The organism is Comamonas sp. BIGb0124 (genome assembly GCF_003752175.1).
Classification (GTDB): Bacteria; Pseudomonadota; Gammaproteobacteria; order Burkholderiales; family Burkholderiaceae_C; genus Comamonas_F.
This window is the reverse complement of sequence record NZ_RJVF01000010.1, coordinates 343,649-458,991: the sequence shown is the minus strand read 5'-3', so window position 1 is coordinate 458,991 and position 115,343 is coordinate 343,649. Positions and strand designations below refer to the sequence as shown.

Genomic DNA, 115,343 nt, shown 5'->3' with positions numbered 1-115,343 from the left:
CCAGCAGCGGCTGGGGGCGTCGAATGTGAGCGTGCGCAATGTGATCACCAGCATGCGGCTGATGTCGGACATGGACTGGGCGGCGCTCTTCGAGAGCGTGAGCCTGGTCGACGAGGCCCTGGGCGCCAGCAGCGCTTTCGGTTCCATGGATTTCGTGACCCGCAACCTCTATCGCAGCGCCATCGAGGAACTGGCACGCGGATCGGCCTGTTCGGAGCTCGACATTGCCCATCACGCGATTGCCGCCGCCCGGGCGGCTGGTGGCAAGTCTTCCGGCCATCCCTCCCCTGCCCCGGATCCCGTGGAAAGCGAACGCGCTGCCGACCCAGGCTATCACCTGCTGGCTGCAGGCCGCACCGCGCTCGAACGCACCATCGATTTCCATCCACCGCTGCGCCTGCGCGCCAGCCGCTGGCACCGAGGCAGAGGACCGGGCGGCTACATCGGTGGTCTTTGTCTCGTCACGGCCTCGATGCTGGCGGGGGTAGCGGCAGTCATGCCGGCCGTGCCCGGGCACACGGCCTTGCTGGCCCTGTGGCTGCTGACTCTGGCCCTGCCGGTCAGCGAAGTCGCCATGGCGGCGATCAACCGGCTGGTGGCCTGGCGATTCGGCGCCATGCCCCTGCCGGCGCTTGAGCTCGCCGACGGCATTCCCGCCAGCCTGCGAACCCTGGTCGCCGTGCCGACGCTGCTGGGCGGCGAGGAAGAACTGATCGAGCAGATCGAGCGGCTGGAGGTCCATTACCTGTCGGCGGGCCGCGGCGATCTCGTTTTCGCCTTGCTGCTCGACGGCGTCGACTGCACGCAGGCCGAACGTCCGGGCGACACCGAGCTGCTGACACGCGCCGCACGGGCGATCGAGACGCTCAACGTGCGACACGGGCCGTCCGCCGGTGGACCGCGTTTCCTGATGCTGCATCGCCGGCGGGTGTTCGATGCCACGCAGCAATGCTGGATGGGCTGGGAACGCAAACGCGGCAAGCTGCACGAGCTCAATCGCCTGTTGCGCGGCGCGACCGATACGACGTTCGTGGCCCTCGACGGTTCGACCCCGGCCGTGCCGTCGGGCGTTCGTTATGTGCTCACGCTGGATGCCGACACCCGGCTGCCGCGCGATGCGGCTTTGCGGCTGGTCGGCAAGATGGCTCACTCGCTCAATCGTCCACGGTTCGACCCTGCATTGCAGCGCGTGGTGGGCGGCTACGCCATCCTTCAGCCCCGCGTGACGCCGTCCTTGCCGTTGGCCGGCCTGGGTTCGTTCTACCAGTGGATCAGCTCGGGGCCCGGCGGCATGGATCCGTATGCCATGCCCGTGTCCGATGTCTACCAGGATCTTTTCGGCGAGGGCTCTTACACGGGCAAAGGCATCTACGACATCGACGCATTCGAAAGCGCGCTCGCGGGGCGTGTGCCCGACGACACCCTGCTCAGCCATGATCTGCTCGAGGGGCTGTTTGCACGAGCCGGGCTGGCCTCGGACATCGAGCTGGTCGAAGACGCCCCGGCGCGCTACGACGTCGGCGCCCGCCGCCTGCATCGCTGGACACGCGGCGACTGGCAACTGCTGCCGTGGGTGACCGGTCGGCACATCGGCATCACGGCGCTCGGCCGCTGGAAACTGCTGGACAACCTGCGACGCTCGGCGCTGGTGCCCTTCACGATGGCTGCGCTGGTCTGCGGCTGGCTGTTGCCTTGGCCCGCTGCGGGCGTGTCCACGCTGATGGTCCTGGCCACACTGGCGCTTCCGGCATTTCTGCCGGCGTTCGGCGCCTTGCGTCCCTCCCGGGTGGATATCCGCTGGCACAGTCGCCTGGCCTCGCTCGCGTCGGACGTGCGGATGGCAGGCCTGCAGACGCTGCTGGCCGTGGTCTTTCTGGCCGACCGCACCTGGCGGACGATGGATGCGGTGCTGCGCACGCTGGCACGCCTGCATGTCACCCGCCGTCACCTGCTCGAGTGGACGACCTCTGCGCAATCGGCCCAGGGGCCGCGGCTCACGCTGGCGGGCTTCTACCGCCAGATGGGCTGGGGCTGTGCACTGGGCTGCGCGCTGGGTCTGATGGCACTGCTGCTGTCGGTTGCACCGGGGCTGCCGGTCGGTATCCTCATCGTGTCGTTCGTGAGCATCTGGTTGGTTGCGCCCGCCGTGGCACTCGAGGCCAGCCGCCCGCCCAAGCCGAAGCGGCAGCTCAGCGCCTCGCCCGAACAGAACCGGGCCTTGCGCCAGATCGCCCGGGAGACCTGGCGCTACTTCGAGACTTTCGTCAGCCCGCAGGAACACATGCTGCCGCCCGACAACTTCCAGGAAGACCCGAAGCCCACCATTGCCCACCGAACCTCGCCCACCAACATCGGGCTGTACCTGCTGGCTGCCGTGTCTGCCCGGGACTTCGGCTGGGCAGGCACCGGGGCCACCGCGACCCGGCTGGAACAAACGTTCGACACCCTCGCCACGCTGACACGCTGGCGAGGCCATTTCTACAACTGGTACGACACGCGCAGCCTGCAGGCCCTCGAACCCGCCTATGTCTCGTCGGTCGACAGCGGCAACTTCGCCGGGCATCTGATCGCGCTGGCGAACGCCTGCGACGAATGGCAGGACGGCGTGCCCAGCCCGATGGTGCGCCAGGGCTTGCAGGACACGCTGCGGTTGGCACGACGGGCGCTCGACGACACCGCGACGCCGGGCAGCGCGCACGACACGGCGATCCGCGCCGCGCTCGACGGCATGGACAGGCAACTGGAGGGCTCGCGCGGCATTGCCGCGCTGGCGCCGGCGATCAGCCACCAGGCGCGCAAGGCCGCCCATGCCGCACGGACGCTGCAGCCCGCCGAGTCGGCAGCAGACCTGGTGTTCTGGCTCGAAGCCCTGGCCAACGCCGCAGCAGAACATGCAAACGACATTCCGACAACCGCCACTGCAGCCGATACGCCCGACGCCTCTCCACCGCTACAGGCCAACGGCCCTCTTGCCCTGCGCTTGCAGGCGCTGGCGGCCACGGCTCGCAAAATGGCAGGGGCGATGGACTTTGCCGTGCTGCTCGACCGGCAGCGCAAGCTGCTGTCGATCGGCCTCCGGCCTGCCGACCACAGCCTCGACGAGAACTGCTACGACCTGCTGGCTTCCGAGGCACGGCTGGCCAGCCTGTTCGCCATTGCCAAGGGCGATGCGCCGACCAAACACTGGTTCAGGCTGGACCGCACCGCGATTCCCGTGGGCAGCGGGTCGGCGTTGGTCTCGTGGTCGGGCTCGATGTTCGAGTACCTGATGCCGTCGCTGGTGATGCGCGCGCCGGCCGGTAGCCTGCTCGAACAGACCAGCCGGCTGGCCGTTCAGCGGCAAATGACCTATGCGCGGGCGCTGCGTCTGCCCTGGGGGATTTCGGAGTCCTCGTACAACGCGCGCGACCTGTCCCTCACCTATCAGTACTCCAACTTCGGCGTACCCGGCCTGGGTCTCAAGCGCGGCCTGTCAGACAACTGGGTGATCGCGCCCTATGCGACCGGCCTGGCCACGATGGTCGATCTGCACGCGGCCTGCCGCAACTTCGAACACCTCGCCACGTGGGGTGCTCGGGGCCGCTATGGCTTCTACGAAGCGCTCGACTTCACGCCTCAGCGCCTGCCCGAGGGAGAGACCGTCGCCATCGTGCGCAGCTACATGGCCCATCACCAGGGCATGACCATCGTCGCCATCGGCAACGCGCTCCACGATGCACAGATGCGGTCGCGATTTCATCGCGAGCCCATGATCCAGGCCTGCGAGCTGCTGCTTCAGGAACGTGTGCCGCGCAACGTGGCAACCGAACCGCCGCGTGCCGAACAAGTCCATGCATCCCACGAAGCCGATGCCCCGGCACCGTCCGTGCGCCGCCTCGATCCGTTCGAGCGGGATCGGCAGCCGGTCACTCAGTTGCTGTCGAACGGCCGCTATGCCGTGATGCTCACCGCCAGCGGCGGCGGCTACAGCCGTTGGCAGGGCCTGGCGATCACGCGCTGGCGAGAAGACGCCACACGCGACCCATGGGGCGCCTTCGTCTATCTGCGGGATGTCGCCAGCGGCCAGGCGTGGTCGGCGACGGCGCAGCCCCTGCCGGGAGCCGCCGAGCCCGGTCAGGTGGTCTTCGGGGAAGACTACGCGAGCTACTCTCGCCTGCACGGCCATCTGGGCTCGGTCCTCGACGTGCTGGTTTCTGGCGAGCACGACGGCGAGGTCCGCCGGCTGACTCTCAACAACCACGGCCGCAAGTCCTGCGAGATCGACGTGACTTCGTTCGCGGAAATCGTGCTTGGACCTGCCGCCGCGGACCAGGCACATCCCGCGTTTTCCAAGCTCTTCGTGATCACCGAGTACCTGCCGGAGTTCGGCGCATTGATCGCCACGCGGCGACCGCGATCGCCCGAAGACACGCCGGTCTGGGCGGCGCATTTCGCCGTGGTCGATGGCGAGCTCACAGCCGAGCCCCAGCACGAGAGCGATCGCGCGCGTTTCATGGGCCGGGGACGCAGTCTGGCCGATGCCCGCGTGATCCGAGACGGCAGGCCGCTCTCCAACACCACGGGCACCGTCCTCGACCCGGTCTTTGCCTTGCGCCGCAGAGTTCGCATCGAACCGGGCGGTCTTGCCAGGATGGCCTTCTGGACGATGGTCGCTTCCAGCCGCGAACAGTTGCTGGACCTGATCGACCAGCACCACGAACACAACGCTTTCGAGCGTGCGAAAACCCTGGCCTGGACCCAAGCCCAGGTGCAGTTGCGCCATCTCGGCATCCACGCCGACGAGGCTGCGGATTTCCAGCGCCTGGCCGCTGCGCTGCTTTACAGCGATCGCCGCTTTCGTCCCGGCCCCGATGCGCTGCGCTCGGGTGCCGGGCCGCAATCGGGCCTCTGGACACTGGGCGTTTCGGGCGACCGGCCGATCGTGCTGCTGCGCATCGACGACACCGACGATCTGCCGCAGGTTCGTCAGTTGCTGCGGGCCCATGAGTACTGGCGCATGAAACAGGTCTCCGTCGATCTGGTCGTTCTCAACGAGCGCAGCTCGTCTTATGTGCAGGACCTGCAGGTCGCCATCGAGACCGCCGTGCGCAGTCCGCGTTTTGTGGGCGAGGCCTCGCTCGGCAGCGTCTACACGCTGCGGGCCGACCTGCTGAGCGTCGAGACCCGTTCGCTGCTGCAGTCGGTCGCACGGGTGGTCCTGCTGGCACGCCGTGGGTCGATCGCAGAACAGCTGCTGCGCCTGACGCCGGCCACCGGCACGCTCGACACGATCTCGCCCTTGCCGGCCATGGCTTCTTCGGTGATGCCGGCAGGTCGGCAATCGGGGCCTCGGCCTTGGCGAACCGCCCAGGCCCGGCATATGCCGATCGCAGACCTCGACACGGGCAAGTTGGAATTCTTCAACGGCCTGGGCGGTTTTGGCGAACAGGGGCGCGAGTACATCGTCCGTCTGACCGACGGCGCGACGACCCCCATGCCATGGATCAACGTGGTCGCCAATCCGGCCTTCGGTCTTCATGTTTCGGCAGACGGCAGCGGCTACACCTGGGCAGAAAACAGCCGGGAGAATCAGTTGACGCCCTGGTCCAACGACCCGGTCGGCGACCCGTGCGGCGAAGCTTTCTATGTACGCGACATGGTCGGCGGCGCACTGTGGACCCCGACGGCACAGCCTCTGCGCGACGAGGGTGTGTATGTGGCCCGCCATGGCCAAGGCTACAGCCGCTTCGACCACCAGGCCGACGGCATCGCCATGGCCCTGATCCAGTACGTGCCCCGTGAAGATCCCGTCAAGATTTCGCGCCTGACACTGCACAACCGGTCGGCTCGTCCTCGGCAGTTGTCGGTCACCGCCTATGCGGAATGGGTGCTGGGCCCCTCGCGCGCAGCCACGGCGCCGTTCATCGCCACCGCCATCGATCCGCTCACGGGTGCCCTGCTGGCCTGCAACAGCTGGAGCAACGCGTATCCGGGCCGGGTGGCATTTGCCGATCTGGGTGGACAGCACACCACCTGGACGGCCGATCGCAGCGAGTTCCTGGGTCACCTGGGCAGCCCCGGCGCGCCGGCCGCGCTGCTCGGGCTGGGCCGGCTGTCCGGTCGGGTCGGGCCGGGCTTCGATCCCTGCTCGGCTCTGCAGAGCGACGCCATCCGGCTCGAACCCGGTGAATCGGTCGAAATCATGGGGCTGCTGGGCCAGGCCGCATCGATCGCCGAGGCGCAGGCGCTGATCATGCGGTACCGCACGGCCGATCTCGATGCAGTGCTGGACGACGTCGCCGCCCACTGGCGGGATGTGCTGGGCGCCGTGCAGGTCCGCACGCCGGACCGGGCCATGGACATCATGCTCAACGACTGGCTGCTGTATCAGACCATCGTCTGCCGGCTCTGGGCCCGCTCGGCGTTCTACCAGGCCAGCGGGGCATATGGCTTTCGCGATCAGTTGCAGGATGGCATGGCCCTGTCTCTCGCCATGCCCGAGGCCACGCGAGCCCACATCCTGCGCGCCGCCGGGCGGCAATTCATCGAAGGCGACGTGCAGCACTGGTGGCTGCCGCCGAGCGGCATCGGGGTGCGCACACACATCTCGGACGACCGCGTGTGGCTGGCCTATGCGACGGCCGACTACATCGGCAGTTCGGGCGACATGGCCATTCTCGACGAGCCCGTCCGCTACCTCGACGGGCCTCCGCTGAAGGCCGGTGAAACCGACGCGTTCTTCCAGCCGATGGCTTCGGACACGCACGAGACCCTGTTTGCGCACTGCGCACGCGCACTCGACCAGAGCCTGGCACTGACCAGTGCCCGCGGCCTGCCGCTGATCGGAACAGGCGACTGGAACGACGGCTTCAATCGCCTGGGCGCCGAGGGACGCGGCGAAAGCGTCTGGCTGGGTTGGCTGCTGATCCGTACGCTGGTCCAGTTCTCGACCCTGGCGGAAAACCGCCCCGACTCGCAAAGCCAGGCTTGCGCAGCACGCTGGCGAGACCATGCAGAAACCGTGCGTGCCGCCATCGAACGCGAGGCCTGGGACGGCCATTGGTACCGGCGGGCCACCGACGACAGCGGCGCCTGGCTGGGCTCCGTCGCCAGCGGCGACTGCCGCATCGACGCCATCGCCCAGTCCTGGGCCGTGCTGTCGCAGCGCGCGGCACCAGAAAGAGCCGCGCAGGCCATGGCCTCGCTCGATCGGCACCTGACGCAACGCGATCAGGGACTGGCCCTGCTGTTCACTCCGCCTTTCGACCACACGCCCCCCGACCCGGGCTACATCAGCGGTTATCCCCCCGGCATTCGAGAAAACGGCGGACAGTACACCCACGCCGCGATCTGGACGATCCTCGCGCACGCCGAACGCGGTGACGGCGACGCGGCGCACGATCTGTTTGCCATGCTCAACCCGATCCATCATGCGCGGACCCCCGAGCAGGTGGCTCGCTACAAGGTCGAACCGTATGTCATGGCTGCGGACATCTACTCCGTCGCGCCCCATGCCGGACGCGGGGGCTGGACCTGGTACACCGGCTCGTCGGCGTGGATGTACAGGGCCGGCATCGAAGGCCTGCTGGGCCTGCGTCGCCAAGGCCGGATGCTGCGGGTGCGGCCTTGCATCCCGCTCGACTGGCCCGGCTTCGAAGCCACCGTCACCGTCGACGGCGTATGTCACACCGTGCGGGTGGATCAGCAGTTGCAGGGCGCCGCCACCGGATCTTGTCGTGCCTGGCTGGATGGACAACCGGCCGACTGGGACGAGGCCGGCGTGCAGATGCCGCTGGATGCGACGCCCCACGTGCTGTGCCTGTCGATCGGTCGCAGCACGAAGACGGACAGTGCCGGTGGGCGCGCCGCGTCGCCGTAGAATCATGGCGCCTATCGGTTGGACGTACCGTCACCGCCATCCATGCGCCAGTGCGCATCACTTTCCATTTCATGCCCAGAAACACGTCCCCAGAACAACTCGCCCGCGAGTGGCGAACCGTCTGCGAGCGCTACACACCTGAAGTCCGCGAACGCGTCCGGTCCACCGTCGCCGCACAGCGCGAGGCGCTGGCCACGGCCTTCTACGACCAGATGCTGCTGGATCAGGCGGCTTCGTTCTTCCTGTCGGACCAGCTCGTCAAGTCACGGCTGCACACGGCGATGCAGGCATGGCTGGTCGAAGTCTTCGAGGCCGGCGTCAACGGAGATTTCGAGCACATCGTCGCTCGCCAACGCATGGTCGGCGAGGTGCACGCACGCATCGGCATTCCGGCCTATCTGGTCATGCGCGGCATTCGCCAGCTCGACCACGAGATCTACGATCTGCTGAACGGCGACGCCCACGCGGTGCAGATGGCCGCGGCCACCTACGTGGCCGAAACCACGGGCCTGGCCATCGAGATCATGTGCCACTCCTACTCGGTCTCGCACGAGCGCAACGCGCGGGCCGAGGAGTCGTACCGCATGTTCGCCATGGCCCAGGACATCGGTGCAGAAAAAGAGCGGCAGCGCGCCGCCCTGCTGGACTGGGAGAACCAGCTGATGTTCGAGCTCAGCACCCAGATCAGCGCGGCCGTCAACCCGCCCGAAGGCGACGGCGGCGTCCAGCGGGCATCGCCTTCGGGCGGCTACTGGCCCGACTTGCCCATGATCGCCAAATCGGAGTTCGGCCTGTGGTTCCTGCACAAGGCCGCCCATGCCTTCGAGGGCGCGGCCGACATCAAGACCATCGGCAAACAGCTCGAAGAGATCGACGAATTGCTGAGGCCGCCCGGCCCATTGGATGCATCCGCGGCAAGAACATCGCTTTCGGGCCTGATGGTGGCCGTCCGCGGCAGGGCCAAGACGATCGGTTTCCTGCTCGAGCAGTTGTTCCAGCAGGCCAGCCATATGGAGTCGGGGCGCGACGCGCTGACGCGGCTGCTCAATCGCAAGTATCTCCAGGTCATCATGACGCGGGAGATCGACTTCGCCCGCAAGAACGACTCTCCGCTGTCGGTCCTCGCATTGGACATCGATCATTTCAAGCGCATCAACGACTCTTACGGCCACGATGCCGGCGATGTGGTGCTGCAGCAAGTCGCCCAGAACCTGACCCACATCGTGCGCAGCGGCGACTACATCTTCCGGCTGGGTGGCGAAGAGTTCCTGGTGGTGCTGGTGGATGTCGACAGCCACCGGTGCCGAACGATTGCCGAGAGCATCCGCCAGCGCATCGCCGCCGAGCGGCTGCAGTTGCCCAACGGTCGCGCGATCGACATCACCCTGAGCATCGGCATCGCCACGCATGACGGTCACCCCGACTACCTGCGCCTGCTGAAAACCGCGGACGACGCGCTCTACGACGCCAAGAACGGCGGGCGCAACCGGGTGAGCGGCGGCACGCACGGCCTGGCCGTGTAGCGGCTCGATGGCCGGCATCCGGTGCCCACGAACACACCGGATGCTTGCGATCGCGCCCATCACGTGAAGCGCAACACGGCGGAAGAGCGCAGAATCCGGTGGCCTGCACGATGACTCCAGCACCATGTACAACCCCACCCATTTCGCCATCTCCGACACGGACGAGCTGCACCGCATCATCCGCACCCACGCACTCGGCATGCTGGTCACCCCCCTGGCCGACGGCGGGCTCGACGCCAACCATCTGCCGTTTCATTTCGATCCGCAGCGAGGCCCGCTCGGCACCCTGACCGGCCACGTGGCCCGCGCCAATCCGCTGTGGCAGCAGTGCGTACACGGCGCCGACGTGCTGGTCGTCTTCCGGGGTGCCGAAGGCTATATCTCGCCCAACTGGTACCCGACCAAACACGAGACCCACCGGCTCGTGCCGACCTGGAACTACGAAGTGGTGCACATCCATGGCCGGCTCACGGTGCACGACGACGAGAAGTTCTTGCGCGGCGTGGTCGGGCGCCTGACGCGCACGCACGAGGCGCAGGAGCCCAGACCCTGGAAGATGTCGGACTCGGCACCCGATTTCATCGACGGCATGCTCAAGGCCATCGTCGGTATCGAGATCGAGGTGACGCGCATGGAGGGCAAATCCAAGCTCAGCCAGAACCGCGCCTTGCAGGACCGGCACGGTGCAGTCGACGCGCTCGGCAACCGCGGCGACGCAGAGCTGGCAGAGGCCATGCAAAAAACCATCCGGTCTGACGAAGACCGGTGAGCCCGAGCCCCCGGGCCCGCTCCGACTCGGTCCATCCATCGGATTGACTCGGCGTTGAAATTCAAGCCGTTTTTACCTCAGGTGGCCGACAATCTCCCTGTCAAGGCAATGTATCCTGTGGCAGGACACCGCCGATCCGGCGTGCCACCCCGTGACATCGACCCTTCAAAGAGAAACACATCATGGCCAAAGGCGAGCAGCGCAGCAACAAAATGATCAAGAAGCCCAAGAAGGACAGCAGCCCGCCCCTGGACTCGTCCGGCACCTCGACTCGCCCCATGCCGCCGACCACGACGGTGATGCCCAAGGGGAAGTTGAAGAACAAGTAACGTTTTATGCCCTTCGGTATGTCGCGGCGCAGCCTACGTGCCTTGGCATACCCGGTCCGGGACCAGCGGGTCTTCGGCCTATGCCGGCTCCCGGAAAAACCGGATGTAGGATTCAATCTGGCAATCCAGCATGTGGATACCGTGGTGAACCTGCAGACCCAGCAACTTTGCACGCCGCAGCAGATCTGTTTCGTGCGGTTTCATGATGATGTCCGCGACCACAGTCTGACGCCCCAATGCTTCGGGCCGAAACGGCAAGGGATCGCCCGGGCGCATTCCGGCCGGTGTCGCATTGATCGCCAGATCGAAGCGGTCCCACTCCATCGAGCCATCGGTCCGTCCCGCGACAGCGATCCCCGGTGCGCGGGAATCGAGTTTTGCCAGCAGCGCGCCGGATTTCGCGGCATCCTCGTCGAGGATCACCAACGTCGCCACCCGCGCGTGAAGCAGAGCCAAGGCGATCGCGCAGCCCGCGCCGCCCGCACCTGTCAACATCACATTCATGCCTTCAGGGTTGTGCCCCTGCTTGATCAGCCCGTCGACAAAACCTGCTCCGTCGAAGTTGTCGGCGGTCCATGACCCATCGGACTCCCGTCTCAACGCGTTGGCCGTTCCGATCAAGTCCACTGCAGCACTGCGGTGATCGGCACATGCGGCAGCTTCGAACTTGTGCGGAACGGTCACCAGCAGCCCCTTCACATTCTGGATGTCGCGCAAAGCCTGAAAAATCGGGCTGAAACGCCCGGCCGGCGTATGGAGCGCGACCATGACAGCCGGAACGCCGTGCGCTGCAAACCAGGCATTCATCAGCGCCGGAGCGCGGACCTGCGCGACAGGATCACCGAGCACGGCATAGATGGAAGTGGAGCCATCCGGCATAGGCATCAGGTTAGGGTTCATGACAAAAGCGTTCTCAAGGGATGGTGACGGTCTCAACGCCGGAACAAGTCGGCGTCCATGCGCCGCAAATCGGGTGAGATCAGGGGGGCATAGCCCATTCTGTCCAGTATGTCGGCCTGGAGGTCGATACCCGGCGCGAACTCCGTCAGAACCAGCCCTTCCGGACGTAGTTCAAACACGGCCCTTTCCGTTATCACAGTGGCTTCGTGCCCCAGCTTCATGGCCTGGGCACCCGAATATGTGATCTGCTCGACCTGGGACACCAGCTTGCGTACTGCACCATGCCGTTTGATGACCAGCGAGCCATCGACCGCGTCCATCTCGGCGCCCTTGGCATCGAACGTTCCACAGAAGACAACCTTCCTTGCGTTCTGGGCGATGTCCATGAATCCGCCTGGCCCCACGGTCAGCCCGCCCAGCTTCGAAACATTCACATTCCCGAAACGATCGAGTTCACCAAACCCCAGGAACGCGGTATCCAGACCACCTCCGGCGTAGAAATCGAACTGGGATGGCGCATCGATCATGGCGGTGGGGCTCTGCGCAAAACCGAAAAGCATGCCGACCAACAGGGCCCCGCCATAAGTCCCATGTTCGATCGTCTGATAGTAGCGGGCTCCCTCGCCACGTTCCGCGACGAGTTTGGCAACGCCTTCTCCAATCCCGACACCGAAGTTGATGATCGAATCTTCGCGCAGCTCCTGATAGGCACGCCGTGCGATGAGCGTGCGCACGCTCCAGGGTTCGGCCGCCGGTATCGATGCAGCGGCCCGGCGCTCACCGGAAAGAGTCGGGTCGTAGGGCAAGTCATAACTCATGCGCTGCTCGGCATCGACGACCACCGCGTCGACGATCGCACCGGGAACCCGCACCGATCGTGCAGGCAGGGAGTTGAGCTCCACGGCGGTCCTCACCTGCGCAATGACGATACCGCCGGAGTTGTGTGCGGCCAGCGCCGCTGCGTAGACGTCGACGTTCGCGGCCTCTTGATCCAGGCTGACATTTCCGTCCGCATCGGCAAATGAGCCCCTGATAATGGTCACATTGATCGGAAAGGACTTGTACCAGAGCAGCTCGCGTCCGCCGATCTGCACGACCTCGACCAGGTCCTCCCGCGCCGCCTGGTTCATCTTGCCGCCCTGGTGACGAGGGTCGACGAACGTACCCAGCCCCACATGGGTGAAAAGACCGGGCCGTCCGCCTCCGATCTCGCGGTACAGCTGCATCACGCAACCGCTCGGGAGGACATAGGCTTCGATCTTGTTGTCCCGTGCCATGGCCTGCATGGTCGGGGACCAAACCCAATGGCCACCGATGACACGCTTCACCAGCCCCTCGTGCGCAAAGTGGTTCATTCCCTCCGACTTCTTGTCTCCGATGCCGAGCGCATGGACCACGGTCAGGTTGCGAGGGAAACCGGTCGAGAGAAAGCGCCGGGAGATGGCGCGAAACGTATGGGTGGCTTCCATGAGTCCGCCGCCGCCCCCGATCAACGCCACGGTATCGCCGTCACCGATGAGACCCACGGCCTGATCGGCCGACATGAACTTGTTGCGTGCCATGTGGATTACTCTTGTTGCGGCTTGCAGGGCACCATGAGACGGTGTTCTCCGTCCTGCACCGTTTCGCCGTGCTGATTGATGAGCGCGATGGCGATGACCAGGATGCCCATGGTGGGGCGGCTCTTCGATGCCCGGCGATCCGCGATGCGAAATCGAGCCTGCAGGGTGTCGCCGATGCGTATCGGAGCCCGGAAATTCCAGCTCCAGCCCAAGGCGACGCCGTCATGGAAAAACCCGGATTGAACCTTCAGGCCATCGGTCAGCGACAGCCCCATGAGGCCGTGCGCGACCCGGCCACCGAAGGTCGTTGTCTTCGCGTAGATCTCGTCCATGTGGATGGGCGAGAAATCGCCGGCGACTCCGGCGTAGGCGAGCACGTGGCCTTCGGTGACGGTCACGCGGGGTGTGAGTCGTTCGTCGCCGAGATGAATGTCATCGAAAAAGTTGCCTGGATGCATGGTGTCGTTTTTCCTGGTTGCCGGTGCCTTGGACCGTGCGACGGGCCACGGCTACGCCAGCCCGCGCGATGCTCATCACACGAGGGCGGATCTTTCGAGCTTGTGAATTGACGAAGCGGTTGCGCGCTTTACTTGTGAAGCACCTGTCCCAGGAACTCGCGCAGCCGGGCATGGGACGGCTGCGTGAAGAACTGCTCGGGCGGAGCCTGTTCGACGATCTGCCCTCGGTCCATGAAGATCACACGGTCGGCGACGCTGCGGGCAAATCCCATCTCGTGGGTCACGCAGATCATGGTCATGCCGTCATCCGCGAGCCCGATCATGGTGTCGAGCACTTCCTTGACCATCTCGGGGTCGAGGGCAGAGGTCGGCTCATCGAACAGCATGATCTTGGGCGTCATGCACAGTGCGCGTGCAATGGCCACACGCTGCTGCTGACCGCCGGACAACTGCGCTGGATATTTGCCGGCCTGTTCGGGAATGCGAACCCGCTCGAGGTACTTCATCGCCAGTTCCTGCGCATCCTTGCGCCGTACTCCCCGCACCTTCATCGGGGCCAGCATGCAGTTCTGCAAGACAGTCAGATGGGGAAAGAGATTGAATTGCTGGAACACCATGCCGACCTCGGCCCGGACGGCATCGACGTTCCTGCCGCTTGCGCCCAGGTCGATGCCGTCGACGGTAATCTGTCCCTTCTGATACGGCTCGAGTCGGTTGATGCACCGGATCGTGGTGGACTTTCCCGACCCCGAAGGTCCGCAGACGACGATCCGCTCCCCCTTGCGAACCGTCAGGTTCACATCCGTCAAGACCTGGACCGGGCCAAACCATTTGTTGACGTTTTCCATCCGAATGATCACTTCGTCGTGCACCTGCGGCGCGACGACGTGATCCGGCCTGATTCCCTTGTCATGCTGAGTCATGGCTGTGCTGTTCATCTCTTGCGCGGATTTCATTGCTTGGGCATCTGGATGGGATGGGGCGCATCGCCCTCGCCCGTCGTCGGCATGTCAGGCAAGTCGTTGCCTATCCACTTCTTGTAGAGAGCAGGCAACTCGCCACTGGCGATCTTGCGGCCGATCACATCGTTGAGATACGTCACCCATTCGCGCTCGCCCGGACGAACCGCCACGCCGTTGAAGGCCCGCTGCAGAACCAGCCGGGACTGGTACTTGCCCGCTCCAGCCGCCTTCTCGATGTTGCCCACCTGGGTCACGGCTGCACCGATGGCATCCACCTGACCGGAGATCAGCGCCTGCACGGTTGTCGCGTCGTCATCGAAACGTTGGATGGTTACGCCGGGGTTTTCTTTCGTCAGGACCAGATCCATCGGCGTGCCACGCGGTACGCCGATGCGCAGCCCCTTGAGATCGGCCAGGCCACTCATCTGCGGACCGGCCTTGGCGATGATGACGTTCTCGTTCGGCGTATAAGGGCGCGAGAACAGCACCACCTTCTGGCGATCGGGAAAGATGCCCATGACAGCGGCCAGCATGTCGACTTGACCGGTGAGCAACGCAGCCACGCGGTTTGCAGCGGTCACCGGGCTGAATTCGGCCTTGACGCCCAGGTCCTTGGCAATCATTTCGACGAACTCGACGTCATAACCGGTCAGCTTGCCGCTGGCATCCGAGTAGCCCCACGGAACCTGGGCGACCTGGACGCCGGCCCTCAACACGCCGGCTTTTTTGATATCGGCCACGTTCTGTGCGAGAGCATGGGGAGTGGCCAAGGCGAATGCGATGGCTGCGCCCGTGGCGAGCAGGACTCGGCGGGTGAAGGACGAGCGGGTCAAAGTCGCGAATTGCATGTTGTCTCCTGTCTGATGTGAAAAGGGAATCCGGGGAAATCAGGTTCTGATCGCATATCGGGCTTCGAGCCTGGCGCTGTAGCGAGACAGCGGAAAGCAGATCGCGAAGTAGCAGGCGGCGGCCAGGCCGTAGGCCAGCAACGGCTTGTAGGTGATGCTCGACACCATCTGTGCGGCGCGGGACAACTCGACGAAACCGATGATGGCGGCCAGCGAAGTGCCCTTGATCAGTTGCACCAGAAAGCCGATGGTCGGGGCAAGCGACAGCCGCATGGCCTGAGGCAGCACCACACACTGCAGCCGCGAGAAGTAGTTCAGTCCCAAAGCCTCCGCCGCCTCGGTCTGGCCCCGGGGCACGGCCTGAATGCCACCCCGCCAGATCTCACCCAGGAACGCGGCCGCATGCAGGGTCAAGCCGATCGCGGCTGCGACCCATACATTGACCTTGAAGCCGAACACCGGTAATCCGTAGAACACCAGGAACAGCTGCATCAGCATGGGTGTGCCCTGGAAAAAATCGATGAAGCCTGCTGCCGTCACCCGCAGCCAGCGCAGGGGTGCGGTACGTGCCAGGGCGATCAGCAGGCCACCCAGCCCGCCTCCACCGAAAGCGATGAGCGAAAGGATCAGGGTCGCCTGTGCACCCGACAGGATCAGCCAGAACTCGACCGAGGTGAAGTCACGAATCATGGTCAATTGCTCTTTACTTCGAGGGGTAGGAAAAACAGGCGCGGTTGATGGCCTTGAAGGCCAAGGCGAACACCATCGACATCAGGAAATACAGCAGCGTGGTGCCGATGTAGACCTCGAAGCTTCGGAAGGTCAGCGAGTCGACGCTCTGCGCAGCGGAAGTGAGCTCCTCGGCCGAAATCGAGGACACGATGCTGGTCGTCAGCAGCAGCAGCACAAACTGCCCGGAGAGCGCTGGAAAGATGACGCGCAGGGCCGGCTTGAGGATGACGTATCCGAAAGTCTGCAGGGGCGACAGGCCCAGAGCAGCCCCGGCCTCGGCCTGTCCCCGTGGAATTGCATCGATGCCACCGCGGATGATCTCGGCCGAGAAAGCACCCAGATTCAGGCTCAGCGCCAGCACGGCAGCGGTCTGTGGGCTCAGAGAGATTCCAAGCTCCGGGAGACCGAAAAAGATGAACAGCACCTGGACCAGGAAAGGTGTGTTGCGGATCACTTCGACATAGACCGTCGCCAGCTTGCGCAAGACCAGAAAACGGCATCGTTTGGCGAGCACCGTCAGCAGGCCCAGCAGCAAGCCGATGACCGTCGAGACCGTGGCCAGGATCAAAGTCATCACGCAGCCTCTCAGGAAAATTTCCCAGTACGGCAGCAACACGCTGAAGTCGAATCGATAAGTCATAGATCGAGGCTTGTCTCTCTTCTGGTTTGAATGGCGGCTCAGTACGGCAGCCGCTTGTGCAGCGCGCATGCACCTTGCATGAACCGCAGTTTATAAATTTTGTGAAAGGCTTTCAATTCGTGAAAGGCTTTATTTTTTAAGTGCTTACCCTGGTTTAAGATGCCATTTGCAGACAGCGCGTCAGTGGGTGCGTGATGTCGACGCTGCCCTAAGATGGGCGCCGGTGCGCGACCTGGCGCCTCCCATGCCGCAACGTTTCCCTCACCTCAAAATAGAAAAAACATGAGCAACAACCTTGTCCGAGGTCTCAACACGCTCGAACTGCTGGCCCACAACGCCGAGGGGCTTCCGTTGCACGCGATCGCCGATGCACTGGATGTTCCGCGCAGCACCGCTCACAAGGTGCTGGCCGAGCTGGTCGCGGCGGGATACGTGCGGCAAGCCGAAGAATTCATGCCGTACCGGCTCACCCTGAAGCTCGCCACCCTCGGCTTGCACTACTTCACCTCGACAGGCGTGGTGGAGTTGATTCAGCCCGTGCTCGATCGCCTGGCTCGACAATCCGGTGAACTCGCCCGCATGAGCCTGGTCGAAAACGAGCGGTTGATCTGGATCGCCAAGGCCCAGGGAGCACGTTCGGGACTGCGATTCGATGCCGCCTCCGATCCTGGAGAAGAAGTCCGGTTGTTCTGCAGTTCGAACGGACAGGCCTGGCTGTCGACGCTGCCCGACGAACGCGCTCTGGAAATCGTGTCGAGGCAAGGGTTTGGGGGCGAACGGCAGTACGGACCGAATGCACCCAAGAGCATCCTGGAGTTTCTCGAAAGGCTGGCTTTTGCCCGGACCTCGGGCTACGCGACCGCCAACGATGCCTATGAGGTGGGAACGTCTGCCATTGCGGCACCCGTCCTGAACAGCGACGGCATCGCGATCGGCGCAGTCAGCGTGGCAGGTCCCACTGCACGCATGCAGCCGGAACGCATGACCGCACTCGCCCCCTCGATCCTGGCGGCGGCCAAGGAGCTGTCGTCGATGAGCGCCAGCATTCTGGCTGCGGGCCGCAGTTGAACGGCAAGCGTGGTGGATCTGCATGCGGGTTCCCTGTCCCGATGGCGGGGGCCTGTGCACCTCATGCCGTGACATAGGGCACCCACAGAGACCCCGTGATCGGGGACACCCGCGTGCACATCGCCAGATGGCCATCGCGTTCTGTCCGATCAGAGCCAAGGCGATCGGAAATCCAATGAACGCGGAATTCGGCATCGAGGTTCCGAGCGAAAATGTGTGTCTTACCGGTCATCGTCCTGTCTCCTTCGCTCTGTAGACGACCCTGTCACGTCAAGGGCACGGTGAGCTTGTCGATGACCGCCCGGGTGTCGGGCCTGATCCCTCGCCACCACAAAAAGGCTTCTGCAGCCTGCTCGGCCAGCATGCCCACGCCGTCCGCGAGCCGCCGTACGCCGGCCTGGCTGGCCAACTGCAGGAAAGGCGTGAGGCCCTTGCCGTAGGCCAACTCGTAAGCGAGATCGGCTTGTGCAAACACCGAGGCGGGGACCGGCGGCAATCCCCCCGTCAGGCTGGCCGAGGTCGCGTTGATCACCACATCGAAATGGAGCCCGCTCAACACGTCGTAGCCTGCGGCCTCGACCTGCCCCAAGTGCCCGACCGCCTGCACCAGGGCCTCGGCTTTCGCCACATCGCGATTCACGATCAGCAACCTGGACGGTTGCTGGCGAAGAATGGGCAACAGAGCGCCCCGCGCCGCGCCGCCCGCCCCGAGCACCAGCACTCGCCTGCCCTGCATCGACACCCCGAGGTTGTGTGTGATGTCCCGGCTCAAGCCGACGCCGTCGAAGTTCTCGGCCAGGATGTCGGACCCTTCGAATTTCAGGCAATTCACCGCGCCGGCCAGCGTGGCCGCCTCCGAGCGATGCGTCGCGTAGGCGAAGGCATCGAGCTTGAATGGCGCCGTGATGTTCAGGCCGCGGCCGCCGCTGCTGCGAAACGAATCGACCTGCTGCGCAAACTTGCCCAGTTGCCCTTCGATGGCCGCATAGTGAATGTCCTGTCCACAGGACTCCGCGAACATGCCGTGGATGAGGGGCGATTTGGTGTGACCGATAGGATTGCCGATGACGGCATATTGATCAGGCATGGGTTTCCTGTTCTTCATTCGTTGGTGCGGGACGAGAACAGCACGCCGTCGTTCCGCATGGCGGCGATCTCTTCTTCGGAAAACCCGATTTCCCGGCCGATTTCCGAGTTGTGCTGCCCAAGATCCGGCGCGACCTGCTGCACCGTGGTGTCGCAGTCGGAGAAACGGAACGGCAGATTGGGAAAGGTGATCTCGCCGAGTACCGGGTGCTGCTGGACTTGAAGCATGCCGCGCGCCTGGATCTGTGGATCGGCAATGACCTCGTCGATGCGCTGGATCTTGGCACTGGGAATATCGATGCCGTCGAGCAGATCCAGCACGTCGACGACACGGCGCGATGCCACCCATTGCTTCACGGCCGCCAGAATCTCCAGCCGGTTCTCGTTACGCCCGGACAAGGTGTGAAAGCGCGAATCGCTCCCGAACCCTCGAGGCCCCCCATGGGCTTCGACCAATGCTGCAAAACGCTTCCAGGCCTCGTCCACTTGCGCAGCGATCACCAGATCGCCATCCGCAGCGCGGAACACGCCGTAGAGCGTGGACGTCGGCATGTCGTGTCCGGTCTGTACGGGCACATCCCGGCCTCCCGAGAAGGTGTAGCACTGCACCGCGTACTCATGCATCGAGAACAGCGTGTCGTACAAGGCCATGTCGATGTGCTGACCCCGCCCGCTCGTCACCCGCCCCAACAGCGCGGCGTTGATGGCAGCCACGGCATGGATGCCCGTGTACATGTCGCCCAGAGAAATCCGCATCAACGGGGGTGCATCGCCCGGCGTACCGATCATCTGCATGATGCCGCTCTTGGCTTCGGCAATCAGCCCGAAGCCTGCGCGATGCGCATCGGGACCCGTATGGCCGTAAGCGGAAATCGAACAATAGACCAGCCGGGGATTGCGCTGGCTCAGCGTGCCGTACCCCAGTCCCAGCTTGTCAAGCGAGCCCGGCCGATAGTTCTCCACGAAGACATCGGCGCTGTCGACCAGGCGGTTCAGAAACTCCCTTCCACGAGGGTCTTTGGTGTTCACGCTCACGCCACGCTTGCCCATGTTGAGCTGCATGAAGTAGCCTGAGTACGCCTGGTTTTCGCCGGCGAATGCAGCATGCTGGCGCCCGGCGTCTCCCGTTCCGGGTCGCTCCACCTTGATCACCTCGGCGCCCAATGCGGCCAGGCACCGGCCCACGTAGGGGCCCGCCAGGAAGTGGCTGTAATCGATGACGCGTATGCCTTTGAGAGGCAGCGGTTGTGACATGGTTTGGGTCTCCCGCTCAAGAGGCGCTGGGCCGGCGCGGAATCATCAGGCGGTGCTCGCCCTTCTGGACCACCTGGCCATGCTGGTTGATCAGCTCGGATGGCAGGATGACGATGCCCCAGCCCGGCCGGCTTCTGGAAGCCCGCATGCCGGCGACGGAGAACCGCACATGCACTTCATCGTCGATCTTGATCGGCAGGAGGAAGTCCCAGGTCCAGCCCAGCGACATGCCCGGCACGAAGCGGTAGTCGCTCTGTGTCTTGAGGCCATCGGCAATCGACAGGCCAAACAGGCCATGTGCGACCCGGGTGCCGAACGGCGTCGTGCGTGCGTAAGCCTCGTCGACGTGAACCGGTGTGAAGTCGCCGGTGAGCTCGGCATAGGCATTGATGCGGGCCTCCGTCACACGGTAGGTCGGGCTCACGCAGACATCGCCTTCTGCGGCATCGTCCCAATACCGCTCGGCAGGGAGTGAAGGGGTGGACATATCGGTTTCCTGATTCAATGGATGAAGTGCTTTGCAGGGGGGCGATTCAGGCTCGCGCGTCGACGGCCAGTGCCTGCTCCACCGCGCCCGGCGAGGCCTGGATCAACTCCACGACCAGCCCGTCGGGTAGCAGCAGCCAATTGCGGCCCTGCGGCAGTTCCTGCACACCAAAACCGTGTGCGGCCGCGATCGAGGACTCGAGGTCGTCGCACATGACGCCAAGATGAGCCAGGCGTCCCTCAGGGCCCGCAAAATCCGCTGCGGCGATGAACTGCAGACCCCCCAAGGTCCAGTACTGACGAGGCTCTTGAACGGTGCCGTCGACTTCGCGCAGGCCCATGCCCAGCACCTCCTCGAAAAATCGGATATGCCAATGGATGTCCTTGACGAACAGCGCGACGTGTTCGAGATAGGCTTTTTTGATCTCACTCATTTTTTCTGTCTCCTTGGGTTACGGCGGACGTCCCGGACGGACGCCCCACAGCGTCAATGCAGGCTCGCCTCGATCCCCTTGATGCACGCCACCAGGGTTTCGTTGTAGGGCGTGGCGATTCCCAGCCGGCGCCCCTCGGCGACCACCGCTCCGTTGATGAAGTCGATTTCTGTCACCGAGCCTTTTTCGAGGCTTTGCAGCATGGAGGTCTTGAAGTTCGGCGGCAGGCCTTCCGCGGCCTTGCGCCACGCTTCTTCAGGTTCGGTGATCGACAACGAAATGCCGCGGGCTTCTGCCACGGCGATGGCCTCGGCGACCGCATGCACGGCCACCGTGTGGATTTCCGCTATGTCGTACAGCGGCCCGTAGGGCAATCGGGTAATGGCCGCCAGTGCGCCCGTCGCGACATTGACCAGCAACTTGTCCCAGATGATGCTCATGATGTCGGGCGCAGCCACCGTCACCAGCCCGGCCCGGTTGAACACGTCGGCAATGGCCTGCACGCGCAAGCTGAGCGAGCCATCCAATTCGCCGATCAGCGTTTCCTTGCCTTGAACACCTGCGATCACGACCCCCGGCTCCAGCATCACGCCACCCACATAGGTCTTGCCCGCAATCACGTTGCGGCGTCCCACGACCTCCGCCAGCGCATCCTCGTGACCCAGCCCGTTCTGCAGAGACATCACCACCGTTTCAGGGCCGAAAAGCCCCGCGGACTTGCGCAGTGCCTGCTCGGTGTCGAAAGACTTCACCAGCACGATGACGAGGTCGCAAGGACCGACTTCGTTGCTGTCCGTCGCGGCATGGATGCGGCTGACCGCCGATTCGCCCTCCGAGCCGATCAACCGGAGACCGGCTGCACGCACGGCCGCGACGTGGGCCTGAGAACGCGTCACCAGCCACACGTCCTCTCCCGCCTGAGCCAACGTTCCGCCGATCACACTTCCGAGCGCTCCCGCGCCCAAAACACCTATTTTCATGGTCTCCTGACTACCTCTGCAAAGAGGTTTCCTAGCTGTTGTCAGGACAATAAACAGACCCTAGAATTGTGTCTATTAGGTTGTATTAATAGTTGTATTTAATTTAGCAATAGTTCATTGACCATGTCGACCCTGGACCGCAACCCCAGCCTCTGGCGTCACGACCTCATCGACGTCAAGCTCCTGCAGCTTTTCGATGTTCTGTACGAAACCCGCAATGTCAGCCAAGCAGCCGAAAAGCTTGGGCAGAGCCAACCCACGGTCAGCATCTGGCTCGGGCAGTTGCGCAAGAAGCTGGGCGATCCCTTGTTCGTCCGTTCGGGTGCGGCCATGCAACCCACTCCGCAGGCCGATGCGCTCATCGGCTCTGCCCGCGAGATCCTCGAATCACTGCGTCGGCTGGCGACGTGGGAGCCCGATTTCAATCCTGCCAGCGCCAGGCGTTTGTTCAGGCTTTGCATCACCGACGCCAGCCACCTGACCCTGCTGCCGCAATTGCTGGCACGCCTGAGGCGGGATGCCCCCTCGATCCGGCTCGAAGCCCTGCGCATCGACGGCAAGACCGCCCAAGCCCTGGCTTCAGGCGAGGCGGATCTTGCGCTGGGCTACATCCCCTGGCTTGAGACCGGCATCTACCAGCAGGCATTGTTCGACCAGAGCTGGGTCTGCCTGGCCTGCCGGAATCACCCCCGCATCCAGGGCACCATCGATCTACCGGCTTACCAAGCCGAACTGCACATCGGCGTCGCAACAGGAACCGGCCACCAGTTGCTCGACGCAGCGCTCACCACTCAGCGCATCGAACGCAAGGTCATGCTCGAACTGCCTGCTTTTCCGGGATTGGGAGCGATCGTTCACTCCACAGATCTGATCGCCACGCTACCCGGCCACATCGGCCGCACGCTGGCGGCTCAATCCGACCTGCAGGTATTGGCGTGCCCGGTGCCCGTTGAAGGATTCACCGTGCGGCAGCATTGGCACGCCCGTTACCACGCGGATGCGGGAAACCGCTGGCTCCGCCACCTCATCGCCGATCTGTTTGCCCAGGCAGACCGATAGTGCCTCGACGACGGCCTTGCAGCGCATTTTCGACTTGCTGGTGGGGAAAGGGGCCGAGGCAACAGGAAGGTCGCAACGGCCAACGGCCATCTCCTGCTCGAAACTGCCCGCATGGTAGGGGCCCGAATTTATTCGGCTTACCCAAGCCACGACAAGACCAGACAAGACGGCTAGATTCGAGTCGCCGAGGCGCTCGTCACGTGCGATGTTTCCATCGCGAACACCCGACGATACCGAACGCCCTCGATGCTGTCCGGACTCATCCGGGCGATGGCCCGGTCGATACAGTCGCGGGCTGCATCGATGGTGCTGCTCAGCATGACATCCGAGGCATGGCCCTCGAGGTCGGTCGTCGCAATCAGCACATCGAGGCTGGCCAGGATGCCGGCGGCCTGCATGATGTCTTCCTGCGCAGCATCGGGCATGAGGTTCAAGCCATTCTGTGCGTAGGTGACCACCCGATCGGCCACTTTTGCGGCATGCCCGATCCTCGTGACGAGATCCGCCTGGGCCAGGCGCAATTCGTCTTCCGTGGCTTCGCCGAAGAAGTGGCCGACCACAAAGAGCGTTCCGGTCAGTCGATTCAGATCGCCTTCGATCAAGGCGCACAGGTCGTCGTCGGATAGATGTTGAGCGCACGAAGGCGACGGCTGACAGGCATCAAGTCGTGTCATGCCGCCCTCCCCTTGCGATGAACGATGGCCTTATCAGAGGCGGGACTTTTGCCAGGTCTTGCCATAGAATTCCTTCGGTTGGTTCTCTCATCATGTGATGGTTCTGACTTTCGACGCCTCGGAGCTCTTAACCTCCGGGGCGTTACGTTTTGTGATTTGGCTCACCGATACGCTTTCTGAGCGACTCTGACTTGTTAAGGCTCGTAAAGAGCGCAACCGACCGGGCGTGATTGCACATCCGTCTACGGCCATTAGCCTATGCCGGACATGCATGAAGAGTCGAATAGTCGGTTGTCAGTGGGTTTGTGAGCCGCGATTCATGGGTGTCCTTTGCAAATAAAACGGACCTTTTTGGTCCATTTCTGCAATGTACCTCATAGGTCCGTCACGAGCAACACTTTTTGGTCAATCTTCGGGATTAAATGAAACAGACCGATCCGCAATACAAGCTGCGCTTCCCACCCGAACTCAAAGAATGGGTGGAAGCCGCCGCGAGTGAGTCAGGCCGATCCATGAACGCCGAAATCGTGAGGAGGTTGCAGGATTCTTTCAAAACTCAGCCACGCGCAGGCCGTTCTCGCATGCGTGGCGAACGTTTGGAAGAATTCGGATCACCGCAGGAGGTGCACCAGAAGCTGCTGGAGAACGCAGAGGAAATCCAGCAACTCGTCGGTGTGTTGCGCTTGATGGAGAGCGAGAAGGAAGTCCCCGTTCGTCAGGTGGAAAACTCACCGAAATCTGCAATCGGAAACAAGCGAGTGGGCGGTCCCAGGTAGCGTGGGGTCATCTGGCGAATGGCCTAGGAAAGACAGCAGTACAGACGCCCAGTGCCAAGCGACTGCGGCATTGAACCGCCGCAAAGACGGCATAATGACGGGCTGGTCACAAACTGCCCGTAGCTCAGTTGGATAGAGCAACAGCCTTCTAAGCTGTGGGTCGGGGGTTCGAACCCCTCCGGGCAGGCCAAATTACAGTTCCGAGCAGCGACAAGGCTGCCCCAAAGCCCGCATGTTTCCTGGCATGGCGGGTTTTTTCATGTCTCCAACCGTTCCCTGGCATGTCGTGCCAGTACCGTCAGATTGACGGTATTTTTGTCGGTACTTCGGTAGGGTGTTGGACCAGATACCGTCAAAATAGACGGTATGCCCCTCACAGACACATTCGTGCGCCAGGTGAAGTCCACCGGCAAGGCAACTGGCGACAAGCACGCTGACGGGGGAGGCCTCTACCTCCTCGTTAAGCCCCAGAGCAAGTACTGGCGGCTGGACTATCGCTATGCCGAAAAGCGCAAGACCTTGTCGCTGGGCGTCTATCCTGAGGTCTCCCTTGCCCAGGCGCGCAAGCGGCGGGAGGATGCCCGGCAACTGCTGGCGCAGGATATGGACCCAGGCCTTGTCAAGAAGGCGCAGAAAGTTGCGCTCGCTGCTTCCTCTGAAAATAGCTTTGAGGCCGTGGCCCGCGAGTTCTTCGAAGTGAAGAAAGATGGGTGGAGTGAGAGGTACGCCGAAAAATGGTTGCGAATCATGGCGAAAGACCTCTTCCCGCAAATCGGCCGGATGCTGCTCCCGCAGATCACCGCGCCGTTTCTGCTCGCGGTTCTTCGCAAGGTCGAGAAGCGAGGTGCCCGTGACACGGCCCACACGCTGCTGCAGCAGGCCGGCAAGGTCTTCCGGTATGGCATCCAGACCGGACGCTGTGAACGTGACCCAAGCGCCGACCTGCGTGGTGCGCTTGAGCCGGTCGTGGTCAAGCACATGGCCGCTATCCTGGAGCCAGCCAGAGTAAGCGAGCTATTGCGGGCATTCGACAGTTACACCGGGCAACCGACCACGGCCGCGGCGCTTAAGCTATCCGCCTTGCTCTTCCAGCGCCCGGGCAATATCCGGCAGATGGAATGGGCGTGGGTGGACTTTGACCATGCGATGCTGACTATTCCTGCCGCGTCCATGAAGCGAACCAAGCACGGCAAACTCAACGGCCGCCCGCACTTCGTCCCACTTGCCCCGCAGGCAGTGGAGATCCTGCAAGAACTGTGGCCACTGACCGGCCATGGCCAATACGTGTTCTCCAGTCTGCGGACTGCATCTAGGCCCATGAGCGAGAACACCGTGAATGCCGCGCTGCGCCGGCTGGACTTCACCGGGGACGAAATGACCGCGCATGGCTTCCGAGCCATGGCTAGGACATTGATGGTCGAGCATCTGCCTGGAATTGATCCCGAAGTCATCGAGGCGCAACTGGCCCACGGGAAGAGCGGCCCGCTGGGTGCGGCCTACGACCGTGCAGAATATATGACCCAGCGCCGGCAGATCATGGCGACCTGGGCGACGTACTTGGACCGTTTACGAGATGGCGCTGAGGTGATCCCGCTAAGAGCATAGGCCTCTGCTTGTTCGATCAAGCTGCTCCTAAACGGTCGCCGCTCTACTAGGGTGGACCGATGCTTTTTTAAATCCACTTTCCACCTCGCGCGGAAATGGCCGCTTTGCACTCCTTCATCGCCTCATCGTTGATGACCATCAACTCTTCGCAGAAGGACACCATGTCACCAGCGCTTTGTTCAGATGGAGGCGCGCCACTTGCCTGGACCTCCGCGACCATTGATTCCCAGTTGTCGGCAAGCATGTCTAGGTAGCGAGCAGTGGAGCGAATATCAATCGCCGCCATACCCCCCGGAATTTCAAAGAGCGGGAGCGCTCGCAGCGTCTCAACCGTGTCGCGCATTAGAGGTGTATCGATCACGCTAAAGTGATAGTCACTCGGATCACGAAACGCAGTAACAACATCCTTTGCCAGGCCATAGCTTCGTGCCATGAGCGCGACCACCACACTCAGACGCTGTATCTCTCCAGTCTTGCGCCGATCCTCCTCTAGGCGCCTTGCATGATCGACTTGGTACACCGCGACTCCCGCCGCAGCAATGATGGCCACTACCGATCCGACCGCCTGAACCCAAGCGGCCGCAGAGTCATGGCCGAACCATCGCCCAACTGCGCTCCAGCCTGGATAGAAGGCCAAAACCACACCCCCAAAGAAAAGAGAGAGCACTACCGCACCTGCGGTCGCTGTGGTTGAACGTGTTTTTTTTGCCATGTGCCCCCCCTGATGTTGCTCGAAATGATATGACTTGTATCAGTGAGTCTCATGCGATCAAAGAACTCAAATAGCCATTTGAAATATAAAACACTTTCATAACAATTTAAATGTATCAATATTGGTCGATTTTGCGGTAGTGGGCGAGGAATTGCCCAAAAATCTCTCCCTAGCATTCCTTAGCCATGTACATCAATTCCCTGGAACACCCAGGGCATCTGACCATGGCCCACCAAGGCACCTCCTCCACAGATCGCTTCATTACCGACATTGAAGCGGCCCATCTCGTCGGCGTGACCCGCAGCTATCCCTGGAAGCTCGCAGCACGCGGTGAATTCCCAAAGCCCGTCAAGATCACCAGCGGCTGCACGCGTTGGCGTCTATCGGAGATTCAGACCTGGATGGCTGACCCTTCCGCGTGGAAGGCCCGCCAGCAGAAGGGGGTGGCCGCATGACCCTCATCCATCTCTCCGAGATCGGCCTCAAGGCCATCGAATACCAGCAGGCCTCCGGAGGCCGCAAAGCAGCCGAGGATGCCCTGGCTTTCGCCTACAGCGACTGGAAAGAGGCCCATGGCATCGAGCGCGTCGAACGCGGCGATGGCGCGTGGGAGATGATGATGGACGAGACCCAGTCGTCCTATCAGGCTCTGCTGGCTGCCAGACGCATGGAGCGCAATGCCCGCGAGCGTCTGTTTCGCGCATGCCGGAGGGCCGTTGCATGAAAAAAGCGCCCAGCCCCACCAAAGCAGAACTGAGCGCCGTCACGAACAACGGTAATTCTACGGTGACTGCAAACCCCCGCCACCAGCGCGCGCTCGAGGCGTTGATGCGCGGCCCCGTCACCCGTAACTCCCTTGATGCCATCGCGGGCGTCGCCAATGGCCCCGACATCATCTCGGACCTACGCCGCTGCGGCCTGGAGATCCCATGCCTACGCCTCAAGGTCGAGGACCGAGATGGCCGCACCTGCAGGCCCGGCGTCTATACGCTGACCGAGCCCGACCGCGCCGTGGTGCGCAAGTGGGCAGAACGGAGGGCGGCATGATGATGGCGCTCCAGATCACCGACATAGCTGTCGACCCATTGACCATGAGCAGCCGCGAGATCGCGGAGCTGACCGGTAAGCGACACGACAACGTGATTGCCGACATCCGCAAGATGCTGGTTGAACTTCACTCCGAAGGGGGTCTCCTGAATTTTCAGGACACCCACGCCAACGGGCAGAACGGCCAGAGCTATCCCATCTTCCGGCTGCCGAAGCGAGAGACTCTGATTCTTGTGTCGGGCTACAGCGTCGTGCTGCGCGCCAGGATCATTGACCGCTGGCAAGAGCTTGAGCGCATGGTCGATCAGCCAAGGGTGCCCCAGACATTGCCAGAAGCTCTGCGCCTAGCCGCTGACATGGCTGAGCGTGCCGCGCAGGCCGAGCAGCAGCGCGACGTGGCCATCGCCACCAAGGCCGAGATTGGCAGCCGCCGCGAGGCAACGGCCATGGCCACCGCATCAACGGCGGTTAGGCAGGCCAGCAGGCTGAAAGACCGCCTCGGCTTCAGCGCCCGGCACGCCACCATCCTGGCCGTCGAGAAAGCCTCAGGCCAGCGCTTCGGGGCGCAGGGCTGGCGGCCGCTCAAGAAATGGTGTGATGCCCATGCCATCGATGCGGAGTCGGTCCCGGACGCCCGCTATGGTGAGGTCCGAGCCTGGCCCGCGGATGCGTGGGGCGAGGTCTACGGTATTGATCTCGATGAGCTCTTTGCGGACGAGTCGAGGGGCGCATGATGACCAGCACCAGCACCAGCACCAGCACCAGCACCAGCACCAGCACCAGCACCAGCACCAGCACCCTGGCGGAGCGGGTCGCCCGCATGGCGGGCATGACCCACAGAAACCGACCCGGTTCCGTCTGGGTTTCGAGCTGGAGCCCGACCCTCGCCTGCAGGCCGTCCTGCGCAAAAGCCGAACCGAGTCCCTGGTGTGTCCCGGGCCCATCCCTTGGGACGGTAAAGGGCCTTGGAGGGGGCTACGAAGGGTGTGGCACAGAGAAAGCCATGCCGCGGCATGACGGGACCATACAAAAAAATCGCGCATCCACTTGCGCCGGCGCTTCTGCCCGTGCAACAATCACTGCAACCCGAAAGGGCCGGTGCGTAAGAACACCTTTCGTAAAGCGGCCATACCGCCCCGTCAGTGCGGTTTTGTCACGTCTATTTTTGCGCTTTCCGCAGTCAATGCGGGTCGTCGATTATGGGCGGGATGGGTCTGTCCGTAAGGCTGGCCGCACGTCTTTACGCGTGTTCTTAACATCCCGTCCACCCCTTGCGCTTAAGAACGCATTGTGTGGTTCAAGTCTCGTAAAGGAGCAAAGAGCCGTGACCCGTTCCGTCATCACCATGGCCAGCCGCCGCGCTGCGCCCACCACGCCCGCTCAGGGCAACCACGACCCCGTCCAACTGCATGCTGATGCGCACAACAGCGTCGCGCTTGCTGCGTATTACCTCGCCAAAGGTAGCAACAAGGCTGCGCAGCGCAAGCTGGGCCAGGCTATGGCCGCCATGCGCGCACTGGACAAAGTGGAGGGCTGAGCCATGACGCAAATACACACATCCCCATCCAACTCGTTCTTCATGTGTGGCGAGTTCGATGACTGCCCTGAAGAGCTGTTTTCCCGATCAACAGCCCCCCACGCATGCAAATTCCCTTTGTACGACGAGATCTGCGGAACTTGGGATCAGCTTCGGGCGCTCGATTACTCAGGGCCGAAGCCGAATGATGCCGTTCGCGTCAAAGTTTTCGTATCCAAAGCCGGTCTGTGCGATGTGGTCCGATGGGATCCTGGCATGGAGCTGTTCCGCTGGGAGCGGGCATTGAGGTCGCCTGATGCCGTGCAAGCGCGGGCGTCTGAAATCGAGGCGGAATGGGGGGTAGACGATCCGTCAAAAACCATTGCTGGCTGGTTTCGCAACAGTCACCGCACCAAGGCAGCCGGGCTCCTAGAGCGCATCTCCACAGGTGGACTTTCTGCCCGTCAGTCCGAAGCTCTCGCCAAGCGCGCGTGGCTCATCTTGCAAGGAGTTTGATATGTCGATTATGTGCACTGCACTTCCCTTGACCATCAAACATTGCTTGTCCGGCCTGGAGGGTTGAATCATGACAGCCAAAACGAAAGCCGCTGCGCGCGGCCAGCGGAGCCCTGCGCCGGCAGCGATCCAAGAGCCACCATCAGTGACCACTCCAGTCGTAATGCTGGATGGCCCTGCACGGGCGACTGACTGGATGGTCATCGCTCGTTGCGCCCTGGAAAGCGTCCGCGACAGCATATCGACGATGCTCGGCAAAGAAGCTTTCTGCCTGGATGACGAAGCGGCAAACCTGCTCATTGTGGGTGAGCAACTGGCGGTCACGCTAACCACGATGCCCATCTGCGCAGCGGAAGAGATTTCGTTGGAGCTCGGCAAGATTCAGTCCGTCATGAGTGGGGCGCTCGCCATGTCGGTTAGTCGCGATACCCCCGGCTTCCGCTTTCTGCAGGCAACTGTTCATGAACTCAGTGCATTCATGCTGTTGATCCAGCGGGCCGAGGACAACCATAAGGCTGGGCCCCTCCCGGCGCTAAAGTGATTTGGTGGCCATGGAAAAAATAGAAGACTCAGTCAATGACAGTCGCAATACGACCCCAGTTTGACGCAGTGCCCTTGGAGTTGAGCAGACGGTCACGCTGGGTGGTGTGGAAAGGGCCCAAGGTACCCTACTGCGCCACCGCGATCAACAGCGCCGCCAGCGTCACAGACCCCTCGACGTGGGCGTCATTCCCCCAGGCCCAGGCAGCCTACGAGGAAGGCGGCTATTCGGGCGTGGGATTCGTGCTCAATGGCGACGGCTTGGTGGGCATTGACCTGGATGGCTGCGTGCATGGCGGCCGCCCAGAGCCCGCCGCGCTGGCGCTACTCGAGCGAATCGGCTGCGGGTATGTCGAAGTTTCGCCGTCCGGCACGGGACTGCGAAGTTTCGGTTACGCGGGCGCGCCTACGCGTTGCAAAGGCCGCGTCGACGGAATCAGTGTTGAGTTGTACGCCACCGCCCGCTACCTGACCGTGACGGGGCGAGTTCTGCAGAGCGGGCCACTCTCTGCACTGCCTGGATTTCAGTCAGTGGCAAACGTGCTGGGGGGACCTACAGAAGAGAACAGAGGAGAACAGAGGATTACCGAGGATGACCTAAGTCATCTTCTGTCCTCTTCTGTAGGTGCAGTGATCCAACACACTCTTCCGGCAACCGAGGGTCAGCGCAATAAGTCGCTGTTTGCGTTGGCTCGACACCTGAAAGGTCTCAGTCCCGCCGCAAAACGAGACGACCTAAGGCAGATCGTCGCGGATTGGCATCGTCTTGCCCTGCCTGTTATTGGTACTGAGGAGTTTTCAACCTCCTGGGCTGACTTCATGCGTGGCTGGGATAAGGTACGCATGCCATTTGGGTCGACCATCGAGCAGATCCTTGATGGCGTGGCCGCCGATCCACTGCCGCCCGGCGTCGCGGCGCTTGGCTACGGCGAAAAGGCGAATTTACTGGTGAAAATCTGCCGAAGGCTTGCGGACCACCACGCGCCGGAGCCGTTCTTCATCGGGGCACGTCAAGCGGGCGAACTGATCGACATGCACTTCACGGACGCATCGAAAGTGCTGTATGCGTTGGTGACGGATGATGTGCTTGAACTCGTCAAGAGAGGCGCAGGCAAAGTGGCCAGCCGCTACCGTTTTGTCTGGGATGAGTGCTGAGGTGTTGTCGGTCGGTTTTGACCCGAAGCGGAAATCGGCAACGCACGATTGAGCCCCGAAAAGCTGACCCTCAGGGCGGGCACACGTCCAGTCGCTGCACGTCGACCTAGGCAAACGACGTAGCCCCACCATCCGTGCCGACCCCGAATGTCCAAAGGTACTTGTCGAAAATGCGGTCAGCGAACCAAGGTTCGTTGAAAACCGCCTTTGCCTCGGCATGCATATCGGACGGCATGCAAGTCCACTCGAGCTGGCGAGGCAGGTCGACAAGCGCTTCGGCCAAAACTCCTTTGTGCGCGTCAAATTGGTCCTCCCAGACTGCCGCATACTGCTCGTAGTCAATACCCAATTTGCCTCGAACTCCTCTGAGGCGTCCGAGTGCATCAACTGCTCGCTTGTCCAGTATTCGCACCTCGTGCTCGCCAGCAAACCATAAGAATTTCGTGGCTGCCGACAGCAGATTGGTTCCAGTCTTGCTATTTACCGGCGCGATCTTGCCCAGTTCAATCGCGAGAGCGCGTACCTTGACTTCGGTTTGCTCTGCGCTTTGAGCGACGGTCGTTAAGTGCGCTGCCGCCGTTACCCATCGTTGGCTGTTCGAGAGCGGATTGTCCTTTTCGGTCTTAAATCCACGGGCGACCATGTACTTCGCTGCGAGATCACCCAGGACAAGGGCATCAATTGCCCGAGAGCCGTTCTTTCTGAGCTCTTTCATGAACTTGCGGTCTGTCATGAACCATTGATTGGCATAGGACAGCGCCGAGTGCTTCAGCAACCAAGGCGCGCTTACATTTGATTTTGTCTTCTTCGATTTCATTAGTCTCCCCTTTCGCAGAATTCTGGTGCAAACGTGGAGCGAACGCCACCGGGGGACGATCGGTGTGATCATCTGACTCGTAAGCAGACTGATGCAATCGTCTACTCTTGGCCGATTGCTGCCGGCCGGCGCCGGCCCACCACGGGCGGTCACGACAAGTCACGCGAGTCACGACAGAAATCCTTGGCCATGCCGCCTGTTTCAGAGCAGACAACTTCATGGCAAAAGTGCCCAAGGTGCTGGGTGAAAGCCACGCTCCCCAATTCTTGGGAACGCAAAACTACGGGAACAACAACACCCGATCCATCTACAACTTACCCAAGCGCGAAGCCTGCCTGATGGCTATTTTCAGTATTGCGGAGCGGTTTTCCTTGGGCGGCAATGTGCGCACCCCGGAAACAGAAAAGCTGTTCCTCATCATGGCATTGCAGCCGAAACGCCGTTCTTCATGCCCGTATTTCTGCGCAGGTATCTGCGCTGCACGCAGCGCGTCCAGACTTCAGCCGCTGGCTGAGGTGTCGACCCCACGCTCCACGCCTCAACAGGACACCCGGAAACGGTCGTATCACGACTGTCACACGTTGTCACGGCGTGTCACGCGGTGGATGCACGCCTTTTGCTTATCCCATTGCCATCGTGCTCAGCGAGGCCTCTCGGATGGGCAGCACGACGTCGTACCCCTGCCTAGCATTACCTCATTACTCGCAACGGAGCCAACCTTGAAGCCGACCCAGACCCTTCCCCCTATGTCGTTCAGCCCCGACCAAAAGACGGCCTTTGTGACGGACGTCACGACTCGATACCTTGTCGACTTCGGAAACGGCATGAAAGTGGAATTGACCGCCGCGGCCAACGAACCCTTCCACATCACCTGCCCCGGAGGGGTCGAGGTAAATCTGTACATCCTTCAGACCTATCCCGATGGCGTGCCGGCCGCCGCAGACGGGGCGCCAGTGCATTAAAAGCGGCTTGCTATGTTGGTCCCTGCCTTGGCGCCAGTCCACACGGGGCCCTCATTTTGTGCGAGTTGGCGCCCGACCTCGGCGACAGCCAATCGAAGGATTTTTTGGTCGCGATCAAAGCTCTGATCGGTCACCTTCAATGGTGCGCCATTGTTTTCTATGATGACGGTAAGCTTTCCGATACCCCCGCCCAACTCGTTCGCCGGCGTGACGCTCCCCGCCTTTGTTGGCAGCATGTACTGGTTGCCGTTAGATGCTGTGTACATCTCGGGTTGACCGGTTTCGTTGACGCGGTACATTTTTCCGGCCTCCGTGGGGCCGCCGTATTGCCGGCCGCCGGCCACCTCTGCCACGGCCATTCCACCCACCATAGCGGCGCTTGCGTAGCCCGTGGTGCGGATCAATGCCGCCATGGGCAGGCCGTAGACGCCGAGCTGGGCCTGGGCCTTGGCGGCGGCAGCCTCGGTGTTCATGATGATGCTCGCAATCGACAGAGCTTTTTCGGCCAGAAATGCAGCCTTGCCAAGGGCTGTGCGCTCCTTGCCGGCCTGCTTCATGAGATCGTAGAGCTGGCCAGCCGAGCTTTGCATCATTGCAAATTGGGCTGTGTCTGAGGCCACTTGGATGTCGAGCAACTGCGTGTTCAGGCGCTGCATGATGGCGGCCTTCTGATCCGCATAAATCTGGGTCTGCTCGAGATCGCGTTCCTGCATCTCCGTGACCGCATCCATTTGAGCCTGGGCCTGCGCCACGGCCAACGCCTTTTGGTCATCGGGGTTACCCGTGGATTCCACTCGCATCTGCAGAGTGTCGACTACCGTTCCTTGTCGATCTCGATTGAGCTGAGCGCGTCGCTCCTCTTCATCCCGAAGCGCCCGCGTCTTTGCGGCCTCCATCTCCTGGAAAGTCAGCAGACCCTGTAAATAGGCAGCCTGGGCCGAGCGCACCTCCTCCTCTCGAATCAAGCTGATCTGCTGTTCCTGTGAGCGAGTCGAGTCGATTTTCTGGTCAGCCAAGGCACGGATATTCCGCTCTTCGAGTGCCATTTCCTTCACAGCTACGGCCTCGCGGTCATTCGCAGACCTACGTCGGATCAACGTCTTTGCGCGCTCGTACTCGGCCGCCGTATCTGCTCCGTCCTTGTGGCGAACAGCAGCATTCCTAAGCGCCTCCGCTTCTGTGATTTCGATCTTTCGCCATTCGTCGGCAACAGCGGCCTCCAATCCTGCCAAGTAGCTAGCCGAGTCGGATTTCGTCGATCCTCCGGATTTCGGGCGGCGATTTTCTTGATCGTCTCGATACTTCGCAAGCGCTCGCATGCCGTCGATCTGCTCCTTGGTTGCTCCTGCGAATGCGCCGGCGTCGCCAAGGCTCAGCTCATAATCGACTGCCGCCAGTTTCGAGGCCTCCTTGCCGAACAAGGCGATATCGCGCGCCATGGTGGCAATTTGCTTTGCAGCTGCGTCACTCACGCCACCTGCGGCCTTATTGAACAAGGTGATGCCCGCAGCCGCAGCCGCAGCCGCCAAGTCAGTTCCCTGGAACATCAGGTTCAGCATCTCAATAACCTGGGTGGCTTTTTTTGCGGTGCCGTCGGCTGTGGATACTGCGCCTGTCAACTTCGCCCACGTTGCAATTTTTTCTGGTGGAATTCCCACCTGCTTGGCGAAGCGCTCTATGACCTCACTGAGGGAGCCTCCAGACTGCCGGGCATCGTCCAAAGCCTTCTTAAAGGCCATTACGCGTTGCACACCTTGGGCATCGCTGGAGTTAGAAAATAGAGCCTGCGTGACGCTTGTGCGCAGTTTTTCGTAGGCATCATTCGCTTCTTCGGCTGCCGTCTTGGCGCCCTCGGTGGCATTGATGAGTGCCGCCGTCTGCTGATCCTTCGTCATCTCCTTGAACTTGGCAGCCAAGCTGTCGACGGGCTGCTGCATATCGAGCATGCTCTGCTTCGCCTCATCCGAAGCACTGCGATAGGCAAGCCAAGCGGCGGCACTGAGTCCGACTGTTACGGCAATGCCCATGGGGCCGCCCAGCGCTGCCAAGAGCGCGGCGCCGGCTCTTGTGACCATGCTGGTCGCGGCTGCTGCCTTTTCAGCTGCGGCGGCCGTCTGAGTGGCTGCCAGGGTGGCTGCGCCGTAAGCCTTTGCGGCCACGGCACGCTCCGCATAGGCAGCCTCGATCTGCTTGGTGGTCGCGGCAGTGGTTGCTCCGAGCGACTTTTCAGCCGCCTCCACCTGTTTGGCGACAGCCACTTCAGCCAAGCGTATCTCCGCCATACGTGTAGCGGTTTTCTGGCGCCCCACGTCGTTAATTTGCGCAGCCAGGCGCTGCTCCTCAAGCGCGCGCTCCCCGGCAAGTTGTTGCTGAGCAATGCGGAGGCTGGCCAGATTGGACTGCTGTGACTTGAGGTCGAGCTTCGCCTGTGCGTCTGCGCGCGAGGCCGCGGCATTTGCTCGCTGCAAGTCGGCGGCGGCGATAACCTTGGCTGATTCTGCGGCTCGAGCCGCCCCTTGGGCGGTTGCTGCCTCGGCCTTTGCCGCCTCCTGCGTCAACTTGATGGTCTGGGTTGCCGTCCATGCCGCCCGCGTTCCATACGCCAGCAGGCCGGCGGCGGCGGCCGCGACGCCGGAGTCGGCGAGGATGTTGAAGTTACGCCCCAGCAGGCCAATGCCGCTTACGAGTGTTTGCGTGATGCCGTGAGCCTCATTGGAGCGTCCGATGTACTCGGAGAAGCCGTTGCTGACGTTCTGGAGCGCATCCCGAAAGGTCGTCGGCATTTCCCGGACCCGGGCCATCACCGCCTTATTGCCATCGACCAAGGACTTGACCAGCATTTCGACCGACAGCTTGCCCTCGGCTCCCATTTTTCGAATAGCTTCGGCAGTCAAACCGCTGCTATCTGCAATCACGTCCACGACAGAGTCCATGGTCGAGTAAATGCTAAGCCAAGCATCGGCGTCGACTTTCCCCTTTTGCATGGACTTGGATAGGGCGTCCTGCGCTCCTCTAGCCTTGTCAGTGCTGGCTGCATTGACCACCAGCAGGCCGCTGAATGTATCGATTGCGTCAATGCTTTGGCTGAGGGTCAGCCCCATTTCGCGCAGGATGGGCGACATCTGGATGAAGCTTTCGCGCGTCTCGTTGATCGAGCGGTAAGTTTCATTGGCAGACTGGGCCATACGATCTTGCACCTGGTTGTATTCCTCGGTGCTTTTGGTGGCCATGCGGATGCGACTGGCGTACTGACCCCACTCGTCCGCCTTGTCGATAATGGCAAGTACGCCCAGGCCGGCAAAAAGTGCCTTGGCCGCTGCGGCCGTCTGTTTGAGCTGGGTGTCCAGCCCGTCGAGATTGCCCTTGGTCTTCTCGAGTTCGCGATTGACCTCGCGGTTCTTGTTGATCAGGTCCTGGGTCTCGAGTGTGACATCGTAGTAGATCTCACCAACTTTTTCTGCCATTGCATGTACTCCATATAGATGAAGCAATGCTAGGAATGGCGTTTGATCAAGCTACCAGCGCAGCCACCATCTAATGTGGTCGGGAGCGTTCCAGTTCTCGCAAATGAGTGATGCGCCCGGCTTGTATAGATCTGGCCCGATGCCTTTCACATGCTCAAACGGTCGGTAGCCGACATAGCCGCCCATCTCATTCTTGGCATTGATCTCTCCACACAGAGCGACGTCATGCCGGTCAAAAACTAGATATTCGCCCCTGAACAGCGTCGAATCCGGATCCTTGAACTGATCGCGGACCGCCCCTCGAAGGTCACTCATCACGTAGGCTCGTGCAGTGAACGCCGCCCCTCCCACCAGCATCGCCGCCCCCAGCACACCGATCAACAATCGCTTCATGGTTCCCTCCTTGAGTGATGGCATGATAACGGCGAGCTAGTGAGCACACCGCCTTGGCTCATAGATTGTTAGCGGGAGGGGCGTAGGCCAAGTGCCCTTTGAATTGGACCCATTGACCACCCGCGTAGCGCTGGGATTTTCACTTGCTTTATGACTGAATTTGATGGCATTACAGATGATGAATCCTTGCGTTTAATTATGCAAAGTCCAGTCAATGCATCGAAATATCTGGGTTTTGTTTGGCGTCTGATTTATTCCATTCTGAAATGGCCTCAAGGAGAGGAGGTGTTTTGGCAAAGAAGAAAGTCTGCGAAATATCTTCAGGATGAGATGGTTCCTCTTGCTTATTTTGTCAGGGATTTTTTTGCTTACCAATCTGATGTCGCAATTTCATGGGTCAGCGGGAGCCAGCAGCATGATGCTGTTGTAACGCCCAAGACGCGTGATGTTGGTTTTATTGAGATTACTTGCCTGCAAGATTATCGTGAGCGAAAGCGACGTGATGAAATGCTAGCTTTTGGTGAATATAGAGCCAGCTCTTGTTTGGATGATGAAGTAGAGAGGTGTCGTCAGCTATTAAAAGACGTCATCACAAACAAATCCAAAAAAGAATATCCACAAGGGACGGCGCTGGTGATCTACTCGACTGAATCACTTGGTCTTCCAATATTTACGGATTCCATTTGCGAAGTTTGCACTGAGCAGCAAGAGCAGCTTGCTCAATTTCAAGTTGTTTGCGTTCGAGATGCGCATCGAGTTCACTATGAACGAAGCTTGGCGCCTCCCTAGCATTGCTCTTGCAAAAGCAAGAAAGAGCAAGGAGTGCAGATGACATCACAGACAAAGCGCGGGCGCTGGAAGCCCGGAGAGAGCGGTAACCCTGGAGGGCGAAAGCCCGGTGTGGGCTCCTTGCGAGCCTCGCTTGCTGACGAGCTGCCCGGTATCCTCGACACGCTGGTGGAGCGCGCTACCGCCGGCGACGTCCAGGCCGCCCGCCTTCTGCTGGAGCGTGCATTGCCGGCCATCAGCCCCAGGGACCGTGCCGCATTGATCCGCCTGCCGCAGGCCGGAGTGCTCACCGATCAAGCCCGGGTCGTGCTGGAGGCGGTCCGCAAGGGCGAGACAGACCCGGAAACCGCCGCGCAGGCGCTCAGCAGCATCAGCGCCATGGCCCTCACCAAGGCAGTAAACGACCTGGCCCTGCGTGTTGCGGCGCTGGAGCAGCAGAAGGCTCTCAACGTTGACCAGACTGCGACGGAATCAAGCCATGGCCGTCCTGCCTGAAAACGTCAAAGTCTTTGTGGTGCAAGGCCTGGCGTGCTTTGACACCCCGTCGCAGATCGCTGCGGCCGTAAAAGCTGAGTTCGGGATTGAAGTCTCCCGCCAGCAGGTATCGAGGTACGACCCGACCAGGGCTCGCAACAAGGATGTTTCGCCGCGGCTGCGCACCATCTTCGAGACGGCTCGGGCCAAGTTTGTCGAGGATCTGACCAGCATCCCAATCTCTCATCGCTCCTATCGGCTGCGCGCGCTGCAGCGAAGCCTGGAGAGAGCCGATGCCCAGGGCAATATCGCGATGGCTTCTGCGCTCCTCGAGCAGGCCGCCAAGGAGGTCGGCGGCATGTACACGAACCGCCGGGAGTTGTCCGGCCCCGACGGCGGCCCCATCGCATCCACTGGCATGCCAACAGTGATAGAGCTGGTCACGCCAGCCATGGTGCAAGAGGCGGTGAGAACAGTCAGGGACGACTACTGATGGCTGGCATGAACTACGACCGCGACGCGCGCCTAGCGGCCATTGAGGAGGCCATCCACTCGCTTATCGCCAAGCATGGCGCCGAAGACGCGCAGATGATCCTGTTCGACGTGGGGACCAAGGAGGCCATTGCGGCGTTTACCCGGGTCATGGCGGCAGAGCATGCGCGCCGGTTCCACGCTGCTGGCCTATCACCACGGGAGGCCAGCTATCGGATTGCGGATCTCACCAGCATGAGCGTGAGGAATGCAAGGCGGTACGCTGATGCATTGCTAGTTGATTTTCAATAATAATAATGATGTACCTTAAAGAAGCCGTTTTACGCCCCAGGTCCTTGAGAGTTGCTGTTTTGCTTTGATTTTGCGGCATCATCCACGAAAATGCTTTGACCAACCATTGAGGGAGTATTAATCGTGCATGAAACACTGTCGGCGCTTCAACAGCAACTAAATTATGTCCTAACAAAAATCGCAGCAACCGTGCCGCCCAGCCAACCCTTTGGAATCGCCCACGCCAATTGGAGTTTTCCGGGCTTGACAAGTGAAGAGTTAAGCAGCGAGGCGCAGTCATTAATTGATTTAATCAGTGAAAATGCTTCAGATGATCTTGGCGATTCAGACGCCGTGTTATCCGACTACATACGTCGCCTTAAATTCTTAGCCGACCATACCATACCCAATTTATGGGGAAATGCGGCAGCCGCAGTGCCTACGTACATCCTGACGCTTAGGGGTTTGCGGAAAGCAATTACTACTGCAATAGTTCGAAACGACTACGCAGAAGCTGCTACAAAGCTTAGAAAGATGACCGCGCAGGTTCGTAGCATGGAGGCTCGCCTGCGTGAATTAGAGCCGCGCACATCAAGCCTAAAATCTATGGTTTCTCGAATTGAGGATGCGCATGATGCGGCCGATCAATTGCCGACTGATTTACACTCACTGAAAGAGGCCAGGGAGCAGCTAGAAAATTTAATAACCGCAGCGACTAAGGATTCAGGTCACATCGAGGGTGTACGAAGTAACGCAGACCTGATTGACGCTCAACTTAAGCAAAGCGCCTTAGAATCTCAATCGGTGCTGGAGCGTTGCGAGACAGCATATTCCGCTGCGACTAGCGTGGGTCTTGCGGCGGCATTCAATGAGCGCTCCACGGAGCTTTCAAAATCAATGTGGATATGGGTTGCCGGCCTCGTGGCAACTTTAATTGCAGGAAGCTTCTTTGGCTCCATTCAGTTGCATGCCTTATCCGAACTATTCAAACAACCGGGTGTAACGACCTCCGCTGTCTTCCTTAATCTTCTGCTTTCATTGCTATCCGTCGGCGCGCCGATTTGGTTCGGCTGGCTAGCTACAAAGCAAATTGGTCAGCGTTTTCGATTAGCAGAAGATTATGCATTCAAAGCGTCTATTTCCCGAGCTTACGAGGGATTTCGCCGAGAGGCGGCTCGCATCGATAAAGACATGGAGGCCAAGCTTCTTGCCTCTGCACTCTCTCGGTTTGATGAGCTACCACTTCGATTGGTAGAAACGACCACCCACGGAAGTCCTTGGCATGAGCTTGCATCATCGGATTTAGTCAAGGATGCGATTCGGATGGTCCCTGGCTTTGCTAGCCAAATCAAAGATGTGGCCGCTCGGGCTATGGAGACTGTGCATTCAACAAAGAAGAAGGGCGGTCCAAGCATTTCGCCTGAGGAATAGAATCTGAACCGTCGAATTCTCAACTTCAATCAAATGTCAAAGCCACTGGGGCTTTGGCATATCGCCTCCCGAGCATTTGTGTCTGTACCAACTCACGGACATGCACACATGCTCACCAAGGAACTCCAAGCGGAGTACGACACCGCCAAAACATATCTCTCTACGGCGCCGGATCCGGCAAAGCTGCGGGCAGAAGCCGACGAGATGGAGAGCCAGGCCAAGGGCATGCTGGCGACACTGAAGGGCGTCCTTAGCGACGCGGCTCACACTGAACACGTCAACAAGCACACGCAAGCCCGCATGCTTCGTGCTCGGGCTATAGAGGCCGAGCGCGAGATTTCCGTTGCGCGCCGCATCACTCACCACGCCGAGAGCTTGCTGCACGCTGATGACGCACTGAGGGCGGCCCAGCGTCAGTGGAAACAGGCCAGCGCCTCCCATGTCGAATCCACCCAGGCGGTGCGCAAGGCCGAAGAGGAACTGGCCCGGGTGCGCGATCTGCTCGAGCGAGAGCAAGACGAACTGGTCAAGGCCAAGGGGGTCCGTCGCGGCAGCATCCTCGCCGAGCTGGGCCTGGGCATGGAGGCCGGCAAGCCCGTGCTCAGCGTGGCAGACATCGAGGCTCGCATCGAGGCGCTGGAGAGCGTATTGCCCCAGCACCAGGGCGCGGTCGAGCAGGCGAAGACCCAGCACCAGCACACCGACTCGGCAACGCGTGCGGCTGAGAGGGCCATCCTGGCCGCAAAGGCAAGCCAGGCCGAGCGTGACGAGGCGCTCGCATTCGAGCAATTTCAGGCGGCCCACCTCAAATCATTTGCGGCCAGCAACGCTGCGGGCCAGCAGCCCTATCTGCGCCATGACTGGCAAGCCCGCGTGTACGGCGTCAATGACCAGATGGTCCCACTCATCGCACGCCTGCAGGCCGAGCTCGTTTCCCAAGCTGAACAAGGAGAGTAACCATGACCTTCACCAACAACACCACTCCAGCCGGCGAAGGCCAGCGCCCCAAGCCCATCGACCGGCGCTTCGAAGATCCCGAAGCCATGCTGGAGGCCGTGGTGCGGCGCGTAATAGGCAACGCTGCCCCCCCGTCCTCGTCTGCTGACCCCATCCGGGACATGGTGACCAATGCACTCGAGATGGCTGGCATCCCCACGGCCGGAAAGAGCGATAGTCAACTGCTGGCCGACTACACAGAGCAACTGCGCCAGTCGGCCCGAACTGTCGCCACTGCGGCAAGGAACAGCCAGGCTCACAACGAGTTCGCCGGCTATGACATGAACGATCCCCGTAACGAAGGAAAGGCATAACCGTGGCCAATGCAGTCACGGTGACCAATTTCTACACCCTCTGAGCTCCAAGGGCTCAACGCAAGCGGCTTCGGCCGCTTTTTTTCATGTCTGTTCCTAGCATAGGGCAGGTCTTCATCACCGTCGACCGACATGCGCCTCCTGAATAAATGCCTCCGCGAATGCTTGGAAGAGCTGCAGCACGAAAACCAACTCGCCGTCACGCATGCCGTGCGTCCGGCTGCAGATGCTCCACGGCCCGCATGCGTGGGCTTGGTACCTGCATCGGCCTTTGAGCTCGGCGAACGGGAGGCCCACATTCGGTGGGGCAACAGGGTGGCTAACGAGAGGCCAGGGCGGCCTGACAAGGTGCTGTTGATCTCTCGGGAACATGGCCGCGTTCAGTGCCGCTCAGTGCCTTTTGGCGAATCTGCCGCAGGCATTGAGAGGGAGGCAGCCCGACGGGCCCGTCAGCGGCCGCCGAAGCCGGTCAGGCAGCAGCGGCTCCATCTGGCCAACAGCCACACATGGGAAGATGCGGGTTCTCCAGCACAGGTGAAAGCCACATCTTGAGGGGTCACTTTTCGATTTGTCGGTACTTTTGTCGGTACCTTTTTAAACCGAATTTTCAAAGTCATTTGAAATCAATGGCTTAGCCATCAAGAGTGAACCCCTCCGGGGGCCAAATTACAGTTCCGAGCAGCGACAAGGCTGCCCCAAAGCCCGCATGCGTCCCAACATGGCGGGCTTTTTTGTTCCCAAGTGTTCCCACGCATGTCTGCCAGCGCCTTCAATTTGTCGGTACGTGGACGCACAGAAGGACCAGATAACGTCGAAACAGCCGTCATGCCCCTTACTGACACTGGGTGGTCGAAGCTTCCATGCAAGCAGATCGGAAGGCCGACAAGGAATTGGCTCGGGTGCATGGGTTATTCGAGCGAACGAGGGATGAGCGGCTAAGGCCGCATGGCCTCCATCATGGTACGGCCATCACTTCAAACCACCTTGAAGCAGCTGCGCACCTACCTCGGAAGATCGAGATCGCGCAGAAATCGCTTCAACTCTTTACGGATACGACGAGAGTCTTCAGCACACGCAACAATTCGCCTCAACAGAGCGATAGAGAAATCATCATGAGGCGTGTAGAGCCCTTGCTGCACCTTCAGCTCAACATCGTTGGCTGGGTAGAGATCACTCTTTGAGTAATCAATGTAACTTCGATGCCGTACAAAAGGGTGTTCTCCAACGTCAAGAACACAAGCGTCGTCGTAAGGTATGCCCTCATGGATGGAACACACCGATGTCATGAAAACCTGCGGACGCGGTCCTCGGCCATCGACTGCCACGGGATTGATCAAGATCGCAAAAAGATGTTTTTGCCCATCTTCGATGCGTGGCCCAGATGGCACCAGTAACGATCGCCCTTGGGCACACATCCATGACATATCAAGACGACAGCGCTGCCTTTAAATACTGCTGCTCTCGCAGTCTCTTGGTCATCTCATGGACTTGCTCTGGACCGTATCCAAGTGCTCGCAAGACACGTGCGGGCGGGATGGGCCGTTGCCCACTACCGGGATCTTCCCATTCGGGACACTCGGGAGAGTGCGTGTAATCAACGAGTTGCCACTTGCTCATGTGACCAAAGCGATCCCAGACAGTGGCTAGGCACTCGGCATCACATTCACTCAAGGCCAGCAAGTCTTCGTCTGGATCTGCGATTGCATCCCGATTTCTAAGCTGAACAACATGGTTTTCTCGATCATCGATGAGGCTGTCCCACCCGTCTTGACAGGACGGCACCAAGCCATTGATGTGGTCGAGCGTTGCCGAAAGAACGGGACCGTTTCTCATCGAAACCAATGCATCGCCAGTGATGGTTTCGCCATAACGACGAAGCGACTCACGCTCAGCAAGGTACATCAACTTGACGAGCTTCAGAACGTTCAGGCTGCCGCCCGCCTTGCACAGAAGGTAGGCCGCCGCTTGCGCGGCTTTTCGCTCATTAAAAAGGGAGTACTTGTCCATATCGCATCAACGGTGAGCTGCAATCACAGCCTTGAATACTGTTTTAAAGTACAGTTGATTGATGGCAATCTTAACAGCTTGCTAAACAAATCTCTGTCAGTCGGCCACCACAAAATCGGCCTCGGCCTCAAGACCCAGCAAGTCGCGCGTGTCGAGCTGCACCACCGCACCGTCGCAAAAAAACCCGCAGCATGCAAGCACACTGCGGGTGATTTTCAATCGATTCCAGCCCGGGACTGGCCCTGGCCGGAGATTGGGGGACGCGAGCCTCAGTCCGGCAACGCGTACGCAATGATGTAGTCACCGCGATCGGGGGCGGTGCGGCCACCGCCGGCGGTCACGACCACGAACTGCTTGCCGCTTTCGGGCGACTTGTAGACCAGCGGCGTGGATTGCGCGCCGACGGGCAGCGGCGATTTCCAGATTTCCTTGCCGGTCTTCACGTCGATGGCGCGCAGGTAGTAATCGGCGGTGCCGGTGAAGAAGATCAGGCCGGATGCGGTGGCCACGGGGCCGCCCAGGGTGGGCATGCCGATGGGCAGCGGCAGGCCGGTCTTGATGCCCAGCGGGCCGAGTTGCTCCACGGTGCCCATCGAACGCTGCCAGGCGATCTGGCGGGTCTTGAGGTCGATGGCCGTCATCATGCCGAAAGGCGGATCGGTACAGGGCACGCCCAGTTGCGAGGTCACCATGGCACGGCTCACGCCGTAGGGGGTGCCGTCCATCGGCACGATGCCGCCCACGCCGGGGCCGGTCTTGCCGCTCTGCGCGGTGATCTTGTTGACCTCGTCGCGGGGAATCAGGCGCGCCTTCATCATGATGCGCATGTCGTTGACGATCAGGTAGTCGTGCGCCTTGTCGATCGAGATGCCGCCCCAGTTCATGGTGCCGAAGGGCGAAGGATGCGGGATGTACCAGCGGGTGCTGGGCGGCGTGAAGTCGCCCTTGTACTCGAGCTGCTTGAAGGCGATGCGGCAGGCCAGTTGGTCCAGCGGCGTGATGCCCCACATGCCGGCTTCGGTCAGCAGGCCCTGGCGGATCTGCGGCATGCCGACCGAGTAGGGTTGCGTGGGCGAGAGTTTTTCTCCGGGCAGGCCGTCGGTGGGCACGTCTTTTTCGACGACTTCGGCAATCGCCTTGCCGTCGCGGCGGTCGATCATGAAGATCTCGCCGCGTTTGGTGGTCTGGATCAGCGCGGGGATGCGCTCGCCGTTGTCGCCGGGCACGTCGTAGAGCACGGGCTTCGAAGGCAGGTCGTAGTCCCAGACGTCGTGGTGCGCGGTCTGGAACACCCAGCGCTCGGCACCGGTGCGGGCGTCCAGCGCCACGATCGAGGAGCTGACGCGATCGGTTTCGGGCGTGCGGTGGCCGCCGTACATGTCGGGGGTGCCGTTGCCGGTGGGCAGGTAGACCAGTCCGAGTTGGGCGTCGTAAGTCGGCGCGGCCCAGGTGTTGGGTGTGCCGCGCGTGTAGTGTTCACCGGGGCCGGGCGCGGTGGTCACGCCGGGGCGTCCCACATCCCAGGCCCAGGCCAACCGGCCCGTGACGGCGTCGAAGGCCCGCACGGCGCCCGAGGGCTCGTCGACCGACTGGTTGTCCATCACCCAGCCGCCGACGATGAGGCGGTCGCCGGCCAGTACCGGGCCAGCCGTGGGGTTGTAGAAACCGGGAATGATCTCGCCCATGCCTTCGGCCAGGGAGACAACGCCGTTTTGTCCAAAGCCTTCGCAGGGCTGGCCGTTTTGCGCGTCGAGCGCGATCAACCGCAGGTTGGCGGTCGTCACGTAGATGCGGCGCTGACAAGCCGCGGCGGCTGCGGCCGGCTGGCTGGCCGGCGCACCGGGTGCGGCCTGCGCGGCTTGCTGGGCCACGTCGTAGTAGGCCAGCGAACGGCAACGCTGCCAGGTGGGGCTGTAGCCCGCATTGGCCTTGGGATCGAAGTGCCAGAGCTGTTTGCCCGAGTCGGCGTCGAGCGCAAACACCTGGTTGGTCGGCGTGCAGGCGTAGACCACGTTGCCGATCTGCAGCGGCGTGTTCTGGTTTTCTGCACCGCCGTACGAGAAGTCACCGGTGCGGAAAGTCCAGGCCACCTTGAGCTTGGAAACGTTGTCGGGCGTGATCTGGTCCAGCGGGGCGAACTGTGTGCCGTCGGGCGTGCGGCCGTAGTTGGTCCAGTTGGCGCCGTCGTCGCCGGGCTGGTAACCCTGCGCCAGTTCGGGGGCTGCCGTCGGCTTGACCGACCAGATCGGCTGGAAGGCCGTGATCAGCGCTGCCACGAGACCCAGCGCCAACACGCCGGCCACGCCGCGCGAGGCCGGCTTGACGTGGCGGCAGGCGGCCGCTCCGCGCAGGCTGGGGGTGACGAGGGCCACCAGCAGACCGATGACGGCCAGCAGTCCCAGACGGGCGGCCAGCGGCCAGAAGGCCAGCCCGGCTTCGAACAGCGACCACACGACGGTGACCGCAAAGCCCACGCCGTACAGCCAGGCGCCGCGCACCTGGCCCAGGCCCATCAGCACGCCGGACACGACGATCAGCAGGCCCATGGGCAAGTAATACCAGGAGCCGCCCAATTGCAGCAATTGAAAGCCGCCATAGGCCAGATAAAGGCCGATGAGGGTCATGACGAGGCCGAGCACGGCCGCGCACGTCCGGACGAGGCGCGAGCCCCCCGGGACTGAATGATCTGACATGTAAAATTCTCCGTCGTTCGAGTTGTAGTCATCGAGGCCGGCTGTAGTCACAGAGGGCCCGGCGCCGCAGTAGGCAGGTCGCCCGGCAGCCGCCCGGTTCTGCCAAACCGAGGGCTGCAGGGCCATTTAGTTGCGATGCGCAACCAAATTGTACGTGAGCTGTCCAAGATCTGCCGGGCCAAGCCCGGCGGCAGGGGTATTGCTTGACGATGGATCCCTCTCGACGCCGGATCTGGTGATCCATTTCCGGCAATCCCACGACACTCCAACTGCCCCCCGACATGTCCTTGGCGAAACTCGCACCCTCCCCCCAGGCGATTGCCGAACTGCGGAGCTTCTCTCGCCAGTTGGTCCGTGAGCTGGGCTACCTGCGGTCGCCCGTCGCGGGCAGTGAACTGCCGCCCTCGACGGTGCATGCGATTCTTGAAATCGGCATGCAGCCCGGCATCCAGGCACGCGATCTGGCGCAGACCCTGCGGCTCGACAAATCCAACACCAGCCGGCAGTTGGCCAAGCTCGAAAGCCTGGGCCTGGTGCGGCGGCAGGCACTGGACAGCGATGGGCGCTCCACGGCCCTGTTCCTAACCGACGAGGGCCTGAGTCTGTTCGCGCAGGCCGAGGCATTCGGCACCCAGCAGGTCGCCAAGGTGCTGGGCCAGCTCGACGAGGTCGATCAGCAGGCATTGGGCCGCTACCTGTCGCTGTACGCGCAGGCCTTGGCGCAAGACAATCCGCACACGCTGCCCCCGCAGCTCGCGGTCGACCGTCTGGTCGAGGGTTATCGGCCCGGCTGCCTGGGCGAAATCGCCGGATTCTTTGCCCCCGATCTGCAGAGCGGCGGGTTTGCCGCAGAACGCGCGATGACCGAGGAACTGACCGGGTTCCTGGCCGGCCTGCCCCGTGCGGACGCCAAGCTGTGGCTGTACCACCAGGACGGCCATACGCTGGGCTCGATTGCGCTCGAAGCCGGCCCGGCCCCCCGGCAGGCCACCCTGCGCTGGTTCGGCGTGAAAAACACCGAGCGCGGCACCGGCATGGGGCGCCAGTTGCTGGAGTCGGCCCTGGCCCACGCCGATCTCGTTTTCGACGCGGTGTGGTGTTCGGTTCCGGCGGCCACGCCGGGTGGCGTACGGGCAGCGAGACTGCTGGCGGCACACGGTTTCCACCCGCACGGCACGGTCACCGTGCAGCGCTGGGGGCAGTCCCGGGTCGCTCAGCGCTGGTGCCGCAAGCGCGCATGAACACGCGCCGCAGACTGTTGCGGTGAGCCTGGGGCAGACATGCCGGCGCGTGACACTCGCGGACCTTAACGCAACCGGCCCAGCAGCTCTTCGGCACCTTTGTCGAGGCCGGTCTTGGCCGCTCGCAGCGAGCCGAATGTCGCCGCCACATTCATCGCATTGGGATGCTGTTTGGTCACGAATGCCATCAGCAGACGATTGCTGGGCGCGTCGTAGATCTCGACAGAGTAGCTGACCGACCCCATGAACAGGCCCTCCTTTCCACGCACGCCCTGCACGGCGTTGTAGGGCAGACCGACGAGGTCGAAACGGGTGAATGTCGACACCACGGCCGTATTGGTCTCCGCACCGGTAAGGGTCAGCCTGAGCCTCAAGGTGCCGCGGCCGGCCGGGTTCGAAAGGCTGAAGCGCCGGGCCATCACCTGGTTGAAGGTGGTGGCCATGTACTGGGCGAGCTCGCGTTTGTCCGCCTCCTCGAGGTCGCCGAACTGGTGATCGGCCCCCGCATAGATGGCGACCGGTTCGATGAGCATCGCCGAATAGCTGCGCCAGTCGGCAGACGCGGAATAGACGTAAGGCGTCCGATCGGCATCCTTCTGCGTGTTCGTCTGCAGTTGGGGAGCCGAGGCGAGCTGGGTATAGGGAGTCGGGCCTTTGCCGGCGCATCCGGTGAGGACGACGAGCGAGAAGCCGAGCGCGAGCCAGGACGACACAGGAAATCCGGTGGGCGTTTTCATGAGGTGCTCCGAGGTGAGGGAGGGGTTGGCAAGAATATTAATGACCGATCGATCATTAACGATGATACACTCGCTACCGACCAAACGTTCATTAATGTTTTCAAACGCGTCTCGAGCGGGTACAGTGCAGGCTCGGCAGGCTTTCCGCCCAGCCGGAGCCACGCCGGCAGGCGCGCCGCTTTCGCAATGTGTCACTTTGCTCAAGGAGCCCTCATGGCCGTCCCTCCCCGTCTTCGTCTGGCCTGCCTGCTGGCCGTGCTCGGCGTTTCCCTCCACGCGCATGCCGAGCTCTTCGCGTCGTCGGCCTCGAGTGCCGGTTCGGCATCCAGCGGCAGTGTTTCGGATTCGTTGAGTGGTTCGAGCGACAGTTCGAAGGACGACGAAAAGACAGCCAGCGGCGATTACCGCGTCGTCGAGGTGGCGCAAGCCCCCGACCGTGCCGGCTTCCAGCGCCTCACCCTGCAGGGCCAGGAAACGCAGCGTCGGCTGGTGCTCGACCTGCCACTGGCGGTGTTCGACCAGCAGGCCCTGCGGCACGGCGACATCGTGCATGCCGAGCGTCGGGTCTACGGTCTCGAGTTCGCACGCGGCGATACCCGCGAGGCGTTCTTCCTGGTGCTTGCCGACGATTGGCACGATGAACTGGCCCCGCGTGCCGTGACGCAGCTGTGAGAGCAGGCTGGCCGTGGGCCTGGGCACTGGCCGCGGTGGTGCTCGCGACAGGCTGTGCAGGACCGCCGACCGCATCGCCGCCGCCCGCCTCGCCGGCGGTTTCCAACTTCTGCGACCGCACGCACACCTTGACGGCCGGTCAGCAAGACACGCTGCTGCGCTTCGCGGCCGTGGTGCGCGAGACGCTGTCCGAGACCGATGCCGAGGCGGTGCTGATCAGCCGCTCGGGCCTGGATCTGTCGCGCTTCGACATCCGGTACTCCCATGCGGCCGTGGCCTGGCGCGGCGACACGGGCCGGTGGACGGCGCGGCAGCTCTACTACGCGTGCGATGAAGAGCGCCCGCGTATCTACGACCAGGGACTGGCCGGTTTTGCGATGGGCACCGAGAACCCGTCGCTGGGCTACATCTCGATCGTCCGCTTGCCGCCCGATGCCGCGCAGGCTCTGCGATCGACCGCACTCGACAACCGGCTCGCGCTGCGCCTGCTGGCCGCCAACTACAGCGCCAACGCCTATGCCTTTGGTTTGCAATACCAGAACTGCAACCAGTGGGTGATGGAGCTGATCGCGACCGCCTGGGGACATCTCGGCGACGGCGAAGGCTTGCGCGAACGCGCGCAGCACTGGCTGCGGGATTCGAACTACACGCCGCAGCCGGTGGTGGTCCCTTCACACTGGATGATGGCTGCCGCGGCCTTCGTGCCGCTGGTGCACCTGGACGACCACCCACCCGAAGACCGGGCCGCCCTGCGCCTGCAAATCAGCCTGCCGGCTGCGGTGGAGAACTTCGTCCGCGAACACGTCCCGGACAGTCAGCGCCTCGAGATCTGCCACGACGGCCGGCGTGTCGTGGTTCACCGGGGCTGGTCGCCGATCGCGGCAGGCTGCACGCCGGGCGACGGCGATCGGGTGGTGAACCTGGCGCCTTGACGCCGCCCCCGGGCAGACCGGTTTCGCCCGGATCGAGGCCGGGTCTGCCGGATCTGCGCCCTCTCCTACGTCTGCACGAGGAAAAAGCGGCAGGGTCCACGGTTCGCCCTCAACGAAACTCATAAGTATGATTGCACAGGCGTCGTGTGCCGGCCTGTGTGTGGTGTTGACTGGAGAAAACCCTTGATGACCCGTTCACTGACCTGCGTGACGCTGGCCCTGATCGCCACCTTCACGGCCGCTTGTTCGAAGCAGGAGGCCCCGCCCGCGGCGCCACCGCCGATGGGCGTCGAAACGCTGACGCTTGCAGAAGAAAAGCTGCCCAATGTCGTTGAACTGCCTGGCCGTATCGAGGCTGTTCGCACGGCCGAGGTCCGAGCCCGGACCAACGGAATCGTGCTCAAGCGGCTGTACAAGGAAGGCACGGATGTACGGCAGGGCGCGCCGCTTTTCGAGATCGATCCACGCGAATACCGGGCCCAGGTGCAGCAGGGCGAAGCAGCCCTGCAGCGGGCCATCGCGACACGAACCAATGCGGCATCCGTCGTGCAGCGCTACACCCCGCTGCTGTCCGAGCGCTCGGTCAGCGCGCAGGAGTACGACGCGGCCCTGGCCGATCTGCGCCAGGCGGAAGCACAGGTCGCCGAAGCCCGTGCGGTGCTCGATCAGAACAAGCTGCAGCTCGGTTTCACCACGGTCCGTTCGCCCATCGACGGGCGCGTGGGCCGGGCCCGGGTGACGGAAGGTGCACTCGTCAGCGGCACCGAATCGACGCTCATGACCACCGTCAATCAGGTCACGCCGGTCTATGCCGTGTTCACGCAATCCAATGCGGCGATCCTCGACATCATGGAAAAGGTCAAGGCCGGCAGCGTCCAGATCGACAGCCTGCAAAGCGTCAAGGTCGAGCTGACCCTCGACAACGGCTCGCCTTACCCGCTCACGGGGCAACTCGACTTCACCGACCAGACGGTCGATCCCCAGACCGGCACCCAGACCGTGCGGGCGGTGTTCGACAACCCCGACCGGCGGTTGTCTCCCGGACAGTTCGTGCGTGCCCGCATCGAGGCCGGAACCTTCAGCGGCGGCATGGCCGTGCCGGCGCGCGCAGTGCAGTTTCAGGGCACGCAGGCCAGCGTCGCAGTCGTCGGAGAAGACGACACCGTGGCCATCCGCCCGGTGCAGTTGGGCGCACAGGTGGGCTCGCGCTGGATCGTGCAATCCGGCCTCAAGAAGGGCGAACGCGTCATCACCGAAGGCTGGCAGAAGGTGAGGCCGGGACAGACCGTGAGCCCCAAGGACAACCCCTCCCCCGCATCCGAACAGGCTCCGGGAGGGCGTTGACGTGAATCGATTTTTTGTAGAAAAGCCGGTATTCGGCTGGGTCATTGCCGCCTTCATCACGCTGGCGGGCCTGCTGGCACTGCGCGCGCTGCCGATCGAGCAGTACCCCTCCGTCGCACCGCCCTCGCTCACGCTCTCGTACACCTACACGGGCGCCGATGCCGATACGCTGGACAAGAACGTCACGGCGGTGATCGAGCGCGAACTCAACGGCATCGACGGCGTCCGCTACACATCGGCGACCAGCCGCGCCAATGGCTCGGGCTCCATCGTCGTCACCTTCGAGTCGGGCACGAATCTCGACAACGCCCGGACCCAGGTCCAGGATCGTCTCAACCGCGCGGAAACCCGCCTGCCCGAAGAGGTTCGGCGGCTGGGCATCCAGGTCAACGACAACACCTCGGGCTTCCTGCTGCTGCTGGCCCTGACGTCGAAAGACGGCGCGCTGTCGCCGCTCGAACTGGGCAACTATGCCGCCAACAACGTGGTCACCGAGCTGCGCCGCGTCAACGGCGTGGGCGACGTCCAGCTTTTCGGGTCGCAGTATGCGATGCGGATCTGGCTCGATCCGTCGAAGCTGGCCGGGTTCGGGCTCTCGCCTTCGCAGGTGCTCAACGCCATCACCGAGCAGAACAGCCAGACGGCCGGCGGCGGCCTGGGCGAGCAGCCGATCGCACGCGATACCGAGTTCACGGCAAAAGTCGTCACGCAGAGCCGGTTCTCGGATCCCGAGCAATTCCGCAACATCATCATTCGTGCCAATCCGAACGGCTCGACCGTCCGGGTCGGGGATGTGGCGAGAGTCGAGCTGGGCGCCGAAAGCTACACCTTCAAGGCCAAGCTCAATGGCCAGGAAATCGCCGGCATGGGCATCCAGCTCGCCAACGGCGCCAATGCGGTCGCGACGACCGAGGCCGTTCGCGCCCGCATGAACGAGCTCCAGCAGACCTTCCCGCAAAGCGTCGAATGGAGCGTGCCGTTCGACACGACCCCGTTCATCACCGCCTCGATCGACAGCGTGATCTACACCCTGCTCGAGGCCATGGTGCTGGTGTTCCTGGTGATGTACCTGTTTCTACAGAACTGGCGCGCCACGTTGATCCCGGCCATCGTGGTGCCCATCGCCCTGGCAGGTGCGTGCTTCGGACTCTACGTCTTCGGCTTCACCATCAACACGCTGTCCCTGTTCGGCATGGTGGTGGCGATCGGCATTCTGGTCGATGACGCCATCGTGGTGGTCGAGAACGTCGAACGCCTGATGAGCGAGGAAGGCCTGTCGCCCCGGCGCGCCACGGTCAAGGCCATGGGGCAGATCCGGGGGGCCATCATCGGCATCACGCTGGTGCTGGTCGCCGTGTTTGTGCCGATGGCGTTTTTCCCGGGTTCGACGGGGGGCATCTACCGGCAGTTCTCGGTCACGCTCGCGATCTCGATCTTCTTCTCGGCGGTGCTGGCGCTCACGCTCACACCCGCGCTGTGCGCCACGTTGCTGAAGAGTCATCCGCCTTCGAACACGCCTGCGAAGACACCGCATCGCACCGGCATCCGCAGTTGGCCCAGGCGTTTCTTCGACGGCTTCAACGCCCGCTTCGGCCGGGCGACCGACCGTTACGGCGTCGCGGTCAACCGCATGACCTCGGCGCCCTTGCGGTGGCTGGCGGTCTTCGTCGCGGTGCTGGGTGTCACGGCCTTGTTGTTTCTGCGCCTGCCGGGTGGCTTTCTGCCGAGCGAGGACCAGGGCTATTTCCTGGTGAACATCGACGCGCCGCCGGGGGCCACCATGCAGCGCACGGAAGCCGCCGCAAACCTGGCCGAGGCCTATCTGCAGGAACAACCCCAGGTGCGCAACGTGATGACGCTGGTGGGCTACAACTTCACCGGCCAGAGCCAGTCGGCGGCCATGTCCTTCGTCGATCTGAAGCCCTGGGGCGAGCGCACCGATGATTCGGCCTCTGCCGCCTCGCTCATCCAGGGCACGATGGCGGCCGTGAGCGGCATCGCCAGCGCCACCATCTTTCCGCTGAACCCGCCGCCCATCCAGTCCCTCGGCAATGCCACCGGTTTCTCGCTGAAGATCGAAGACCGCAGCGGCCTCGACCGTGCGGGACTGGTCGCGGCGCGGGATGAAATCCTGGCCAAGGCGGCCGAGCATCCGCTGTTGTCCGGCGTGCGGCCGGACGGCCAGGGCGATGCGCCCGAGCTCTATGTCGAGATCGACCGGGTGCAGGCTCGTGCGCTGGGACTGCAGATCGCGGATGTCAACGCCACGCTGGCGATCAACTTTGCCTCCGCCTATGCCAACGACTTCAGCCGCGACGGCAATGTGCTGCGGGTCTACCTGCAGGCCGATGCGGAGCACCGCATGACGCCGCAGGACATTCTGAACCTGCGTGTACCCCTCGCATCGGACGGCACGAGCGAGGCCAAGCTGGTGCCCTTCTCTGCCTTCGCGAAGGCCTACTGGCGGACCTCGCCCATCCAGCTCGAACGCTACAACGGCTACCCGTCGCTCACCGTCTCGGGACAGGCCGCCCCCGGCGAGTCGTCGGGCGCCGCGCTCGAGGCCATGGAAGCCATTGCCGGCGAAACGCTGACGGGTTCGCTGGCCTACGAATGGACCGGCACGGCCCTGGAAGAGAAGGAAGCCGGCGGCCAGATCGCGATGCTGCTGGCGCTGTCGATGCTGGTCGTGTTCCTGCTGCTTGCGGCGCTCTACAACAGCTGGGCCATTCCGCTGTCGGTCCTGCTGGTGGTGCCGTTCGGCATTCTGGGCAGCGTGCTGTTCACGTCGCTGCGCGGCCTGTCGGCCGACGTGTATTTCAACGTGGGCCTCATCACCATCATCGGGCTGGCGGCCAAGAATGCCATCCTCATCGTGGAGTTCGCGATCGACGATGAAAAGGGCGGAAAGAAATCGGTGCACGACGCCACCATCGAGGCCTCGAAGCAGCGTCTGCGGCCCATCCTGATGACCTCGCTGGCCTTCATCCTGGGCATGGTGCCGCTGGTCATCGCCAGCGGCGCGGGCGCGGCCAGCCGGCACGCGGTGGGCACGGGCGTGATGGGCGGCATGATCACCGCCACGATTCTGGGCATCTTCTTCACGCCGGTCTTCTACGTCGCAGCCAGGAAATGGCTGAGCAGCAAACGCAGGCACGACGACGACGACCTCCTCGACGACGAGGAACGCCCTGGCACGGCACAACGGGGGCATGACCATGTTTAGAACGATCGCCACGCTGTCGGTGGCCACGTTGATGGCGGGCTGCAATTTCGCACCCGTCTACCAGCAGCCGGCCCTGCCGGTACCCTCGGCTTTTCCAGCCACGCAAGACGCCGGCGCACGCCCCGTCTCGATCGGCACGCCGGGCTGGAACAGCTACTTCGCCGACCCCCGGCTCAAGCAGCTCATCGCCGCGGCGCTCGACAACAATGTCGACCTCGCCGGCTCGGCCGCCCGCATCGAACAGGCCCGGGCCCGGTTCGGCATCCAGGATGCACAGCGTCTGCCCAGCCTGGACGGCACCGCCGGCTACACCCGCAGCCGGCAGCGCATCCCCGCCCTGAACGGCGCGGACGCCGGCACCGTGGTGGCCGACAACTACACGGCAGGCGTGGGCGTCAGCGGCTTCGAGATCGATCTGTGGGGCCGTGTCCGCAACCTGTCGGAGCAGGCCCGTGCGCAGTTCCTGTCGACGGTTCAGGGCGAACGGGCCTTCAGGATCTCGCTGATCGGCCAGGTGTCTGCCGCCTACTACGACATGCGTGCCGGAGAGGCGCGCATCGCGCTGGCCGAACAGACGCTGCAGGGCCGCATGGAAGGCCTGCGCATCGCCCAGCGAAGACTGGATGCAGGGATCACGACGACCGTGGATTACGACCAGTCGGTGCTGCTCACCACGCAGGCGAAGTCCGAGCTGGCCGACCTCAAGCGCTCGACCGAACAGGCGCGTACCTTGCTCACGGTGCTGGTGGGCGGTTCCCTGCCCGCTGCGGCCGAGCCTCCCTTGCCTCTCGAGGCATCGGGTGTCACGATGGTGCTCGAACCCGGCTTGCCTTCGAGCGTTCTGACCGAACGCCCGGACATCCTGGAGGCCGAGCTCAACCTGCGTGCGGCCAACGCCAACATCGGAGCGGCCCGTGCGGCGTTCTTCCCCAATATCTCGCTCACGGGCAACCTGGGTTTTGCATCGCCCGCGCTCGGCGATCTCTTCAACGGCAGCTCCCGCACCTGGTCCTTCGGCCCTGCCATCGATCTGCCGATCTTCGACTGGGGCCGGCGCTCGGCCCAGCTCGATCTGAGCCGCGCACAGGCCGATGAAATGATCGCCGTCTACCAGAGCACGGTGCAGACCGCGTTTCGTGAAGTGGCCGATGCACTGGTCGCCCGGCGGGGCTTTGCCGAACAGATCGAAGCCATGGAGCAGACCGTCGCCGCGCAGACACGGCTGTCCAGAACGGCGACCCGCCGTTACGAACAGGGCCTGTCGATCTACCTCGAAGTGCTGGATGTCGAGCGCAATCTGTTCAACTCCCGGCAGCAGCTCATCGGCCTGAAATCGGCCGCCGTGCAAAACGAGATTTCGCTGTACGTCGCCTTGGGCGGCGGGCGGGTCGACTAGGCCCTGCCCGGCCGTTCAGGCACGGCGCGGACGCGACTTGCCGGCAGCGGGCGGGTTGTCCTCGTGCACCGGCGTCAGCAGCTGGTGCAGCATCCGGCGGTGCGTTTCCTTGATCTTCCGGGTCTCGGTTTCCGCCACGTCCTGGCGGAAGACCATCTTGAGCACGGCGGCGTAGAGCAGCGGTGCCATCACAAAACCGAAGTGTTCGGTGAGCGGCGATTCGCGCAACTGACCGTCCGCGACAAACCGATCGATCCGCCGCTGCTGCTCGTCGCGCGCAGGCACCAGGTCGTCCTCGTGCCACCGCTGTATCAGATCGGGTATGCGGTGGCTTTCCGAGATCAGCAGCCGGATGATCGAGATGACCTGAGGGGTCAGCTCGTCGTAGCGCTCGTCGATGAAGGCATCGATGCGCTCCCCGAGTCCCTGGCCGGGCTGCGAAGCGGGCCATACACCGTTAGACGGTACCAGCACGTCCTTGAGCAGAGTCTCGAAGATCTCGTCCTTGTTGGCGAAATGCACGTAGAGATTGGCCTTCGAGGTCCCTGCCCGGGCCGCGATTCTGGAAATGCTGGCCGCGGTGAATCCCAATGAACTGAACTCGATCAGCGCCGCATCCAATATCTGCTGCCGCCGCACCTCGGGCACGAGCCGCACACGTTTGCGCGGCTGCCCAGCCGGACTGGCGTCTTTGGCCGTCTCGGGTTTCTGTTTGGATCGGGGGGGGCTGGTCGTCATGGCTAGGATGGGTGGGCAGAGGGGCCCGAGGCTGCGGGACACACGAGTGTGAACGCGAGTTTGCCTCAAAACTGAACGCCGGCTCGGCAGCGCATGCAGGCGCCCCGGATCGACCCGTTGGCGACCGGAGTTACAGGTTCGCTTCTTTCAGCAAATGGCTGAGCGTGACATCCAGTGCGGCAGCGATTTTGGCCAAGGTCAACAACGCCACGTTGTTGTCACCACGCTCGACACGTCCCATGTACGAACGATCCAGCTCCGCCCTCAAGGCGAGCTTCTCCTGGGAGATTTTGTTCTCCAGGCGGATCCGCTTGATTGCATTGCCCAGTGCAACCAGCTGTGGGTTTTGTCTTTGACTCGAGAGATTGGGCACTCCCGGATGGTCGTGTATAGAATGCATATGTGGCCACGGTACATGTACCTCAACGGAGTTAGAAAAGTATAGGCATGAACACGGATGCTGGCCACCCCCCCCCCTCACATCACCCAAGCAGGTTGCGGATGTGCATGACATGAGCGTCATGACAGGCACGCTTAGCCAACCGGAAACGCATGTATGTATCGTCCACGAGTGGGTGATGTCGTCCACATGAAGGGCATCGGCCGATCGGCCATGACGGTGATCGCTGTGCACGAAGAAAGAGTGCTGTGCGAGTGCGGCGATCTTTCGCGCTTCGTTATCCCTGCGTCTCAGTTGGTGTCGAGGCGCACACAGGTCTATGCCGTCGTCGAGCCGATGAAGCCGGGCACGGATGCACCTGTCCCGGAATCAGATACCTGAAGCGGGCTTGCGCGATCGTGCGCCGTCGACGTGTGCTCGATGCAGCAGACCCGGCCGCATTCCCCTGTCTGCCATGCACCTCCCGGTCATGGCAAACGATCAGGTCTCAGCCACGCTCGGCGCTGTCGGCAGAGCCGCCGGGCTGCACATGTTTCTGCAGCCGCAGCGCAGCGGCTTCCAGGAAAGCCAGATGCTCGGTCGGTGGACGCACCCAGGCGAAATCGAAATGGGACAACGTGCCGTACAGGCTGCCGTCGGCCTTGAGCATGCGCACGCCCATGTAGCTCTGTACGGTACCGATCAACTTTTCGTCGCGCAACGTCAGTTCGTGCGCCCCGACATCGGTGTAGAAACTGCCATCGCGGATCGCATACTGCGAAAAGCTGGCGCCCAAAGGCACTTCGGGTACGTCGACCCCGCTGAGCTCGAGCTGCGAGTCGTAGGCCGAGGTGCAATAGATCACCTCGCGGTACACCCGCACGAGTGCGGTGCAGCGGTAGGGAACCAGAGAATTGAGATACATCACGCCGGCCCGCAGGCCATGCGTCGACACCCAGCGGTCGAGCTCGTCCAGACAGCCGATCCGGGCCGCTGTCGCTTCCTTGTTTTTTGCCGCCTGGATCAACGCCGTCAATGGCATACACATGTCTCCTCGAGGCGTTCATTCTACAAAGCAAAACAAGGTCAGGCCCAGCGCACGAGGAACTGGATGATCAAGGCATTGACGATGTCGATGAAAAATCCGCAGACCAGCGGCACGACCAGAAAAGCACGGGGTGCCACACCGTTCTGCCGCGCCACGGCCGTCATGTTGGCCACGGCGGTCGCGGTCGATCCCAGCACGATGCCGCCGAAGCCTGCCGACACGACCGCGGATTCGTAATCGCGCCCCATGCACCGGTACACCACGGCCACCGTGTAGACCACCGCCAGGGCCACCTGCAGGGCCAGTGCGGTCAGCACGAACGCCAGGCTGCCTTCGAGCACCCACAGCTGCAATCCCATCAGCGCCATGGTCAGGAACATGCCCAGGCAGATATCCGAGATCAGCGACAGCCCCTGCCGCGTGCTCTGCCAGCGCGGGCCGTCGAGGCGCTCGGTTCCGCGGCGCAGCAGCCACAGGGCCCCCAGATTGCGCAGGATGATGCCGGCCATCAGGCAACCCACGAAATCGGGCAATTGCAGGCCCAGCCGTGCCAGCAGCGGCGTGATGGCCCCGCCCAGCATGAGCGCGAGGTTCAGCCACAGCCAGGCCTTGAGCACGCCGTAGTAATCCAGCGTGGCGCCGGCACTCGAAGCCGCGGCCTGACCGTCCAGCGGCAGCGGGCCGTTGCCGCGCAAGCCGTGGCGGCGCATCAGGTGACTGGCGATGGGGCCGCCGATCACGCAGGCTATGACCAGGCCTACCATGTTGCTGGCCATGCCGAGTTCAAGCGCGTTGGCGATGCCCAGTTCGCCGACGAAGGTCGGTGCCCAGGCCAGCGTCGTGCCCACGCCGCCGGTGAGCGATACCGATCCGGTCATCAGGCCCGCGCGCGCATCGAGGCCGAACAGCCAGGCCACGCCCATGCCGACGCCGTTCTGCAGCACGATGTAGACCGCAGCCACGGCCAGCAGCACCATCAGCGGTTTCCCGCCGTCCTTGACGGTCTGAATATCGGATTTCAATCCGATTCCAGCAAAGAAATACAGCAGCAGAATGTCACGCATCCCGAGCTCGAACTCGATCCGCATCCCCACCGCATAATACAAAACCCCCACCAGCACGGCACAAATCACCCCGCCCACCACCGGCTCGGGGATACTGTAACGCCGCAGGATATCCCATCGATCGGCCGTCTTGCGGCCAAGAAACAACAGCACGATGGCCAAGGTGAAGCTATGAAAAGCGGAGACCTGAATGAGCTCGGCTGGAAACAATCGCCACTCCTCTCGATAAAACTTGATGCAGATCAAAGGGATGCATCGCCCGGCACGAATTCATGTCGAATTCCACCGGAAATGTATGAAAAAGATTTAATATTTCTTTCGAAATCCGTTTTTTTCGTTTTTCTAGAATATATTCGCGACGCTGAATATACCAAGCTCCTCGCCGCTCCCCTCCTTTCACGGACGGAACCGGTCGAGCCCCCGTGATTCATCCAGAAGGGCATTCCGCATGCAATCCGCCGCCCCCGTTCCCGCCCCCCCTGCGCGTTTGCCGATCGGCCTCTTTGCCGGCATCGCGGCGCTGATCGCCGTGCTGCTGATCCCCATGCCGCCCGAGCTGCCGGTCGCAGGCCACCGGATGATCGCGATCCTGGCCTTCGCCGTGGTGGTGTGGGTCACCGAAGCCGTGTCGTACGAGGCCAGCGCCATCATGGTCACCGCGCTCATGGCTTTCCTGCTCGGCACCGCCCCCAGCGTCGCCAGCCCGGACCACCTCTACGGCACCTCGGCCGCCATCGCCATGGCGCTCACGGGCTTCGCCAACCCCGCCCTGGCGCTGGTGGCCGGCGCGCTGTTCATCGCCGCGGCCATGACCTTCACCGGGCTCGACCGCCGCATCGCGCTGCTGACGCTGCGGCTCATCGGCACCAGTGCCCGCCGCGTGCTGATCGGCTGCGTGGCGGTGACCGTCATTCTCAGCCTGGTGGTGCCGAGTGCGACCGCACGCAGTGCAGCGGTGGTCCCCATCATGATGGGCGTGATCGCGGCCTTCGGCGTGGACAAGCGCTCCAACATCGCGGCCGGCATCATGATCGTGGTGGCCCAGGCCACCAGCATCTGGAACGTCGGCATCCAGACCGCGGCGGCGCAGAACCTGCTCACGGTCGGTTTCATGGAGAAGATGATCGGCCAACGCGTGTCGTGGTCGGACTGGCTGATCGCCGGCGCCCCCTGGTCGCTGATCATGTCGGTGGTGCTGGTGGTGCTGGTCCTCAAGCTGCTGCCGCCCGAAGACCGCAGCGGTACGCTGGGCGGCGAGGCCGTCCAGGCCTCGTATGCCGAGCTGGGCCCCATGACCGGCCCGCAGAAACGCCTGATGGCGGTCTCCATCCTGCTGTTGCTGTTCTGGTCGACCGAAGGCAAGCTGCACAGCTTCGACACCACCTCGACCACCTATTTCGGCCTGGTGCTGCTGATGCTGCCGCGCGTGGGCGTGATGACCTGGAAAGACGTGCAGTCGCGCATCCCATGGGGCACGGTGATCGTCTTCGGTGTCGGCATCAGCCTGGGCACCGCGCTGCTGACCACCCGTGCCGGGCAATGGCTGGGAACCGAAGTCATCGCACTGACCGGGCTCGACCAGTTGGGCCCCATGGCGATCTTCGCCATTTTGTCCGCCTTCCTGATCCTGATCCACCTCGGCTTCGCCAGCGCGACCGCCCTCACCTCGGCCCTGCTGCCGATCCTGATCGCGGTGCTGCAGACATTGCCCCCGGGCATCAATCAACTGGGCATGACCATGCTGCTGGGATTCGTCGTCAGCTACGGCTTCATCCTGCCCATCAACGCACCGCAGAACATGGTGTGCCTGGGAACGGAAACCTTCAACGCCCGGCAGTTTGCCAAGATCGGAATTCTCGTCACGCTGATCGGCTACGTGCTGATGCTGGTGATGAGCGCGACGTACTGGCGCTGGCTGGGCTGGATCTGAGAAAGGAAGCATCATGCGCCTCGCACTTCCCGATGCCATCGACTTCGGCCGCCGCCTGCTGCGGGCGCAGCAGGTCCCCGACGACATCGCGCTCGACGTCGCCGAACACCTGGCCGAGTCCGACCGGGTCGGCTACACCAGCCACGGGCTGTCCATCCTGGCCAGCTATCGCAACATGCTCGCACAAGGCTGGGCGCGGGCCGACGGCCGGCCCGAACAAGTGGCCGACCAGCACACCCTGCTGGCTTTCGACGGCCATCACGGCCTGGGACAGCACGTGGGCAAACGCGTGATCCAGGCGGCCATCGACCGCGCGCAGCAGCACGGCCAGTGCATCGTCACGCTGCGCCGAAGCCACCACCTGGGCCGCATGGGCTACTACGGCGAGATGGCGGCGCGCAGCGGCCTCATTCTGCTGGCCTTCACCAACGTCACCAACCGCGAGCCCACCGTGGCGCCCTATGGCGGCCGCAAGGCGATGCTGACGACGAACCCGCTGTGCTTTGCCGGACCGCTGCCCGACGGGCGCCCGCCCTTCATCCTCGACATGGCAACCAGCGGGATCGCGGCCAACAAGGCCCGTGTGCTGGCGACCAACGGACAGCAGGCACCGCCCGGCTCGCTCATCGATGCCGACGGCCTGCCGACCAACGATCCCAACGTGATGTTCGCGACGCCCCCGGGTGCGCTGCTGCCTTTCGGTGCCCACAAGGGCTACGCGCTGGCCCTGGTGGCCGAACTGCTGGCCGGGGCGCTGTCGGGCGGCGGCACCATCCAGCCCGAACATCCACGGCAAGGCGCGGCCACCAACAACCTGTTCGCGATCTTGCTCGATCCGCAGAAGGGTTTCGATTCCGGCTGGCTCACGCACGAGGTCGGTGCCTTCATCGATTACCTGCACAGTTGCCCCCCTCAACCCGGATTCGACTCGGTCGAGTACCCGGGCGAGTACGAGGAGCGCAACCGCCGGCTCAACGGCGAAAGCGTGCGTTTCGACGTGCCGATCTGGGCCACGCTCACCGAACTGGCCGGCTCGCTGGGGGTCGCGTTGCCGCACCCGGCGGCGAACGAACCTGCTTGAAGGGACGGGGCGCGACGCCACCGCCCCACGTCATGCGCTCAGGCCCCGCCCAGCGGCGGCAGGGCCTCCAGCTCCCCTGGCTCGTACAGGCGCGAGCGCGTGAGGAAACGCTGGCCCGTCGGACGGTCGAGCGAAAACATGCCGCCGTTTCCGGGCACCGCATCGATGATGAGATGGGTGTGTTCCCAATAGGCGAACTGGCTCTTGCTCATGTAGAACGGCGTGCCGCCGATCTCGCCCAGCAGCACGTCGGCATCGCCCACATAGAACTCGCCGAGCGCGTAGCACATGGGCGCGCTGCCGTCGCAGCACCCGCCCGACTGATGGAACATCAGCGGGCCGTGCTGGGCGCGCAACCGGGCGATGAGCGCCTCGGCGGCCGGCGTGGCCGACACACGCCCCGCACCCGCTGCGCTGCGGCCGACACCCGGGCCGGTGCCGCCGCTGCCAGGATCGGCTGGCCCGGTCATCCGCCGATGTCCAGCACGACGCGGCCTTCGATCTGGCCCTTGTGCATGCGTTCGAACACCGCGTTGATGTTCTCCAGCTTGTCGGTCGACACCGTGGCCTTGACCTTGCCCTGGGCCGCGAAATCCAGCGACTCTTGCAGATCGAGGCGGGTGCCGACGATGGAACCGCGCACGGTGATGCCCTGCAGCACCATCGAAAAGATCGGCAGCGGGAAATCGCCCGGCGGCAAGCCGTTGAGAGAGACCGTGCCACCCCGGCGGACCATGCCCAGCGCCTGCTCGAAGGCCTTGGGCGAGACGGCGGTGACCAGCACGCCATGCGCGCCGTCGATCTCTTTCTGGATGTAGGCCACCGGATCGGTGGTCTTGGCATTGACCGTCACCGTCGCGCCCAGCTTGCGCGCCAGCGTCAGCTTGTCGTCGTCGATGTCCACGGCCGCGACGTTGAATCCCATGGCCTTGGCGTACTGCACCGCCATGTGCCCCAGTCCACCCACGCCCGAAATCACGACCCAGTCGCCCGGCTTGGCCTGGGTGACCTTGAGCCCCTTGTAGACCGTCACGCCGGCGCACAGCACGGGGGCGATCTCGATAAAACCCAGGTTGTCGGGCAGATGACCCACGTAGTTGGGATCGGCCAGGGCGTAGTCGGCAAACCCGCCGTTGACCGAGTAGCCGGTGTTCTGCTGCAGCGTGCACAGTGTTTCCCAGCCGCCCAGGCAGTGCGTGCAATAACCGCAAGCCGAGTGCAGCCACGGCACGCCCACGCGATCGCCCTCTTTCACATGCTTGACGTCGCGCCCCACCGCAGCGACGTAGCCCACGCCTTCGTGGCCCGGGATGAACGGCGGATTGGGTTTGACGGGCCAGTCGCCCTCGGCGGCATGCAGGTCGGTATGGCAGACCCCCGAGGCCTGGATCTTCACCAGGATCTGGTCGGCTGCGGGCGTCGGGATGGCGACTTCCTCGATGGTCAGCGGCTTGCCGAATTCGCGGACGACGGCGGCTCTCATGGTCTTGGACATGGGTTCGGATCCTTTCGGTAGACGGAAGAAGGAAAACGGCAATCGCGGTGTGCCGGGGCCCGCGCGCCACGCCTGGGCGAGCGCACGAGCACCGGAACCGAAACATGAGCCCAGGCTAATGCGGGGCGTGGCCCCAAGCCTTTATCCAGATCAGGCTTGGGGCAGGCAGGCTCGGCCAACCCATCGGGCCGGCGGCCGCCGCGCGAACCGTGCTCAGAAGAACCCGAGCTTGTTCGGGCTGTAGCTGACCAGCAAGTTCTTGGTCTGCTGATAGTGGTCGAGCATCATCTTGTGGTTCTCGCGGCCGATGCCCGAGGCCTTGTAGCCGCCGAAAGCCGCATGCGCGGGATAGGCGTGGTAGCAGTTGGTCCATACCCGGCCGGCCTGGATGCCCCGGCCCATGCGGAAGGCGCGGTTGCCGTCGCGTGTCCAGACCCCGGCGCCCAGGCCGTACAGCGTGTCGTTGGCGATCTCCAGCGCTTCCTCTTCGGTCTTGAAGGTGGTGACCGAGACCACGGGGCCAAAGATCTCTTCCTGGAAGATGCGCATCTTGTTATGGCCCTTGAACACCGTCGGCTGGATGTAATAGCCGCCCGCCAGGTCGCCTTCCAGCACGTTGCGTTCGCCGCCGATCAGGCACTCCGCGCCCTCCTGTTTACCGAGATCGAGGTAGGACAGGATTTTTTCGAGCTGCTCTTGCGAGGCCTGCGCACCGATCATGGTGCTCTTGTCCAGCGGATGGCCTTGCTTGATGGCCGCGACCCGCTCGAGCGCGCGTTCGATGAAGGCGTCGTAGATCGACTCCTGCACCAGCACCCGGCTGGGACAGGTGCAGACCTCGCCCTGGTTGAGCGCAAACAGCGCAAAGCCCTCGAGGGCCTTGTCGAAATAGGCGTCGTCGGCGGCCATCACGTCCTCGAAGAAGACATTGGGCGACTTGCCCCCCAGCTCCAGCGTGACCGGGATGATGTTCTGGCTGGCGTACTGCATGATGAGCCGGCCGGTGGTGGTCTCGCCCGTGAAGGCGATCTTGGCGATGCGGCTGCTCGAGGCCAGAGGTTTGCCCGCTTCCAGTCCATACCCGTTGACCACGTTGATCACGCCCGGCGGCAGCAGATCGCCGATGATCTCCATCAGCACCAGGATCGAGGCCGGCGTCTGCTCCGCAGGCTTGAGCACCACGCAATTGCCGGCGGCCAGCGCGGGCGCCAGCTTCCACACCGCCATCAGGATGGGGAAGTTCCACGGAATGATCTGCCCGACCACGCCCAGCGGTTCGTGGAAATGGTAGGCATAGGTGTCCTTGTCGATTTCGCTGACGCCGCCCTCCTGCGCCCGGATCGCGCCGGCGAAGTAGCGGAAATGATCGACGGCCAGCGGCAGATCGGCAGCCGTGGTCTCGCGCAGGGGCTTGCCGTTGTCCAGGGTCTCGGCCACCGCCAGCGTCAGCAGATTGGCTTCGATGCGGTCGGCGATGCGGTTGAGGATGTTGGCCCGCTCGGTCGGCGAGGTGTTGCCCCAGGCGGTCTTGGCCTTGTGTGCGGCATCGAGCGCGGCGTTGACGTCCTTCTCGTTCGAACGGGGAATGGAGGTGAACACCTGGCCGGTGATCGGCGTGATGTTCTCGAAATACTGGCCGTCGGCCGGTGGCACCCATTGGCCCCCGATGTAGTTGCCGTATTGTTTTTTATAGGGGTTGGCCACACCGAGGTTGGCGATCTCTGCCATGTCCATGCTGGTCTCCTTCTGGTTTGGATGAGCGGGTTGTCCCGTGCACGGCGGCCATCCGACCGGCCGTACAGCCATCCAAGCGCAAAGGGCATACCAGAACGAGGCAGCACCGCAGCCAGGGCCATCCCGGCACCGGCGAAAGAAGAATTTTCCTCATGGAATCAATGGGCTACACCGGTCTCGGTGTTTCCCCCAGGGCCTGCCCGCAGCGGCCCGCCAGACGCGCTGCGCGGCAATGCGATGGCCGCGGCGGACAGGGCCACCGGTGTGCCACGGTCACTCCTGGCACACCGGTGTGTTCAGATTCTGAACACTGAACACCCCGTGCGGCGCAGCCCGGCCATCAACTGGCCGGGATCTGCAGGCCACGCGCCACCGCGGGGCGCGCCACGAAGGCGGCCAGCACGCGCTGCACGGCCTTGAAGTCGTCGAAGCCGACGAGCGATCCGGCTTCATAGAAGCCCGCCAGGTTGCGCACCCAGGGAAAGACGGCGATGTCGGCGATCGAGTACTGATCGCCCACCAGCCATTCGCGATCGGCCAGATGGCGATCCAGCACACCGAGCAGGCGCCGCGACTCGGCGACATAGCGGTCGCGCGGCCGCTTGTCCTCGAAATCCTTGCCGGCAAATTTGTGGAAGAAACCCAGTTGCCCGAACATGGGGCCGACACCGCCCATCTGGAACATCAGCCACTGCAGCACCTGGTAACGCTCGGCCGCATCGCGCCCGTTGAAGCGTCCGGCCTTGTCGGCCAGGTAGACCAGGATGGCACCCGATTCGAACAGCCCCAGCGGCTGGCCGCCCGGCCCGTCCGGATCGATGATGGCCGGAATCTTGTTGTTGGGATTGAGCGAGATGAACTCGGGCGTCAGCTGGTCGTTGCTGCCGAAGTCGATGCGATGGGCCTCGTAAGGCAGACCGGTCTCCTCGAGCAGGATCGAGACCTTCACGCCGTTGGGCGTGGGCAGCGAGTACAGCTGAATGCGCTCGGGATGGCGTGCAGGCCATTTGGCGGTGATGGGGAAGGCGGAAAGATCGGCCACGGGCATCGTCCTTTATCTATGAATGCTATGAATGACAGACATCAGCCCGACACCCTAACATGCACGCAAACGGCGTGCAGGGCCTGCCAGGCAACACCCGCCGGGGCCCCGGGCCATCCCCATGCCGACGCCGGTGTCAGGCCGCGGCCAGCACCGTGCGGCGGGCACGCCGCACCCGGAATGCGCTGGTGATGAGCACCAGTTGCACGGCGGCCAGGCCGATCCAGATGGCGTGCAGCCGGCCGTGATCCATCAGCACGCCGAAGATCAGCGGAGCCACGGCCTGCCCGATGTCCAGGCCGGAATACACCACGCCATAGACCCGCCCCGTGGCGTTGGGCGGCGCTGCGCGCTTGACGATCAGGTCGCGCGACGGTCCGGCCAGGCCGCTGGCCAGCCCCATGGCCCCGAACAGCAAGGGCACGGCCATGGCCGGCAGCGGCATCAACCCGACCACCAACGCCACCACTGCAGCCGCACCGAAGCCGGTGGCCACGATGCGCTCGCAGCGATTCGGATCGGCCGCCAGGAAACCGCCCACCACCATGCCCGAGGCATTGGCCACCATGTAGATGGTGAGGCAGATGGCCGCCCACTGGGCAGGCACGGCATGCAGTTGGCGCGCCGATTCGGGCGCATAGGTCTGCACCACGCTCAGTACCGTGGCGTAGAAGAAAAAAAACACAAAACACATCCACACCGCGGGAATCTTCAGGAAACCGAAACTGGAGTCGTCAGTCTGTGTCGCTCCGCCGGTGCCGCCCGCCGCAGGGGCCAGGGCCGGCAGATCGAGAAAGCGGCGGCCCACCCACACCAGCAGCAGCACCAGCCACGACAGGACACCGGCCGCTGCCAGCGCTACCTGCCACGAGAAGGCCAGCGCCAGCGGCACCACGAACGCAGGTGCCAGCGCCCAGCCCAGACTGCCGGTGATGCCGTGCACGCTGTACGCATGCCCCAGGCGCTGGGGAGCCACCTTGCGGTTGAACAGGGTGTAGTCGGCGGGGTGGAACACGCCATTGCCCACGCCCGCCACCACGGCACTGGCCAGCAGCATGGCGTAGCTGGTGCTCATCGCGTAACCCATGGCGCCCAGGCCCAGCAGACCGAGACCCACATACAGAATGGGCCGCGGACCGAAGCGGTCGACCCAGAAACCCGAGGCCGCCTGGACGATGCACGACACCACAAAAAAGACGGTCAGCACAAAGCCGAGCTCGGCGTAGCCGACGTTGAACGCATCCTTGAGCCACGGAAACAGCGGCGCAAGCAGCAACTGCGTGAAGTGGCTCATGGCATGCGCCACGCCGACCAGGGCGATCAGCCCGGCATCTTGCCGACGGTCTGCGGAGGGGTGGATGGGCGCTGCGCCCGGCACGGACGCGGCGATGTCTTTTGTTGTTGAATTTTTCATGGCCCGATGCTACCCAAGCCGGCGCCGTCTGAAATGCGACAAAATGACAAACTCTATCGACAATCCGCCAAATCACGCCCAACCCTCGCCCTGGAACCGGTCATGGCCCTGCCCCGCCCTCTGCGTGTCGGCCCGCTCACGCCGCACCTCTTCCGTCCGACCCGTCAGCGCCCGCTGCGTGCCAAACGCCATGTGCTGCATGCCACCACCGAAGTCGAGGCGCACAGCCATGCCTGGTGGCAGGTCAGTTTCTCGAGCAACGGCATCGCGCGCATGACCGTGGACGATGCCAGCTACACCATCCCGCCCTCGCGGGCGCTTTGGGTGCCGCCCAATGTGCGCCATTCGATCACCGTGATCGAGGAAGCCGATCTGCACACGCTCTACGGCATCGACACGGCCTTCATGCAGGCGGATCACCTGGCGCGCCCGACGGCTTCGCCGGCGCTGGGCTGGGACAACTGCCGTGTGCTCGAGCTCAGCGATCTGCTGCGCCTGCTGATTCTCGACCTCGACACCACACCCGATACAGAGGGCTGCTCGACCCCGATGGCGTCGGTGCTGCGGCGCGAGCAGCTCATTGCGCCACTCCTCTACGATGAACTGGCGCGTGCCAGCGCCCTGCCGGTCGGTTTGCCGCTGCCGCGCGACCGCCGGCTGCGCGCCCTGTGCATGGCGTTGCAGGCCGATGTCACGCGCCACGACAGCCTGGAGGGCTGGGCCGCCGAAGTGGGGGCCAGCCCGCGTACCGTCCTGCGCCTGTTCCGCCAGGAACTGGGCATCACCTACAGCCAGTGGCGGCAGCAGGCCGTGCTGGCCCAGGCGCTGGCACGACTGGCCAAGGGACAGGCGCTGGCGCGCATCGCCGACGACCTGGGCTACGACAGCCCCAGTGCGTTCAGCGCCATGTTCCGCAAGACCTATGGCGCACCGCCCAGCGTGCTGGCGCGCGAGCTGCTGACGGGATTGCCGGCCTGATCCCGATCCGGCTCCTGATCGGCAGGCAATGAAGCCTCCTTGGCGCCCGCCGGGCCCGACGCGGCACCGGGGGCCTCGTCGGCGATCCAGTGCACCACCCGCTGCGCCGAGGCGACCGCGATGCCCGCTGCACGCAAGGCACGCAGGATCGCCACGTTCACGGCGCCGCGGGCGTTGAGCTGACCGTTCTGCAGATCGCCGATCACGTACGAGACGGTGAACTCCAGCCCGTCGGGGGTGAAATTGGAGAGATAGGCCGAAGGCGCCGGAATGGCCAGCACGCGAGGGCAGCTCGAGGCTGCGCGCACCAGCAGTTCCGCCGTCTGTTCGGGGTCGGCCGCAGACTCGACCACGATGACGGTGCTCAAGGTGATGCGCTCGTCGGCCATGGTCAGGTTCTCGACCCGGCTGCTGATGAAGGTGTCGTTGGGCACCAGCGCCTCGCGGCCGCCGTCGTTGAGCACGGTGTAACGGGTGTTGATGTCCGTGACCTTGCCCTGGAAACCGTCGACCCGGACCACGTCGCCGATGCGCACCGAGCGCTCGGCCAGGATCACGAACCCGCTGACGTAATTCGAGGCCAGCTTCTGCAAACCGAAGCCGATGCCCACGCCGACCGCACTGCCGAGGATGGTGAGCGACGACAGGTCGATGCCGACCGAGCTCAGGGCCACGATGAACCCGACGAACAGCAGCAGCACGCGCACCGAGTTGGCCGCGATCTTGCGGCCCGACAGGCTGCGTGTGTCGCGCGAGTTCTTCAGCAGATAGGTCTCGATCACCGACGACAGCCACAGCGTGAGCACCAGCACCACGGACACCGACAGCAGGCCGTCCATCAGGGTACGCAGCGACATGGTGCCCTTGCCGAAACTCCAGGTGACGCGTTCCATCCACTCCAGCAGGTCGGGCAGGAAACCGGTGATCCACAACACCCAGCCCAGCCAGGCCACCCACGACACCGTGCGCTCGACCACACGCACCCAGGCCGAGGCCGGGAAAGCCGCCGCCAGCACCCGCGCGATCACCCGGATGACCGCCAGCGCGAACAGCGCGGCAATGACCATCTGGAAAACCGGGGTCGGTCCGTTGCGGTCCAGCCACTGGCGAGCCACCTCGGCCAGCGCCAGCGCCGCTATGGGGAAAAACACGCCGTCGTGCGTGCGCTCGCCGAACAGCACGCGGGCCGTCGGAAAGCGTCGGCGCAAGCGCGCCGTGAGCAGGTAGGCCAGGGCCAGGGCAACAGCCACGGCCAGCAGCCGGTACCAGAGGGTCACGGCGGCAAAGTCAGCGATCAGGGTCGAAAAGCGCTCGGGCATGGCGGAGAAAAAAACAGTCGGTCGATCGATGGCGTCCGGGACACGGGCTGCGGCAGATTCCGCAACCCGGTCCGAAGGCACCGGCAGAGCGCGCACTATAAAAGACAAACTGCCGGGTCGGCTCTCTGACGCAGCCGCGGGCCACCGGCCGGGCGGCGCGTGCAGCTCAGGACAGGCCCGCGAGCACCCGCACATGCCCTTCGACGCAGCGCGCCAGGGCATCGAGCGCGTAACCGCCCTCGAGCACCGAAACGACACGTCCGCGTGCATGGCGGCGTGCCATGTCCATCACCCACTGGCTGAGCCAGACGAAATCCTGGTCGGTCAGCCCCAACTGGCCCATGTCGTCCTCGCGGTGCGCGTCGAAACCGGCACTCACCAGAATCAGCTCGGGCGCAAAGGCATCCATGCGCGGCGTCCAGTGCGTCTCGACGAGATCGCGGATCTCCAGGCCACGGGTGTAGGCCGGCACCGGCAGGTTGAGCATGTTGCCGGCCGGCGCCGCCGTCCCGCTGAAGGGGTAGAAAGGGTGCTGGAAAAAACTGGCCATCAGCACACGGTCGTCGCCGGCCAGGATGTTTTCCGTGCCGTTGCCATGGTGCACATCGAAATCGACGATGGCCACCCGGCGCAGGCCGTGCCGGTCCAGCGCATAACGCGCGGCGATCGCCACATGGTTGAAAAAACAGAAACCCATGGACTTGGCCCGTTCGGCATGATGGCCGGGCGGGCGTACCGCGCAGAAGGCGTTGGCGAGATCACCGGCGATCACCGCGTCGGTGGCCGCCAGGGCCGCCCCGCTGGCACGCAAGGCCGCCTGCCAGCTGTGCAGGCCCAGCGAGGTGTCGGGATCGATCGCGGCATGTGCCGGACCGCCGGCGGCGTAATCCTCGAGCAAGCGATCGCTCATGCCGCGCAGGCTGTCGAGGTAATGGCCGTCGTGTGCCAGCAGCAGATCGGCGCGCGAGGCGAGCGGCGCGTCGCGCTTGTCGAGCGCATCGGCCACACCCGACAGCAGCAGGCGATCCTCGATCACATCCAGGCGCTGCGGACATTCGGGGTGTCCGGCGCCCATCTCGTGTTTCCAGCAATCCCGATGCGTGTAATAGCCTGTGCCGCCCATAGGGGTGTCGTCTCCGGTCTGTGTGCCGTGTCTGGCGTGGCTGGTTCCGTGGCCGGTTCAGTCCGTACGCGATCCGTCCCGTGCCGCTCTCTCGGTGCCCCGCTGCTTCGAATCAGCTTACCACGCAGCACGGCGCTCGCGCCAACTGGCGCTAGACTCCCATCCTGCTCCATGCTGCCGACCATGCCCCCTTCCGTCTCCCCAGCCGCCCCCTCCAAAAACACCCGCCGCCCGCGTGTTCTGCACTTCGTGACGGGCGGGTTCTCCGGCGCCACGCAAGTCGCACTCGATCTGGTCGAGGCCCACCTGGCCAGCGGCCGCTTCGAGCCCCTGCTGGTCCTGCGGCGCAAGCGGCAGACGCCACAGGATCGGGTCGACGCGCTGCGCGCGCGCGGCGTGCCGCTGCACGTCGTGCCCGGCTGGTCGCACGCGGCCACCCTCTGGGAACTGGTGCGCCTGTGCCGACGCTTTCGGCCCGACATCCTGGTGGCGCATGGTTTCAGCGACCACATCTGGGGCCGGTTGGCGGGTCTGCTGGCCGGTGTGCCCCACCTCGTTCACGTCGAGCACAACTCGCGGGAACGCTACACGCGCTGGCGCCTGGCCCAGTCGCGCTGGCTGGCGGCCCGCACCGATCTCATCGTCGGTTGCTCGGAAGGCGTGCGCAGCGCCCTGCTCGACCGCGGTTTCCCGGCCGACCGAACCGTGGCCATCCCCAACGGCATCCGGCTGGAACGGTTCGACCCGGCCGACCGGCATCCCTGGGCCGAGCGCCGCCAAGCCGCCGTCATGGCGGCACGCTTTGCCCGCCAGAAAGATCACGCCACCCTGCTGCACGCCGTGGCCCTGCTCAAGCAGCGCGGCATCCACCTGCCGGTGACCTTCGCCGGCGGCGGCAAATCGAGCCACCGCGAAGCCGCGATGGCGCTGGCCAGGTCGCTGGACCTCGAAGACCGGGTCACATTCTTGGGGCACTGCCCCGATGTGCCCGGACTGCTGATGGACCATCGGATCTGCGTGCTGTCGACGCATTACGAAGGCATGCCGCTGTCGCTGGTCGAAGGCATGGCCGCAGGCTGCATGCCGGTCGCCAGCGACGTCGTCGGCGTGCGCGAACTGATCAGCCCCGGGCTGGACGGCGACCTGGTGCCCGAGTCCTCGCCGCAGGCCCTGGCCGACAGCCTGCAGCGCATCGTCGAGCACCCGGAGGCCGCCGCGCGCGCTGCGCAACAGGCCCGCCGGCATGCGCTCGAACGCCACGGCCTGCCGCTCATGACCCAACGTTACGAAGACGCTTTCGAGCGCCTGTTGCACCCCGCAGCCCGATAATGCCGACTTCACAGCAAGCGCTTGCCGCGTCCCCTGAAACCGCTCGTCCGTCTTCGGCAAGCGACGCCAGGCCATGGCTCAGCATCCTGATCCCCGTCTACAACGTCGAAGACTACCTGACGGCCTGCATCGAATCGGTGATGAGCCAACTGGACCCTGCAGCAGGGCCTGTCGAAGTGCTGGCCGTCGACGACGTGTCCACCGACGGCTCGGCCCGTCTGCTGCAGACCCTGTGCGCACGGCACAGCGCACTGCAGGCCTGCGCCCACGACCGCAACCGCGGACTGAGCGCGGCACGCAACACCCTGCTCGACCGTGCGCGCGGCGACTACATCTGGTTCCTCGACTCCGACGACCTGCTCATGCCGGGCGCCATTGCCGGCCTCAAGGCCATCGCCGACCGCCATTCGCCGGATCTGGTGATGTGCGATTTCAGGGTGGTGCGGGAGCGCATGTCCCGCAAACATGTCTGGCGCGGCGAACTGCACCGCACCACCTTCGCCGGTCCGGCAGAACAGCTGCTGACCTCGCGCCACCGGATTCTCGACGGCCTGCTGCTCACGGGCCAGTTGCACAGCTGGAGCAAGATCGCACGCCGTCGCGTGTATGGCGACGACATCCGTTTCCCCGAAGGCCGCTATTACGAAGACATGGCGACCACGCCCCGGCTGGCCCTCAAGGCCGAATCCGCCTGGTATGCTCCTTCGGTCTGGGTCGGTTACCGCCAGCGCGCGGGCAGCATCCTCTCGACCTTGTCGACGGCCAAGCTGCACGATCTGGCCGTCTGCTGGCCTGAAATCAGCTCGGCGGCGGTCGAGGCCCTGGGTTCGAAGGCCAATGCGGGCGGCGGGCTCTCCCGTTTCCTGGCCCGAAGTTTCATCGGTGCGGCGCGCAGCGTCGGCCGGCAGCCGCTGCACGCACGGCACATCGCCGACCAGTTGCAGCCTCTGCGGTCGGCCTTCGACCGCGCACTGGTGCCGTTGGGCCGCCAGCCACGCCAACTGCCGTGGCGTCTGCTGGCCACAGGCTGGCCGTGGCGCGCGCTGCGCCTGGCCTACTGGCTCGAACGCACACGCCGGGCGCGCGGGCACGGCGCACGCTAGTCCCTGCGCTCAGGCCGGTTCGGCTTCGATCTGCGACGCCATCACGGCGTCGACCTCGGCCAGAAAACCCCGCCGCACCTCGGGCTCTGAAAAACATGCCACGTAGTCGGCCGCCTGCTGCCGGTAAGCGGCATAGCGGACATGCGCCGTGTCGTCCTGCAGACGGCGGATCACCGCGCCCAGCCGCTGCGCATAGGATGCGACCGCGCCGGTCGGCACCAGCTCGGACAGGCCACGGCTGATGGCGGGCACGTTGGAGTTGTCGTAGGCGATCACCCGGCAACCGCTGGCGATCGCTTCGACGATCGGCACGCAGAAGCCCTCGTGGTAGGTCGGCAGCACAAACACATCGGCCTCGGCGAGCAACTGGCGTTTGGCCACGTCGTCGATGCCGTAGTGCACGGACAGGGTGATGCGCCCCGGATACCGCATCGGCAGCTCGGCGATCTGCTGCTCCATCCAGGCCACCAGTTCAGGGTCCGAAAAGGCCGGATTGCCGACCAGAGACAGATGCAGGGCCGGCAGATCCGACCCCGACTCGAGCAGGAGGCGCAGCGCCTGGAAGAGGTCGGGCAGTCCCTTGGAGCGGACAAAGCGCCCCACGAACAGCAGCCGCACCGGCCCGCCCCGATGACTGGGCTTGGCCGGCGGTGCCTGCCACGTGCCCGGCACCGTCAGCGGCAGTACGCCGGCCGAGGTCTGGATACCGGCCTCGCGCAGCACCGTCAGATTGGTCTCGCTGACGCAGATCACCCGATCGACCCGCGCCAGATTGGCCAACTGCCGGAAGGATCGGTCGATCAACGCGTGGTTCTGGGCCGCGACGAACGCCTTGGGCGTGATGTTGTGGAACACGGCCATGAGACGGGCCGAAGCCGGTGCGGCCAGCAAGGCATCGCACAGCTCGAAATAGATGCCGTAATGGCAGACCACCAGATCGCTGGTCTGGAAAAACGGGTGCATCAGCAGATCGCCTACCTGGCGTATCCGGGTAAAAGGCACACCCGGCTGGTTGCAGCTCTGGGTGAACAGCATGACCTCGTGGCCGGGCCGCTGCGCCAGCCAGCGCATCTCCTGGCTGACCGCGTTCGAGATGGCGTCGTAGCGCTTGCACACCGCGCTGAGATAGCTGATGCGCATCAGGCCCGCTCCGCCGCCCGACGGTGTGCCTGCCGGGCTGCGTCGTACAGCGGCAGGCTGCCGGCAGCCATCCGGCTCGCGCTGAATCGCTGCCGGTAGGCATCGAGGCCCGCCTCTCCGAGCGTGCGCCGCAGCCACGCGTCGCCGAGCAGGCGCTCGATGGCCGCCTCCAGGCTGTCGGCATCGCCGGGAGGCACCAGCAGACCGGTCACCCCCTGCTGCACGACTTCGGGCATGCCGCCGGCGTCGCAGGCGATCACCGGCTTGCCCTGCCGCATGGCCTCCACGAACACCAGGCCGAACGACTCGAACAGGCTGGGCCCCACGAACAGATCGCAGTCGGCATAGGCCTGCAGCAATCGCGCGTCGTCCACCCGCCCTTCGAAAACCACACGCGACAACCAGGACTGATCATGGTGACGCGCCTGGAATTCGTCCATCTCGTAGCGGCCCTCGGCATTGCGGATGTGGGTATCGCCCAGGATGTTGACATGAAGCCCCGGCCAGCGCGCCATCAGTCCGGGCAGTGCCCGCAGCAGCACGGCAATGCCCTTGCGTTCCTCCAGCCGGCCGACGAACAGCAGCTCGATGCGCTTTTCGTCGGTGCGAGCAGCAGGCGCCGGCACCTCTACCGGCAACAATCCATGAGGCACGACGTGGGTGACGAGCGGGTCGAAGGCCATGTCGTAGGCTCGCTCGATCTCTCGGATGATGGCCTGGCTGTTGGCCCGGACGCCGTCGGCCTGCGTCATCAGCAGGCGCTCCAGCGCCAGCATGGGCCGGCCGTAGGCGTACTGCCAGAGCCAGGCCTTCGACTTGCGCGGATTGCTTTCCATCCAGGTGTGCAGCGTGGTGTGCAGGCTGGTGACCAGCGGCCAGCGCCGGTCGAGCAGAAAGGCGATGCCTTCGCAAGTCCAGATCGGCGCCTCGACGAGGTCGACGGCATGGATGCGGTCCAGCTCGGCCACCTTGGCAAAAGCCGAAGCCGACCAGCGCCAGATGCGCCGAGGCACGCGCAGCCGGACGGCCCCCAGCGGCCGGCGCACGGCCCGCTCGGCGACCCGATGGACCTGCACGCCGTGGTCGTCCAGTTGTTCGGGCCGCTCCGAATCCGAAAGTGCCACCACATGCACGCTGTGGCCCAGTGCATGCAATGCATGAGCCAGGGCATGGACAAACGTCGCGATGCCCCCGGTATGGCACGGGGGGTAGTCACGCGAGACCAGCACGACGGTGCGCGCAGCCTGACGCGACGCCGAGCCGCCATTCACCCGATCCAGCAGGTCGAGCGCATGGCGAGCCGGTGTCGAGGTCGTGTCCGCCGGTCGGCTGGCCCGAGGCAACAGCACATCCAGGCCGGGCTGGGTCAACGTATTCATCATCCAATCCAATTCCACATTCGAACGAGCCCAGCGGCCCCTGTTTAAAGGACGATAGCAGGTGCAGCTGCAATCAGCCGATCACTGCGTCCACCCCTCGCCACGCCAGCAGCCAACCGCCGTCCGGCGGCATACGCTCGATCCGAGTGAAACCGGCTCCCTTCAGCAAACGCTGCCACGGATGACTCGCCAAAACCGCCGTGCCCGTCTCCGAAACGGGAATCATCACGCGCAACAGACCATCCTGCCCCAGCAAGGTTCGCAAGTAGGGCAAGACTTTAAGTGAAATTTCCTGATCAGGATATAACTCCCGCACCGTCGGCCCCAGTGATATGCATGCCACCGAACCGGGGGCGAACGGCCAAGCCCCCATCGGGGCGACGATGTCGACCGGATCGCAAGCGTTGTCCGATACGGCCAGCGTGCCGGGCTGGGCCGGATCGTGGGGCAATCCGACACTCACCCCGACGGCACCTCTCAAGGCCTGGGCAAATTTGGCAGCATCCCGCAGCACGACGACCTGTGCCGTATCCGGACCGGCTTCCGGGAGACGAAGACCGGATGCCGGCACCGTCCCGGCGTTCGCCTGGCCCGAGAGACAGAGCGCATGGACCTGGCGCCAGACATCGAACTCGTGCCGTAACTGCCGAACCTCCTGGGTCGAGGCCAGTTGCTGGCTGCCCAGATCGGACAAACCCGCCAGTGCACGCGGCAGTTGTTGACGCTCGAAGCGATCGAAACGCGACAGCATGCGAGAGGTGCGGACAAAAAAACCGAGGATTGGAATGGCCCCGACGAACCGGCTCAGCGTGATGGCGTGTTTACCCATGGGATGCAGCACATGCCGCGACGATACGGACGCCACTGGCGACTCCAGCAGCGATCGGCGCGTTGAAAACAAGCTCGCACTGTAAGCGGGCGCAGTCAAGTGCGAATGCGTTGCATGTCAAGCAGCGTGAATATATGTATCAATTTGCATCAACACGTCACCCTGCACAGGCATGGGGCCTTCGGCGGTGCAACCCCTCGAAAACCAGGCTCCCGCTCTGGCAAGAACGCCGCTTCGTCCCCTGTATGCTGTGAACATGGCTCCACGAACCGACGACTCCCTGCCGGCCGCCCACGGCCATGACCGCTCCTCGATCGCTGCCCCGGACAGGCGCCGCGCCTTGACCCGCCTGGGCCAGATGGCCCTTGCAGGCGCCGGCACGGCCATCGCCCACCCGGCCTGGTCGCAGACGGCCAGCAGCGCCGCCCTCTACGGCCAACGCCCGGAGGCCATGGCCTACGCCCTCGAGATCGCCGAACAGCACTTCCTGCCGCCCGATTGGGTGGCCGATGCGATCGCACAGGCCCGTTTCCTGCCCCGTGTGCCGCCCCTGATGGTGCCGTCTCCTCATCCGGCCGCACGCAACTGGGCAGCTTACCGGCGCCGGTTCGTCGAGCCCATCCGCATCAGGGCAGCGCAGCGTTTTCTCGACAACGAGATCCGCACCCTGCAACGGGCACAAGACCAATTCGGGGTGCCCGTCGACATCATCACGGGCATCCTGGGCGTCGAGACCATCTATGGTCAGCAGATGGGCAACCTGCGGGTCATCGACTCCCTGAGCACGCTGTCTTTTGACTTTCCCCGCGCCCACCCCCGTGCACAGGCGCGCAATGCGTATTTCAAGGCCGAACTGGCCGCCTTCTTGGCATTGAGTTTTCGCCAGCGCAAACCCGTGCAGTCGTATATGGGCAGTTACGCCGGGGCCATGGGCCTGCCTCAGTTCATGCCGAGCAACTGGGCCCGGCTGGCCATCGACTTCGACGGCGACGGCCAGGTCGATCTTTTCGGCAGCACGGCCGACGCCATCGGTTCGGTGGCCAACTACTTCATCGCACACCAGTGGACGCCGGGCATGCCGACCCACTTCGAGGTGCAGGTGGACGAGAGTCGCGCCGATCTGGCCACGCTGCTGGAGCCCGACATCAAACCCACCTTCACCGCCGCAGACCTGCAGCGGCTGGGCCTGACCTTGTCGCCCCAGGCCGCGGCCTATCCCGGTCCGCTGGCGCTGATCGAGCTCAAGAACGGCACCGATCGCTCGACCTACTACCTGGGCACGGACAACTTCTACGCCATCACGCGCTACAACTGGAGCAGCTCGTATGCCATGGCGGTGATTCAGCTCGGCCAGGCGGCCATGACGGGCTGAGGCCGGCCACCGGTGCAGGCCGGTTTATTTGATGAGGGCTTGCAAGGCCTTGAAGTCCGGGTGCTCGGCACTGCGCAGCCACTCGAAGATCACCATTTCGGTGGTGACCAGCTCCACGCCCGCACCGGCCAGGCGATCGAACGCAGCGTCGCGGTTGCGCTCGGTGCGCGAGCCGCAGGCATCCGTCACCACCCACACGTCGAATTCGTCCTCGACCAGCTCAAGCGCCGTCTGCAGCAGGCAGATGTGAGCCTCGCAGCCGGCCAGCACGATACTGCCCCGCCCGGCGGGTGCGGCCTGCTGGGGTTTCTGCAGATGCTTGGGCAAGCTGCGTGCATTGCCGCCGGTCCGAACCGGCGCCGGCGGCCGCAGGGCTTCGATCAGGCCTTCTTCGGCTGCGCTGAACAGCATCTTGGGCAGCACGGTGCCACAGGCCTGGCGCAGGTCGGCCGGGAATGGCCCCAGCTTCGACGGGTTCTGTTCCGTGCCCCAGACCGGCACGTCGAGGATCTGCGCCGCCTGGGCCAGGCGCAGGGCGTTGGCCAGCACGGCCGGGCCATCGAAGATGGCCGGCATGAGTTTTTCTTGGTAATCCACCAGCACCAGCTGGCTCTCGCTGTCGTCTAAAAGCATGTTTGCAATCTCCACAGTGCGCACATGCTGCATCTGCCAAGGAGCAGAGCCCGCACGGGCATAGGTTTTGCTTTGAATTGTCACCCGAGATGCCCTCGGTTGGGTGCAATGGGCGTGGTTTTGAAGGATTTTCGACTGCCGGATAGGCAGCAATCTTGTAAAAAAAAGATTCAACTGCAAAAAAAGCATGAAGGATCAATCGTTTGGACGATAAACTGCGCCTCGGCCTCACCGGCATCTACTTCCGCCCTTGTCTGACATGTGACCAATTTCCCCTCTATGCGTCATTTGCTTGTTCTTACCGGCTTTCTCCTCTGTGCACAGGTTCATGCAGATCCCCTGCAAAACGGCAACGCACGCAAGCCGGTCGACTACAGCAAGAGCCATGCGCTGAGCGGCCAAAGTCAGACAACAGGCCATACGCGCAGTGCACTCGACGATCTGCTGGTCAGCAAGGGCATCGGCCAACGCGGTGCCGGCCTGCCTGAAACGGCGCTGGCTCCCGAAGCCGAAACGGCTGCAGCCGGCTCCACACGCGATCCCATGGTCGACGAAATGACGTCCTGGCTGTCGACGCAGCAAGCCAAGGGATCCGTCTCGGCCGCAGCGGCCTCCTTCGAAGCCCAGCAGACCGTCTCGACCGCATCCCGCCTGGCAGACCAGTTCGCCACCCTCGTGGTCGATGCCATCAGCCACATCGGCGTGCCCTACAAATACGGCGGCAACAGCGTCGAGGCCGGCGGTTTCGACTGCAGCGGTTTCGTCAAGGCCGTCTATCACGAAGCGCTCGGCGCCATGCTGCCCCGCCGCTCCGAAGAGCAGGCCGCGGCCACGACCAAGATCGGCCGCGAGGAACTCAAGCCCGGCGATCTGGTGTTCTTCAAGACCACGCGCCGTGCCTTCAGCCATGTCGGCATCTACGTCGGTGACGACAAATTTGTGCACGCGCCCCGTTCCGGTGCACGCATCCGCATCGAAAACATGACGGACAACTACTGGACCCAGCGCTTCAACGGTGCCCGCCGTGTGGATGTGGCCGACAACAGCTCGCCTCGTGCCGAGCAGCATGTCCGTGTCAGCCACGGCAGCGGCGCGCTTTAAACGGCGCCCGCCTCTCCGGCCTCACGCCGGACCACGCTCGTGAACGCCTCGGCCTCCCCCCGCTACTGGCTGATGAAGTCAGAGCCCGACGAATGCGCCATCGACGACGCACTCGCGGCGCCCGATGCGACCGTGGCCTGGACGGGCGTGCGCAACTACCAGGCACGCAACTACATGCGCGACGACATGCAAGTGGGCGACGGCGTGCTGTTCTACCACTCCAGTTGCCCGGAACCCGGCATAGCCGGCATTGCCCGCATCGCATCCGGCACCCGGCCCGATCCGACACAGTTCGATCCCGCATCCCCCTATCACGACCCCAAGTCGCCGCCCGAACAGCCACGCTGGCTGCTGCTCGACGTCCAGGCCGTGCGCAAGATCGCGCTGATCCCCCTGGCGGACTTGCGGGCCGACCCGGCCCTCGAAGGCATGCTGCTGCTCAAGAAGGGCAGCCGCCTGTCCATCACGCCGGTCGATGCCGTGCATTGGCAGGCCATCATGAAGCGGCTCGACAGCGTCACGAACGCCTGAGCGCCCCCGGCACGGCCTTCCGCCTGCCACCCCACACCACGACATAAAAAACGCCGCCCGCAGGGTTCACATGCGGGCGGCGTGATGTTTTTTCCTCCGGTCAGGCCGTCGCCCGCGCGGGCGGGCCTGACCGGAGGAACGACTCCGGGTCGTTTTACTTGCGCTGCGGCGGCAGATCGGTGCAAGTGCCGTGAGCGGCTTCTGCAGCCAGACCCAGGCTTTCACCCAGCGTCGGGTGGGGATGGATGGTCTTGCCGATGTCGACTTCGTCGGCACCCATCTCGATGGCCAATGCGATCTCGCCGATCATGTCGCCCGCATGGGTACCCACGATGCCGCCGCCCAGGATGCGGTGGGTTTCCGCATCGAACAGCAGCTTGGTGAAGCCTTCGTCGCGGCCATTGGCAATGGCACGGCCCGAGGCGTTCCAGGGGAACAGACCCTTCTTGACCTTCACGCCCTGCGCCTTGGCCTGGTCTTCGGTCAGGCCGACCCATGCCACTTCGGGATCGGTATAGGCCACGCTCGGGATCACGCGGGCATTGAACGCCGTGCTGGCCAGTTCCTTGTTGCCCTGGATCTCGCCGGCGATGACCTCGGCAGCCACGTGCGCCTCGTGCACGGCCTTGTGTGCCAGCATGGGCTGGCCGACGACGTCGCCGATGGCGAAGATGTGCGGCACGTTGGTGCGCAGCTGGATATCGACCGGAATGAAACCCCGATCGCTCACCGCCACACCAGCGTGCTCGGCACCCACCTTCTTGCCGTTGGGCGTACGGCCCACGGCCTGCAGGACGAGGTCATAGACCTGCGGTTCCTTGGGCGCGCCCTCGCCTTCGAACGTCACCTCGATGCCCTGTTCGGTAGCCTTGGCACCCACCGTCTTGGTCTTGAGCATGACATTGTCGAAGCGGCCGGCGTTGAACTTCTGCCAGACCTTGACCAGGTCGCGATCGGCGCCCTGCATCAGGCCGTCGAGCATTTCGACCACGTCGAGACGCGCACCGACGGTGCTGCTGTAGACGGTGCCCATCTCGAGGCCGATGATGCCGCCGCCCACGATGAGCATGCGTTTGGGCTTGAAGTCCAGCGCCAGCGCACCGGTCGAATCCACGATGCGCGGATCCTGCGGCAGGAAAGGCAGGCGCACGGCCTGGGAACCGGCCGCGATGATGGCATTGCGGAAAGCCACGATCTTCTTGGCACCGGTCTTTTCCTGCGCATCGCCTGCGGTCTCCTCGACCTGCAGATGATGGGTGCCCACGAACGAGCCGTAGCCGCGCAGCACCGTCACCTTGCGCATCTTGGCCATCGCAGCCAGGCCGCCGGTCAGCTTGCCGATGACCTTTTCCTTGTGGGTGCGCAGCTTGCCGATGTCGACTTCGGGTTCGGCAAAGGTCACGCCCAGATCGGCGAAGTGCTTGACCTCGTCCATCACGGCAGCCACGTGCAGCAGCGCCTTGGAGGGGATGCAGCCCACATTCAGGCAGACCCCGCCCAGCGTGGTGTAACGCTCGACCAGCACCACCTTGAGGCCCAGATCGGCCGCGCGGAACGCGGCGGAGTAACCACCGGGGCCGCCACCGATCACGACCACGTCGGCTTCGACATCGACCGTGCCCGAATAGCTCGAGCCCGGTGCCGCAGCAGCGGCCGGTGCAGGCGTGGCCGCCGGCGCAGCAGCCGGTGCCGGCGCCGCAGAGGCAGCCGGCGCAGGCGCAGCCGCGGCAGGAGCCGGTGCGGCGGCGGCATCCGCCTCGAGCGTGAGCAGCACCGAGCCTTCCTTGACGTTGTCGCCCACCTTGACCAGCAGGGACTTGACCACGCCGGCGTGCGAAGACGGGATTTCCATCGACGCCTTGTCGCTTTCGACCGTGATCAGCGATTGTTCGGCGGCGATGGTGTCGCCTTCCTTGACCAGCACTTCGATCACGCTGACTTCGGCGAAGTCGCCGATGTCCGGAACCTTGATTTCGAGAGTTGCCATGGAGAGGTTCCTTTGCTCGTCAGACCAGCACGCGGCGGAAATCCGCCAGCAGCTGACCCAGGTAGGCGTTGAAGCGTGCGGCGGAAGCGCCGTCGATCACGCGGTGGTCGTACGACAGCGACAGCGGCACCATCAGGCGCGGCTGGAATGCCTTGCCGTCCCACACCGGCTGGAAGCTGGACTTGCTGACGCCCAGAATCGCCACCTCGGGTGCGTTGATGATGGGTGTGAACGAAGTGCCGCCGATTCCGCCGAGCGACGAGATCGAGAAGCAGCCGCCGGTCATCTCGGCCGGGCCGAGCTTGCCGTCACGCGCCTTGGCCGCGAGTTCGCCCATCTCCTTGGCGATCTGGGCCACGCCCTTGGTGTCGGCGTTCTTCAGCACGGGCACCACCAGGCCGTTGGGCGTATCCGCCGCAAAACCGATGTGGTAGTACTGCTTGTAGACCAGTTCGTCGCCGTCGAGGCTGGCGTTGAACTCGGGGAATTTCTTGAGCGCGGCGGCCACGGCCTTGATCAGGAAGGCCAGCATGGTGTACTTCACGCCCGACTTCGACTTCTCGGCTTCCTTGTTGAGCTGGACCCGCAGGGCTTCGAGCTCGGTGATGTCGGCCACGTCGTTGTTGGTCACATGGGGGATCTGCACCCAGTTGCGATGCAGGTTGGCACCCGAGATCTTCTTGATGCGCGACAGCGCCTTGCGCTCGACCGTGCCGAACTTGGCAAAGTCGACCTTGGGCCAGGGCAGCAGGTTGAGCTCGCCACCGCCGCTCACGCCACCGGAGGCAGCCGGCGCCTTGGCAGCCGCAGCCTTGGTCTGTGCCGTACCGGCCATCACGGCCTTCGTGAAGTGGGTCACGTCGTCCTGGGTGATGCGGCCCTTGGTGGCCGTGCCCTTGACTTCGTCGAGGGGCACACCGAGTTCACGCGCGAACTTGCGCACCGAAGGCGAGGCCAGCGGCAGCTTGCTGCTGGGTGCGACGGTCGGATCGTGCGCGGGCACCTTTGCCGCTGCAGGCGACGCTGCGGCCGGTGCCGGGGCGGACGAGGCTGCGGCAGCAGGAGCCGATGCAGCGGCCGGTGCAGGCGACGGTGCGGCAGCGGCAGGCGCTGCGGCATCGGACTGGCCCTGCACGATGGCCAGCAGGTCGCCGATGTTGAGCTTGTCGCCCAGCTTGACCTTGACTTCCTTGACCACGCCGCCGGCAGCCGACGGGATTTCCATCGAGGCCTTGTCGCTCTCGACGGTCACCAGCGATTGCTCGGCCTTGATCGTGTCGCCGGCCTTGATGAAGACCTCGATGACTTCGACGTCCTTGAAGTCGCCGATGTCGGGCACCCGGACTTCCACGTCGACAGCGGCAGCCGGTGCCGCGGCGGGAGCGGGAGCGGCTGCGGGAGCCTGAGCGGGGGCCGGAGCCTGTGCGGCGGGCGCGGGCGCGGGTGCGGGCGCAGCGGGTGCTTGCGCCGCATCGGACTCGACCGTCAACAGCACCGAGCCTTCGTTGACGGTATCGCCGATCTTGACCACGATGTCCTTGATCACGCCGGCTGCGCTCGACGGGATTTCCATCGAGGCCTTGTCGCTCTCGACCGTGATGATGGATTGTTCGACGCTGATGGTGTCACCGGGCTTGACGAGAATTTCGATGACAGCCACGTCCTTGACGTCACCGATATCGGGGACTTTGACTTCTACCTGTGCCATGGATGTGTCTCCGTAGGGGGCATGGGGGCAATTCTGGAGTCCGGTCGCCCTGCGCGGTGCATGGCCCGGACATTCTTTCACAGACGAGCGAACGGCATCGAGGCCGCTCGCCCGCCAGGCCGATCAGGCGTACAGCGGATTGATCTTGTCGACCGCCAGCTTGTACTTCTCGATCGCCTCGGCCACCTTGGTCAAAGGCAGCTTGCCTTCGTCGGCCAGGCTCTTGAGCGCGGCCACGACGATGTAATGGCGGTTGATCTCGAAGTGCTCGCGCAGCTTGGAACGGAAGTCGCTGCGGCCAAAGCCGTCGGTGCCCAGCACCTTGTAGTCGCGGCCCTTGGGGATGAAGGCGCGGATCTGCTCGGCGTAGTTCTTCATGTAGTCGGTCGAGGCGATGACCGGGCCTTCATGCGCTTGCAGTTGCTGCGTGACGAACGGCACGCGGGGCGTTTCGGTCGGGTGCAGCAGGTTCCAGCGGTCGGCGTCCTGGCCGTCGCGGGTGAGCTCGTTGAAGCTCGGGCAGCTCCAGACGTTGGCAGCCACGCCCCACTCTTCGGCCAGCAGCTTCTGAGCGGCGATGGACTCACGCAGGATGGTGCCCGAACCCAGCAGGTTGACGCGCAGCGTGCCGCCCTGGCCTTCGTCGAGCAGGTACATGCCCTTGATGATCTGCTCTTCGGTGCCGGCCTTGAGGCCCGGCTGTGCATAGTTCTCGTTGAGCAGCGTGATGTAGTAGTAGACGTTTTCCTGACGCTCCACCATGCGCTTCATGCCTTCTTGCATGATGACGGCGACTTCGTGAGCGAAGGTCGGGTCGTAGCTGATGCAGTTCGGGATGGTGCCGGCCAGGATGTGGCTATGGCCGTCTTCGTGCTGCAGGCCTTCGCCGTTGAGCGTGGTGCGGCCCGAGGTGCCGCCCAGCAGGAAGCCGCGTGCCTGCATGTCGCCCGCTGCCCAGGCCAGGTCGCCGATGCGCTGGAAACCGAACATCGAGTAGTAGACATAGAAGGGGATCATGATGCGGTTGTTCGTCGAATACGACGTTGCCGCGGCGATCCAGGAGGACATGCCGCCCGCTTCGTTGATGCCTTCCTGCAGGATCTGACCGGCCTTGTCTTCCCGGTAGTACATGACCTGGTCCTTGTCGACCGGGGTGTACAGCTGACCCTTGGGGTTGTAGATGCCGATCTGGCGGAACAGGCCTTCCATGCCGAACGTGCGGGCTTCATCCACCAGGATGGGCACGACGCGCGGGCCGATGGCCTTGTCGCGCAGCAGTTGCGTCAGGAAACGCACATAGGCCTGGGTGGTCGAGATCTCGCGGCCTTCGGCCGTCGGATCGGTCACGGCCTTGAACACGTCGAGCGCGGGCACGGTGAACTGCTCGTCCGATTTTGCGCGGCGATGCGGCAGGTAGCCGCCCAGCGCGGCGCGGCGCTCGTGCAGGTACTTCATTTCCGGCGTGTTGTCGGCCGGACGGTAGAAAGGCACGTCGGCCAGCTTGTCATCCGGAATCGGGATGTTGAAGCGGTCGCGGAAGAGGCGGATGTCGTCGTCCGCCAGTTTCTTGGTCTGGTGAGCGGTGTTCTTGCCTTCACCGATCTTGCCCATGCCATAGCCCTTGACGGTCTTGACGAGCAGCACGGTGGGCTGGCCCACGGTCTTGTTGGCCTTGTCGAAGGCGGCATAGACCTTGTACGGATCGTGGCCGCCGCGGCGCAGGGCCCAGACTTCGTCGTCGCTCAGGTGCTCGACCATCTTCAGCAGGCGCGGATCGCGGCCGAAGAAATGCTTGCGCACGTAGGCGCCGTCGTTGGCCTTGAAAGCCTGATAGTCGCCGTCGAGCGTGTCCATCATGACCTTGCGCAGGATGCCGTCCTTGTCCTTGGCCAGCAGCGGATCCCAGTTGCTGCCCCACAGCAGCTTGATGACGTTCCAGCCGGCGCCGCGGAACTCGCCTTCGAGTTCCTGGATGATCTTGCCGTTGCCGCGAACCGGGCCGTCCAGGCGCTGCAGGTTGCAGTTGACCACGAACACCAGGTTGTCCAGGCCTTCGCGCGCGGCCAGGCCGATGGCGCCCAGGCTTTCCGGCTCGTCCATCTCGCCGTCGCCCAGGAAAGCCCACACCTTGCGCTGCGACGTATCGGCCAGGCCGCGTGCATGCAGGTACTTCAGGAACCGGGCCTGATAGATCGCCATCAACGGGCCCAGGCCCATCGACACCGTGGGGAACTGCCAGAACTCGGGCATCAGCTTGGGATGCGGGTAGCTCGACAGGCCCTTGCCGTCGACTTCCTGACGGAAGTTCAGCAGTTGTTCTTCGCTCAGGCGGCCTTCGAGGAAAGCGCGCGCGTACACGCCGGGCGAGGAATGGCCCTGGATGTACAGCAGGTCGCCGCCGTGCGTGCCACCCTTGTCGGTGTCGTCGGCATGCCAGAAGTGGTTGAAGCCGGCCGCAAACATGTGCGCCAGCGAGGCAAACGAGGAGATGTGGCCACCCAGATCGCCGCCGTCTTCAGGATGCAGGCGGTTGGCCTTGACAACCATGGCCATGGCGTTCCAGCGCATGTAGGCACGCAGACGGCCTTCGAGCTCGAGATTGCCCGGCGTGCGCACTTCGGCATCGGCTTCGATGGTGTTGACGTAACCGGTGTTGGCCGAATAGGGCAGGTCGATACCGTTCTGGCGGCCTTCCTCGAGCAGTTGCTCGATCAGGAAATGGGCTCGCTCCCGTCCTTCGGACTGGATCACCGCGGCCAGGGCATCCAGCCATTCGCGGGTTTCTTGGCTATCGGTATCCTGGCCGCCGAGGCCGAGATGTTGATCAGGCTGTGCCGACATGGATGTCTCCTTGGTCTAGCGATTGTGGGTGTTGAAAATGGTCCGCCGCGGAGTGTCTCACAGTTTTTGAAGCTTTCCAATCTGTGAACTTCAATCTCATAATGCGGAATCACATGGTGCAGCGCAGCATAAATTGCAGTTCAATGGGGGCCGCGCCGCCTGTGCAGTTCACGATAATCCGAACTGCAGGCCTCCGCTCCCTGGACGGCATGCCGTTCTGCCTGCGCCTCCCCCATACCATGCCCAATCCAATCAAAACACTCAACCCCAGCTTGTTGGCCGCAACCGCCCGCAGCAGCATCGATCGCTGGTGGGAAAGCCAGTCACCTTCGCGACAGGACCGCTACATGGTCCTGGCCCCGCTGGGGGCCGTGCTGCTGTTCCTGGCCGCCATCTCCGCCGCCTTCTTCTACTTGAGAGCCGAGGAAATCTCGCGCGGCCAGGAGACCGTGATCCGCGACGTCGAGACCATGCGCCAGCAGATCCGCCTGCGCCTGGTCGAACAGCAGGAGCAGTTCATCCGCAGCGCACGCGAGCTGCAGGAGCAGCCCGACATACCGGCACAGGTCGATTTCTTCAGGGCGCAGGCGCTGGCCTATGCCCAGAAATACCCCGAACTGCAAACCGTGCTGTGGATCGACAATGCGCGCCACGTCATCGCCGGTCACATGTCCTACAGCACCCGTGCCTACGGCCAGACCCTGGAGGACATCAGCGCCCTGCCCCAGACCGCACAGACCTTCAGCGAGATCCGGCAGCTGCGCCAGCCCGTCTACTCGGCGCCCTACAAGAGCCGGCCCGAAAGCCACCTCGCGACCATGCAACTGCAGATCCCCGTCTTCGAGCAGGGCGAGGTCACCGGCGCACTGGTGGTCGAGTACGCGATCGAACGCATGCTGCCGTTCTCGGTCTCGAGCGACGTCGGCACCCGCTACGCCATCACGCTGCTCGACGACAAGGATCAGTTGCTGGCGGGCGCGCCGATTCCCGCCAACGCGCAATCGCTGCTGCCCTGGATCAACCCCAGCAGCGAATACATGGCCCCGGTCTACCCCGTGGGCGACACGCTGCAGGTGCGCGCACAGATGTACCGCACCTCGCTCAACGTGGTCGGCAGCGGCCTGTTCTGGATGGTGTGCGCGCTCAGTGCCCTGACGGTGTGGGCACTGCTGGCCAACTGGCGCCACATGCGCCGGCGCCAGCAGGCCCAGCGCGCGCTGATCGCCGAGACCAACTTCCGCCGCGCCATGGAAAACTCGATGCGCATCGGCCTGCGTGCCATGGACATGCAGGGCCGCATCAGTTATGTGAACCCCGCTTTCTGCCAGATGACGGGATGGGACGAGAACGAACTGGTCGGCCAGACGGCCCCTTTCCCGCACTGGCCCGAGCAGGACCGCGAACTGCTCAGCGCCCGCCTGCAGGACGAGCTCAGCGGGCATTTCAGCCCGGGCGGTTTCCAGGTGCGCGTCAAACGCAAGAACGGCACGCTGTTCGATGCACGGATGTACGTCTCGCCGCTGATCGATCCGCAGGGCGCGCAGGGCGGCTGGATGACCTCGATGACCGACATCACCGAGCCCAACCGCATCCGGGAACAGCTCTCGGCCTCTTACCAGCGCTTCACCACAGTGCTCGAGGCGCTCGACGCCTCGGTGTCGGTCGCCCCGCTGGGCAGCACCGAACTGCTGTTCGCCAACAAGCTCTACCGGCAATGGTTCGGCACGCAGACCAAGGGCCATCTCGACATGGTGGCGCAGGCCGGCATGACAGGCGCCGGTGCGCACGACGAGTCGCTCGACGAGGTCGACAGCTTTGCCGGCCTGCCCACGGACGAGCTCACCTCGGCCCAGAGCGGCAGTGCCGAGATCTACGTCGCCGAGCTCGACAAGTGGCTGGAAATCCGCTCGCGTTACCTGAGTTGGGTGGACGGGCGGCTGGCGCAGATGGTGATCGCTTCGGACATCACCGCGCGCCGCCATGCCGAGGAGCAGGCGGCGCGGCAGGCCGAACGCGCCGAGTCGGCCAACCGGCTGATCACCATGGGCGAAATGGCCTCGTCGGTGGCCCACGAGCTCAACCAGCCGCTGGCGGCCATCAGCAACTACTGCAACGGCATGCTCTCGCGCCTGCGCAGCCAGCAGCTCACCGAGGACGACCTCACCAAGGCGCTCGAGAAGACCTCGCACCAGGCGCATCGGGCCGGCCAGATCATCCAGCGCATCCGCGCCTTCGTCAAACGCAGCGAGCCCAACCGCACGTTGTCGGCCGTCGACGTGATCGTCGGCGAAGCCCTCGAGCTCGCCGAACTCGAACTGCGCCGGCGCAACGTCAGGCTCAGCCACTACGTGGCGGCACGCCTGCCCCGGGTCATGGCCGATCCGATCCTGATCGAGCAGGTGCTGATCAACCTGATCAAGAATGCCGGCGAAGCCATCGACCAGGCCGGCAAGCCCAGCACCCAGCGCAACGTCGAGCTGCGCGTCGTCCCGCGCCAGATCGAAGGCCGCGACGTCATCGAGTTCTCGGTACGCGATTCCGGCCCGGGTCTTCCGGCCGAAATCATGTCGCAGATTTTCGATGCCTTTTTCACCACCAAGGAGGAAGGCATGGGCATCGGACTCAAACTGTGTCGTACCATCGTGGAATCCCATCAGGGCAGGTTGCAGGCCGATAACATCTACAATGGCCCAGACATCACAGGCAGCCGCTTCAGCTTCTGGCTCCCAGTGGCGAGTGCTACCGATTTTGACGACACATCAGAGGATGAGGTAATCGTATGAGCGTGATTCCGAAGAAAGGCACCATCTATGTGGTGGACGACGACGAGGCCGTGCGCGACTCGCTGCAATGGCTGCTCGAAGGCAAGGACTACAGGGTGCGCTGCTTCGATTCGGCAGAAAGTTTTCTCTCGCGCTACGACCCACGCGAAGTCGCCTGCCTGCTGGTCGACATCCGCATGGACGGCATGAGCGGTCTCGAACTGCAGGACAAGCTGCTCGAGCGCAAGTCGCCGCTGCCCATCGTGTTCATCACCGGCCACGGCGATGTGCCCATGGCCGTGGACACCATGAAGAAGGGCGCGCTCGACTTCATCCAGAAGCCCTTCAAGGAAGAACAGCTGGTGCTGCTGGTCGAACGCATGCTCGACGTGGCCCGCGACGCCTTCTCCGACTACCAGCAGGCCGCCAGCCGCGACGCGCTGCTCTCCAAGCTGACCGGCCGCGAATCCCAGGTGCTCGAGCGCATCGTCGCCGGCCGCCTCAACAAGCAGATCGCCGACGACCTCAACATCAGCATCAAGACCGTGGAGGCGCATCGCGCCAACATCATGGAAAAGCTGGGCGCCAACACCGTGGCCGACCTGCTCAAGATCGCACTCGGACAGACCAGCGCCAAGGCCTGAGCCTCCGCTCCCGACCCATCGCCCGTAGTACAGCAGGCTACGGGCGTTTTCTTTTTTCCCGATACCGCACGCACTGCATATGACCGCACAGCTCATCAACGGCAACGCCCTTTCCACCCAGCTTCGCGCCGAGGTCGCCACACGCGCCGCGCGCCTCAAGGCCCAGGGCATGACGCCCGGCCTGGCCGTGGTTCTGGTGGGCGACAACCCGGCCTCCCAGGTCTATGTCCGCAACAAGGTCAAGGCCTGCGAAGACAACGGCCTGCATTCCGTGCTCGAAAAATACGACGCCACCCTGACCGAAGCCGAACTGCTGGCCCGCGTGGATGCGCTGAACAATGACCCGACCATCCACGGCATTCTGGTGCAGTTGCCTCTGCCCGCCCACATCGATGCGCAGAAGGTGATCGAAGCCATCTCGCCGGCCAAGGACGTCGACGGTTTCCACATCGCCAGCGCCGGCGCACTGATGACCGGCACACCGGGCTTCTGGCCCTGCACGCCCTACGGCTGCATGAAGATGCTCGAATCCATCGGTTACGACCTGCGCGGCAAGCATGCAGTGGTCATCGGCCGCTCGAACATCGTGGGCAAGCCGATGGCGCTGATGCTGCTGCAGAAGAACGCCACCGTGACCGTCTGCCACAGCGCCACGCGCGATCTCAAGGCCCAGACGCTGCAGGCCGACGTGATCGTCGCCGCGGTGGGCAAACGCGACGTGCTGACGGCCGACATGGTCAAGCCGGGCGCCGTGGTCATCGACGTCGGCATGAACCGCAACGACGAAGGCAAGCTGTGCGGCGACGTCGACTTCGACGGCGTCAAGGAAGTGGCCGGCTACATCACTCCCGTGCCCGGCGGCGTGGGCCCCATGACCATCACCATGCTGCTGGTCAACACCCTCGAATCCGCAGAGCGCGCCCAGCAGGCCTGAGGCCCGTGGCTCAGGCCGCTGCCAGCGAGAGGACGTGCGAGCCCGCCTGCGTGGTCGCGACCTGTCCCACGCTGGCCGTGAAGGTCCGGCGGGTCACCGTGTCGACATAGATCCACTCCGCCCGGCACTGTTCGGGGCTGGCCACCACCCGCATGTAGCCTCGGCGCGAGGTGTCGCAGTAACGCAGTGTCTCGATGAGCTGCACCAGCATGGGCGCCAGTTGCTGGGGCGGCACGCTGGCCAGGTACTGCTCGAAGCCCGGCGAGCTCACGGACGACGTGGCGAATTCCACGCCCACGGCATTTCCGGCCAGATCGCGCAGATCGCTGGCCCAGGCGTTGTGGGTGTCTCCCGCCAGAACCACCAGATTCTTGTCCAGCGCGCGGGCCATGCCCAGCACCGTTTCCCGCGCGGCCTGGTAACCGTCCCAGGCATCCAGGTTGTAAGGGATGGAGGGGGCCTGCAGCACGGCCAGCTCCGCGGGCGTCAGCGCCCCGGGATTCGATTGCGCCTTGGCCACGATGGCGGCATAGGCCGTCACGCTCACGCCCGTGGTCGGATCGGTGAAATTCATCAGCAAGGGCGCCGGCACCTGCATGCGCGCCATCAGCACCTGCTGACCCAGTACCTGCCAGGTGGCGGTCGATGCCGTCATCTGCTGCTGCAGCCACCGGGTCTGGGCCGTTCCCATCAGTTGCCGGTCGGCACGCCCCACGTCGGCCACGAAGGCCTGGGCGTCGATGCCGCCGGCGCCGATGTAGTCCGCGTAATCCAATTGCTGTTCGCGGCCCACCACGCGTGTGTCGAGCATGTGCAGTGCCAGCAGGTCGCCGAAAGCAAAGCTGCGGTAGATGCGATCGGGCTGGGCGGCATCGGGCAGACGCGTGGGCATCCACTCGTGATAGGCCTGGATGGCCGCGGCGCGGCGCAGCGCAAAATCGCCTTCGGTGGCCGTATCGTGGTTCTCGGCGCCAGCCATCCAGGTGTCGTTGCTGATCTCGTGGTCGTCCCACACGGCGATCATGGGCACCACGGCATGCAAGGCCTGCAGATCGGCATCCGACCGGTACTGCGCATGACGCTCGCGGTAATCCACCAGGGTCAGGATCTCGTGCGCAGGCAGCGACAGGCGGCCCAGCGCCTCGGCCTCGCCGGATGCATAACCGTCCCGGCTGTACTCATAGATGTAGTCGCCCAGATGCACCGCGACGTCGAAATCCCGGCGGCGGGCGGCCTCGGCGTACACGTTGAAGTAGCCGGCGGGATAGTTGGAGCACGAGAACACCGCCAGCCGGGCCTGCTGAACCGAGCCGGCCGGCAGCGTGCGGGTGCGGCCCACGATCGACTGCACGCCATGGCTGGTGAACCGATAGCAGTAATCCCGGCCCGCGGAGAGGCCTTGCGCATCCACTTTCACGGTATAGCCCGATGCGGCGGTGGCGATGACGCTGCCCTCGCTGACGATCCGCGTGAAGGATTCGTCCTCGGCCACTTGCCAGCCGACGGGCAGGTCCACATCCTGGTCGCTGCTGACCTGCGTCCACAGCATGACGCGGTCGGCCAGAGGGTCGCCGCTGGCCACCCCGAAATGGAAAGCGACCTCGGGTACCGGCGTGCCGCCTCCGCCCGTATCGCCACCGCCGGCCGGTTCGTCGTCGCCATCGCTGCCGCCGCATGCGGCCAGAGCGCCGCTCACCGTCATGCCCAGTACCAGCGCCCGCACGAACTGCCGGCGGCTCGGACCGTGTTCACCTGCACGCGGCGCGCGCAGGTCGCCGCCGGCATCCAGGCCAGGCGATGTCAGCCAATGGGTCAACGGGGTTTTCTTGTCGTGGGTCATGATGGGATTTCTGGGGGGTTGGATTCGAACCACCCGCTACCTTGCAAAACCCTGATGACCCGGCCATGACAATCGCCCCCCAGGGACGTCGGCCATGGGCCACCCCATCCGGCTATCGGGCCAATAGCGCGCCAAAGGCCGAAGGCGCGCCGATTTCCCGTACAGTCAAACCCGAGTGACTTGACATGCGCGGCACCGCCGCCAACTAGGATGCCATGACCAATCCCTTGACCGACTTCTCCGACCTCCCCCTGTTCGACCGGATCCGCCCGGAACACGTCGAGCCGGCCATCACGCAACTGCTGGCCGAGGCCCGTGCGGCCCAGGAAACCGTGGCCGATCCGGCCTTCCCGGCCGACTGGAAAGCCATCGCCAAGGTGCTGGACGTGGCCACCGAACGCCTGGGTGTCGCCTGGGGGGCGGTCGGCCACCTCAAATCGGTCGCCGACACGCCCGAACTGCGCAATGCTTACAACGCCGTGATGCCGCAGGTGTCGGAGTTCTGGACCCAGATGGGTGCCGACGAACGCCTGTACGCCAAGTACAAGGCCATGGACCCCGCCGCGCTCACGCCCGAACAGCGCCAGGCCCACAAGAATGCCATCCGGGGCTTCGTGCTCTCGGGCGCCGAGCTGCAGGGCGAAGCCCGCACCCGCTACGCCCAGATCCAGGACCGCATGGCCGAGCTGACGCAGAAGTTCAGCGAGAACGCCCTCGACTCGACCGATGCCTACGCCCATTACGCCGGAGAGTCCGAGGTCGAGGGCATCCCGGGCGACGCGCTCGAGGCCGCCGCGGAAGGCGCCAAGGCCGATGGCCGCGAAGGCTACAAGTTCACGCTCAAGCTCCCCAGCTACCTGCCGGTGATGCAATATGCCCGTTCGAGTGCGCTGCGCGAAACGCTCTATCGTGCCTATGCCACCCGCGCCAGCGAGCTGGCCGAAGGCGACGCCGTGAAGTTCGACAACACGGCCATCGTGCGCGAGATCCTGGCCCTGCGCCACGAGGAAGCGCAGTTGCTGGGTTATCCCGACTTCGCCACGGTCTCGGTCGTGCCCAAGATGGCCGAATCGCCTGAGCAGGTGATCACGTTCCTGCGCGACCTCGCCACCCGCGCCCGTCCCTATGCGCTGCAGGATCTGGCCGACCTGCGCGAATTCGCCGCTCAGGAGCTCGGCCTGCCGGATCCCCAGCCCTGGGATTGGCCCTACGTCGGAGAAAAGCTCAAGGAAGCCCGCTACAGCTTCAGCGACCAGGAGGTCAAGCTCTACTTCCCGGCCCCCAAGGTGCTTGCCGGCCTCTTCAAGATCGTCGAGACCCTGTTCGGCGTCGCCATCCGCCGCGACCAGGCGCCGGTGTGGCACCCCAGCGTGGAGTTCTACCGCATCGAGCGCGCAGGCGAGCGGGTCGGCCAGTTCTACCTCGATCCGGGTGCACGCAAGGGCAAGCGCGGCGGAGCCTGGATGGACGACGTGCGCACGCGCTGGCTGCGCCCGGACAACGGCCATCTGCAGACGCCCGTGGCCCACCTGGTGTGCAATTTCTCCGAAAGCGTGGGCGGCCGGCCCCCGCTGCTCACGCACGACGACGTGACCACCCTGTTCCACGAGTTCGGTCACGGCCTGCATCACATGCTCACGCAGGTCAACGAACGCGATGTCTCCGGCATCAGCGGCGTGGAGTGGGACGCCGTGGAGCTGCCGAGCCAGTTCATGGAAAACTTCTGCTGGGAATGGGAGGTGCTGCGCCACATGACCGCCCATGCGGAAACCGGCGAACCCCTGCCCCGCGCGCTGTACGACAAGATGTTGGCGGCCAAGAACTTCCAGAGCGGCATGCAGACCCTCCGCCAGGTCGAGTTCTCGCTGTTCGACATGCTGCTGCACGGCGAACAGAAGCCCGGACAGGACTTCATGGCGGTGCTGGCCGAAGTGCGCGAGGAAGTCTCGGTGCTGCAGCCGCCCGCCTACAGCCGCACGCCGCATACCTTCAGCCACATCTTCGCGGGCGGCTATGCCGCAGGCTATTACAGCTACAAGTGGGCCGAGGTGCTGAGCGCCGATGCCTATGCCGCCTTCGAGGAGACCCAGGGCAGCGACGGCGCGCACGACCCGGCCACCGGCCAGCGCTACCGCGAGGCCATACTCGAGGCTGGCGGCAGCCGTCCGGCGATGGAGTCCTTCAAGGCCTTCCGCGGTCGCGAACCCCGCATCGACGCACTGCTGCGGCACCAGGGCATGGCCTGAGCCTGCGCCGAGCGGCCCCGCCACGCCTGGACACGAACGGGTCGCTCTCCGACAGGCGCCAGGCGCTGGCCAGTGGCACATTTGAAGCTCCGCGGCCGGCCCGGGCATCGTTTCCCGGGGCTGCCGCCCATCCAAGGAGAAACGAATGAACAAGGCATTGCTGCTTGCCGCGCTGGGCATGACCCTGGCCTCTTCCGTGGCCCTGGCCCAGGGCCAGCCGACCCCGGACCGCGTGCAGGCCGATCTCAAGGCCGCTTCGGGCCAGAGCACGGGCACCGTCACGGCCACCGCGGCCCCCAAGGGCGTGCTGCTGCGCATCGAGGCCCGTGGCCTGCCGCCCGGCTGGCACGGCGCCCATTTCCATGAAAAGGCCGATTGCAGCGACAGCGCATTCACCCGCTCGGGCGGCCACGTGCATGGCGGCGGCGGCAAACCGGTCCATGGCCTGCTGAACCCCCAGGCCGACGATTCCGGCGACTTGCCGAACATCTTCGTCGGCCAGGACGGCACGGCGACCGTCGAGCTGTACTCCACGCTGGTCGCCCTGCGCGACGGCGCCGGCCGGCCCGCGCTGCTCGACACGGACGGATCGGCTCTGGTGATCCACGCCAACCCCGACGACTACAGTTCCCAGCCGATCGGCGGCGCGGGCGCACGCATCGCCTGCGCCGAACTGCGCTGAAGCCGCGCGCTGCCCGCGCAAACTGTCACCCCGGGGCCGGCACGCGGCGCGGGGACGGCCTAGAATCGAGGCTCATCCATGCATGCGCCATGCGCCGCCTCCACAGTGCCAGCATCAGATCCACAGGAAACCTGGCCGGTCGGCCTCAATGCCGACCTCCACTGCCACTCGGTCGTCTCGGACGGTACCCTGACACCGGACGAACTGGCGAGGCGTGCCCTCGGCAACGGCGTCCAGCTCTGGTCGCTGACCGACCATGACGAGGTCGGCGGCCAGGCCCAGGCCGCGCAGGCCGCCCGCTCCATCGGGCTTCCCTTTCTCACGGGCGTCGAGGTTTCGGTGACGTTTGCCGATGCCACGGTGCACATCGTCGGCCTGGGTTTCGACGACACCGATGCGCAGTTGCTGCAAGGGCTCTATGCCACGCGGGGTGGCCGCGACGGACGGGCCCGGGAGATGGCGCAGGGATTGGCACAGGCAGGCATTCCCGGAACATTCGAAGGTGCACTCAAGTACGCGGGAAATCCAGAGCTGATTTCCCGCAGCCACTTTGCCCGGTACCTGGTGGAGATCGGCATCTGCAGCGACATCCCCGAAGTCTTCCGGCGTTACCTCACCGAAGGCAAACCCGGCTACGTGCCGCACCGCTGGGCCACCTTGCGCAACTGCGTGCGCTGGATACGCGATGCCGGCGGCGTTGCGGTCATCGCCCATCCGGGGCGCTACGGGTTCAACCCCACGCTCGAGTACGCCCTGTTCTCCGAGTTCATTGCCCACGGCGGGCAAGGCGTCGAAGTGGTCACCGGCAGCCATTTCGCGCATGAATATCCCAAATACGCCGACATGGCGCGCGAGTTCGGCCTGGCCGCCTCCCGGGGCTCGGACTTCCACAGCCCCCATGAAAGCCGTGTCGACCTGGGCGCCCTGCCCCCGCTGCCGTCCGACCTCGAGCCGGTCTGGCATCTGCTCCAGGCCCATATCCGCCAATGATCGCGCCCCTCCCTCTGGGCATCGGGCTTGCACTGGCCGCCACGGCCTTCTTCGGTATTTTCGACAACGTCACCAAATACGCCATCACACACGGCGCCCCGCTGGTGGTCGCCCTGTGGTTCCGCTACATGTTCCAGGCGGTGACCACCACGCTGGCCATCGTGCCCGGCCGCGGACTCGCCGTGATGCGGACCAAGGCCCCCACGCTGCAATGCCTGCGCGGACTGGTGCTGGTCAGCATGAGCCTGTTCACCATGTTCAGCCTGCAGTTCATGCCTGTCGGCGAGTTCACGGCCATCGTGCTCATGGCCCCGCTGCTGGTGACGCTGTTTGTCGTGATCCGGTTTCGCGAGCGCGTCTCGACCGTCCGCTGGCTGCTTCTGATCGGGGCTTTCGCGGGCACGCTCGTCGTCATCCGTCCGGGGGCCCAGAGCTTCAACTGGGCCACGCTGCTTCCTGTCTCGCTGGTCTTCGGCAACGCATGGTTCCAGGTGCTGACCAGCCAGCTCTCGCGCATCGACGATCCGATCACCACTCACTTCTACACCGGCTGGCTGGGTGCCATCGCCGCCTCGATCCTGCTGCCTTTCGCCTGGGAAACCGTGGCCCACTGGTCGACCTGGCTGATTCTGGTCTTCATGGGCTGCTGCTCCAGTCTGGGGCACTTCCTGCTCATCGTGGCCTACAAGCAGGCCCCGGCCGCGACACTCACCCCTTACCTGTATTGCCAGATCCTGTTTTCCACCATCGCGGCATGGCTGATCTTCGACCATGTCCCCGACTCGCTGTCGCTGCTGGGCATGGCCCTCATCGGGTTGTGCGGTGCACTCACGGCCTGGGTCGTCACCCGCGAGAACCGCATCATGGCAGGGCGCAAACCCGACGCCTGAGCATGCCGGCCGACAGCCTGCACAGGCCAGGCGTGGTAGCCTTGGACGCAACCGCTCGGCAGCCGGATCGACCGATCCGCCTGGCCGTACCGCTTCACGTTGCGCAGGTCCGGTGTGCCCGCGCATCGCAGGCACCTCAAGGAAACCGTCATGGCGCAATATTTCGAAGTCCACGCGCAAAACCCCCAGCCCCGCCTGCTCAAGCAGGCCGCAGCCATATTGGCGAAGGGCGGTATCGCCGCCGTCCCCACCGACTCGAGCTACGCGCTGGTCTGCCACCTCGACGACAAGGCCGCCGCAGACCGGCTGCGCCAGATCCGCGGCGTGGACGACCGCCACTTGCTGACCCTCATCTGCCGCGATCTGGCCGAACTGTCGCACTACGCCATCGTCGACAACCGGCAGTATCGATTGCTCAAGAGAGTCACACCCGGTCCCTACACCTTTGTGCTCGAGGCGACCAAGGAAGTGCCGCGCCGCGTCAGCCACCCGTCACGCAAGACCATCGGCCTGCGGGTCCCCGAGCATCCGGTGATTCTGGGCCTGCTGGCGGAACATCCGGGCGCACTGCTCGCCACCACGCTGATTCCCCAGGGCGCAAGCGAACCGCTCAACGACGCCCAGGAGATCCGGCAGCGCTACGAAAAGCTGCTGGATGCGATCCTGGATGCGGGTGCCTGCACGTCGGAGCCCACCACGGTGGTCGACCTGACCCAGGGCGAGCCCGAGATCGTGCGCGTGGGGCGCGGAGACATCGCGGCACTGGGGCTGTAGCGGGCTCCAGGCCTGGGTCGCCGCATGCGGCCGATGTTCAGGCCAGCGATCCCTGCATCGCCGCCACGGCACTGGCGTGCAGGCAGATGCCCGCGGCGACCGCCACGTTCAGCGACTCCTCGCCGCCAGGCTGTGCAATGCGCAGCTTGCGTGCGGCCAGGGCCTCGAGCTCGGGCGAGACGCCTTGCCCTTCATGGCCCATGGCCCAGGCGCAAGGCACCGGCAAGGGCGCGTTGTGCACGGCTTCGCCGCCATGCGAGCTCGTGGCCAGCAACGGCACCTGCAGGGCCCGAACATCGTCGAGGCTGGCGCCTTCGATCAGGCTCAAGCCAAAATGAGCGCCCATCCCGGCACGCATGACCTTGGGCGACCACAGTGCCACGGTGCCCTTGAGGGCCACGATCTGCCGAAACCCGAAGGCTGCGGCACTGCGCAGAATCGCACCGGCGTTGCCCGCATCCTGCAGCCGGTCGAGCACCACGGTGCCGACCTTCGGATCCAGCGAGGGACGTGCAGGCGCCTGCACCACGAATCCCATGGGCGCAGGAGAATCCAGCGGACTCAACTCGCGCCACAGCACATCCTTGACCACCATGATCTTGCCGGCACGGGCGGCCTGCACGACTTCGGGCTGGTGGGCCGACGCCAACCAGTACGACTCGGCGTAGACCGCCACATCCGGATCGAGCCCGCGCTGAAGATAGGCCCGGCACAGGTGGTCGCCCTCGATCCAGACACGGCCCTGCTTGCGATAGGCCGAACCGTCCTGCAGCAGGCGGCGCAGATCCTTGAGAAACGAGTTTTCTCTGGAGCTGATCTCGATCACGTTCATGGGTAGGCTCCCGATTCGACATCCGGACGCGGCACGGCCGCCGTTTCACCGGCACCCGGCCTCGGGCCGGACACCGCACGAATGGGGGCAAACGAGCGACGATGCTGGGGGCAGGCGCCGTACGTACCCAGCGCACCCAGGTGCTCGGCGGTGCCGTAGCCCTTGTGCGCGGCAAAGCCGTACTGCGGATATTCACGATCGAGCTCGCGGCACCAGTGATCGCGGTGAACCTTGGCCAGAATGGAAGCCGCCGAAATCGCCTTGATCTTGCTGTCGCCCTTGACGATGGCTTCGGCCAGCACGTCGAGCACCGGCAGCCGGTTGCCGTCGACCAGCACCTTGGCCGGCTTCAGCCGCAGCCCCTGCACCGCGCGCTGCATGGCCAGCAGGGTGGCGCCCAGGATATTGAGGCGGTCGATCTCTTCGACCGAGGCTTCGGCGATGCAGAAGCACAGGGCCCGCGCACGGATCTCTTCGTACAGCTTTTCACGACGCAGAGCCGTGAGCTTCTTCGAATCGGCCAAGCCGGCGATGGGGTGCAGGTCGTCGAGGATGACGGCGGCGGCCACCACGGGCCCGGCTAGCGGGCCTCTGCCGGCCTCGTCGACACCGGCGATCAGGCCCGGCGCGTCCCAGCTCAGCGGCGATTGGGTCGCCCCCAGGAATTTACGCAGAGCGGATGACTTGTTCGATCGCATGGGTAGCCAAGGTAGCGGTATCGCGATGCAGTTCGGAATGCAGCACTTCGAATCGGCGCGTCAGGGCCTGAACGGCCTGCGGGTTTTCGAGCCAGGTTTCGACGGCATCGGCCAGCGCGCGGGGGGTGCAATTGTGCTGCAACAATTCAGGCACCACGAACTCGCGGCACAAAATATTGGGTAAACCCACCCAGGGCTGCAGTTTCTTGCGTTTCATGATCTCGGCCGTCAGCCAGCTGACCTTGTAGCCGATCACCATGGGGCGTTTGTAGAGCGCAGCCTCGAGAGTGGCCGTCCCGCTGGCGATCAGCGTGACATCGCAAGCCTCGAGCACATCGTGCGACTGCCCGTCCCGCACTTCGACACACGACGCGACGCCGGCTGCGTGCAGCTGCCCCTCGATGGTGGCACGCAAGGCGGGCAGCGTCGGCACGATGAAGCGGACATCGCGACGCCGTCGAACCAGTTCGGCGACCGCCTCGAAGAACACCGGGCCGTTGTGACCGACCTCGGAGGCCACGCTGCCCGGCAGCACGGCGACCAGCGGCGACGGATCGTCGGCATCCAGGCCCAGACGCCGGCGTGCGCCTGCGCGATCGGGATGCATGGGGATCACATCGGCCAGCGGATGGCCCACGTAGGTGGCCGCGATGTCGGCTGCCGCGTAGATCGCCGGCTCGAATGGAAAAATGCACAGCACGTGATCGGCGCTAGCTCTCACCTTTTCGATGCGTTCGGGACGCCAGGCCCAGATCGAGGGGCTGACGAAATGCACGGTCTTGATGCCCTGCGCGCGCAATGCGGCTTCGAGCCCCAGATTAAAATCCGGCGCGTCGACACCCACGAACACATTGGGGCGGTCCATCAGCAGCCGGTTGCCCAGCTCCTTGCGGATGGCCAGGATCTCGCGCAGGTGCAACAGCACCTCGACATACCCCCGCACCGCCAGTTTGCTCTGCGGCCACCAGGTCTCGAAACCCTGCTCGATCATGCGCGGCCCACCGATGCCGAAGGCATGCAGTTCGGGCCAACGCTGGCGTGCACCGCGCAGCAGCAGGCTGGCCAGCAGGTCGCCTGAGGCCTCGCCGGCCACCATGGCCATTTCGGGTCCGCTCCTGCCCACAGGCATCCGCGACCTCAGCGCACGATACCGCGGCTGGCCGCAGCGAGGAAGTCCAGCATCAGGCGAACATCGCCTTCGGTCTCGGGCTGGGTCTGGGCCAGCGCGGCAATGCGCTCGCTGGCCTGTGCCAGCGTCAGTCCATCGCGATACAGCGCACGGTGCATGGCCTTGACGGCGGCCACCCGCACCGGCGAGAACCCACGGCGGCGCAAGCCCTCGGCATTGAAGCCGCGCGCAGCGGCCGGATTGCCGTCGATCAGCATGAAAGGCGGTACGTCCTGCGACACGGCGGTGGCGAAACCGATCATGGTGTGGGCGCCGATCTTCACGAACTGGTGCACACCGGTGAGACCGCCGATGATGGCCCAGTCGCCCACCGAGACATGGCCGGCCAGCGTGGCGTTGTTGGCCAGGATGGTGCGGTTGCCCACGGACACGTCGTGCGCGATATGCACATAGGCCATGATCCAGTTGTCGTCGCCGACACGGGTCACGCCCTCTTGCTGGACGGTGCCCAGGTTGAAGGTGCAGAACTCGCGGATGGTGTTGCGGTCGCCGATCTCGAGCCGGGTCGGTTCACCCTTGTACTTCTTGTCCTGCGGTGCAGCGCCCAGCGAGACGAACTGGAAGATCTCGTTGTCCTCGCCGATCGTCGTGCGTCCTTCGATCACGCAGTGAGAGCCGATGCGGGTGCCTCGGCCGATCTGGACATGCGGACCGATCACGGTGAAAGGGCCGACCTCGACGTCGTCGGCCAGTCGCGCCCCTGGATCCACAAGGGCACTGGCATGAATGCGCGCCACGGGTTCAGTCCTCGATACGGCGCACCGTGCACATCAGGTTGCCTTCGGCAACCACTTCGTCGTCGACCTTGGCCCAGGCCTTGAAACGGTAGATTCCGGCCTTGTGGCGTTCGACTTCGGCTTCGAGAACGAGCTGGTCGCCAGGGCCGGTCGGACGCTTGAAACGTGCGTTGTCGATGCCCACGAAATAGTAGACCGTCTTTTCATCGGGCTCTTCGCCGGCCGAGACGAACGACAGCAGCGCCGACGTCTGGGCCAGCGCTTCGAGAATCAGCACGCCCGGGAACACCGGACGATGCGGAAAATGACCCGTGAAGCAAGGCTCGTTGAAGGTGATGTTCTTGATGGCCTTGATGCGCTTGTCTGTTTCAAGCTCGAGGACCCGGTCGACAAGCAGGAAAGGATAACGGTGAGGCAGCCGCTTGAGAATCTGGTGGATGTCCATCGTGATCATGCTTGAATACTCTCGAAGTCTGTTGAATGTTGTGTTGATCGGGCGACTCGGCACCCCGCCGGTGAATTGAACTGGGCCCGGAGCACTGCGGCGACGGGCCCAGGGTAGCCGGCAAAGGCGAGATGGTACATGCTCCGCCAGGCCGGATCAGAGATCCTCGCTGATCCCGTCTTCCAAGCGAGACAAACCTGCATGCTGCTCCAGTGACCGCACGCGGTCTCGCAAAGTGCTGAGGTGACGCAGCGCGGCTGCGTTCTTGCGCCACACCGCATTCTCCGACAGCGGGAAAGCGCCCGTATACACACCCGGCTTGAGCACCGAGCGGGTGACCACGGTCGCCGCCGAGATGTGCACATGGTCGCCGATCCGGATATGACCGCCGATCATGGCTGCGCCACCGATGGTGCAATAGGCCCCGATGTCGCAACTGCCGGCAATGCCGACGCAACCCGCCATGGCGGTGTGCTTGCCGATATGCACATTGTGCGCCACCTGGATCTGGTTATCGAGCTTCACGCCATCTTCAAGGACGGTGTCGCCCAATGCGCCTCGATCGACACAGGTGTTGATGCCGATCTCGACATCGTCGCCCAGCCAGGCGATGCCCATCTGCTCGATCTTGACCCAGGTGCCCTGGTCGGGAGCAAAGCCGAAACCGTCGCCGCCCACGACCGCACCCTGGTTGAGCACGCACCGCTCGCCGATACGGCAACGTTCGCCCAACACCGCTCGGGCCTTGATCTGGGAATCGGCACCCACCTGGGCACCGGCCTCGACGGTGGCCTGAGGTCCGATATGGACATTGTCGCCGATCACGGCACCCGGGCCGACAAAGGCCAGGGCCTCGATGGTCGCCGTGGGCGAGACCACGGCCGTCGGGTCGACCACGGCGGTGCGGTGCACGCCCGGCACACGGGCCGGTTCATGGCGACGCCGCCACAGCTGAGTGAGCCGTGCGTAATAGAGATACGGGTCTGCAGCGACGATGCATGCACCCCGCGCCTCTGCGGTTTCGCGCACACGAGGCGACACGATGACGCAGCCGGCCTGGCAAGCCTTGAGCTGAGCCAGATACTTGACGCTGGAGAGAAACGTGATGTCGCCCGGCTGCGCCTTGTCCAGGGGGGCGAGGCGCTCGACGAGCAGATCGGGCGAACCGACCAGCTCGCCACCCAGGGCATCGATGATCTGCTGAAGTCGCAACGCCACGGCTTACTTGCCGTTCAAGGCCTTGAGAACCTTGTCCGTGATGTCGTTCTTGGGATTGACGTAGACCGCATCCTGGAGGATGAGATCGTAGGATTCGGCTTCGGCGACCTGTTTGATCACGCGGTTGGCGCGCTCGAGCACCTGCTGCAGCTCTTCGTTGCGGCGGGTGTTGAGGTCTTCCTGGAATTCGCGGCTGCGGCGCTGCAGGTCACGGTCCTGCTCGGCGAGCTGGCGCTGGCGCTGGGCACGCTGGGTATCCGACAGCGTGGGCGCTTCGCGCTCGAACTTTTCGGAGGCGGCCTTGAGCGTGGCGCCCTGCCCGTTGAGGTCGGCTTCGCGCTTGGAGAATTCCTGCTCCAGTTTGGCCTGTGCAGCCAGGGCCGGCGACGCTTCGCGGAAGATGCGGTCGGTGTTGACGAAGCCGAACTTGAGCGCCTGTGCGCTCGCCGCGCCCGAGAACGCAGCCAGGCCGATGGAGGTTGCAACCAGCAGATGACGAGTGAATTTTTTCATTTAGAACGAAGTCCCGATTTGGAATTGTATGCGCTGGATCTCATCACCCGATTTCTTGCGCAGCGGCTGAGCATAAGCAATGCGCAGCGGGCCGACCGGTGAAATCCAGCTCACGCCAATCCCGGTGGAAGCACGCAGCTCGCCGATGGAGATGTTTTCACTGTCTCCGTACACGGTGCCGGCATCCACGAAAGCATACATGCGCAAGGTGCGGTCATTGCCCGCGCCTGGGAAGGGCGTCAGCAATTCTACGTTGGCCGTGACCTTCTTCGAACCGCCGTAGGCGTTGCCGGCCGAGTCGCGCGGACCCAGGCTGCTTTGCTCGAAGCCGCGAACCGAACCCAGGCCGCCCGAGTAGAAGTTCTTGAAGAACGGCAGCGAGCCGCCCAGGCCCTTGCCCCAACCCAGTTCGCCGTTGAAGGCCAGCGTGTAGCGCGGCGACAGCGACGCATAACGCTGGTACTGGTAGTTGGCGCGCACGTAATGCGCATCGCCGATCAGGCTGGATTCGCCATTCACGCGGTGCAGCGAACCGGTGGTCGGGACCAGCGAGCTGTCGCGCTGGTCGCGTGCCCATCCCAGAGTCAGCGGAATCGTATTGACCGACGAGCCGTACTCGTTGATCTGATCGCGGATATAGGTGTCGTTGGCCGTGTAGTCCTTGACCTTCACGTTCTCGATACCGGCACCGAAGAACACCGTGTCGCGTTCGGTGAACGGCACGCCGAACTTGATCGAGGCACCCTTGGTGACGTAGGTGTAATAGTCCTCGTCGGTCTCGTAGTTGTACGGGTGCTGGGTGCGGTAGTAGATGTCGTACGTGCGCGAGATGCCGCTGTCGGTGAAGTACGGATTGGTCGTGCTGACCGAGTATTCGCGGTAGTACTTGCTGGTGTTCACGTTGAGGCCCAGGTAATTGCCCGAACCGAACACGTTTTCTTGCGAAATGCCGAACACGAACGACAGCTTTTCCGAGCTCGAGTAACCCGCACCCACCGTCAGGCTGCCCGTGGGCTTTTCCTTGACGGTGACGACCAGATCGACCTGATCCTGGACACCGGGCACCTCGCGGGTGTCGACGTTGACGTCGGTGAAGTAGCCCAGACGGTCGACGCGATCGCGCGAGAGCTTGATCTTGTTGCTGTCGTACCAGGACGATTCGAGCTGACGCAGCTCGCGGCGGATGACTTCGTCGCGCGTCTTGTCGTTGCCCACCACGTTGATGCGGCGGACGTAGGCGCGCTGGCCCGGTGTGGAATTGATGACGAGCGCGACCTGGTTGGTCTGGCGATCGATCTGGGGCACCGGCTGTACCTGTGCAAAGGCATAACCGAACGAACCGAAGTGGTCGGTGAACGCCTTGACGGTTTCTGCCACCTGGTCGGCGTTGTAGGCCTCGCCCGGGCGGATGGTGATGCGGGACTTGAATTCGTCGTCGCGATTGAGGTAGTTGCCCTCGATCTTGATGCCCGAGACCACGAAGCGCTGGCCTTCGGTGATGTTGATGACCACGCCGATCTTCTGCTTGTCGGGCGAGATCGACACCTGGGTCGAATCGATACGGAACTCGAGGTAGCCGCGCGACATGTAGTAGGCCCGCAGTTTCTCGAGATCGGCGTTGAGCTTGGTGCGCGAGTACTGGTCGGACTTGGTGTACCAGCTCAGCCAGCCGCCGGTGTCGAGCTCGAACAGCCCCTTGAGCGTGGAATCGCTGAACGCCCGGTTGCCGACGATCTGGATGTCGTTGATCTTGGCCGTATCGCCTTCGGTGACGGTGAAGGTCAGGTTCACGCGGTTGCGGTCGATCGGCGTGACCGTGGTCACGACGTCCGCGCCGTACAGGCTCTTGTTGATGTACTGGCGCTTGAGTTCCTGCTCGGCCTGGTCGGCCAGGGCCTTGTCGTAGGGGCGGCCATCGGTCACGCCGATGTCGCGCAAGGCCTTGATCAGGGTGTCCTTGTCGAACTCCTTGGTGCCGACGAACTCGACGTTGGCGATGGTCGGACGCTCTTGCACGACCACGACCAGGACGTTGCCCTGGGTCTGGAGGCGCACGTCGGTGAACAGGCCCAGTCCGAACAGCGAACGGATGGACTCGGTGCCCTTGTCGTCGTTGTAGACGTCACCGACTCGCACCGGCAGCGAGGCGAAGACCGTTCCCGGTTCGACGCGCTGCAGGCCTTCCACGCGGATGTCGCGGATGGTGAAAGGATCCACCGCCCAAGCCTGTGCAGCAAAAAACAGCGCGGCAACCGAAGTAACGGCACGCAGATGGAAACGATGGTTGATGGTCTTCATGCAAGAGAAAAAAACGGTGATGAATGCAACGCTTCAGCCCAGGAGCCGAGCAAAATCGTTGAACAGGGCAATGGACATCATGACGAGCAATACAGCGACGCCGCCACGCTGCAAACGCTCCATCCATTGGTCGGAGACGGTTTTTCCGGTGACGGCTTCCCACAGGTAATATATCAGGTGGCCGCCATCAAGCACGGGTAAAGGCAACAGGTTGAGCACGCCCAGGCTCACGCTGATCAGCGCCAGGAACAGCAGGTATTGCGTCACGCCCAGGCTGGCCGACTTGCCGGCGTAGTCGGCGATGGTCAGCGGACCGCTGAGATTCTTCACGGAAGCTTCACCGATGACCATGCGCCCGATCATCTTCAGCGTCAGCCAGGACATCTCCCAGGTCCGCGTCACGCCCATCCAGAGGCCGTCGACCGGGCCGTGGCTGACCCGCACCATCTGCGGTGCAGCACCGATGTAGGCACCCACGCGGCCGATGCTCTCGCCGTTGCCGGCGGGCGACTCCGCCACGTCCGGCTGCACCGACAGGGCCATCGACTGGCCTTGCCGGCTGACCTGCCACGCTTGGACGATGCCCTGCCCGTCGCGCACGCCACGCTGAATGGAAGCCCTGAGCTGCTGTGCATCGGCCACGGGCTGTCCGTCGACCGACAGGACGACGTCGCCCTGCTGAAGGCCGCTGCGTTCGGCTGCGGAGCCGGGCAGAACCTCGCCGATGGCCGGTTCCATCCAGGGCGCCAGCAGACCGATGCTGCGGAACATCGCGGCGTCGGCATCGTTGGACTCGAGCTGGCTCAGGCGCAGCGTGACCCAGCGGCTGGAGCCGGACGGCTGCTGCACGTGCAGGCGCAGGTCCTGGCGGTCGATGCCGGCATTCGTGAGGTTCCAGCGCAGATCGTCGAAGGACTGCACGGCGACGGGCGTGGCGCCCGGATCGTCGGCGTCGGCCACTTCGAGCACGGTCTCGCGGCCGTGCAGGCCGGCCTGGGCGGCCAGGGTGCCGGCGGCAGGCGGCGACAGCACGGCGCGGGCCTCGTCGACACCGTACCAGTTGACGCAGGCATACAGCACCACCGCCAGCAGCAGATTGGCCGCAGGGCCTGCCGCGACGATGGCCGCACGGGCGCTCAGCGGCTTGTTGTTGAAGGCCCACCCGCGCTGCTCGACCGGCACCGGGCTCTCGCGCTCGTCGAGCATCTTCACGTAGCCGCCCAGCGGCAGCAGGCCGATCACGAATTCGGTGTCTTGGCCCGGCCGCTGGCGGCGGGGCCGCCAGCGCAGGATGGGATGGCCGAAGCCGATGGAAAAACGCAGCACGCGCACATCGCATGCCACGGCCACACGGTAATGCCCGTATTCGTGCACGGCGATGAGCACACCCAGCGCCACAATGAAGGCCACCAATGTCAACACGTCAATTCTCCAATTGGCTGACCCGCTCCCGGGCCCTCGCCCGCCCCTCGGCATCGAGTGCCAGGAGGTCGTCCAGCGATCCGGGCTTTGAAACCCGGACAGCGGACAAAGTTGCATCGTTTACTTGAAATATATGGTCGTACCGGATCCGGCCGTCCAGAAACGCCTGAACCGCCACCTCGTTGGCGGCGTTCAGGATGGCCGAGGTGCCCGGCGTCGCCTCCAGCGCCTGCCAGGCCAGGGGCAAACCGGGGAAACGCCGGGCATCCGGTGCTTCGAAGGTCAGTGCCTGCATGCGCATGAAATCGAGCGGCGCCGCGCCCGAGGCGATGCGCTCGGGCCAGGACAGGCCATAGGCAATGGGACCGCGCATGTCGGGCGTGCCCAGTTGCGCCACCACGCTGGCGTCCTGGTACTGGACCATCGAGTGGATCACGCTCTGCGGGTGGATGACGACTTCGATCTGGCGCGGTGCCAGGCCGAACAGATAGGCCGCCTCGATCACTTCGAGCGCCTTGTTCATCATGGTCGCCGAGTCGACCGAAATCTTGCGGCCCATGACCCAGTTGGGATGGGCGCAGGCCTGCTCGGGCGTGATGGCGGCGAACGCGGCCGGATCGGTGGTGCGGAAGGGCCCCCCGGAGGCCGTCAGGATGATCTTCTCGACCGTGCTGCGCCAGAGCGACCGGTCGTCGGGCAGCGACTGGAAAATGGCCGAATGCTCGCTGTCGATGGGCAGCAGCGTGGCGCCTCCTTCGCGGACGGCCTCGAGGAAAAACTCTCCGCCCACCACCAGCGCTTCCTTGTTGGCCAGCAGCAGGCGCTTGCCGGCACGCGCGGCGGCCAGACACGACGACAGCCCGGCAGCCCCGACGATGGCCGCCATGACGGTGTCGACCTCGGCATGCGCCGCCACCTGGTCGAGGGCCTCGGCGCCGCACAGCACCTCGGTGTCGATGCGGTTGATCTCCAGGATCTCGCCCAGTGCCTGGGCAGCCTCGGGATCGGCCATCACGGCGTAGCGGGGCCGGAACCGGAAGCACTGCTCGGCCATGTCCTTGGCACGCGTCGCCGCGCTCAGGGCAAAGACCTCGAAGCGGTCGGGATGGCGGCCGATGACATCCAAGGTGCTGCAGCCGATCGAGCCCGTCGACCCCAACACGACCACACGTTGCATTTGATTCATAAGAGCAGGGTCAAGCGACCAGTACGGCCAGCATCATGGCCAGCGGCAGCACGGGCAGCAGGGCATCCACGCGGTCGAGCACACCGCCATGGCCCGGCAGCAGCTGGCTGCTGTCCTTGGCTCCGGCACTGCGCTTGACCAGCGATTCCAGCAGATCGCCGGAAACGCTCATGACGGTGAGAAAGAGCACGGCCAGCACGAACACCGGCCAGCCGGCATCGCGCAGCAGTGCGTACAGATTGCCGGACACACCGGGCACCTGCGGGCTGAGCTGGGACCAGACGACACCGACGACCATGACGACCACGGCGCCGCCGAGTGCGCCCTCCCAGCTCTTGCCGGGGCTGATCGCGGGTGCGAGCTTGCGGGGAAAGAGTTTCTGACCCAGCGCACGGCCGGCAAAGTAGGCCCCGATGTCGGCCGCCCAGACCAGCACGAACACGGACAGCAGGAACTCGACGCCCAGCACACGGGCCTGCGCGATGGCCAGCCATGCCAGCAGGAGAACCAGCACGCCGCCGCACAGCCGCAGCATGCGGGGCACGGCAGCCCAGGCCGCGACGCCACCGCGCAACAACAGCAGCGTCGTCAGGATCCAGAAGGCTCCGGCAGCCAGCCACAGTTCGCGCAGCGAGGCCTGAGGCCAGCCGGCGGCCCAGGCCAGGCCACAGGCCGCCCCGACCAGCAGGCCCAGAAGCCAGCTGCCGGCGCCGCCGAGGCCGTTGAGCCGGCCCCATTCCCAGCCGCCGGCGCCGACCATGACCAGCGCCAAAGCCAGGAAGGGCCAGGGTTGCGGGTGAAAAAGTGCCGGCAGCAGCACGAGCAGCATGACGATCGCGGTCAGAACGCGTTGCTTGAGCATGTGTTTCCTTTCAGGCCTGGCACCGGTCGTCGAGGCCTTCGAGCACCGGCCCCGCCGCATGCGCCTGTTCGCGCACCTGCTGCGAGGTGAGCCCGAAACGCCGCTCGCGCCCCTGGAAGGCGCTGATGGCCAGGTCGAAATCATCGGCCGTGAAAGACGGCCAGGCTTTGTCGCTGAAGAACCACTCGGCGTAGGCCGCCTGCCACAGCAGGAAGTTGCTCACGCGCTGCTCGCCCCCGGTGCGGATCACCAGATCGGGGTCGGGCACATGGGCGAGCGACAGCGAGGCTGCCAAAGCCGCCTCGGTGATGGTCTCGCCGCGTTCGGCCAGCGTACGGGCGGCCTGCACGATATCCCAACGGCCGCCGTAGTTGAAACACACGTTGAGCGTGATCCGGCGTCCGGCGGCGGTCTGGGCCTCGGCGCTGGAGAAAAGAGACTGTATTTCGGGAGCCAGCCCGGCGCGGTCGCCCACGAAACGCAGGGCCACGCCCTGCTCGATGAAACCGGGCAGTTCACGCGGAATGGCGTGCATGAGCAGCGCCATCAGCCCCTTGACTTCTTCGGCCGGCCGGTTCCAGTTCTCGGACGAGAACGCAAAGACGGTCAGCACACCGATGCCGCGATCCAGGCTCCAGCGCACGGCCTTGCGCAGGGTCTCGACGCCCTGCCGATGCCCGGCGATGCGCGGCATGAGCCGGCGCGTGGCCCAGCGGCCGTTGCCATCCATGACGATGGCCACATGCCCGGGCATGGCGAGAGTGGGATGCATGCCTGGAATGGAGCGGGTGGAATGCGAGCGGGGTGGCACTCAGACGGCCATGATTTCTTGTTCCTTGGACACCACCAGCTTGTCGACCTCGGCGATGAACTTGTCGGTGGTCTTCTGCACCTCGGCTTCGGCACGCTTCTGATCGTCTTCGGAAGCTTCCTTGTCCTTGACCAGGCGCTTGACCGCTTCGTTGGCATCGCGGCGCAGATTGCGCACGGCGATCTTGGCGTTCTCGCCTTCGCTGCGCACCAGCTTGGTCATTTCCTTGCGGCGCTCTTCGCTCATGGGCGGCAGCGGCACGCGGATGAGGTCGCCCATGCTCGCGGGGTTGAGGCCCAGGTCGCTTTCGCGGATGGCCTTCTCGATCTTGGCGCCCATGCCTTTTTCCCACGGCTGGATGCCGATGGTGCGCGAGTCGATCAGTGTCAGGTTGGCCACCTGCGACAGGGGCACGGGCGAGCCGTAGTAGTCGACCTGCACGCTGTCGAGCAGCGCCGGATTGGCGCGGCCGGTACGGATCTTGGTCAGGCTGTTCTTGAAAGCCTCGATGGACTGAGTCATCTTGGTCTCAGCCGTCTTCTTGATGTCAATGATTGCCATTTTTCTTAACTCCAACGTGCCCCGCCGGACCACCCGGTCGAGGACTTTTCAGGCGCAGCCGCGGTCAGGCGTGGACCAGCGTACCTTCGTCCTCACCCATGACGACACGCTTGAGCGCGCCGTCCTTGAGGATGGAAAACACCTTGATCGGCAGATTCTGATCGCGGCACAGGGCAAAAGCGGTGGCATCCATGATGCCCAGGTTCTTGCTCATGGCCTCATCGAAAGTGATGTGGTCGTAGCGGGTCGCGGTCGGATCCTTCTTGGGGTCGGCGGTGTAGACGCCGTCGACCTTGGTGGCCTTGAGCACCAGTTCGGCACCGATTTCAGCGCCGCGCAGGGCAGCCGCCGTGTCGGTGGTGAAGAACGGATTGCCGGTGCCCGCGGCGAAGATCACGACCTTGCCTTCTTCGAGGTATTGCAGGGCCTTGGGGCGAACATAGGGCTCGACCACCTGCTCGATGCTGATCGCGGACATGACACGGGCCGTCAGGCCGGCCTTGCTCATGGCGTCGGCCAGGGCCAGCGAGTTCATCACGGTGGCCAGCATGCCCATGTAGTCGGCGGTGGCACGGTCCATGCCCACGGAACCGCCGGCGACGCCGCGGAAGATGTTGCCGCCGCCGATCACCACGGCCACCTGGACACCCAGGTTGATCACTTCAGCGACTTCGGCGGCCATGCGCACGATGGTTTCGCGGTTGATCCCGAATGCGTCGTTGCCCATCAGGGCCTCGCCCGACAGTTTCAAAAGAATTCTTTGGTGGGCTGGCCGAGGAAGGGTCATGGCTAATTCGCTGATTTGTGAAAGGTGAGAAATTCTAGCGGCTGGCCGTGACATCGCAAAGACGATATCCGGCCTGAAAAAAACCCTGGGGCCGGCACACGCCGCCCCCAGGGTTTCACGTCATCGTCGGGGCGGCTGCCCAGGGCTGCAATCGAGTCCGGATGGGGGCTGCTCCTGCGATGACGTGCGGTGGGCGGATCAGGCGGACTGCTTGGCAGCGGCGACCTGGGCGGCCACTTCTGCGGCGAAGTCGTCGACCTTCTTCTCGATGCCTTCGCCGACCACGAACAGGGTGAAGCCCGTCACGGTGGTGTCGGCGGCCTTGAGCATCTGCTCGACGGTCTGCTTGTCGTTCTTCACGAACGACTGGTTGAACAGCGAGACTTCCTTGAGGTACTTCTGCACCGAGCCTTCGACCATCTTGGCGGCGATGTCGGCGGGCTTGCCGGACTCGACAGCCTTGGCCTGGGCCACGCTGCGTTCCTTTTCGATCAGATCGGCGGGCACTTCGGCGCTGCTCAGGGCCACGGGCTTCATGGCGGCGACGTGCATGGCGACGTCCTTGGCGGCGGTTTCATCGCCGGCGAACTCGACCACGACGCCGATGCGGGTGCCGTGCAGGTAAGAAGCCAGCTTGCTGCCGCTGAAGGCCTTGAAGCGGCGGAAGCTCATGTTCTCGCCGATCTTGCCGATCAGGCCGACGCGCACGTCTTCGAGGGTGGGGCCGAAACCGTCTTGCTCGTAGGGCAGCGCAGCCAGGGCAGCGATGTCGGCGGGGTTGTTCTCGGCGACCAGCTTGGCGGCGCCTTGTGCCAGGGCGATGAAGCTGTCGTTCTTGGTGACGAAGTCGGTTTCGCAGTTGACTTCGATCAGCGCACCCGTTTCACCGGCGATGAACGAGGCCACGACGCCTTCGGCGGTCACGCGGGCAGCGGCCTTGCCGGCCTTGCTGCCGAGCTTGACGCGCAGCAGCTCTTCGGCCTTGTCGAAATCGCCGTCGGCTTCGGTCAGGGCCTTCTTGCACTCCATCATGGGAGCGTCGGTTTTTGCGCGCAGTTCAGCGACGAGTTTTGCGGTGATGGCAGCCATCTTGATGATTCTCCGTATTCAGTTACAAAAAAGGGGCTACTCGAGCCCCCGTTTCGAATCGACCCCTGGGGGTCGATCGGCTATCAGGCAGCAGCGCCTTCTTCGACTTCGACGAATTCGTCGTCGCCGCCGGCGGCCTTGACCACTTCGTCGATCGCATTGGCGCGACCTTCGAGGATGGCGTCGGCGATGCCGCGGGCGTACAGCGTCACGGCCTTGGCCGAGTCGTCGTTACCGGGGATCACGTAGTCGATGCCTTCGGGCGAGTGGTTGGAGTCAACCACGCCGATCAGGGGAATGCCGAGCTTCTTGGCTTCGGACACGGCGATCTTGTGGAAGCCCACGTCGATCACGAAGATGGCATCGGGCAGAGCGGTCAGATCCTGAATGCCGCCGATGTCTTTTTCGAGCTTTTCGATTTCGCGCGAGAAGGTCAGTTGTTCCTTCTTGCTCAGGCCTTCGAGGCCGGTTTCCTGCTGGGCCTTGAGGTCCTTCAGGCGCTTGATCGAGGTCTTCACGGTCTTGAAGTTCGTCAGCATGCCGCCGAGCCAGCGCTGGTCGACGAAAGGCACGCCGGCGCGCTGGGCTTCTTCGGACACGATGTCACGGGCTTGGCGCTTGGTGCCGACGAACAGGATGGTGCCGCGGTTGGCAGCCAGCTGGCGGGCGAACTTCTGGGCGTCCTGGAACAGCGGCAGCGACTTTTCCAGGTTGATGATGTGAATCTTGTTGCGATGGCCGAAGATATACGGGGCCATCTTGGGATTCCAGAAACGGGTTTGGTGGCCGAAATGGACACCGGCTTCCAGCATTTGACGCATGGTCACGGACATGTTTGAACTCCGAAGGTTGGGTCTAAAATCCAATCCGCACATTGCACGAGCCTCCGGGGCCTCAGGCCGCAGCGGCAACACACAACACCTTGGTGGATTGGTTTGCGATTTACTCTGCAGCCCCCGAAACACCGGAAGGACTCTGCAAAGCGGCAAAATTATAGCATGGCCCAGGTCGCCGGTTCCCGCCCGTGTCCGAAGCCCGCCAGAACAAGCAGATTCTCACCAAAGCACATTGCAGTACACAGGCCCGCTCCCCCGCTGGCCTCATCCGACTTTATGAACATCCACATCATCGGCGCAGGCGTCGTGGGCCTGACGACCGCTTATGTCCTGGCACGGGAAGGCCATGACGTCACCGTCGTCGAGGAGCGCAGCAGTGCGGCCCAGGAGGCCAGCTTTGCCCCGGCCGGCCTCATCACCCGCATGCACCCGGCACTCTGGCCGTCGCCCGGCGGCCTGCGGGCGCGGCTCGGCCTGCTCAGCCACGGCTTTCCCACGCTCGACATTCCTCTCGCACGCCCTGCCCTGTCCGCATGGGCGCGGCGCCAGGCCGGCCACCATGCGGCCTGGCTGGCCGAACACCCCCTGCCCGAGCCGGCGACACCGGCGACGCCCTCCCCGGCCGTCACGGTCGAGGCAGGAGACGGCACGCCCGCCCAT

The 115,343-nt window shown here is 64.0% G+C and carries 104 protein-coding genes and 1 tRNA gene (2 of these 105 running past the window's edge); 49 read left to right on the top strand and 56 right to left on the bottom strand.

From position 1 onward, the window contains the following. The 4 genes from EC845_RS12635 to EC845_RS22490 all read left to right on the top strand — a co-directional run. Nucleotides 1–7,858: the 3' portion of a GH36-type glycosyl hydrolase domain-containing protein gene (locus EC845_RS12635; protein ID WP_123298437.1), read on the top strand. 824 nt of this gene lie to the left of the window's left edge; the window shows 7,858 of its 8,682 coding nt (coding positions 825–8,682); its start codon lies off the left edge, out of view; its stop codon occupies nt 7,856–7,858. Nucleotides 7,859–7,929: 71 nt separating this feature from the next. Then, the gene (locus EC845_RS12630; RefSeq protein WP_123298487.1) at nt 7,930–9,381 is read left to right on the top strand and encodes a diguanylate cyclase; all 1,452 of its coding nucleotides are present in this window, start codon (nt 7,930–7,932) and stop codon (nt 9,379–9,381) included. Between the two features lie 124 nt (nt 9,382–9,505). Continuing rightward, nucleotides 9,506–10,150: an FMN-binding negative transcriptional regulator gene (locus EC845_RS12625; protein ID WP_123298436.1), complete on the top strand. Its 645-nt coding sequence runs from the start codon at nt 9,506–9,508 to the stop codon at nt 10,148–10,150. A gap of 182 nt (nt 10,151–10,332) precedes the next feature. Beyond that, complete coding sequence (locus EC845_RS22490) at nt 10,333–10,479, top strand: hypothetical protein (protein WP_199739793.1); 147 nt, start codon at nt 10,333–10,335, stop codon at nt 10,477–10,479. A 78-nt stretch (nt 10,480–10,557) separates the two neighbouring features. Here EC845_RS22490 and EC845_RS12620 read toward each other — a convergent pair whose 3' ends face one another. The 7 genes from EC845_RS12620 to EC845_RS12590 form a co-directional block, all read right to left on the bottom strand. Then, nucleotides 10,558–11,379 carry a shikimate dehydrogenase gene (locus EC845_RS12620; protein ID WP_199739792.1) on the bottom strand — a complete coding sequence of 274 codons (822 nt, stop codon included), beginning with the start codon at nt 11,377–11,379 and terminating at the stop codon, nt 10,558–10,560. A gap of 32 nt (nt 11,380–11,411) precedes the next feature. Further along, the gene (locus EC845_RS12615) at nt 11,412–12,941 is read right to left on the bottom strand and encodes an acyl CoA:acetate/3-ketoacid CoA transferase (RefSeq protein WP_123298434.1); all 1,530 of its coding nucleotides are present in this window, start codon (nt 12,939–12,941) and stop codon (nt 11,412–11,414) included. A 5-nt stretch (nt 12,942–12,946) separates the two neighbouring features. Further along, nucleotides 12,947–13,399: a MaoC/PaaZ C-terminal domain-containing protein gene (locus EC845_RS12610; RefSeq protein WP_123298433.1), complete on the bottom strand. Its 453-nt coding sequence runs from the start codon at nt 13,397–13,399 to the stop codon at nt 12,947–12,949. Nucleotides 13,400–13,527: 128 nt separating this feature from the next. Further along, complete coding sequence (locus EC845_RS12605; protein ID WP_123298486.1) at nt 13,528–14,271, bottom strand: amino acid ABC transporter ATP-binding protein; 744 nt, start codon at nt 14,269–14,271, stop codon at nt 13,528–13,530. An 80-nt stretch (nt 14,272–14,351) separates the two neighbouring features. After that, on the bottom strand, nt 14,352–15,209 hold the full coding sequence (locus EC845_RS12600; RefSeq protein ID WP_123298432.1) for a transporter substrate-binding domain-containing protein: 858 nt from the start codon (nt 15,207–15,209) through the stop codon (nt 14,352–14,354). A 39-nt stretch (nt 15,210–15,248) separates the two neighbouring features. Next, the gene (locus tag EC845_RS12595; RefSeq protein WP_370451306.1) at nt 15,249–15,896 is read right to left on the bottom strand and encodes an amino acid ABC transporter permease; all 648 of its coding nucleotides are present in this window, start codon (nt 15,894–15,896) and stop codon (nt 15,249–15,251) included. A 16-nt stretch (nt 15,897–15,912) separates the two neighbouring features. Next, the gene (locus EC845_RS12590; RefSeq protein WP_123298430.1) at nt 15,913–16,581 is read right to left on the bottom strand and encodes an amino acid ABC transporter permease; all 669 of its coding nucleotides are present in this window, start codon (nt 16,579–16,581) and stop codon (nt 15,913–15,915) included. Between the two features lie 282 nt (nt 16,582–16,863). Between EC845_RS12590 and EC845_RS12585 the strand changes: the two genes are divergently transcribed. After that, a complete protein-coding gene (locus EC845_RS12585; protein WP_123298429.1) occupies nt 16,864–17,649 on the top strand; it encodes an IclR family transcriptional regulator in 786 nt (261 codons plus the stop codon). Nucleotides 17,650–17,914: 265 nt separating this feature from the next. On the opposite strand, the gene aroE is transcribed toward EC845_RS12585, so the two are convergent. From aroE to EC845_RS12560, 5 genes are read right to left on the bottom strand one after another with little or no spacing between them, the layout of a single operon-like run. After that, nucleotides 17,915–18,736, bottom strand: coding sequence for a shikimate dehydrogenase (aroE, locus tag EC845_RS12580; protein ID WP_123298428.1), 822 nt, complete (start codon nt 18,734–18,736; stop codon nt 17,915–17,917). A 14-nt stretch (nt 18,737–18,750) separates the two neighbouring features. Continuing rightward, entirely contained in the window at nt 18,751–19,989 is a 1,239-nt protein-coding gene (locus tag EC845_RS12575) for a CaiB/BaiF CoA-transferase family protein (RefSeq protein WP_123298427.1), read from the bottom strand. A gap of 16 nt (nt 19,990–20,005) precedes the next feature. Next, nucleotides 20,006–20,476: a MaoC family dehydratase gene (locus tag EC845_RS12570; RefSeq protein WP_123298426.1), complete on the bottom strand. Its 471-nt coding sequence runs from the start codon at nt 20,474–20,476 to the stop codon at nt 20,006–20,008. A gap of 46 nt (nt 20,477–20,522) precedes the next feature. Then, nucleotides 20,523–20,909 carry a VOC family protein gene (locus tag EC845_RS12565; protein ID WP_123298425.1) on the bottom strand — a complete coding sequence of 129 codons (387 nt, stop codon included), beginning with the start codon at nt 20,907–20,909 and terminating at the stop codon, nt 20,523–20,525. A 53-nt stretch (nt 20,910–20,962) separates the two neighbouring features. After that, nucleotides 20,963–21,889 carry a ketopantoate reductase family protein gene (locus EC845_RS12560; RefSeq protein ID WP_123298424.1) on the bottom strand — a complete coding sequence of 309 codons (927 nt, stop codon included), beginning with the start codon at nt 21,887–21,889 and terminating at the stop codon, nt 20,963–20,965. A gap of 123 nt (nt 21,890–22,012) precedes the next feature. On the opposite strand from EC845_RS12560, the gene EC845_RS12555 reads away from it, so the two are divergent. Then, a complete protein-coding gene (locus EC845_RS12555; protein WP_123298485.1) occupies nt 22,013–22,948 on the top strand; it encodes a LysR family transcriptional regulator in 936 nt (311 codons plus the stop codon). A gap of 170 nt (nt 22,949–23,118) precedes the next feature. On the opposite strand, the gene EC845_RS12550 is transcribed toward EC845_RS12555, so the two are convergent. Beyond that, a complete protein-coding gene (locus tag EC845_RS12550) occupies nt 23,119–23,622 on the bottom strand; it encodes a hypothetical protein (protein ID WP_148077307.1) in 504 nt (167 codons plus the stop codon). A gap of 422 nt (nt 23,623–24,044) precedes the next feature. On the opposite strand from EC845_RS12550, the gene EC845_RS12545 reads away from it, so the two are divergent. The 3 genes from EC845_RS12545 to EC845_RS12535 all read left to right on the top strand — a co-directional run bounded on the left by EC845_RS12545 (nt 24,045) and on the right by EC845_RS12535 (nt 26,003). Further along, nucleotides 24,045–24,398 (top strand): Arc family DNA-binding protein, encoded by a 354-nt coding sequence (locus EC845_RS12545; RefSeq protein WP_123298422.1) that lies wholly within the window; start codon nt 24,045–24,047, stop codon nt 24,396–24,398. 113 nt (nt 24,399–24,511) lie between these two features. Next, a tRNA-Arg gene (locus tag EC845_RS12540) sits at nt 24,512–24,588 on the top strand. 176 nt (nt 24,589–24,764) lie between these two features. After that, nucleotides 24,765–26,003, top strand: a complete 1,239-nt coding sequence (locus EC845_RS12535; RefSeq protein WP_123298421.1) for an integrase arm-type DNA-binding domain-containing protein — start codon at nt 24,765–24,767, stop codon at nt 26,001–26,003. Nucleotides 26,004–26,070: 67 nt separating this feature from the next. Here EC845_RS12535 and EC845_RS12530 read toward each other — a convergent pair whose 3' ends face one another. Continuing rightward, nucleotides 26,071–26,715: a hypothetical protein gene (locus EC845_RS12530; RefSeq protein ID WP_148077306.1), complete on the bottom strand. Its 645-nt coding sequence runs from the start codon at nt 26,713–26,715 to the stop codon at nt 26,071–26,073. Nucleotides 26,716–26,900: 185 nt separating this feature from the next. Between EC845_RS12530 and EC845_RS12525 the strand changes: the two genes are divergently transcribed. From EC845_RS12525 to EC845_RS12495, 8 genes are all read left to right on the top strand, one after another. Continuing rightward, nucleotides 26,901–27,170, top strand: a complete 270-nt coding sequence (locus EC845_RS12525; protein WP_123298419.1) for an AlpA family transcriptional regulator — start codon at nt 26,901–26,903, stop codon at nt 27,168–27,170. Continuing rightward, a complete protein-coding gene (locus tag EC845_RS12520; RefSeq protein ID WP_123298418.1) occupies nt 27,167–27,439 on the top strand; it encodes a hypothetical protein in 273 nt (90 codons plus the stop codon). The genes EC845_RS12525 and EC845_RS12520 overlap by 4 nt, the downstream gene beginning before the upstream one ends. Next, entirely contained in the window at nt 27,436–27,762 is a 327-nt protein-coding gene (locus EC845_RS12515; protein WP_123298417.1) for a hypothetical protein, read from the top strand. Before EC845_RS12520 ends, EC845_RS12515 begins: the two co-directional genes overlap by 4 nt. Further along, nucleotides 27,759–28,496: a Rha family transcriptional regulator gene (locus EC845_RS12510; RefSeq protein ID WP_199739791.1), complete on the top strand. Its 738-nt coding sequence runs from the start codon at nt 27,759–27,761 to the stop codon at nt 28,494–28,496. Before EC845_RS12515 ends, EC845_RS12510 begins: the two co-directional genes overlap by 4 nt. Before the next feature lie 590 nt (nt 28,497–29,086). Next, nucleotides 29,087–29,299, top strand: a complete 213-nt coding sequence (locus EC845_RS12505; protein ID WP_233598043.1) for a hypothetical protein — start codon at nt 29,087–29,089, stop codon at nt 29,297–29,299. 3 nt (nt 29,300–29,302) lie between these two features. Next, on the top strand, nt 29,303–29,794 hold the full coding sequence (locus tag EC845_RS22160; protein WP_148077305.1) for a hypothetical protein: 492 nt from the start codon (nt 29,303–29,305) through the stop codon (nt 29,792–29,794). A gap of 70 nt (nt 29,795–29,864) precedes the next feature. After that, nucleotides 29,865–30,335 carry a hypothetical protein gene (locus EC845_RS12500; protein ID WP_148077304.1) on the top strand — a complete coding sequence of 157 codons (471 nt, stop codon included), beginning with the start codon at nt 29,865–29,867 and terminating at the stop codon, nt 30,333–30,335. Nucleotides 30,336–30,409: 74 nt separating this feature from the next. Next, entirely contained in the window at nt 30,410–31,489 is a 1,080-nt protein-coding gene (locus EC845_RS12495; protein WP_233598042.1) for a hypothetical protein, read from the top strand. Between the two features lie 106 nt (nt 31,490–31,595). Here the strand turns inward: EC845_RS12495 and EC845_RS12490 are convergent, their stop codons facing one another. Then, a complete protein-coding gene (locus tag EC845_RS12490) occupies nt 31,596–32,306 on the bottom strand; it encodes a hypothetical protein (protein WP_148077303.1) in 711 nt (236 codons plus the stop codon). Nucleotides 32,307–32,524: 218 nt separating this feature from the next. Between EC845_RS12490 and EC845_RS22485 the strand changes: the two genes are divergently transcribed. Next, nucleotides 32,525–33,268 (top strand): hypothetical protein, encoded by a 744-nt coding sequence (locus EC845_RS22485; protein WP_199739790.1) that lies wholly within the window; start codon nt 32,525–32,527, stop codon nt 33,266–33,268. Here the strand turns inward: EC845_RS22485 and EC845_RS12480 are convergent. Next, a complete protein-coding gene (locus EC845_RS12480) occupies nt 33,265–36,732 on the bottom strand; it encodes a tape measure protein (protein ID WP_123298413.1) in 3,468 nt (1,155 codons plus the stop codon). The two genes, EC845_RS22485 and EC845_RS12480, sit on opposite strands and share 4 nt — an antisense overlap. Before the next feature lie 51 nt (nt 36,733–36,783). Then, entirely contained in the window at nt 36,784–37,125 is a 342-nt protein-coding gene (locus EC845_RS12475) for a hypothetical protein (protein ID WP_148077302.1), read from the bottom strand. A gap of 150 nt (nt 37,126–37,275) precedes the next feature. Between EC845_RS12475 and EC845_RS22155 the strand changes: the two genes are divergently transcribed. The 7 genes from EC845_RS22155 (at nt 37,276) to EC845_RS12450 (ending at nt 41,891) form a co-directional block, all read left to right on the top strand. After that, nucleotides 37,276–37,914 (top strand): hypothetical protein, encoded by a 639-nt coding sequence (locus tag EC845_RS22155; RefSeq protein WP_148077301.1) that lies wholly within the window; start codon nt 37,276–37,278, stop codon nt 37,912–37,914. A 39-nt stretch (nt 37,915–37,953) separates the two neighbouring features. Then, nucleotides 37,954–38,409, top strand: coding sequence for a DUF5681 domain-containing protein (locus EC845_RS12470; protein WP_148077300.1), 456 nt, complete (start codon nt 37,954–37,956; stop codon nt 38,407–38,409). Further along, the gene (locus EC845_RS12465; protein WP_123298410.1) at nt 38,393–38,881 is read left to right on the top strand and encodes a DUF2280 domain-containing protein; all 489 of its coding nucleotides are present in this window, start codon (nt 38,393–38,395) and stop codon (nt 38,879–38,881) included. The genes EC845_RS12470 and EC845_RS12465 overlap by 17 nt, the downstream gene beginning before the upstream one ends. Nucleotides 38,882–38,889: 8 nt before the next feature. Then, nucleotides 38,890–39,171: a hypothetical protein gene (locus tag EC845_RS12460; protein WP_148077299.1), complete on the top strand. Its 282-nt coding sequence runs from the start codon at nt 38,890–38,892 to the stop codon at nt 39,169–39,171. 123 nt (nt 39,172–39,294) lie between these two features. Then, nucleotides 39,295–40,581, top strand: coding sequence for a hypothetical protein (locus EC845_RS22150; RefSeq protein WP_148077298.1), 1,287 nt, complete (start codon nt 39,295–39,297; stop codon nt 40,579–40,581). 108 nt (nt 40,582–40,689) lie between these two features. After that, a complete protein-coding gene (locus tag EC845_RS12455) occupies nt 40,690–41,538 on the top strand; it encodes a hypothetical protein (protein WP_123298408.1) in 849 nt (282 codons plus the stop codon). Between the two features lie 2 nt (nt 41,539–41,540). Further along, nucleotides 41,541–41,891: a hypothetical protein gene (locus tag EC845_RS12450; RefSeq protein WP_123298407.1), complete on the top strand. Its 351-nt coding sequence runs from the start codon at nt 41,541–41,543 to the stop codon at nt 41,889–41,891. 1,425 nt (nt 41,892–43,316) lie between these two features. Here the strand turns inward: EC845_RS12450 and EC845_RS12445 are convergent. From EC845_RS12445 to EC845_RS12440, 3 genes are all read right to left on the bottom strand, one after another. Further along, on the bottom strand, nt 43,317–43,898 hold the full coding sequence (locus tag EC845_RS12445; RefSeq protein ID WP_123298406.1) for a Panacea domain-containing protein: 582 nt from the start codon (nt 43,896–43,898) through the stop codon (nt 43,317–43,319). 96 nt (nt 43,899–43,994) lie between these two features. Beyond that, a complete protein-coding gene (locus tag EC845_RS22755; protein WP_255416906.1) occupies nt 43,995–44,117 on the bottom strand; it encodes a hypothetical protein in 123 nt (40 codons plus the stop codon). Between the two features lie 50 nt (nt 44,118–44,167). After that, a complete protein-coding gene (locus tag EC845_RS12440; RefSeq protein ID WP_123298405.1) occupies nt 44,168–46,591 on the bottom strand; it encodes a membrane-bound PQQ-dependent dehydrogenase, glucose/quinate/shikimate family in 2,424 nt (807 codons plus the stop codon). Between the two features lie 281 nt (nt 46,592–46,872). On the opposite strand from EC845_RS12440, the gene EC845_RS12435 reads away from it, so the two are divergent. Further along, entirely contained in the window at nt 46,873–47,832 is a 960-nt protein-coding gene (locus tag EC845_RS12435) for a bifunctional helix-turn-helix transcriptional regulator/GNAT family N-acetyltransferase (RefSeq protein WP_123298404.1), read from the top strand. A 65-nt stretch (nt 47,833–47,897) separates the two neighbouring features. Here the strand turns inward: EC845_RS12435 and EC845_RS12430 are convergent, their stop codons facing one another. Beyond that, entirely contained in the window at nt 47,898–48,569 is a 672-nt protein-coding gene (locus EC845_RS12430; RefSeq protein WP_123298403.1) for a DUF3313 domain-containing protein, read from the bottom strand. A gap of 213 nt (nt 48,570–48,782) precedes the next feature. Here EC845_RS12430 and EC845_RS12425 point away from each other — a divergent pair, with 213 nt between their 5' ends. The 5 genes from EC845_RS12425 to EC845_RS12405 all read left to right on the top strand — a co-directional run bounded on the left by EC845_RS12425 (nt 48,783) and on the right by EC845_RS12405 (nt 56,139). Further along, nucleotides 48,783–49,241 (top strand): hypothetical protein, encoded by a 459-nt coding sequence (locus EC845_RS12425; protein WP_123298402.1) that lies wholly within the window; start codon nt 48,783–48,785, stop codon nt 49,239–49,241. Then, nucleotides 49,238–50,173: a DUF2145 domain-containing protein gene (locus EC845_RS12420; protein ID WP_233598041.1), complete on the top strand. Its 936-nt coding sequence runs from the start codon at nt 49,238–49,240 to the stop codon at nt 50,171–50,173. The genes EC845_RS12425 and EC845_RS12420 overlap by 4 nt, the downstream gene beginning before the upstream one ends. Nucleotides 50,174–50,359: 186 nt before the next feature. Next, nucleotides 50,360–51,517 (top strand): efflux RND transporter periplasmic adaptor subunit, encoded by a 1,158-nt coding sequence (locus EC845_RS12415; protein ID WP_123298401.1) that lies wholly within the window; start codon nt 50,360–50,362, stop codon nt 51,515–51,517. Between the two features lies 1 nt (nt 51,518). Further along, nucleotides 51,519–54,743, top strand: a complete 3,225-nt coding sequence (locus tag EC845_RS12410) for a multidrug efflux RND transporter permease subunit (RefSeq protein WP_123298400.1) — start codon at nt 51,519–51,521, stop codon at nt 54,741–54,743. Continuing rightward, complete coding sequence (locus EC845_RS12405; RefSeq protein ID WP_123298481.1) at nt 54,736–56,139, top strand: efflux transporter outer membrane subunit; 1,404 nt, start codon at nt 54,736–54,738, stop codon at nt 56,137–56,139. Before EC845_RS12410 ends, EC845_RS12405 begins: the two co-directional genes overlap by 8 nt. 15 nt (nt 56,140–56,154) lie before the next feature. Here EC845_RS12405 and EC845_RS12400 read toward each other — a convergent pair whose 3' ends face one another. Beyond that, nucleotides 56,155–56,877, bottom strand: coding sequence for a TetR/AcrR family transcriptional regulator (locus EC845_RS12400; RefSeq protein ID WP_123298399.1), 723 nt, complete (start codon nt 56,875–56,877; stop codon nt 56,155–56,157). Between the two features lie 130 nt (nt 56,878–57,007). Continuing rightward, complete coding sequence (locus EC845_RS12395; protein ID WP_123298398.1) at nt 57,008–57,250, bottom strand: helix-turn-helix domain-containing protein; 243 nt, start codon at nt 57,248–57,250, stop codon at nt 57,008–57,010. A gap of 183 nt (nt 57,251–57,433) precedes the next feature. Here EC845_RS12395 and EC845_RS12390 point away from each other — a divergent pair, with 183 nt between their 5' ends. Continuing rightward, nucleotides 57,434–57,658, top strand: coding sequence for a hypothetical protein (locus EC845_RS12390; protein ID WP_123298397.1), 225 nt, complete (start codon nt 57,434–57,436; stop codon nt 57,656–57,658). 106 nt (nt 57,659–57,764) lie between these two features. Here EC845_RS12390 and EC845_RS12385 read toward each other — a convergent pair whose 3' ends face one another. Together EC845_RS12385 and gltS are read right to left on the bottom strand one after the other, a co-directional pair. After that, on the bottom strand, nt 57,765–58,304 hold the full coding sequence (locus EC845_RS12385) for a hypothetical protein (RefSeq protein ID WP_148077297.1): 540 nt from the start codon (nt 58,302–58,304) through the stop codon (nt 57,765–57,767). 38 nt (nt 58,305–58,342) lie between these two features. Continuing rightward, the gene (gene gltS, locus EC845_RS12380; protein ID WP_123298395.1) at nt 58,343–59,578 is read right to left on the bottom strand and encodes a sodium/glutamate symporter; all 1,236 of its coding nucleotides are present in this window, start codon (nt 59,576–59,578) and stop codon (nt 58,343–58,345) included. Between the two features lie 238 nt (nt 59,579–59,816). Between gltS and EC845_RS12375 the strand changes: the two genes are divergently transcribed. Beyond that, nucleotides 59,817–61,298 carry a DASS family sodium-coupled anion symporter gene (locus EC845_RS12375; RefSeq protein ID WP_123298394.1) on the top strand — a complete coding sequence of 494 codons (1,482 nt, stop codon included), beginning with the start codon at nt 59,817–59,819 and terminating at the stop codon, nt 61,296–61,298. Nucleotides 61,299–61,311: 13 nt separating this feature from the next. Then, a complete protein-coding gene (locus tag EC845_RS12370; protein WP_123298393.1) occupies nt 61,312–62,379 on the top strand; it encodes an Ldh family oxidoreductase in 1,068 nt (355 codons plus the stop codon). Between the two features lie 38 nt (nt 62,380–62,417). Here EC845_RS12370 and EC845_RS12365 read toward each other — a convergent pair whose 3' ends face one another. From EC845_RS12365 to EC845_RS12345, 5 genes are all read right to left on the bottom strand, one after another. Further along, a complete protein-coding gene (locus tag EC845_RS12365; RefSeq protein WP_123298392.1) occupies nt 62,418–62,849 on the bottom strand; it encodes a DUF779 domain-containing protein in 432 nt (143 codons plus the stop codon). Then, the gene (gene adhP, locus EC845_RS12360; protein ID WP_123298391.1) at nt 62,846–63,874 is read right to left on the bottom strand and encodes an alcohol dehydrogenase AdhP; all 1,029 of its coding nucleotides are present in this window, start codon (nt 63,872–63,874) and stop codon (nt 62,846–62,848) included. The genes EC845_RS12365 and adhP overlap by 4 nt, the downstream gene beginning before the upstream one ends. Nucleotides 63,875–64,087: 213 nt before the next feature. Continuing rightward, nucleotides 64,088–65,608 carry an aldehyde dehydrogenase gene (gene adh / locus EC845_RS12355; RefSeq protein ID WP_123298390.1) on the bottom strand — a complete coding sequence of 507 codons (1,521 nt, stop codon included), beginning with the start codon at nt 65,606–65,608 and terminating at the stop codon, nt 64,088–64,090. Nucleotides 65,609–65,948: 340 nt separating this feature from the next. Further along, nucleotides 65,949–66,650: a glutathione binding-like protein gene (locus tag EC845_RS12350; protein ID WP_123298480.1), complete on the bottom strand. Its 702-nt coding sequence runs from the start codon at nt 66,648–66,650 to the stop codon at nt 65,949–65,951. 136 nt (nt 66,651–66,786) lie between these two features. After that, complete coding sequence (locus EC845_RS12345) at nt 66,787–68,064, bottom strand: MFS transporter (protein WP_123298389.1); 1,278 nt, start codon at nt 68,062–68,064, stop codon at nt 66,787–66,789. A gap of 102 nt (nt 68,065–68,166) precedes the next feature. On the opposite strand from EC845_RS12345, the gene EC845_RS12340 reads away from it, so the two are divergent. Then, nucleotides 68,167–69,042, top strand: coding sequence for an AraC family transcriptional regulator (locus tag EC845_RS12340; protein ID WP_123298388.1), 876 nt, complete (start codon nt 68,167–68,169; stop codon nt 69,040–69,042). Here EC845_RS12340 and EC845_RS12335 read toward each other — a convergent pair. Beyond that, complete coding sequence (locus tag EC845_RS12335) at nt 68,985–70,361, bottom strand: mechanosensitive ion channel family protein (RefSeq protein ID WP_123298387.1); 1,377 nt, start codon at nt 70,359–70,361, stop codon at nt 68,985–68,987. The two genes, EC845_RS12340 and EC845_RS12335, sit on opposite strands and share 58 nt — an antisense overlap. 166 nt (nt 70,362–70,527) lie before the next feature. Continuing rightward, on the bottom strand, nt 70,528–71,484 hold the full coding sequence (locus tag EC845_RS12330) for a histone deacetylase family protein (protein ID WP_123298386.1): 957 nt from the start codon (nt 71,482–71,484) through the stop codon (nt 70,528–70,530). A 183-nt stretch (nt 71,485–71,667) separates the two neighbouring features. Between EC845_RS12330 and EC845_RS12325 the strand changes: the two genes are divergently transcribed. Then, on the top strand, nt 71,668–72,813 hold the full coding sequence (locus tag EC845_RS12325; RefSeq protein WP_123298479.1) for a glycosyltransferase: 1,146 nt from the start codon (nt 71,668–71,670) through the stop codon (nt 72,811–72,813). Next, nucleotides 72,813–73,916, top strand: a complete 1,104-nt coding sequence (locus EC845_RS12320; protein WP_123298385.1) for a glycosyltransferase family 2 protein — start codon at nt 72,813–72,815, stop codon at nt 73,914–73,916. Before EC845_RS12325 ends, EC845_RS12320 begins: the two co-directional genes overlap by 1 nt. 9 nt (nt 73,917–73,925) lie before the next feature. On the opposite strand, the gene EC845_RS12315 is transcribed toward EC845_RS12320, so the two are convergent. From EC845_RS12315 to EC845_RS12305, 3 genes are all read right to left on the bottom strand, one after another. Then, the gene (locus EC845_RS12315) at nt 73,926–75,056 is read right to left on the bottom strand and encodes a glycosyltransferase family 4 protein (RefSeq protein ID WP_123298384.1); all 1,131 of its coding nucleotides are present in this window, start codon (nt 75,054–75,056) and stop codon (nt 73,926–73,928) included. Then, nucleotides 75,056–76,438 (bottom strand): glycosyltransferase family 4 protein, encoded by a 1,383-nt coding sequence (locus tag EC845_RS12310; protein ID WP_123298383.1) that lies wholly within the window; start codon nt 76,436–76,438, stop codon nt 75,056–75,058. The genes EC845_RS12315 and EC845_RS12310 overlap by 1 nt, the downstream gene beginning before the upstream one ends. Before the next feature lie 70 nt (nt 76,439–76,508). Further along, the gene (locus EC845_RS12305) at nt 76,509–77,264 is read right to left on the bottom strand and encodes a hypothetical protein (RefSeq protein ID WP_123298382.1); all 756 of its coding nucleotides are present in this window, start codon (nt 77,262–77,264) and stop codon (nt 76,509–76,511) included. Nucleotides 77,265–77,520: 256 nt separating this feature from the next. On the opposite strand from EC845_RS12305, the gene mltB reads away from it, so the two are divergent. Next, nucleotides 77,521–78,636, top strand: coding sequence for a lytic murein transglycosylase B (gene mltB, locus EC845_RS12300; RefSeq protein WP_123298381.1), 1,116 nt, complete (start codon nt 77,521–77,523; stop codon nt 78,634–78,636). Between the two features lie 24 nt (nt 78,637–78,660). Here mltB and EC845_RS12295 read toward each other — a convergent pair whose 3' ends face one another. Then, a complete protein-coding gene (locus tag EC845_RS12295) occupies nt 78,661–79,269 on the bottom strand; it encodes an isochorismatase family protein (protein WP_123298478.1) in 609 nt (202 codons plus the stop codon). Between the two features lie 543 nt (nt 79,270–79,812). Between EC845_RS12295 and EC845_RS12290 the strand changes: the two genes are divergently transcribed. Together EC845_RS12290 and EC845_RS12285 are read left to right on the top strand one after the other, a co-directional pair. Next, nucleotides 79,813–80,370 (top strand): C40 family peptidase, encoded by a 558-nt coding sequence (locus EC845_RS12290; RefSeq protein ID WP_370451305.1) that lies wholly within the window; start codon nt 79,813–79,815, stop codon nt 80,368–80,370. A gap of 72 nt (nt 80,371–80,442) precedes the next feature. Beyond that, complete coding sequence (locus tag EC845_RS12285; protein ID WP_123298476.1) at nt 80,443–80,901, top strand: EVE domain-containing protein; 459 nt, start codon at nt 80,443–80,445, stop codon at nt 80,899–80,901. 154 nt (nt 80,902–81,055) lie between these two features. On the opposite strand, the gene lpdA is transcribed toward EC845_RS12285, so the two are convergent. From lpdA to aceE, 3 genes are all read right to left on the bottom strand, one after another. Then, on the bottom strand, nt 81,056–82,888 hold the full coding sequence (gene lpdA, locus EC845_RS12280) for a dihydrolipoyl dehydrogenase (RefSeq protein ID WP_123298380.1): 1,833 nt from the start codon (nt 82,886–82,888) through the stop codon (nt 81,056–81,058). A gap of 19 nt (nt 82,889–82,907) precedes the next feature. After that, nucleotides 82,908–84,596, bottom strand: coding sequence for a dihydrolipoyllysine-residue acetyltransferase (aceF, locus tag EC845_RS12275; RefSeq protein WP_123298379.1), 1,689 nt, complete (start codon nt 84,594–84,596; stop codon nt 82,908–82,910). 123 nt (nt 84,597–84,719) lie between these two features. Next, entirely contained in the window at nt 84,720–87,437 is a 2,718-nt protein-coding gene (gene aceE / locus EC845_RS12270) for a pyruvate dehydrogenase (acetyl-transferring), homodimeric type (protein ID WP_123298378.1), read from the bottom strand. Between the two features lie 239 nt (nt 87,438–87,676). On the opposite strand from aceE, the gene EC845_RS12265 reads away from it, so the two are divergent. The 3 genes from EC845_RS12265 (at nt 87,677) to folD (ending at nt 91,777) form a co-directional block, all read left to right on the top strand. Continuing rightward, entirely contained in the window at nt 87,677–90,220 is a 2,544-nt protein-coding gene (locus EC845_RS12265) for a PAS domain S-box protein (RefSeq protein WP_123298475.1), read from the top strand. Continuing rightward, the gene (locus EC845_RS12260) at nt 90,217–90,843 is read left to right on the top strand and encodes a response regulator transcription factor (protein ID WP_123298377.1); all 627 of its coding nucleotides are present in this window, start codon (nt 90,217–90,219) and stop codon (nt 90,841–90,843) included. Before EC845_RS12265 ends, EC845_RS12260 begins: the two co-directional genes overlap by 4 nt. A 79-nt stretch (nt 90,844–90,922) precedes the next feature. Further along, entirely contained in the window at nt 90,923–91,777 is an 855-nt protein-coding gene (gene folD, locus EC845_RS12255) for a bifunctional methylenetetrahydrofolate dehydrogenase/methenyltetrahydrofolate cyclohydrolase FolD (RefSeq protein WP_123298376.1), read from the top strand. Nucleotides 91,778–91,787: 10 nt separating this feature from the next. Here folD and EC845_RS12250 read toward each other — a convergent pair whose 3' ends face one another. Beyond that, the gene (locus EC845_RS12250; protein ID WP_233598040.1) at nt 91,788–93,617 is read right to left on the bottom strand and encodes an alkaline phosphatase; all 1,830 of its coding nucleotides are present in this window, start codon (nt 93,615–93,617) and stop codon (nt 91,788–91,790) included. Nucleotides 93,618–93,832: 215 nt separating this feature from the next. On the opposite strand from EC845_RS12250, the gene EC845_RS12245 reads away from it, so the two are divergent. From EC845_RS12245 to EC845_RS12225, 5 genes are all read left to right on the top strand, one after another. Continuing rightward, entirely contained in the window at nt 93,833–95,863 is a 2,031-nt protein-coding gene (locus EC845_RS12245) for a M3 family metallopeptidase (protein WP_123298375.1), read from the top strand. Nucleotides 95,864–96,008: 145 nt separating this feature from the next. Then, nucleotides 96,009–96,545 carry a superoxide dismutase family protein gene (locus EC845_RS12240; RefSeq protein WP_123298374.1) on the top strand — a complete coding sequence of 179 codons (537 nt, stop codon included), beginning with the start codon at nt 96,009–96,011 and terminating at the stop codon, nt 96,543–96,545. A gap of 105 nt (nt 96,546–96,650) precedes the next feature. Beyond that, a complete protein-coding gene (locus EC845_RS12235) occupies nt 96,651–97,535 on the top strand; it encodes a 3',5'-nucleoside bisphosphate phosphatase (protein ID WP_233598039.1) in 885 nt (294 codons plus the stop codon). Further along, entirely contained in the window at nt 97,532–98,425 is an 894-nt protein-coding gene (locus tag EC845_RS12230) for a DMT family transporter (protein ID WP_123298372.1), read from the top strand. The genes EC845_RS12235 and EC845_RS12230 overlap by 4 nt, the downstream gene beginning before the upstream one ends. A 150-nt stretch (nt 98,426–98,575) precedes the next feature. Beyond that, nucleotides 98,576–99,199, top strand: a complete 624-nt coding sequence (locus EC845_RS12225; protein WP_123298371.1) for an L-threonylcarbamoyladenylate synthase — start codon at nt 98,576–98,578, stop codon at nt 99,197–99,199. A gap of 37 nt (nt 99,200–99,236) precedes the next feature. Here the strand turns inward: EC845_RS12225 and EC845_RS12220 are convergent, their stop codons facing one another. The 16 genes from EC845_RS12220 to rpsB all read right to left on the bottom strand — a co-directional run bounded on the left by EC845_RS12220 (nt 99,237) and on the right by rpsB (nt 114,680). Continuing rightward, complete coding sequence (locus tag EC845_RS12220) at nt 99,237–100,031, bottom strand: RNA methyltransferase (protein WP_123298370.1); 795 nt, start codon at nt 100,029–100,031, stop codon at nt 99,237–99,239. After that, nucleotides 100,028–100,729, bottom strand: a complete 702-nt coding sequence (gene rnhB, locus EC845_RS12215) for a ribonuclease HII (protein ID WP_123298369.1) — start codon at nt 100,727–100,729, stop codon at nt 100,028–100,030. Before rnhB ends, EC845_RS12220 begins: the two co-directional genes overlap by 4 nt. Then, a complete protein-coding gene (gene lpxB / locus EC845_RS12210) occupies nt 100,698–101,825 on the bottom strand; it encodes a lipid-A-disaccharide synthase (RefSeq protein ID WP_123298473.1) in 1,128 nt (375 codons plus the stop codon). The genes rnhB and lpxB overlap by 32 nt, the downstream gene beginning before the upstream one ends. Nucleotides 101,826–101,866: 41 nt before the next feature. Next, nucleotides 101,867–102,655, bottom strand: coding sequence for an acyl-ACP--UDP-N-acetylglucosamine O-acyltransferase (gene lpxA, locus EC845_RS12205; RefSeq protein ID WP_123298368.1), 789 nt, complete (start codon nt 102,653–102,655; stop codon nt 101,867–101,869). 4 nt (nt 102,656–102,659) lie between these two features. Next, entirely contained in the window at nt 102,660–103,109 is a 450-nt protein-coding gene (gene fabZ, locus EC845_RS12200) for a 3-hydroxyacyl-ACP dehydratase FabZ (protein WP_123298367.1), read from the bottom strand. A gap of 147 nt (nt 103,110–103,256) precedes the next feature. After that, nucleotides 103,257–104,318 (bottom strand): UDP-3-O-(3-hydroxymyristoyl)glucosamine N-acyltransferase, encoded by a 1,062-nt coding sequence (gene lpxD, locus EC845_RS12195; protein ID WP_123298366.1) that lies wholly within the window; start codon nt 104,316–104,318, stop codon nt 103,257–103,259. A gap of 3 nt (nt 104,319–104,321) precedes the next feature. Next, complete coding sequence (locus EC845_RS12190; RefSeq protein WP_123298365.1) at nt 104,322–104,831, bottom strand: OmpH family outer membrane protein; 510 nt, start codon at nt 104,829–104,831, stop codon at nt 104,322–104,324. Beyond that, a complete protein-coding gene (bamA, locus tag EC845_RS12185) occupies nt 104,832–107,129 on the bottom strand; it encodes an outer membrane protein assembly factor BamA (RefSeq protein ID WP_123298364.1) in 2,298 nt (765 codons plus the stop codon). 33 nt (nt 107,130–107,162) lie between these two features. Then, nucleotides 107,163–108,605: an RIP metalloprotease RseP gene (gene rseP, locus EC845_RS12180; protein ID WP_123298363.1), complete on the bottom strand. Its 1,443-nt coding sequence runs from the start codon at nt 108,603–108,605 to the stop codon at nt 107,163–107,165. Beyond that, nucleotides 108,553–109,737 (bottom strand): 1-deoxy-D-xylulose-5-phosphate reductoisomerase, encoded by a 1,185-nt coding sequence (ispC, locus tag EC845_RS12175; protein ID WP_123298362.1) that lies wholly within the window; start codon nt 109,735–109,737, stop codon nt 108,553–108,555. Before ispC ends, rseP begins: the two co-directional genes overlap by 53 nt. 10 nt (nt 109,738–109,747) lie before the next feature. After that, a complete protein-coding gene (locus tag EC845_RS12170; protein ID WP_123298361.1) occupies nt 109,748–110,599 on the bottom strand; it encodes a phosphatidate cytidylyltransferase in 852 nt (283 codons plus the stop codon). Between the two features lie 10 nt (nt 110,600–110,609). Beyond that, complete coding sequence (gene uppS, locus EC845_RS12165; RefSeq protein WP_123298360.1) at nt 110,610–111,371, bottom strand: polyprenyl diphosphate synthase; 762 nt, start codon at nt 111,369–111,371, stop codon at nt 110,610–110,612. Nucleotides 111,372–111,410: 39 nt separating this feature from the next. Next, on the bottom strand, nt 111,411–111,971 hold the full coding sequence (gene frr / locus EC845_RS12160; RefSeq protein WP_123298359.1) for a ribosome recycling factor: 561 nt from the start codon (nt 111,969–111,971) through the stop codon (nt 111,411–111,413). A 64-nt stretch (nt 111,972–112,035) separates the two neighbouring features. Beyond that, entirely contained in the window at nt 112,036–112,758 is a 723-nt protein-coding gene (pyrH, locus tag EC845_RS12155) for a UMP kinase (RefSeq protein ID WP_123298358.1), read from the bottom strand. A gap of 198 nt (nt 112,759–112,956) precedes the next feature. Beyond that, complete coding sequence (tsf, locus tag EC845_RS12150; protein ID WP_123298357.1) at nt 112,957–113,847, bottom strand: translation elongation factor Ts; 891 nt, start codon at nt 113,845–113,847, stop codon at nt 112,957–112,959. 83 nt (nt 113,848–113,930) lie between these two features. Further along, complete coding sequence (gene rpsB / locus EC845_RS12145; RefSeq protein ID WP_123298356.1) at nt 113,931–114,680, bottom strand: 30S ribosomal protein S2; 750 nt, start codon at nt 114,678–114,680, stop codon at nt 113,931–113,933. A 279-nt stretch (nt 114,681–114,959) separates the two neighbouring features. On the opposite strand from rpsB, the gene EC845_RS12140 reads away from it, so the two are divergent. Next, nucleotides 114,960–115,343, top strand: partial view of an FAD-dependent oxidoreductase gene (locus tag EC845_RS12140; protein WP_123298355.1) — the 5' end (the start) only. The gene runs 1,041 nt beyond the window's last position; 384 of the gene's 1,425 nt are visible here — the first part of the coding sequence; it begins with the start codon at nt 114,960–114,962; the stop codon falls past the right edge of the window.

Excerpts from the sequence above, each read along its gene's own strand:
- pyrH (WP_123298358.1), bottom strand. The coding sequence starts at position 112,758 with ATGACCCTTCCTCGGCCAGCCCACCAAAGAATTCTTTTGAAACTGTCG.
- EC845_RS12615 (WP_123298434.1), bottom strand. The coding sequence starts at position 12,941 with ATGGCACGCAACAAGTTCATGTCGGCCGATCAGGCCGTGGGTCTCATC.
- EC845_RS12475 (WP_148077302.1), bottom strand. The coding sequence starts at position 37,125 with ATGAAGCGATTGTTGATCGGTGTGCTGGGGGCGGCGATGCTGGTGGGA.
- EC845_RS12560 (WP_123298424.1), bottom strand. The coding sequence starts at position 21,889 with ATGAAAATAGGTGTTTTGGGCGCGGGAGCGCTCGGAAGTGTGATCGGC.
- rpsB (WP_123298356.1), bottom strand. The coding sequence starts at position 114,680 with ATGTCCGTGACCATGCGTCAAATGCTGGAAGCCGGTGTCCATTTCGGC.
- EC845_RS12365 (WP_123298392.1), bottom strand. The coding sequence starts at position 62,849 with ATGACCGGGCCAGCCGATCCTGGCAGCGGCGGCACCGGCCCGGGTGTC.
- EC845_RS12565 (WP_123298425.1), bottom strand. The coding sequence starts at position 20,909 with ATGAGTGAGATCAAAAAAGCCTATCTCGAACACGTCGCGCTGTTCGTC.
- EC845_RS12600 (WP_123298432.1), bottom strand. The coding sequence starts at position 15,209 with ATGCAATTCGCGACTTTGACCCGCTCGTCCTTCACCCGCCGAGTCCTG.
- lpxB (WP_123298473.1), bottom strand. The coding sequence starts at position 101,825 with ATGGTGGCCGGCGAGGCCTCAGGCGACCTGCTGGCCAGCCTGCTGCTG.
- EC845_RS12190 (WP_123298365.1), bottom strand. The coding sequence starts at position 104,831 with ATGAAAAAATTCACTCGTCATCTGCTGGTTGCAACCTCCATCGGCCTG.
- EC845_RS12225 (WP_123298371.1), top strand. The coding sequence starts at position 98,576 with ATGGCGCAATATTTCGAAGTCCACGCGCAAAACCCCCAGCCCCGCCTG.
- EC845_RS12425 (WP_123298402.1), top strand. The coding sequence starts at position 48,783 with ATGGCCGTCCCTCCCCGTCTTCGTCTGGCCTGCCTGCTGGCCGTGCTC.
- EC845_RS12250 (WP_233598040.1), bottom strand. The coding sequence starts at position 93,617 with ATGACCCACGACAAGAAAACCCCGTTGACCCATTGGCTGACATCGCCT.
- EC845_RS12450 (WP_123298407.1), top strand. The coding sequence starts at position 41,541 with ATGACCTTCACCAACAACACCACTCCAGCCGGCGAAGGCCAGCGCCCC.
- rseP (WP_123298363.1), bottom strand. The coding sequence starts at position 108,605 with ATGCCGAGGGGCGGGCGAGGGCCCGGGAGCGGGTCAGCCAATTGGAGA.
- EC845_RS12500 (WP_148077304.1), top strand. The coding sequence starts at position 29,865 with ATGACAGCCAAAACGAAAGCCGCTGCGCGCGGCCAGCGGAGCCCTGCG.
- EC845_RS12460 (WP_148077299.1), top strand. The coding sequence starts at position 38,890 with ATGAACTACGACCGCGACGCGCGCCTAGCGGCCATTGAGGAGGCCATC.
- fabZ (WP_123298367.1), bottom strand. The coding sequence starts at position 103,109 with ATGATCACGATGGACATCCACCAGATTCTCAAGCGGCTGCCTCACCGT.
- EC845_RS12370 (WP_123298393.1), top strand. The coding sequence starts at position 61,312 with ATGCGCCTCGCACTTCCCGATGCCATCGACTTCGGCCGCCGCCTGCTG.
- EC845_RS12240 (WP_123298374.1), top strand. The coding sequence starts at position 96,009 with ATGAACAAGGCATTGCTGCTTGCCGCGCTGGGCATGACCCTGGCCTCT.
- EC845_RS12515 (WP_123298417.1), top strand. The coding sequence starts at position 27,436 with ATGAAAAAAGCGCCCAGCCCCACCAAAGCAGAACTGAGCGCCGTCACG.
- EC845_RS12295 (WP_123298478.1), bottom strand. The coding sequence starts at position 79,269 with ATGCTTTTAGACGACAGCGAGAGCCAGCTGGTGCTGGTGGATTACCAA.
- EC845_RS22160 (WP_148077305.1), top strand. The coding sequence starts at position 29,303 with ATGACGCAAATACACACATCCCCATCCAACTCGTTCTTCATGTGTGGC.
- EC845_RS12400 (WP_123298399.1), bottom strand. The coding sequence starts at position 56,877 with ATGACGACCAGCCCCCCCCGATCCAAACAGAAACCCGAGACGGCCAAA.
- EC845_RS12440 (WP_123298405.1), bottom strand. The coding sequence starts at position 46,591 with ATGTCAGATCATTCAGTCCCGGGGGGCTCGCGCCTCGTCCGGACGTGC.
- EC845_RS12465 (WP_123298410.1), top strand. The coding sequence starts at position 38,393 with ATGGCCGTCCTGCCTGAAAACGTCAAAGTCTTTGTGGTGCAAGGCCTG.
- EC845_RS12480 (WP_123298413.1), bottom strand. The coding sequence starts at position 36,732 with ATGGCAGAAAAAGTTGGTGAGATCTACTACGATGTCACACTCGAGACC.
- EC845_RS12620 (WP_199739792.1), bottom strand. The coding sequence starts at position 11,379 with ATGAACCCTAACCTGATGCCTATGCCGGATGGCTCCACTTCCATCTAT.
- aroE (WP_123298428.1), bottom strand. The coding sequence starts at position 18,736 with ATGCCTGATCAATATGCCGTCATCGGCAATCCTATCGGTCACACCAAA.
- EC845_RS12345 (WP_123298389.1), bottom strand. The coding sequence starts at position 68,064 with ATGAAAAATTCAACAACAAAAGACATCGCCGCGTCCGTGCCGGGCGCA.
- EC845_RS12430 (WP_123298403.1), bottom strand. The coding sequence starts at position 48,569 with ATGAAAACGCCCACCGGATTTCCTGTGTCGTCCTGGCTCGCGCTCGGC.
- bamA (WP_123298364.1), bottom strand. The coding sequence starts at position 107,129 with ATGAAGACCATCAACCATCGTTTCCATCTGCGTGCCGTTACTTCGGTT.
- EC845_RS12290 (WP_370451305.1), top strand. The coding sequence starts at position 79,813 with ATGGTCGACGAAATGACGTCCTGGCTGTCGACGCAGCAAGCCAAGGGA.
- EC845_RS12305 (WP_123298382.1), bottom strand. The coding sequence starts at position 77,264 with ATGGGTAAACACGCCATCACGCTGAGCCGGTTCGTCGGGGCCATTCCA.
- EC845_RS12340 (WP_123298388.1), top strand. The coding sequence starts at position 68,167 with ATGGCCCTGCCCCGCCCTCTGCGTGTCGGCCCGCTCACGCCGCACCTC.
- EC845_RS12375 (WP_123298394.1), top strand. The coding sequence starts at position 59,817 with ATGCAATCCGCCGCCCCCGTTCCCGCCCCCCCTGCGCGTTTGCCGATC.
- EC845_RS12265 (WP_123298475.1), top strand. The coding sequence starts at position 87,677 with ATGCCCAATCCAATCAAAACACTCAACCCCAGCTTGTTGGCCGCAACC.
- rnhB (WP_123298369.1), bottom strand. The coding sequence starts at position 100,729 with ATGCGATCGAACAAGTCATCCGCTCTGCGTAAATTCCTGGGGGCGACC.
- ispC (WP_123298362.1), bottom strand. The coding sequence starts at position 109,737 with ATGAATCAAATGCAACGTGTGGTCGTGTTGGGGTCGACGGGCTCGATC.
- EC845_RS12390 (WP_123298397.1), top strand. The coding sequence starts at position 57,434 with ATGTATCGTCCACGAGTGGGTGATGTCGTCCACATGAAGGGCATCGGC.
- EC845_RS12385 (WP_148077297.1), bottom strand. The coding sequence starts at position 58,304 with ATGTGTATGCCATTGACGGCGTTGATCCAGGCGGCAAAAAACAAGGAA.
- EC845_RS12455 (WP_123298408.1), top strand. The coding sequence starts at position 40,690 with ATGCTCACCAAGGAACTCCAAGCGGAGTACGACACCGCCAAAACATAT.
- EC845_RS12535 (WP_123298421.1), top strand. The coding sequence starts at position 24,765 with ATGCCCCTCACAGACACATTCGTGCGCCAGGTGAAGTCCACCGGCAAG.
- adh (WP_123298390.1), bottom strand. The coding sequence starts at position 65,608 with ATGGACATGGCAGAGATCGCCAACCTCGGTGTGGCCAACCCCTATAAA.
- EC845_RS12610 (WP_123298433.1), bottom strand. The coding sequence starts at position 13,399 with ATGCATCCAGGCAACTTTTTCGATGACATTCATCTCGGCGACGAACGA.
- EC845_RS12625 (WP_123298436.1), top strand. The coding sequence starts at position 9,506 with ATGTACAACCCCACCCATTTCGCCATCTCCGACACGGACGAGCTGCAC.
- EC845_RS12585 (WP_123298429.1), top strand. The coding sequence starts at position 16,864 with ATGAGCAACAACCTTGTCCGAGGTCTCAACACGCTCGAACTGCTGGCC.
- EC845_RS12570 (WP_123298426.1), bottom strand. The coding sequence starts at position 20,476 with ATGTCCACCCCTTCACTCCCTGCCGAGCGGTATTGGGACGATGCCGCA.
- EC845_RS12405 (WP_123298481.1), top strand. The coding sequence starts at position 54,736 with ATGTTTAGAACGATCGCCACGCTGTCGGTGGCCACGTTGATGGCGGGC.
- EC845_RS12545 (WP_123298422.1), top strand. The coding sequence starts at position 24,045 with ATGAAACAGACCGATCCGCAATACAAGCTGCGCTTCCCACCCGAACTC.
- EC845_RS12245 (WP_123298375.1), top strand. The coding sequence starts at position 93,833 with ATGACCAATCCCTTGACCGACTTCTCCGACCTCCCCCTGTTCGACCGG.
- EC845_RS12510 (WP_199739791.1), top strand. The coding sequence starts at position 27,759 with ATGATGATGGCGCTCCAGATCACCGACATAGCTGTCGACCCATTGACC.
- tsf (WP_123298357.1), bottom strand. The coding sequence starts at position 113,847 with ATGGCTGCCATCACCGCAAAACTCGTCGCTGAACTGCGCGCAAAAACC.
- EC845_RS12330 (WP_123298386.1), bottom strand. The coding sequence starts at position 71,484 with ATGGGCGGCACAGGCTATTACACGCATCGGGATTGCTGGAAACACGAG.
- EC845_RS12325 (WP_123298479.1), top strand. The coding sequence starts at position 71,668 with ATGCCCCCTTCCGTCTCCCCAGCCGCCCCCTCCAAAAACACCCGCCGC.
- EC845_RS12530 (WP_148077306.1), bottom strand. The coding sequence starts at position 26,715 with ATGGCAAAAAAAACACGTTCAACCACAGCGACCGCAGGTGCGGTAGTG.
- EC845_RS12320 (WP_123298385.1), top strand. The coding sequence starts at position 72,813 with ATGCCGACTTCACAGCAAGCGCTTGCCGCGTCCCCTGAAACCGCTCGT.
- EC845_RS22490 (WP_199739793.1), top strand. The coding sequence starts at position 10,333 with ATGGCCAAAGGCGAGCAGCGCAGCAACAAAATGATCAAGAAGCCCAAG.
- EC845_RS12590 (WP_123298430.1), bottom strand. The coding sequence starts at position 16,581 with ATGACTTATCGATTCGACTTCAGCGTGTTGCTGCCGTACTGGGAAATT.
- EC845_RS12490 (WP_148077303.1), bottom strand. The coding sequence starts at position 32,306 with ATGAAATCGAAGAAGACAAAATCAAATGTAAGCGCGCCTTGGTTGCTG.
- EC845_RS12415 (WP_123298401.1), top strand. The coding sequence starts at position 50,360 with ATGACCCGTTCACTGACCTGCGTGACGCTGGCCCTGATCGCCACCTTC.
- frr (WP_123298359.1), bottom strand. The coding sequence starts at position 111,971 with ATGGCAATCATTGACATCAAGAAGACGGCTGAGACCAAGATGACTCAG.
- folD (WP_123298376.1), top strand. The coding sequence starts at position 90,923 with ATGACCGCACAGCTCATCAACGGCAACGCCCTTTCCACCCAGCTTCGC.
- aceF (WP_123298379.1), bottom strand. The coding sequence starts at position 84,596 with ATGGCACAGGTAGAAGTCAAAGTCCCCGATATCGGTGACGTCAAGGAC.
- EC845_RS12285 (WP_123298476.1), top strand. The coding sequence starts at position 80,443 with ATGAAGTCAGAGCCCGACGAATGCGCCATCGACGACGCACTCGCGGCG.
- EC845_RS12230 (WP_123298372.1), top strand. The coding sequence starts at position 97,532 with ATGATCGCGCCCCTCCCTCTGGGCATCGGGCTTGCACTGGCCGCCACG.
- EC845_RS12435 (WP_123298404.1), top strand. The coding sequence starts at position 46,873 with ATGTCCTTGGCGAAACTCGCACCCTCCCCCCAGGCGATTGCCGAACTG.
- EC845_RS12470 (WP_148077300.1), top strand. The coding sequence starts at position 37,954 with ATGACATCACAGACAAAGCGCGGGCGCTGGAAGCCCGGAGAGAGCGGT.
- EC845_RS12520 (WP_123298418.1), top strand. The coding sequence starts at position 27,167 with ATGACCCTCATCCATCTCTCCGAGATCGGCCTCAAGGCCATCGAATAC.
- EC845_RS12315 (WP_123298384.1), bottom strand. The coding sequence starts at position 75,056 with ATGCGCATCAGCTATCTCAGCGCGGTGTGCAAGCGCTACGACGCCATC.
- mltB (WP_123298381.1), top strand. The coding sequence starts at position 77,521 with ATGGCTCCACGAACCGACGACTCCCTGCCGGCCGCCCACGGCCATGAC.
- EC845_RS12525 (WP_123298419.1), top strand. The coding sequence starts at position 26,901 with ATGTACATCAATTCCCTGGAACACCCAGGGCATCTGACCATGGCCCAC.
- EC845_RS12220 (WP_123298370.1), bottom strand. The coding sequence starts at position 100,031 with ATGAACGTGATCGAGATCAGCTCCAGAGAAAACTCGTTTCTCAAGGAT.
- EC845_RS12630 (WP_123298487.1), top strand. The coding sequence starts at position 7,930 with ATGCCCAGAAACACGTCCCCAGAACAACTCGCCCGCGAGTGGCGAACC.
- EC845_RS12260 (WP_123298377.1), top strand. The coding sequence starts at position 90,217 with ATGAGCGTGATTCCGAAGAAAGGCACCATCTATGTGGTGGACGACGAC.
- EC845_RS12170 (WP_123298361.1), bottom strand. The coding sequence starts at position 110,599 with ATGCTCAAGCAACGCGTTCTGACCGCGATCGTCATGCTGCTCGTGCTG.
- EC845_RS12555 (WP_123298485.1), top strand. The coding sequence starts at position 22,013 with ATGTCGACCCTGGACCGCAACCCCAGCCTCTGGCGTCACGACCTCATC.
- uppS (WP_123298360.1), bottom strand. The coding sequence starts at position 111,371 with ATGCATCCCACTCTCGCCATGCCCGGGCATGTGGCCATCGTCATGGAT.
- EC845_RS12310 (WP_123298383.1), bottom strand. The coding sequence starts at position 76,438 with ATGATGAATACGTTGACCCAGCCCGGCCTGGATGTGCTGTTGCCTCGG.
- EC845_RS22155 (WP_148077301.1), top strand. The coding sequence starts at position 37,276 with ATGACTGAATTTGATGGCATTACAGATGATGAATCCTTGCGTTTAATT.
- EC845_RS12550 (WP_148077307.1), bottom strand. The coding sequence starts at position 23,622 with ATGACACGACTTGATGCCTGTCAGCCGTCGCCTTCGTGCGCTCAACAT.
- EC845_RS22485 (WP_199739790.1), top strand. The coding sequence starts at position 32,525 with ATGGCAAAAGTGCCCAAGGTGCTGGGTGAAAGCCACGCTCCCCAATTC.
- EC845_RS12335 (WP_123298387.1), bottom strand. The coding sequence starts at position 70,361 with ATGCCCGAGCGCTTTTCGACCCTGATCGCTGACTTTGCCGCCGTGACC.
- EC845_RS12445 (WP_123298406.1), bottom strand. The coding sequence starts at position 43,898 with ATGGACAAGTACTCCCTTTTTAATGAGCGAAAAGCCGCGCAAGCGGCG.
- aceE (WP_123298378.1), bottom strand. The coding sequence starts at position 87,437 with ATGTCGGCACAGCCTGATCAACATCTCGGCCTCGGCGGCCAGGATACC.
- adhP (WP_123298391.1), bottom strand. The coding sequence starts at position 63,874 with ATGTCCAAGACCATGAGAGCCGCCGTCGTCCGCGAATTCGGCAAGCCG.
- EC845_RS12575 (WP_123298427.1), bottom strand. The coding sequence starts at position 19,989 with ATGTCACAACCGCTGCCTCTCAAAGGCATACGCGTCATCGATTACAGC.
- lpdA (WP_123298380.1), bottom strand. The coding sequence starts at position 82,888 with ATGGCAACTCTCGAAATCAAGGTTCCGGACATCGGCGACTTCGCCGAA.